Annotated in this window: 100 protein-coding genes (1 of these 100 cut by a window edge); 36 read left to right on the top strand and 64 right to left on the bottom strand. The window is 63.7% G+C overall.

Annotated features, from left to right (window positions below; all coding sequences use genetic code 11):
• Together dnaB and H7993_RS18825 are read left to right on the top strand one after the other, a co-directional pair.
• Nucleotides 1-536 carry the end of a replicative DNA helicase gene (dnaB, locus tag H7993_RS18830; RefSeq protein ID WP_122480359.1) on the top strand. Its footprint begins 862 nt before the window's first position, so the window shows 536 of its 1398 coding nt (coding positions 863-1398); the start codon falls outside the window, past its left edge; the stop codon is at nt 534-536.
• A gap of 234 nt (nt 537-770) precedes the next feature.
• On the top strand, nt 771-3074 hold the full coding sequence (locus H7993_RS18825; RefSeq protein ID WP_122480358.1) for a YgiQ family radical SAM protein: 2304 nt from the start codon (nt 771-773) through the stop codon (nt 3072-3074).
• 30 nt (nt 3075-3104) lie between these two features.
• Here H7993_RS18825 and H7993_RS18820 read toward each other — a convergent pair whose 3' ends face one another.
• Nucleotides 3105-3341, bottom strand: a complete 237-nt coding sequence (locus H7993_RS18820; protein WP_185795305.1) for a hypothetical protein — start codon at nt 3339-3341, stop codon at nt 3105-3107.
• A gap of 228 nt (nt 3342-3569) precedes the next feature.
• Between H7993_RS18820 and H7993_RS18815 the strand changes: the two genes are divergently transcribed.
• The 4 genes from H7993_RS18815 to azu all read left to right on the top strand — a co-directional run bounded on the left by H7993_RS18815 (nt 3570) and on the right by azu (nt 9958).
• Nucleotides 3570-5954, top strand: a complete 2385-nt coding sequence (locus tag H7993_RS18815; protein WP_185795304.1) for a transglutaminase family protein — start codon at nt 3570-3572, stop codon at nt 5952-5954.
• A 72-nt stretch (nt 5955-6026) separates the two neighbouring features.
• Entirely contained in the window at nt 6027-8513 is a 2487-nt protein-coding gene (locus tag H7993_RS18810; RefSeq protein WP_122480355.1) for a circularly permuted type 2 ATP-grasp protein, read from the top strand.
• Complete coding sequence (locus H7993_RS18805; protein ID WP_185795303.1) at nt 8513-9403, top strand: transglutaminase family protein; 891 nt, start codon at nt 8513-8515, stop codon at nt 9401-9403. The genes H7993_RS18810 and H7993_RS18805 overlap by 1 nt, the downstream gene beginning before the upstream one ends.
• 105 nt (nt 9404-9508) lie before the next feature.
• Nucleotides 9509-9958, top strand: coding sequence for an azurin (azu, locus tag H7993_RS18800; protein WP_122480353.1), 450 nt, complete (start codon nt 9509-9511; stop codon nt 9956-9958).
• A gap of 132 nt (nt 9959-10090) precedes the next feature.
• Here azu and pncB read toward each other — a convergent pair whose 3' ends face one another.
• On the bottom strand, nt 10091-11290 hold the full coding sequence (gene pncB, locus H7993_RS18795) for a nicotinate phosphoribosyltransferase (protein WP_185795302.1): 1200 nt from the start codon (nt 11288-11290) through the stop codon (nt 10091-10093).
• A gap of 496 nt (nt 11291-11786) precedes the next feature.
• Between pncB and H7993_RS18790 the strand changes: the two genes are divergently transcribed.
• The 6 genes from H7993_RS18790 (at nt 11787) to H7993_RS18765 (ending at nt 18371) form a co-directional block, all read left to right on the top strand.
• Nucleotides 11787-12923 carry a branched-chain amino acid ABC transporter substrate-binding protein gene (locus tag H7993_RS18790; protein ID WP_185795301.1) on the top strand — a complete coding sequence of 379 codons (1137 nt, stop codon included), beginning with the start codon at nt 11787-11789 and terminating at the stop codon, nt 12921-12923.
• 144 nt (nt 12924-13067) lie between these two features.
• Nucleotides 13068-13982, top strand: a complete 915-nt coding sequence (locus H7993_RS18785) for an ABC transporter permease subunit (RefSeq protein ID WP_122480658.1) — start codon at nt 13068-13070, stop codon at nt 13980-13982.
• A 2-nt stretch (nt 13983-13984) separates the two neighbouring features.
• Entirely contained in the window at nt 13985-15289 is a 1305-nt protein-coding gene (gene livM / locus H7993_RS18780; protein WP_122480350.1) for a high-affinity branched-chain amino acid ABC transporter permease LivM, read from the top strand.
• Nucleotides 15286-16161, top strand: coding sequence for an ABC transporter ATP-binding protein (locus H7993_RS18775; protein WP_185795300.1), 876 nt, complete (start codon nt 15286-15288; stop codon nt 16159-16161). The genes livM and H7993_RS18775 overlap by 4 nt, the downstream gene beginning before the upstream one ends.
• Nucleotides 16158-16874, top strand: a complete 717-nt coding sequence (locus H7993_RS18770; RefSeq protein WP_122480348.1) for an ABC transporter ATP-binding protein — start codon at nt 16158-16160, stop codon at nt 16872-16874. The genes H7993_RS18775 and H7993_RS18770 overlap by 4 nt, the downstream gene beginning before the upstream one ends.
• A gap of 729 nt (nt 16875-17603) precedes the next feature.
• A complete protein-coding gene (locus tag H7993_RS18765; RefSeq protein ID WP_122480347.1) occupies nt 17604-18371 on the top strand; it encodes an SDR family oxidoreductase in 768 nt (255 codons plus the stop codon).
• A 12-nt stretch (nt 18372-18383) separates the two neighbouring features.
• Here H7993_RS18765 and H7993_RS18760 read toward each other — a convergent pair whose 3' ends face one another.
• From H7993_RS18760 to H7993_RS18730, 7 genes are all read right to left on the bottom strand, one after another.
• A complete protein-coding gene (locus tag H7993_RS18760) occupies nt 18384-19472 on the bottom strand; it encodes an AGE family epimerase/isomerase (protein ID WP_185795299.1) in 1089 nt (362 codons plus the stop codon).
• 94 nt (nt 19473-19566) lie between these two features.
• Entirely contained in the window at nt 19567-20139 is a 573-nt protein-coding gene (locus tag H7993_RS18755) for a HupE/UreJ family protein (RefSeq protein ID WP_185795298.1), read from the bottom strand.
• A gap of 57 nt (nt 20140-20196) precedes the next feature.
• On the bottom strand, nt 20197-20811 hold the full coding sequence (gene ureG, locus H7993_RS18750) for an urease accessory protein UreG (RefSeq protein WP_122480344.1): 615 nt from the start codon (nt 20809-20811) through the stop codon (nt 20197-20199).
• Nucleotides 20812-20821: 10 nt separating this feature from the next.
• Nucleotides 20822-21496 (bottom strand): urease accessory protein UreF, encoded by a 675-nt coding sequence (locus H7993_RS18745; protein ID WP_185795297.1) that lies wholly within the window; start codon nt 21494-21496, stop codon nt 20822-20824.
• Nucleotides 21493-21993 carry an urease accessory protein UreE gene (ureE, locus tag H7993_RS18740; RefSeq protein ID WP_122480342.1) on the bottom strand — a complete coding sequence of 167 codons (501 nt, stop codon included), beginning with the start codon at nt 21991-21993 and terminating at the stop codon, nt 21493-21495. The genes H7993_RS18745 and ureE overlap by 4 nt, the downstream gene beginning before the upstream one ends.
• Nucleotides 21994-22151: 158 nt before the next feature.
• The gene (locus H7993_RS18735) at nt 22152-22778 is read right to left on the bottom strand and encodes a TetR family transcriptional regulator (protein ID WP_122480341.1); all 627 of its coding nucleotides are present in this window, start codon (nt 22776-22778) and stop codon (nt 22152-22154) included.
• Nucleotides 22779-22925: 147 nt separating this feature from the next.
• On the bottom strand, nt 22926-23384 hold the full coding sequence (locus H7993_RS18730) for a hypothetical protein (RefSeq protein ID WP_185795296.1): 459 nt from the start codon (nt 23382-23384) through the stop codon (nt 22926-22928).
• Between the two features lie 528 nt (nt 23385-23912).
• On the opposite strand from H7993_RS18730, the gene H7993_RS18725 reads away from it, so the two are divergent.
• Nucleotides 23913-25985 (top strand): AsmA family protein, encoded by a 2073-nt coding sequence (locus H7993_RS18725; RefSeq protein WP_185795295.1) that lies wholly within the window; start codon nt 23913-23915, stop codon nt 25983-25985.
• A gap of 488 nt (nt 25986-26473) precedes the next feature.
• Here the strand turns inward: H7993_RS18725 and H7993_RS18720 are convergent, their stop codons facing one another.
• Both H7993_RS18720 and osmE read right to left on the bottom strand, forming a co-directional pair.
• Nucleotides 26474-27013: a ferritin-like domain-containing protein gene (locus H7993_RS18720; RefSeq protein WP_185795294.1), complete on the bottom strand. Its 540-nt coding sequence runs from the start codon at nt 27011-27013 to the stop codon at nt 26474-26476.
• Between the two features lie 169 nt (nt 27014-27182).
• Nucleotides 27183-27530 (bottom strand): osmotically-inducible lipoprotein OsmE, encoded by a 348-nt coding sequence (gene osmE, locus H7993_RS18715; protein WP_122480337.1) that lies wholly within the window; start codon nt 27528-27530, stop codon nt 27183-27185.
• 238 nt (nt 27531-27768) lie between these two features.
• Here osmE and H7993_RS18710 point away from each other — a divergent pair, with 238 nt between their 5' ends.
• Nucleotides 27769-28779 (top strand): AI-2E family transporter, encoded by a 1011-nt coding sequence (locus H7993_RS18710; protein ID WP_122480336.1) that lies wholly within the window; start codon nt 27769-27771, stop codon nt 28777-28779.
• 39 nt (nt 28780-28818) lie between these two features.
• Here the strand turns inward: H7993_RS18710 and H7993_RS18705 are convergent, their stop codons facing one another.
• Nucleotides 28819-30090, bottom strand: a complete 1272-nt coding sequence (locus H7993_RS18705) for an Hsp70 family protein (protein ID WP_185795293.1) — start codon at nt 30088-30090, stop codon at nt 28819-28821.
• A gap of 235 nt (nt 30091-30325) precedes the next feature.
• Between H7993_RS18705 and H7993_RS18700 the strand changes: the two genes are divergently transcribed.
• Nucleotides 30326-31297 (top strand): DnaJ C-terminal domain-containing protein, encoded by a 972-nt coding sequence (locus H7993_RS18700; RefSeq protein ID WP_122480334.1) that lies wholly within the window; start codon nt 30326-30328, stop codon nt 31295-31297.
• Between the two features lie 5 nt (nt 31298-31302).
• On the opposite strand, the gene H7993_RS18695 is transcribed toward H7993_RS18700, so the two are convergent.
• The 17 genes from H7993_RS18695 to cbiE all read right to left on the bottom strand — a co-directional run bounded on the left by H7993_RS18695 (nt 31303) and on the right by cbiE (nt 50185).
• Nucleotides 31303-33873, bottom strand: coding sequence for a membrane-targeted effector domain-containing toxin (locus H7993_RS18695; protein ID WP_185795292.1), 2571 nt, complete (start codon nt 33871-33873; stop codon nt 31303-31305).
• Nucleotides 33874-34025: 152 nt separating this feature from the next.
• Nucleotides 34026-35726 (bottom strand): urease subunit alpha, encoded by a 1701-nt coding sequence (gene ureC / locus H7993_RS18690; RefSeq protein ID WP_185795291.1) that lies wholly within the window; start codon nt 35724-35726, stop codon nt 34026-34028.
• Between the two features lie 41 nt (nt 35727-35767).
• Entirely contained in the window at nt 35768-36073 is a 306-nt protein-coding gene (locus H7993_RS18685) for an urease subunit beta (RefSeq protein ID WP_185795290.1), read from the bottom strand.
• Between the two features lie 34 nt (nt 36074-36107).
• Nucleotides 36108-36626 carry a GNAT family N-acetyltransferase gene (locus H7993_RS18680; RefSeq protein WP_185795289.1) on the bottom strand — a complete coding sequence of 173 codons (519 nt, stop codon included), beginning with the start codon at nt 36624-36626 and terminating at the stop codon, nt 36108-36110.
• 8 nt (nt 36627-36634) lie between these two features.
• Nucleotides 36635-36937, bottom strand: a complete 303-nt coding sequence (locus H7993_RS18675; protein WP_049861996.1) for an urease subunit gamma — start codon at nt 36935-36937, stop codon at nt 36635-36637.
• Between the two features lie 259 nt (nt 36938-37196).
• Entirely contained in the window at nt 37197-38036 is an 840-nt protein-coding gene (locus tag H7993_RS18670; protein WP_185795288.1) for an urease accessory protein UreD, read from the bottom strand.
• A 30-nt stretch (nt 38037-38066) separates the two neighbouring features.
• Nucleotides 38067-38765, bottom strand: coding sequence for an urea ABC transporter ATP-binding subunit UrtE (gene urtE / locus H7993_RS18665; RefSeq protein WP_122480328.1), 699 nt, complete (start codon nt 38763-38765; stop codon nt 38067-38069).
• A 105-nt stretch (nt 38766-38870) separates the two neighbouring features.
• On the bottom strand, nt 38871-39731 hold the full coding sequence (gene urtD / locus H7993_RS18660; protein ID WP_122480327.1) for an urea ABC transporter ATP-binding protein UrtD: 861 nt from the start codon (nt 39729-39731) through the stop codon (nt 38871-38873).
• The gene (gene urtC / locus H7993_RS18655; RefSeq protein WP_122796493.1) at nt 39728-40807 is read right to left on the bottom strand and encodes an urea ABC transporter permease subunit UrtC; all 1080 of its coding nucleotides are present in this window, start codon (nt 40805-40807) and stop codon (nt 39728-39730) included. The genes urtD and urtC overlap by 4 nt, the downstream gene beginning before the upstream one ends.
• A complete protein-coding gene (gene urtB / locus H7993_RS18650) occupies nt 40807-42372 on the bottom strand; it encodes an urea ABC transporter permease subunit UrtB (protein WP_185795287.1) in 1566 nt (521 codons plus the stop codon). Before urtB ends, urtC begins: the two co-directional genes overlap by 1 nt.
• 223 nt (nt 42373-42595) lie before the next feature.
• Nucleotides 42596-43861, bottom strand: coding sequence for an urea ABC transporter substrate-binding protein (gene urtA, locus H7993_RS18645; RefSeq protein WP_122480324.1), 1266 nt, complete (start codon nt 43859-43861; stop codon nt 42596-42598).
• Nucleotides 43862-44519: 658 nt separating this feature from the next.
• Nucleotides 44520-45881 carry a PepSY-associated TM helix domain-containing protein gene (locus tag H7993_RS18640; RefSeq protein WP_185795286.1) on the bottom strand — a complete coding sequence of 454 codons (1362 nt, stop codon included), beginning with the start codon at nt 45879-45881 and terminating at the stop codon, nt 44520-44522.
• Between the two features lie 224 nt (nt 45882-46105).
• Complete coding sequence (locus H7993_RS18635; protein WP_185795285.1) at nt 46106-46540, bottom strand: DUF2946 domain-containing protein; 435 nt, start codon at nt 46538-46540, stop codon at nt 46106-46108.
• Nucleotides 46541-46544: 4 nt separating this feature from the next.
• Complete coding sequence (locus tag H7993_RS18630; RefSeq protein WP_425312036.1) at nt 46545-47027, bottom strand: copper chaperone PCu(A)C; 483 nt, start codon at nt 47025-47027, stop codon at nt 46545-46547.
• Nucleotides 47028-47167: 140 nt separating this feature from the next.
• On the bottom strand, nt 47168-47890 hold the full coding sequence (locus tag H7993_RS18625; RefSeq protein WP_185795284.1) for a cobalt-precorrin-6A reductase: 723 nt from the start codon (nt 47888-47890) through the stop codon (nt 47168-47170).
• Nucleotides 47887-48984: a cobalt-precorrin-5B (C(1))-methyltransferase gene (locus H7993_RS18620; protein ID WP_185795283.1), complete on the bottom strand. Its 1098-nt coding sequence runs from the start codon at nt 48982-48984 to the stop codon at nt 47887-47889. Before H7993_RS18620 ends, H7993_RS18625 begins: the two co-directional genes overlap by 4 nt.
• Nucleotides 48977-50185 (bottom strand): precorrin-6y C5,15-methyltransferase (decarboxylating) subunit CbiE, encoded by a 1209-nt coding sequence (cbiE, locus tag H7993_RS18615; protein WP_185795282.1) that lies wholly within the window; start codon nt 50183-50185, stop codon nt 48977-48979. The genes H7993_RS18620 and cbiE overlap by 8 nt, the downstream gene beginning before the upstream one ends.
• Nucleotides 50186-50227: 42 nt before the next feature.
• Between cbiE and cobG the strand changes: the two genes are divergently transcribed.
• From cobG to cobJ, 4 genes are read left to right on the top strand one after another with little or no spacing between them, the layout of a single operon-like run.
• The gene (gene cobG, locus H7993_RS18610; protein ID WP_185795281.1) at nt 50228-51745 is read left to right on the top strand and encodes a precorrin-3B synthase; all 1518 of its coding nucleotides are present in this window, start codon (nt 50228-50230) and stop codon (nt 51743-51745) included.
• Nucleotides 51738-52364 (top strand): precorrin-8X methylmutase, encoded by a 627-nt coding sequence (locus tag H7993_RS18605; protein ID WP_122796485.1) that lies wholly within the window; start codon nt 51738-51740, stop codon nt 52362-52364. Before cobG ends, H7993_RS18605 begins: the two co-directional genes overlap by 8 nt.
• Nucleotides 52364-53095 (top strand): precorrin-2 C(20)-methyltransferase, encoded by a 732-nt coding sequence (locus H7993_RS18600; protein ID WP_185795280.1) that lies wholly within the window; start codon nt 52364-52366, stop codon nt 53093-53095. The genes H7993_RS18605 and H7993_RS18600 overlap by 1 nt, the downstream gene beginning before the upstream one ends.
• Complete coding sequence (cobJ, locus tag H7993_RS18595) at nt 53095-54786, top strand: precorrin-3B C(17)-methyltransferase (protein ID WP_185795279.1); 1692 nt, start codon at nt 53095-53097, stop codon at nt 54784-54786. The genes H7993_RS18600 and cobJ overlap by 1 nt, the downstream gene beginning before the upstream one ends.
• A gap of 213 nt (nt 54787-54999) precedes the next feature.
• Here the strand turns inward: cobJ and H7993_RS18590 are convergent, their stop codons facing one another.
• The 11 genes from H7993_RS18590 to H7993_RS21015 all read right to left on the bottom strand — a co-directional run bounded on the left by H7993_RS18590 (nt 55000) and on the right by H7993_RS21015 (nt 69788).
• The gene (locus tag H7993_RS18590; protein ID WP_185795278.1) at nt 55000-57765 is read right to left on the bottom strand and encodes a hybrid sensor histidine kinase/response regulator; all 2766 of its coding nucleotides are present in this window, start codon (nt 57763-57765) and stop codon (nt 55000-55002) included.
• 92 nt (nt 57766-57857) lie between these two features.
• Nucleotides 57858-59144, bottom strand: a complete 1287-nt coding sequence (gene purD / locus H7993_RS18585; protein ID WP_185795277.1) for a phosphoribosylamine--glycine ligase — start codon at nt 59142-59144, stop codon at nt 57858-57860.
• A gap of 148 nt (nt 59145-59292) precedes the next feature.
• Nucleotides 59293-60900: a bifunctional phosphoribosylaminoimidazolecarboxamide formyltransferase/IMP cyclohydrolase gene (gene purH, locus H7993_RS18580; RefSeq protein WP_185795276.1), complete on the bottom strand. Its 1608-nt coding sequence runs from the start codon at nt 60898-60900 to the stop codon at nt 59293-59295.
• Nucleotides 60901-60980: 80 nt separating this feature from the next.
• The gene (fis, locus tag H7993_RS18575; protein WP_049861977.1) at nt 60981-61301 is read right to left on the bottom strand and encodes a DNA-binding transcriptional regulator Fis; all 321 of its coding nucleotides are present in this window, start codon (nt 61299-61301) and stop codon (nt 60981-60983) included.
• Nucleotides 61298-62311: a tRNA dihydrouridine synthase DusB gene (gene dusB / locus H7993_RS18570; RefSeq protein ID WP_185795275.1), complete on the bottom strand. Its 1014-nt coding sequence runs from the start codon at nt 62309-62311 to the stop codon at nt 61298-61300. The genes fis and dusB overlap by 4 nt, the downstream gene beginning before the upstream one ends.
• 167 nt (nt 62312-62478) lie before the next feature.
• Nucleotides 62479-63579, bottom strand: coding sequence for a DUF3426 domain-containing protein (locus tag H7993_RS18565; protein ID WP_185795274.1), 1101 nt, complete (start codon nt 63577-63579; stop codon nt 62479-62481).
• 41 nt (nt 63580-63620) lie between these two features.
• Nucleotides 63621-64499, bottom strand: coding sequence for a 50S ribosomal protein L11 methyltransferase (gene prmA / locus H7993_RS18560; RefSeq protein WP_122480309.1), 879 nt, complete (start codon nt 64497-64499; stop codon nt 63621-63623).
• Between the two features lie 148 nt (nt 64500-64647).
• Entirely contained in the window at nt 64648-65994 is a 1347-nt protein-coding gene (gene accC / locus H7993_RS18555) for an acetyl-CoA carboxylase biotin carboxylase subunit (protein ID WP_122480308.1), read from the bottom strand.
• Nucleotides 65995-66011: 17 nt separating this feature from the next.
• On the bottom strand, nt 66012-66464 hold the full coding sequence (accB, locus tag H7993_RS18550) for an acetyl-CoA carboxylase biotin carboxyl carrier protein (RefSeq protein WP_122480307.1): 453 nt from the start codon (nt 66462-66464) through the stop codon (nt 66012-66014).
• Nucleotides 66465-66849: 385 nt separating this feature from the next.
• Complete coding sequence (locus tag H7993_RS18545) at nt 66850-68631, bottom strand: protein-disulfide reductase DsbD (protein WP_185795273.1); 1782 nt, start codon at nt 68629-68631, stop codon at nt 66850-66852.
• Between the two features lie 155 nt (nt 68632-68786).
• Nucleotides 68787-69788, bottom strand: coding sequence for a methyl-accepting chemotaxis protein (locus H7993_RS21015; protein WP_425312035.1), 1002 nt, complete (start codon nt 69786-69788; stop codon nt 68787-68789).
• A 1229-nt stretch (nt 69789-71017) separates the two neighbouring features.
• Here H7993_RS21015 and H7993_RS18535 point away from each other — a divergent pair.
• The 5 genes from H7993_RS18535 (at nt 71018) to H7993_RS18515 (ending at nt 76228) form a co-directional block, all read left to right on the top strand.
• A complete protein-coding gene (locus H7993_RS18535) occupies nt 71018-72088 on the top strand; it encodes a DUF2333 family protein (RefSeq protein ID WP_185795271.1) in 1071 nt (356 codons plus the stop codon).
• 4 nt (nt 72089-72092) lie between these two features.
• Nucleotides 72093-72635 (top strand): NUDIX hydrolase, encoded by a 543-nt coding sequence (locus H7993_RS18530; RefSeq protein WP_122480303.1) that lies wholly within the window; start codon nt 72093-72095, stop codon nt 72633-72635.
• A gap of 287 nt (nt 72636-72922) precedes the next feature.
• Nucleotides 72923-73294, top strand: coding sequence for a translation initiation factor Sui1 (locus H7993_RS18525; RefSeq protein ID WP_185795270.1), 372 nt, complete (start codon nt 72923-72925; stop codon nt 73292-73294).
• Nucleotides 73295-73426: 132 nt separating this feature from the next.
• Nucleotides 73427-75340, top strand: a complete 1914-nt coding sequence (gene speA, locus H7993_RS18520; RefSeq protein WP_122480302.1) for an arginine decarboxylase — start codon at nt 73427-73429, stop codon at nt 75338-75340.
• Nucleotides 75341-75343: 3 nt separating this feature from the next.
• Nucleotides 75344-76228 (top strand): alpha/beta hydrolase, encoded by an 885-nt coding sequence (locus H7993_RS18515; protein WP_425312034.1) that lies wholly within the window; start codon nt 75344-75346, stop codon nt 76226-76228.
• A 229-nt stretch (nt 76229-76457) separates the two neighbouring features.
• Here the strand turns inward: H7993_RS18515 and H7993_RS18510 are convergent, their stop codons facing one another.
• Both H7993_RS18510 and H7993_RS18505 read right to left on the bottom strand, forming a co-directional pair.
• A complete protein-coding gene (locus tag H7993_RS18510) occupies nt 76458-76880 on the bottom strand; it encodes a hypothetical protein (protein ID WP_185795269.1) in 423 nt (140 codons plus the stop codon).
• Nucleotides 76881-77251: 371 nt separating this feature from the next.
• Nucleotides 77252-78589: an MATE family efflux transporter gene (locus H7993_RS18505; RefSeq protein WP_185795268.1), complete on the bottom strand. Its 1338-nt coding sequence runs from the start codon at nt 78587-78589 to the stop codon at nt 77252-77254.
• 190 nt (nt 78590-78779) lie between these two features.
• On the opposite strand from H7993_RS18505, the gene H7993_RS18500 reads away from it, so the two are divergent.
• Nucleotides 78780-83681 (top strand): alpha-2-macroglobulin family protein, encoded by a 4902-nt coding sequence (locus tag H7993_RS18500; protein WP_185795267.1) that lies wholly within the window; start codon nt 78780-78782, stop codon nt 83679-83681.
• A gap of 48 nt (nt 83682-83729) precedes the next feature.
• Here H7993_RS18500 and H7993_RS18495 read toward each other — a convergent pair whose 3' ends face one another.
• Nucleotides 83730-84023, bottom strand: coding sequence for a hypothetical protein (locus H7993_RS18495; protein ID WP_122480298.1), 294 nt, complete (start codon nt 84021-84023; stop codon nt 83730-83732).
• A gap of 53 nt (nt 84024-84076) precedes the next feature.
• Between H7993_RS18495 and pbpC the strand changes: the two genes are divergently transcribed.
• Nucleotides 84077-86485 (top strand): peptidoglycan glycosyltransferase PbpC, encoded by a 2409-nt coding sequence (gene pbpC / locus H7993_RS18490; RefSeq protein WP_185795266.1) that lies wholly within the window; start codon nt 84077-84079, stop codon nt 86483-86485.
• Between the two features lie 25 nt (nt 86486-86510).
• On the opposite strand, the gene H7993_RS18485 is transcribed toward pbpC, so the two are convergent.
• The 7 genes from H7993_RS18485 to H7993_RS18455 all read right to left on the bottom strand — a co-directional run bounded on the left by H7993_RS18485 (nt 86511) and on the right by H7993_RS18455 (nt 91636).
• Nucleotides 86511-86981 carry a prepilin peptidase gene (locus tag H7993_RS18485; RefSeq protein ID WP_185795265.1) on the bottom strand — a complete coding sequence of 157 codons (471 nt, stop codon included), beginning with the start codon at nt 86979-86981 and terminating at the stop codon, nt 86511-86513.
• A 120-nt stretch (nt 86982-87101) separates the two neighbouring features.
• Nucleotides 87102-87665 (bottom strand): DUF4136 domain-containing protein, encoded by a 564-nt coding sequence (locus H7993_RS18480; protein ID WP_185795264.1) that lies wholly within the window; start codon nt 87663-87665, stop codon nt 87102-87104.
• Nucleotides 87666-87683: 18 nt separating this feature from the next.
• Nucleotides 87684-88301 carry a DUF4136 domain-containing protein gene (locus H7993_RS18475; protein ID WP_122480294.1) on the bottom strand — a complete coding sequence of 206 codons (618 nt, stop codon included), beginning with the start codon at nt 88299-88301 and terminating at the stop codon, nt 87684-87686.
• Nucleotides 88302-88321: 20 nt separating this feature from the next.
• Nucleotides 88322-89071: a methyltransferase gene (locus H7993_RS18470; RefSeq protein WP_185795263.1), complete on the bottom strand. Its 750-nt coding sequence runs from the start codon at nt 89069-89071 to the stop codon at nt 88322-88324.
• Nucleotides 89068-89373, bottom strand: a complete 306-nt coding sequence (locus H7993_RS18465; RefSeq protein ID WP_185795262.1) for a nucleotide pyrophosphohydrolase — start codon at nt 89371-89373, stop codon at nt 89068-89070. Before H7993_RS18465 ends, H7993_RS18470 begins: the two co-directional genes overlap by 4 nt.
• Before the next feature lie 54 nt (nt 89374-89427).
• The gene (locus H7993_RS18460) at nt 89428-90294 is read right to left on the bottom strand and encodes a MaoC family dehydratase (RefSeq protein WP_185795261.1); all 867 of its coding nucleotides are present in this window, start codon (nt 90292-90294) and stop codon (nt 89428-89430) included.
• A gap of 1 nt (nt 90295) precedes the next feature.
• Complete coding sequence (locus tag H7993_RS18455; RefSeq protein ID WP_185795260.1) at nt 90296-91636, bottom strand: 3-oxoacyl-ACP reductase; 1341 nt, start codon at nt 91634-91636, stop codon at nt 90296-90298.
• Between the two features lie 131 nt (nt 91637-91767).
• Here H7993_RS18455 and H7993_RS18450 point away from each other — a divergent pair, with 131 nt between their 5' ends.
• Complete coding sequence (locus H7993_RS18450) at nt 91768-93057, top strand: acetyl-CoA C-acetyltransferase (protein WP_185795259.1); 1290 nt, start codon at nt 91768-91770, stop codon at nt 93055-93057.
• On the opposite strand, the gene H7993_RS18445 is transcribed toward H7993_RS18450, so the two are convergent.
• Nucleotides 93044-94075 carry a bile acid:sodium symporter family protein gene (locus H7993_RS18445; protein WP_185795258.1) on the bottom strand — a complete coding sequence of 344 codons (1032 nt, stop codon included), beginning with the start codon at nt 94073-94075 and terminating at the stop codon, nt 93044-93046. The genes H7993_RS18450 and H7993_RS18445 overlap by 14 nt on opposite strands.
• An 87-nt stretch (nt 94076-94162) precedes the next feature.
• On the opposite strand from H7993_RS18445, the gene H7993_RS18440 reads away from it, so the two are divergent.
• Entirely contained in the window at nt 94163-94945 is a 783-nt protein-coding gene (locus H7993_RS18440) for an AraC family transcriptional regulator (protein WP_185795257.1), read from the top strand.
• Between the two features lie 165 nt (nt 94946-95110).
• Nucleotides 95111-96004 (top strand): PA4780 family RIO1-like protein kinase, encoded by an 894-nt coding sequence (locus tag H7993_RS18435; RefSeq protein WP_122480286.1) that lies wholly within the window; start codon nt 95111-95113, stop codon nt 96002-96004.
• 36 nt (nt 96005-96040) lie between these two features.
• Here the strand turns inward: H7993_RS18435 and cueR are convergent, their stop codons facing one another.
• Both cueR and H7993_RS18425 read right to left on the bottom strand, forming a co-directional pair.
• On the bottom strand, nt 96041-96442 hold the full coding sequence (gene cueR / locus H7993_RS18430; RefSeq protein ID WP_185795256.1) for a Cu(I)-responsive transcriptional regulator: 402 nt from the start codon (nt 96440-96442) through the stop codon (nt 96041-96043).
• A gap of 57 nt (nt 96443-96499) precedes the next feature.
• The gene (locus H7993_RS18425) at nt 96500-96886 is read right to left on the bottom strand and encodes a hypothetical protein (protein WP_122714690.1); all 387 of its coding nucleotides are present in this window, start codon (nt 96884-96886) and stop codon (nt 96500-96502) included.
• A 156-nt stretch (nt 96887-97042) separates the two neighbouring features.
• On the opposite strand from H7993_RS18425, the gene H7993_RS18420 reads away from it, so the two are divergent.
• Together H7993_RS18420 and H7993_RS18415 are read left to right on the top strand one after the other, a co-directional pair.
• Nucleotides 97043-97240 carry a heavy-metal-associated domain-containing protein gene (locus H7993_RS18420; RefSeq protein ID WP_122480283.1) on the top strand — a complete coding sequence of 66 codons (198 nt, stop codon included), beginning with the start codon at nt 97043-97045 and terminating at the stop codon, nt 97238-97240.
• A gap of 48 nt (nt 97241-97288) precedes the next feature.
• Nucleotides 97289-98482: a multidrug effflux MFS transporter gene (locus H7993_RS18415; RefSeq protein ID WP_185795255.1), complete on the top strand. Its 1194-nt coding sequence runs from the start codon at nt 97289-97291 to the stop codon at nt 98480-98482.
• On the opposite strand, the gene H7993_RS18410 is transcribed toward H7993_RS18415, so the two are convergent.
• A complete protein-coding gene (locus H7993_RS18410; protein WP_122480281.1) occupies nt 98479-98658 on the bottom strand; it encodes a hypothetical protein in 180 nt (59 codons plus the stop codon). The two genes, H7993_RS18415 and H7993_RS18410, sit on opposite strands and share 4 nt — an antisense overlap.
• 414 nt (nt 98659-99072) lie before the next feature.
• Here H7993_RS18410 and H7993_RS18405 point away from each other — a divergent pair, with 414 nt between their 5' ends.
• Nucleotides 99073-99768, top strand: coding sequence for an ArsR/SmtB family transcription factor (locus H7993_RS18405; RefSeq protein WP_122480280.1), 696 nt, complete (start codon nt 99073-99075; stop codon nt 99766-99768).
• A 36-nt stretch (nt 99769-99804) separates the two neighbouring features.
• Here the strand turns inward: H7993_RS18405 and H7993_RS18400 are convergent, their stop codons facing one another.
• The 6 genes from H7993_RS18400 to H7993_RS18375 form a co-directional block, all read right to left on the bottom strand.
• Entirely contained in the window at nt 99805-100758 is a 954-nt protein-coding gene (locus H7993_RS18400; RefSeq protein ID WP_185795254.1) for an adenosine deaminase, read from the bottom strand.
• A 135-nt stretch (nt 100759-100893) separates the two neighbouring features.
• On the bottom strand, nt 100894-101685 hold the full coding sequence (fecE, locus tag H7993_RS18395) for a Fe(3+) dicitrate ABC transporter ATP-binding protein FecE (protein ID WP_185795253.1): 792 nt from the start codon (nt 101683-101685) through the stop codon (nt 100894-100896).
• A gap of 4 nt (nt 101686-101689) precedes the next feature.
• The gene (locus H7993_RS18390; protein WP_122480277.1) at nt 101690-102658 is read right to left on the bottom strand and encodes an iron chelate uptake ABC transporter family permease subunit; all 969 of its coding nucleotides are present in this window, start codon (nt 102656-102658) and stop codon (nt 101690-101692) included.
• Nucleotides 102655-103644: an iron-dicitrate ABC transporter permease FecC gene (gene fecC / locus H7993_RS18385; RefSeq protein WP_185795252.1), complete on the bottom strand. Its 990-nt coding sequence runs from the start codon at nt 103642-103644 to the stop codon at nt 102655-102657. The genes H7993_RS18390 and fecC overlap by 4 nt, the downstream gene beginning before the upstream one ends.
• Nucleotides 103645-104541, bottom strand: coding sequence for a Fe(3+) dicitrate ABC transporter substrate-binding protein (locus H7993_RS18380; RefSeq protein ID WP_244647093.1), 897 nt, complete (start codon nt 104539-104541; stop codon nt 103645-103647).
• A gap of 174 nt (nt 104542-104715) precedes the next feature.
• Complete coding sequence (locus tag H7993_RS18375; RefSeq protein WP_185795250.1) at nt 104716-106089, bottom strand: L-serine ammonia-lyase; 1374 nt, start codon at nt 106087-106089, stop codon at nt 104716-104718.
• A 102-nt stretch (nt 106090-106191) separates the two neighbouring features.
• Between H7993_RS18375 and H7993_RS18370 the strand changes: the two genes are divergently transcribed.
• Both H7993_RS18370 and H7993_RS18365 read left to right on the top strand, forming a co-directional pair.
• A complete protein-coding gene (locus tag H7993_RS18370) occupies nt 106192-107109 on the top strand; it encodes a LysR substrate-binding domain-containing protein (RefSeq protein WP_122480273.1) in 918 nt (305 codons plus the stop codon).
• Between the two features lie 94 nt (nt 107110-107203).
• Nucleotides 107204-108295, top strand: a complete 1092-nt coding sequence (locus tag H7993_RS18365; RefSeq protein ID WP_122480272.1) for a calcium:cation antiporter — start codon at nt 107204-107206, stop codon at nt 108293-108295.
• A gap of 90 nt (nt 108296-108385) precedes the next feature.
• Here the strand turns inward: H7993_RS18365 and H7993_RS18360 are convergent, their stop codons facing one another.
• The 4 genes from H7993_RS18360 to H7993_RS18345 form a co-directional block, all read right to left on the bottom strand.
• On the bottom strand, nt 108386-109069 hold the full coding sequence (locus H7993_RS18360) for an SDR family oxidoreductase (RefSeq protein WP_185795249.1): 684 nt from the start codon (nt 109067-109069) through the stop codon (nt 108386-108388).
• Between the two features lie 56 nt (nt 109070-109125).
• Nucleotides 109126-109716: an IMPACT family protein gene (locus tag H7993_RS18355; protein ID WP_185795248.1), complete on the bottom strand. Its 591-nt coding sequence runs from the start codon at nt 109714-109716 to the stop codon at nt 109126-109128.
• Nucleotides 109717-109741: 25 nt separating this feature from the next.
• Complete coding sequence (locus H7993_RS18350) at nt 109742-110404, bottom strand: TetR/AcrR family transcriptional regulator (protein WP_185795247.1); 663 nt, start codon at nt 110402-110404, stop codon at nt 109742-109744.
• A 97-nt stretch (nt 110405-110501) separates the two neighbouring features.
• On the bottom strand, nt 110502-111419 hold the full coding sequence (locus H7993_RS18345; RefSeq protein WP_122480268.1) for a LysR family transcriptional regulator: 918 nt from the start codon (nt 111417-111419) through the stop codon (nt 110502-110504).
• A 121-nt stretch (nt 111420-111540) separates the two neighbouring features.
• On the opposite strand from H7993_RS18345, the gene aptA reads away from it, so the two are divergent.
• Together aptA and H7993_RS18335 are read left to right on the top strand one after the other, a co-directional pair.
• A complete protein-coding gene (aptA, locus tag H7993_RS18340; RefSeq protein ID WP_185795246.1) occupies nt 111541-112887 on the top strand; it encodes an omega-aminotransferase AptA in 1347 nt (448 codons plus the stop codon).
• 24 nt (nt 112888-112911) lie between these two features.
• Nucleotides 112912-114405, top strand: a complete 1494-nt coding sequence (locus H7993_RS18335; RefSeq protein ID WP_122480266.1) for a CoA-acylating methylmalonate-semialdehyde dehydrogenase — start codon at nt 112912-112914, stop codon at nt 114403-114405.
• Nucleotides 114406-114499 lie beyond the last annotated feature (94 nt).

The raw sequence follows: 114499 nt of genomic DNA, 5'->3' as shown, positions 1-114499 counted from the left end.
TGACCTCGGCGGTCAACCTGCTCAACGATCGCAAGCTGTTCATCGACGATACGGCCGGAATCAGTCCGTCGGAGATGCGTGCGCGTACGCGTCGCCTGGTGCGCGAGCACGGCGAGATCGGCCTGATCATGATCGACTACCTGCAGTTGATGCAGATCCCCGGTTCCAGCGGCGACAACCGTACCAACGAGATCTCCGAGATCTCTCGCTCGCTGAAGGCGCTGGCCAAGGAGTTCAATTGCCCGGTGGTGGCGCTGTCGCAGCTCAACCGCTCGCTCGAGCAACGCCCGAACAAGCGCCCGGTGAACTCCGACCTGCGAGAGTCCGGCGCCATCGAGCAGGATGCCGACGTGATCATGTTCGTCTATCGCGACGAGGTGTATCACCCGGACACCGAGCACAAGGGCATTGCCGAGATCATCATCGGCAAGCAGCGTAACGGTCCGATCGGTTTCATCCGCCTGGCCTTCATCGGCAAGTACACCCGCTTCGAGAACCTCGCTCCGGGCAGCTACAACTTCGACGACGACGAGTAAATGCGCTGTTCGGATTTCCCGTTGGAGCGGTCCATGGCCGCGAATGAGCGGTGCGGTTGGGTCAGGTACACCGCGTTGGGGCTTTCGCGGCCGCTGACCGCTCCTACAGCAGGGATCCAGGTTCAACGAGCTCTGTCGGCGGAAAATTCGCCAGCCATTTCCGACTAAAGCCATCGGAATTGGTTATTTTTTGTGCTATATTCCGCGCCCGCGATTTTTCATACGGTCATCGACATGCAAGCAGCCAAGCCGCTTTTTGACTATCCCAAATACTGGGCCGAATGCTTCGGCCCAGCGCCTTTCCTGCCCATGAGCAGGGAGGAGATGGATCAGCTTGGCTGGGATTCCTGCGACATCATCATCGTCACCGGTGATGCCTATGTCGACCATCCGTCGTTCGGAATGGCCATCATCGGCCGGCTGTTGGAAGCCCAGGGGTTTCGCGTGGGCATCATTGCCCAGCCGAACTGGCAGTCCAAGGACGACTTCATGAAGCTGGGTGAGCCTAACCTGTTCTTCGGTGTCGCGGCCGGCAACATGGATTCGATGATCAACCGCTACACCGCCGACAAGAAGGTGCGTTCCGACGACGCCTACACGCCCGGCGGCCAGGCCGGCTCGCGGCCAGACCGCGCCAGCCTGGTGTACAGCCAGCGATGCAAGGAAGCCTACAAGCATGTGCCGATCGTGCTGGGCGGCATCGAAGCATCGCTGCGCCGCATCGCGCACTACGACTACTGGCAGGACAAGGTTCGTCATTCGATCCTGATCGACGCCTGCGCCGATATCCTGCTGTACGGCAACGCCGAGCGCGCCATCGTCGAAGTGGCCCAGCGCCTGTCGTACGGTCAGAAGGTCGAAGAGATCACCGACATTCGCGGCACCGCGTTCATTCGCCGCGATACGCCCAAGGACTGGTACGAGGTCGACTCGACCCGTATCGACCGGCCGGGCAAGGTCGACAAGATCATCAACCCGTACGTGAACACTCAGGACACCCAGGCCTGCGCCATCGAGCAGGAGAAGGGCAACGTCGAAGACCCGAACGAAGCCAAGGTGGTGCAGATCCTGGCCAGCCCGCGGATGACGCGGGACAAGACGGTGATTCGCCTGCCTTCCTTCGAGAAGGTGCGCGGCGATGCCGTGCTGTACGCCCACGCCAACCGCGTGCTGCACCTGGAAACCAACCCAGGCAATGCCCGTGCCTTGGTGCAGCGGCATGGCGAAGTGGACGTGTGGTTCAACCCGCCGCCCATTCCCATGACCACCGAGGAAATGGACTACGTGTTCGGCATGCCCTATGCCCGGGTTCCGCACCCGGCGTACGGCAACCAGAAAATCCCGGCCTACGACATGATTCGCTTCTCGGTGAACATCATGCGCGGCTGTTTCGGTGGCTGCACCTTCTGCTCGATCACCGAGCACGAGGGGCGGATCATCCAGAACCGTTCCGAAGAGTCGATCATTCGCGAGATCGAAGAGATCCGCGACAAGGTGCCAGGTTTTACCGGAGTGATCTCCGACCTCGGCGGCCCGACCGCGAACATGTACCGCATCGCCTGCAAGAGCCCGGAAATCGAATCCGCGTGCCGCAAGCCGTCGTGCGTGTTCCCGGGGATCTGCCCGAACCTTAACACCGACCACTCTTCGCTGATCCAGCTGTATCGCAGCGCGCGGGCACTGCCGGGCGTGAAGAAGATCCTCATTGCCTCGGGCCTGCGCTACGACCTGGCGGTGGAGTCCCCCGAGTACGTCAAGGAGCTGGTGACGCACCACGTCGGCGGCTACCTCAAGATCGCCCCGGAGCATACCGAGGAAGGTCCGCTGAATCAGATGATGAAGCCGGGTATCGGCTCGTACGACAAATTCAAGCGCATGTTCGAGAAATTCTCGAAAGAAGCGGGCAAGGAGCAGTACCTGATCCCGTACTTCATCGCCGCCCACCCCGGCACCACCGATGAAGACATGATGAACCTGGCGCTGTGGCTCAAGGGCAACGGTTTCCGTGCCGACCAGGTGCAGGCGTTCTACCCCTCGCCGATGGCTTCGGCCACCGCGATGTACCACTCGGGCAAGAACCCGCTGCGCAAGGTCACCTACAAGAGCGACAACCTGACCATCGTCAAGAGCGAGGAACAGCGTCGCCTGCACAAGGCATTCCTGCGCTATCACGACCCCAAGGGCTGGCCGATGCTGCGCGAGGCACTGGAACGCATGGGCCGTGCCGACCTGATCGGTCCGGGGAAAAACCAGCTGATTCCGTTGCATCAGCCGGCTACCGACACCTATCAGAGTGCGCGACGCAAGAATTCCACCCCGGCCGGCAGCCACAAGGTAGCCAAGGAAACCCGCATCCTGACCCAGCACACCGGGTTGCCGCCGCGTGCCAGCGACGGTTCCAAGCCGTGGGACAAGCGCGAGCAGGCCAAGGCTGCCGCCGAGGCGCGCAGCAAGCAGGCCGCCAAGGATCGCCAGCAGGCTGCCAAGCCCGGCAAGGGCAAGGGCAAGCCGACTCGCCAGCCTGTCCTGCCGCGCTGATGCACGTTGCGCTGCCGTGAGCGCGATGGCTTACGGCTCGGTGTGACCGTCAGGCACGGTGTCGGTCGACTTCGGCTGCGCTCGTCGCGGTGGGCGTGCGGCGATGGCGTCGTGGGCTGGGTTGTCGGTCGTGTCCAGCACTCCGTCTCTGGTCGCACTGCGGATGGCGTCGATCAGTGCCTGGGTGGGGCGCAACGACGTCTTGCGCTGTCTTGAAGGCTGCGCGGTGAGCAGGGCTTGCGCAGCGGTGTCTTGGTCGGTTGGCATGGGGATATCTCCTGATTGAATGAGCGCCCACAGTAAGGTGAGCGCCTCCTGCCTGGGCAATACAGGTTTATCGCACCACGATGCGCCCAATGTATGCGACGCTGGCACACGCCGAACGAGGGCAACCGTTCGATCGGATGTCCCGCTTCGCAGTGCAGTGGCTGAACCCTCCACATGGCATAAGTCTTGCGCCGTGCACTTACCTTCCAGGCTCGCAGGAGGCACGCCGTGTCGATTCATGTCGCACTGAACCATGTCACCCATTATCGCTACGACCGCGCCGTCGATGTCGGCCCTCAAGTGGTGCGCCTGCGCCCCGCGCCGCACAGCCGCACGCGGGTGCTTTCCTATGCCTTGAAAGTGTCGCCAGCGCAGCACTTCATCAATTGGCAGCAGGACCCGCAGGGCAACTACCTGGCCCGCCTGGTGTTTCCGGAGAAGGCCACCGAGCTGCGCATCGAAGTGGACCTGGTTGCCGAGATCGCGGTGTTCAATCCCTTCGATTTCTTTCTCGAACCGCATGCGCAGCAGATTCCCTTCGCATACACCGACGAAGAGCAGCATGAGCTGGCCCCCTACCTGGAAACACTGGCCCTGACGCCCAGGTTTCAAGCGTACCTGGACGGCATCGACCGTACGCCGATCCCCAGTATCGATTTCCTGGTCAGGCTGAACCAGCAACTCAGCCAGGACATTCGCTACCTGCTGCGCATGGAGCCGGGCGTGCAGACGCCCGAGCACACGCTGCTCACCGGTGCCGGTTCGTGCCGCGATTCAGCCTGGCTGCTGGTGCAGCTGATGCGCCGACTGGGGATTGCCGCGCGCTTCGTCTCCGGCTACCTGATCCAATTGGTCGCCGACGAGCAGGCCCTCGACGGTCCGTCCGGTACCGATGTCGATTTCACCGACCTGCATGCCTGGTGCGAGGTGTATTTGCCGGGCGCTGGCTGGATTGGTCTGGACGCCACGTCCGGGCTGTTTGCCGGGGAGGGCCACATTCCCCTGGCGTGCAGTCCCGAACCTTCTTCGGCGGCGCCGATCAGTGGCCGGGTGGAGCCCTGTGAGGTGACGTTTTCCCACCGGATGTCGGTGCAGCGTATCTGGCAGACGCCACGCGTCACCTGGCCGTTGAGCGAAGAGCAATGGGCGGACATGCTGGCCCTGGGGCAGCGGGTCGATGCCGATCTGCGCGCAGAGGACGTGCGCCTGTGCATCGGCAGCGAGCCGACCTTCGTGGCCATGGATGGCGCCGATGCCGCAACGTGGGAAGCTCGAAGCGACGCACCTGCCAGTGGTTTCAAGGCTACGTCGATGCCAGGCGTGTTCAAGGTCGACGTGCCGCCATCCACAAGCTGGGCGCAGTCGGTCCAGGGTGTGGATGAGCTGTACGAGCAGGCCCGGCAGGGTCGCCTGGAGGCCCAGCGATTCATGATCGACGGTCGGCAGACCGGCACCGGCGCGGGTAATCCGTTGCTGCTGGGTGGGACGACGGCGGCGGATTCGCCGTTTCTGCGCCGGCCCGACCTGCTGCGCAGTCTGATCGGCTATTGGCATGATCATCCGGCGCTGTCGTATCTGTTCAGTGGCACGGCCTGGCCGACCCCGCGGGTCGACGAAACGCGCGGCGATGCGTTGTACGAACTCGAGATCGCTCTGGCGCAATTGCCCGTTCCCGGCGTGCCGTGCCCAACAGGGCTGATCGACCGTGTGCTGCGCCATCTGTTGGTGGATATGACCGGTAACCCTGCCGGCGCGCAGTTCTGCATTGCCCGTCTGGACGGTGACGGACCAGGAGAGCGCGCGGGGCTGCTGCGCCTGCAGGGCCTGGAAATGCCACCCCATGGGCGCATGAACCTGGCTCTGCAACTGTTGCTGCGCAGCCTGGTGGCGCGCTTCTGGCGCAAGCCCTACGCACCGGCCAGGCTGACCCGCTGGGGTACACAGCTGCACGACCGCTTCATGCTGCCGTACTACATCGAGCGCGATTTCGCCGAGGTGATCGACGATCTGAATGCACACGGTTATGCCGTGGATGCCGGATGGTTTGCCGCACAACGGGCGTTTCGCTTCCCCACGATGGGCGACTGCGTTGTAGAGGGGATTGCCGTGGAGCTGCGCCATGCCCTGGAGCCTGGCCCCGGACGAGGCAGTGCCAGTGGGGCGCCGCAGTCGCCGGACGCATCGCTGGAACGCCTGCAGGTGCGCGTCAATGGGTTGCTGGCCGATCGTTACCGGCTGGCTGTCAATGGCCAGCCCCTGCCGCTGACCGCTACCGGTCGTGCCGGCGAGTTCGTTGCGGGAGTGCGCTACCGTGCCTGGCAGGCCGATCACGGCGATGACGTCGCCGGCCAGGCGCATGTGCCGCTGACCTTCGACATCGTCGACACCTGGACGCAGCGCTCGCTGGGTGGGTGCCAGTACCATGCGGTGCACCCCGGCGGGCGCAGCTACGACAGCCCACCGGTGAATGCCAACGAAGCCGAAAGCCGGCGTCTGGCGCGGTTCTTTCGGATCGGCCACAGCCCCGGCAGGCTGGTACTGCCAGCGCTCAAGGTGGACGATGACTTGCCGATGACCCTGGACATGCGCCGCGTTCCTCAAGGCGGGGTGTGAGCCATGGACGGTATCCGCGCACCGTGCAGGCTGCGATAATCGTTCTTCTCAACGCTGCCCCCGAGCTTCGCCATGTCTGACCTGCTCGATCGTTACTCGCTGTCCGGCGGGTCCTATCATGAAATGCTCGAACCCGATGGCGGCGTGCGCCCGCACTGGCGGCGCCTGTTCGAACATCTGCAACGCAGTGCGCCAGGCCAGTTGTCGCAGCGCCAGGCGTCGCTGACACGGCAGATCCAGGAAAACGGCGTCACCTACAACGTCTATGCCGACCCCAAGGGGGCCGATCGGCCGTGGGAACTGGACCTGCTGCCGCACATCATTCCTGCCCACGAATGGCGCCAGGTCGCGGCGGGTATCGCCCAGCGGGCACGCTTGCTCAACGCCGTGCTGGCCGATATCTATGGCCCGCAAACGCTGATTGCCCAAGGGCTGCTGCCCGCCGAGCTGATCTTCGGGCACAACAACTACCTGTGGCCGTGCCAGGGCATGCAGCCGCCGCAGGGCACGTTCCTGCACCTGTATGCGGCGGACCTGGCGCGCACGCCCGATGGACGCTGGTGGGTCACCGCCGACCGGACCCAGGCGCCCTCCGGCGCAGGCTATGCGCTGGAAAACCGCATGGGCCTGTTGCGGACCTTTCCCGAGCTGTACCGCGACTTGAAAGTCGAGCACATGGCCGGCTTTTTTCGCACCGTGCAGGACACCATGAGCCGACTGGCCGCCAGCGCCAACGAGGCGCCGCTGGTGGTGCTGTTGACGCCTGGGCGGTTCAACGAAAGTTATTTCGAGCATCTGTACCTGGCACGTCAGCTCGGCTATCCGCTGGTCGAGGGCAGTGACCTGACCGTGCGCGAGGCGACCGTCTACCTGAAGACCTTGAGCGGTCTGCGCCGGGTGCACGCGATCATGCGTCGCCTGGACGACGATTTCTGCGACCCCCTGGAGTTGCGCACCGACTCTGCCCTGGGCGTGCCCGGCCTGCTCGACGCCGTGCGCCAGGGCAATGTGATGGTGGCCAATGCCTTGGGCAGCGGCGTGCTCGAATCGCCCGGGCTGCTGGGTTTTCTGCCGCGCATCTGTGAGCATCTGTTCGGCGAAACCTTGATCCTGCCGTCAATCGCCACCTGGTGGTGCGGCGAGCCGCCGGTGCTGGCCCAGGCCCTCGAGCGGCTGGACGAGCTGGTGATCAAGCCGGCCTTCCCGTCGCAGAACTTCGGCCCGGTGTTCGGTCGGGATCTGGACGCCGCCCAGCGTCAGGCACTGACCGAACGCATTCAGGCCCGGCCCTATGCCTACGTCGCCCAGGAAATGGCGCAGCTGTCCCAGGCGCCGGTGTGGCATGGCCACGGCAACCACCTGCAACCCAGGGCGATCGGCATGCGCGTGTTTGCGGTCGCCGCCGCCGACGGTTACCGGGTGTTGCCCGGCGGCTTGACCCGAGTGGCCACGGACGCCGATGCCGAAGTGGTGTCGATGCAGCACGGCGGCGCCAGCAAGGACACCTGGGTGTTGGGCGAGCACGCTCCGGTCGGTGAGCAGTGGCGGGCGCAGCGAACCATCGGGGTCCATGACCTGGTGCGCATGGACCCCTACCTGCCTTCGCGGGTGGTGGAGAACCTGTTCTGGTTCGGCCGTTACTGCGAGCGTTGCGACGGCAGCGCGCGACTGCTGCGGATCATTCTCGGCCGCTATCTGGACGGCGACGATCCTCAGGCGCTGCAGGCCGCTGTCGATCTGGCCGAGAGCCTGCACCTGTTGCCCGAAGAGGGCGACCTGCGCGAGCGCCTGCTGATGGCCCTGCGCGGTGAGGATTGGGCGTTCAGCCTGCGTGCCAACCTGCAGCGTCTGCAATGGGCGGCGTTTCAGGTGCGCGGCAAGCTGTCGCGAGAGAACTGGCAGGCGTTGGGCGAACTGCAGCGCGAGTCACTGGTGCTCGAAGTCGACGTGCCGGACCTGGGCGAGCTGCTCGACTTCCTCAATCGACTGGTGATGAACCTGGCTGCACTGTCCGGTTTTGCGCTCGACGACATGACCCGCGATGAAGGCTGGCGTTTTCTGATGATCGGGCGACGCATCGAACGCCTGCAGTTTCTCAGCAATGGCTTGTCGGCGTTTCTGGCAAGCGATGCGCTGGACGAACAGGCCGGCCTGGATTGGCTGCTCGAGTTGGGCAACAGCAGCATCACCTATCGTTCACGCTACCTGGCCGTGCCGCAGTTGATTCCGGTGCTGGACCTGCTGTTGCTCGACGCCCAGAACCCCCATGCCGTGTTGTTCCAGCTCAAGCTGGTGGCGCGGGCCGTACGCCGCCTGAGCGATGAATTCGACCTGCCGGTGGATCGCGCCCTGGAGCCACTGATCGAGCGCGTGGCGCGCTTCGATCTGGGTACCCTGGAAAACGCGCTGTTTGGTGAAGCCAGCGTGCGCGCCGTGCTCGACGGCCTGCGCAGCCTGCTGGAGGATATCGCCAGTGTCAGCGTGCAGGTATCGGACCGCCTGGCGTTGCGCCATTTCGTCCATGTCGACGATGTCAGCCAGCAAACGGTGTCGGTGTGATGAGTGCGCATTACCAGATCGTTCACGACACCCGTTACTGCTACGACAGCCCAGTGTCGCTGGCCAAGCAGCTGGCTCACCTGTGGCCGAGGCCTTGCGCCTGGCAGGTGTGCCATGAGCACTCACTTCAGATCAGCCCCGAACCGACCCGGCGTACCGATGAGCTCGATGTGTTCGGCAATCCGCTGACGCGGCTGGCGTTCGAGCGCCCCCACGATGAACTCAAGGTTGGCGCGCGCCTGCATGTCGAGGTGCTGCCACGAGCGCCGGTCGTGCTTGCCCTGTCGCCGGCCTGGGAGTCGACCCGCGATGCCCTGTGCTATAGCGGCCGGCCAGTCGCCGCGCAGGTGCTGCAAGCCTGTCGCTACCGCTTCGAATCCCCCTACGTGCGCCTGAAGAAAAGTTTCGTGGCGTTTTCTGCCAGTTGCTTTCCGTCCGGCAGGCCGATGCTGCAGGGTGCCCAGGCCTTGATGCAGAAGATCTTCAGCGAGTTCACGTTCGATGCCATGGCGACCCAGGTGGCGACGCCCCTGGTCGAGGTGTTGGAGAACCGTCGGGGCGTCTGCCAGGACTTCGCCCACCTGATGCTGGCCTGCCTGCGCTCGCGCGGTTTGGTGGCACGCTACGTCAGCGGCTACCTGTTGACCCAGCCACCGCCAGGGCAGCCGCGAATGATCGGCGCGGATGCGTCGCATGCCTGGGTGTCGGTGTTCTGCCCGGTGCTGGGATGGGTCGATTTCGACCCCACCAACAACGTTCAACCGGGGCTGGAACACATCACCCTGGCATGGGGGCGTGATTTCAGCGACGTTTCGCCCTTGCGCGGAGTGATTCTGGGCGGTGGTGGGCACGATCCCGAGGTGCGCGTGACCGTTCTGCCGATGGTTTGAGCCGAATGTTTACAGCGAATGTCTGACTGCTGGCAGAGTGCTGCAGCCTGCGGCCAATCGTGAAATGATTGCCGCCGTAGCCATTTCCCCTGCCTGGAGACTCACATGTTTGCAAAAGCTGTAGCGGTATCGGTGCTTGCCCTGGCCAGCGGTCAGTTGCTGGCGGCCGAGTGCTCGACCACCGTCGATTCGACCGACCAGATGACCTTCGGCAGCAAGGCTATCGAGATCAGCAAGAGCTGCAAGACGTTCACGGTCAATCTGACCCACTCCGGCAGCCTGCCCAAGGAAGTCATGGGCCACAACTGGGTCCTGAGCAAGGAAGACGATGCCCGCGGCATCGCGATGGACGGCATGAGTGCCGGCATCGACAACAGCTACCTGAAGAAAGGCGACGAGCGCGTGATTGCGTACACCAAGGTCATCGGCGCCGGGGAGAAGGATTCGGTGTCGTTCGACGTGTCGAAACTGTCGGCGGACCAGAAGTACCTGTTCTTCTGCTCGTTCCCGGGTCACCTGGCCATGATGAAGGGGGCGGTGACCCTGGTCGATTGAGTGTTCGCTTCGACCACGTAGGAGCGGTCATCGGCCGCGAAGCAGGCGACGCGGTATGCCTGATTCACCGCGTTGACCTTTTCGCGGCCACGGACCGCTCCTACAGGACGTCCGCCATTGCGTGTACTGGCTTCAAGTAGGCACCTTGAACACGTGGCGCAGGTAGGCGACGAAATTGGGGTCGCGGCATTGGGTCTTGGCGGCTTCGTCGGAAATCTTCGCCACCGGCTGGCCGTTGCAGTCGGTCATCTTCAGCACGATGTTCATGGGTTCCACGCCTGGAATGTCGCAGGTCAGGTTGGTGCCGATGCCGAAGCTCACATTGATGCGCCCGCGCAGTGCGCGAAATATCTGCAGGGACTTGGGCAGGTCCAGCCCATCGGAAAACACCAGGGTCTTGGTCATCGGATCGATGCCCAGCTTGCGGTAGTGGGCGATGGCCTTTTCCGCCCAGACCACCGGGTCACCCGAGTCGTGGCGCAAGCCATCGAAGAGCTTGGCGAAGTACAGGTCGAAATCCCCCAGAAACGCATCCATGGTGATGCAGTCGGTGAGCGCGATGCCAAGCAGGCCACGGTACTCGCGCACCCAGCAATCGAGTGCGGCGATCTGGCTGTCGATCAAGCGCGGCCCCAGTTGCTGGTGAGCCATGATCCACTCATGGGCCATGGTGCCCAGCGGCTTGAGATCCAGCTGACGGGCCAGGTGCATGTTGCTGGTGCCGACGAAGCGCCCCGGAAACTCGTGCTTGAGCACTGTGACCACTTCCTCCTGCACCTTGTAGGAAAAGCGTCGACGAGTGCCGAAGTCGGCCACCTGCAATTCGGCCAGCTCTTCGCTGCTGGCATTGGCCTGCAGCCATTCGAACTTGCGATAGAGTTTTTCCCGCGGCTGGCTGAGCAGCACATCGGGATAGCGAATGCGATTGCGTACCTCGCTGACCGTGGCCAGCAGTGGCACTTCGAACAGGATCACATGCAGCCACGGCCCGCGCAGGCGAATGAACAGCTGGTCGTTCTCGATGCCGATGCTCAGGTAGCGCAGGTTGAAGCGAAACAGGCCCAGGAAGCGCAGGAAGTCGGGCTTCATGAAATTGATGCCTTCCAGAAAGCTCAGCTGGTCCGGGCCCAGACTCAATTCGGAGAGCTGCTCGAGCTGTTCGCGAATGTCGTTCAGGTAGGGCCGCAGGTCTTCGCCGTTGCGACAACGAAACTCCCACTCGACATCTACGTTGGGGTAGTTGTGCAGTACAGCCTGCATCATGCTCAACTTGTAAAGATCGGTGTCGAGCAGGTTTTGCACGATGCGATCGGCGAATACGCTCTCGCTCATCAGGGTCTCCAGAACCGCGTGCCTCATTTGGAACGGCGGTGGCGCACAGTAGGGGCACATTCTGCCAGCTTTTTGGAGTGCGGGTGGATGTGACGTGCCTTCCCCTGCGCGACCCGTGCCAGTGCCTTGCGCAGGCCCGCGAAGAGAGACGCGAAGTGGCCTGCACCCGGCACTGCAGGAGGATCCTGTGGTGCGCGGTGTAGCGGTTATGCACCGACAGTGTGCACTTCGGTTACGTCGGCGGTTACAGCGTGGTTGCCCACGGGCGCTGCGTGGGGTTGCAATGATGGCGCATACGGGTTGTACCCGCACTCTTTGCGGGTTCCACCATTCCCGTGCCAGACGGTTGCACGACCTGTAGAAAATGGTTCCGGCGCAGTGAAGTGCTCCTGAAAATGAAAACTGCGCAAGTTGGGCAAATGCGCTGGCACGGCCCTTGCTCTGAGCAATGCGCTGAAGCTGTAGTGCCAACCAAAAAAATTCAGGAGCACCACTCATGTCGCAGACGTTCTACAGGAAAGGTTTTCTGGCTCTCGCAGTGGCAGCTGCGCTGGGCGCTTCGTCGATTGTTCAAGCCGACATCAAGATCGGCGTAGCAGGGCCGATGACCGGTGCCAACGCATCGTTCGGTCAGCAGTACATGAAGGGTGCACAGGCGGCAGCCGATGCCATCAACAAGGCCGGCGGCGTGAATGGGGAAAAGATCGTCCTGGTTGCCGGTGATGACGCCTGCGAGCCGAAGCAGGCCGTGGCCGTCGCCAACCGGCTGGCTGATCAGGACAAGGTCGCAGGGGTGGTGGGGCACTTCTGTTCCTCGTCCACCGTTCCGGCATCCGAGGTGTATGCAGACGCCGGCGTGCTGATGATCACCCCCGGCTCGACCAACCCGACCGTGACCGAACGTGGCCTGCCGGCGGTATTCCGCATGTGCGGTCGCGACGACCAGCAGGGCATCGTGGCCGGCGACTACATCGTCGACGTGCTCAAGGGCAAGAAAGTCGCAGTGATCAACGACAAGGACACCTACGGCAAGGGCCTGGCCGACGCCACCTCGGCACAGCTGACCAAGCGCGGTGTCAAGCCGGTGCTGGAAGAAGGCCTGACCCGCGGCGAGAAAGACTTCAGCGCCCTGGTCACCAAGATCCGCTCCACCGGCGCCGATGTGGTGTATTTCGGCGGCCTGCACCCCGAAGCCGGGCCACTGGTTCGGCAGATGCGCGAACAGGGCCTCAAGGACGTCAAGTTCATGTCCGACGACGGCATCGTCACCGACGAACTGGTCACCACCGCTGGCGGTGCGCAATACGTCGACGGCGTGTACATGACCTTCGGCGCCGATCCGCGCATGCTGCCCGACAGCAAGGCGGTGGTTGAGGAGTTCCGCAAGTCCGGCTACGAGCCAGAGGGCTACACTCTGTACGCCTACGCTTCGTTGCAGGCCCTGGCTGCAGGCTTCAACGGCGCCAAGTCGAACAAGGGCGAAGAGGCTGCCAAATGGCTGAAGGCCAACCCGGTCAAGACCGTCATGGGCGAGAAGGCCTGGGACACCAAGGGTGACCTGAAAGTGTCCGACTACGTGGTCTACCAGTGGAACGCCGAGGGCAAGTACAAGCAGCTGGAACAGCAGAAGTAGGACGTTTGCACTGGCGCATGCCAGTCCGGGCCGCCCTTGGGACGGCCCACGTTTCCCTCAATACCGCCTGACAGGTGGCGGGCGGGCCGAGGCCTGTCCGCACCTTGCGCGGTGCGCGGTTCCAGACGTTCGTGAGAGTGCATGATGGACGGTATCTTCCTGCAACAAATGATCAACGGCCTGACCCTGGGGTCGGTGTACGGCTTGATCGCCATTGGCTACACCATGGTCTATGGCATCATCGGCATGATCAACTTTGCCCACGGCGACGTTTACATGATCAGCGCCTACCTGGCCGCCATAGGCCTGGCCGTGCTGTCGTTCTTCGGCCTCGAATCCTTTCCGTTCCTGATCCTCGGCACATTGGTGTTCACCATCGTGGTGACCGGTGTGTACGGCTTCGTGATCGAGCGCGTGGCCTACAAGCCGCTGCGCAACTCGACCCGGCTGGCGCCGCTGATCAGCGCCATCGGCATATCGCTGATCCTGCAGAACTACGCGCAGATCAGCCAGGGCGCTCGCCAGCAAGGCGTGCCGACCCTGCTCGAAGGGGCCTGGCGCCTTGAAGTGGGCACCGGTTTCGTGCAGATCACCTACACCAAGATCTTCATCCTCATTGCCGCCTTCGTGGGCATGGGCGTGCTGACCTACATCATCAAGTTCACCAAGCTTGGGCGCATGTGCCGCGCCACCCAGCAGGATCGCAAGATGGCCTCGATCCTGGGGATCAACACCGACCGGGTCATTTCCTACGTCTTCATCATCGGCGCGGCCATGGCGGCGCTGGCCGGCGTGTTGATCACCATGAACTACGGCACGTTCGACTTCTACGCCGGGTTCATCATCGGCATCAAGGCGTTCACCGCAGCGGTACTGGGTGGCATCGGCTCACTGCCCGGGGCCATGCTCGGTGGCTTGATACTGGGGGTTGCCGAATCGCAGTTCTCCGGCTTGATCAACTCCGACTACAAGGATGTGTTCAGTTTCGGCCTGTTGGTGCTGATTCTGATCTTCCGTCCCCAAGGCCTGCTGGGTCGCCCACTCGTGGCGAAGGTATAAGTATGTCCGCACCTACTGCCAAACCTATCGATATCAAGAAAAGCCTGGTCGACATGGTCATTGCCGGCCTGCTGGCGCTGATCGTGTTCGGCCCCATCGTCGGCATCGTGCTCGACGGCTACAGCTTCAACCTGCAACCGGCCCGCGTCGCCTGGCTGGTGGCAGCGGTGATGGCCGGGCGCTTCCTGCTCAGCCTGTTCCTGCAGACGCCGCGTGGCCGCAGCATTTCCCAGAGCTTCGAAAGCTCGGGGTCGGGCGTGCACGTGCTGCCGCCGGACTACAAGTCGCGGCTGCGCTTCATCATTCCAGCGCTGATCGTGATCGCCATCGTGTTCCCCATCTTCGCCAACAAATACATCCTCACCGTGGTCATTCTCGGGTTGATCTATGTGTTGCTGGGCCTGGGCCTGAACATCGTGGTCGGGCTGGCCGGCCTGCTCGACCTGGGCTACGTGGCGTTCTATGCCATCGGCGCCTACGGCCTCGCATTGGGCTACCAGTACCTGGGCCTGGGCTTCTGGTCGGCGTTGCCGCTGGCCGCGATCGCGGCGGCGCTGGCGGGGTGCATACTGGGTTTCCCGGTGCTGCGAATGCACGGGGACTACCTGGCCATCGTGACCTTGGGCTTCGGCGAAATCATTCGCCTGGTGCTCAACAACTGGTTGTCGTTCACCGGCGGTCCCAATGGTGTGCCGGTACCTTCGCCCACCTTCTTCGGCCTGGAGTTCGGTCGTCGCGCCCGTGACGGCGGGGTGCCGATCCACGAGTACTTCGGCTTCGAATACAACCCCGACCTGAAATTCCTGTTCATCTACGCCGTGCTGTTCCTGGTGGTACTGGCCGTTCTCTACGTCAAGCATCGACTCACCCGCATGCCGGTAGGGCGTGCCTGGGAAGCCCTGCGCGAGGACGAGATCGCCTGCCGCTCGATGGGCCTGAACCACGTGTTGGTCAAGCTTTCGGCCTTCACCATCGGTGCCTCCACCGCAGGCCTGGCCGGGGTGTTCTTCGCCAGCTACCAGGGTTTCGTCAACCCGACCTCGTTCACCTTCTTCGAGTCGGCGCTGATCCTTGCCATCGTCGTGCTGGGCGGCATGGGCTCCACCGTGGGTGTGGTGATTGCTGCCTTCGTACTGACCGTGGCCCCGGAGCTGCTGCGCAGTTTCTCCGAGTACCGAGTATTGCTGTTTGGCGTATTGATGGTACTGATGATGATATGGCGGCCACGTGGCCTGATCCGTATCAGCCGTACCGGCATCAAGCCAGTCAAGGGCGCATTGATCGACGCCAAGGGGACTACGCCATGAGTAACGAAGTCATTCTGTCGGTCGAGAAGTTGATGATGCATTTCGGTGGCATCAAGGCCTTGAGCGATGTCAGCCTGCAGGTTCGGCGCAACTCGATCTTCGCCCTGATCGGCCCCAACGGCGCCGGCAAGACCACCGTCTTCAACTGTCTCACCGGGTTCTACAAGGCCACCGGTGGACGCATCGAACTCAACGCTCGCGGCCAGAAGACCAATGTCATCAAGTTGCTGGGCGAGCCGTTCCAGGCCACCGATTTCGTCTCGCCACGCAGCTTCGCCAGCCGTGTCTGGTACAAGATGTTCGGCGGGACTCACCTGGTGAACCGCGCCGGGCTGGCCCGGACCTTCCAGAACATTCGGCTGTTCAAGGAAATGTCGGTGCTGGAAAACCTGCTGGTCGCCCAGCACATGTGGGTCAACCGCAACATGCTGGCAGGGATCCTCAACACCCGTGGTTATCGCAAGGCCGAAGAGGACGCTATCAAGACCGCGTTCTACTGGCTGGAAGTGGTGGACCTGATGAACTGCGCCAACCGCTTGGCCGGTGAGCTTTCCTACGGCCAGCAACGGCGTCTGGAGATCGCCCGGGCCATGTGCACGCGGCCCCAGGTGATCTGCCTGGACGAACCGGCGGCGGGCCTCAACCCGCAAGAAACCGAGGCCCTGAGCGGCATGATCCGCCTGCTGCGTGACGAGCACGACATGACGGTGGTGCTGATCGAACACGACATGGGCATGGTGATGAGCATTTCCGACGACATCGTGGTACTGGACCATGGCAATGTGATCGCCAAGGGCGGGCCGGAGCAGATCCGCAACGACCCCAAGGTGATCGCCGCCTACCTGGGTGCCGAAGAGGAGGAGCTGGTATGAGTACGCCCATCCTCGAAATGAAGGAGATCGACGTTCACTACGGCCCGATCCAGGCGCTGAAGAAAGTCTCGCTGCACATCAACGAGGGCGAGACGGTCAGCCTGATCGGTTCCAATGGCGCGGGCAAGTCGACGCTGTTGATGTCGATTTTCGGCCAGCCGCGCGCCAGTGCGGGGCAGATCATCTACCGGGGTACCGACATCACCCAGAAGTCGTCCCACTACATCGCCTCCAACGGCATTGCCCAGTCGCCGGAAGGCCGCCGGGTGTTTCCCGACATGTCGGTGGAAGAAAACCTGATGATGGGTACCATCCCCATCGGCGACAAGCATTCGAGCGAAGACATGCAGCGCATGTTCGAGCTGTTTCCACGGCTCAAGGAACGGCGCAATCAGCGCGCCATGACCATGTCCGGCGGCGAGCAGCAGATGCTGGCCATCGCGCGCGCGCTGATGAGCCGGCCCAAGCTGTTGCTGCTCGACGAGCCATCGCTGGGGTTGGCGCCGATCGTGGTCAAGCAGATCTTCTCGACCCTGCGCGAGCTGGCCCAGGGCGGCATGACCATCTTCCTGGTCGAGCAGAACGCCAACCACGCTCTGCGGCTTTCCGACCGTGCCTATGTGATGGTCAACGGCGAGATCCGTCTGACCGGCACGGGGCGTGAGTTGTTGAGCAACGACGAGGTGCGCAACGCGTATCTGGGCGGGCATTGAGCAGACGTGAAAGGCTTGCCGAACGCCCCGTCAGGGGCGTTTTTCGTCACCCTGCCCAATTGTGGAAAACAAATTCGCTGCAGTGTCAAAGTGCGACATAAAACCACTGTTGGTCACCGAAATGCCACAAAGCACGCTTGTCCCCAATTGCTGTGGAACCGGTTGTGGACAAGTTGGTGGTATACCTCTGCAGGCCACGGTATACGGGGCCTGCAGTCGGTTGATCAAAAATCGAACAGCAGGTTGGACAGTCGTGCGAACGGGCTTTGTCAACTGTTTTATCCACCGTGCCAATCAGAGTGACAGCACCCGCACAGGCTGTGGATAAGTCTGTGAACAAGCCTTGGAAATACTTCGAAAAGTGGCGGTTTCACTGGCGTTGCGCCTTTGGTCGTATGACCACTGCAGACGCAGTGCCTTACCTGCATGCGCAATACACCTCACCGGTCAAGCCAAAAAATTCTAATGGCTCCCGGCCAGCTTGGCCTCCGGGGTTGCCGTGCAGAAGGGAGTTGCCCCCAATCTCTGTGGAACCGCTTGTGGATAAGTTGCGGGTAACCGCACTGGGACCCGCAACCACGAGGGTCTGCGGGCGCTGTTCGATTATTGATCAGTTGCATACGGCCCGTACGCCGGGCATTCTGCAAAACCCCATTCACGGTGGCGACGATTCGAACGGCCTGCGCATTGCGTGGGCACGCTCCGTGGCTATCCCCGCAGGAGACCCGCATGACTTCCACGGTATTCATCACTGGCGCCACGTCCGGATTTGGCGAAGCCTGCGCGCGACGTTTCGCCGAGGCAGGCTGGTCGCTGATTCTCACCGGCCGTCGCGAAGAGCGCCTGATGGCGCTGAGCGAAGAGCTGTCGGCAAAGACGCGGGTGCATCCGCTGGTGCTCGATGTGCGCGACAGAAAGGCCATGGAGGCAGCGATTGCCGGGTTGCCCGAGGAGTTCGCCAGCATCAGCGGGTTGGTCAACAACGCCGGCCTGGCCTTGGGTGCCGATCCTGCACCCAAGTGCGATCTGGACGACTGGGACACCATGGTCGATACCAACGTCAAGGGCCTGATCTACGCGACGCGGCTGTTGCTGCCGCGCCTGATTGCCCACGGCAAGGGGGCTACCATCGTCAACCTGGGTTCGGTGGCGGGTAATTACCCGTATCCCGGCAGCCATGTGTACGGCGCCACCAAGGCTTTCGTCGGGCAATTCTCGTTGAGTCTGCGCTGTGACCTGCAGGGCACCGGCGTGCGCGTCACCAACCTGGAACCCGGGATGTGCGAAAGCGAGTTCTCGCTGGTGCGTTTCGGCGGCGACCAGGCACGCTACGACGCCACCTATGCCGGCGCCAATCCGATCCAGCCGCAGGACATCGCCGAAACCATCCACTGGATTCTGACCCAGCCGGCGCACATCAACATCAACAGTCTGGAAGTGATGCCGGTCACGCAATCGTGGGCCGGCTTCGCCGTGGAGCGTCCTGGCAAGGCTTGATCGGCCCTGGCGTCAGAGGAACGCCTGCAGGCCCTGGTAGCAGGTCAGCAGGTGGTAGGGGGTGGTCGATGGCATGTCGGTGCGGCTGACCACCCCGGTGCCATCGCGGCATTCGTGCCAGCCGCCGGTGTGCAGGAAGCGCTCGCGCAGTACCTGCAACTGCGCGGCCACCGCCGCACCGGGCTGCAAGGTCAGCGCCCGCAGGTATTCGGCCTGTGCCCAGATACGCTGGGTGGCGTCCAGCACCTGGCCGTCGAGCGTGAGCATGCTCATGACCACGCCGTCCCGAACGCCCGTGCGTTGCGCATAGGTGAAGGCGCGTTGCAGGGAGAGGTGCAGCGCACTGCCCTGCAACAGCGGTGAGGTCTGCACGAGGAACAGCCATTCGAACTGATGACCGGGCTCGAACCAGTTATCCACCGCTCCGCGCGGCTTCTCCAGCATGATCCCGTGCTCGGGTTCCACGAAGCGCGCCTGCATCGCTTCGCATAGCGCCTGCAGCGCCGTTTGTGTGGGCTGGTCGCCACGCACTGCCAAGGTTGCCAGGAAGCCCTCGGCCAGGTGCATCAAGGGGTTCTGCAGTGGGCCGGAGCCCAGGTTGGCCCAGCCTTCGCCGAGCACGGCTTCGTAGAGCCCATCATCTGTGGAAAAGCGCGTGGCGATGACCTCGAGGGCGGCATTGAGCACCGATTCCACCAGCGGTTCGCGCACCTTGGCCCAGTAGTGCGCACAGGCGAAGACAATGAATGCGTGGGTGTAGAGATCCTTGCGTCGGTCCAGCGGGCGGCCCTGGGCGTCGATGCTGTAGAACCAGCCGCCGTGTTCGGCGTCGTGGAAATGCCGTTGCAGGGAACGGAACAGGGTGGCGGCGTGTTCGCGCGCACCGGGTTGCTCGATCAGGCTGGAAAAGACATACAGTTGGCGGGCGCAGGCCATGGCGCGGTAGCGCTGCACCGGCAACGGCTGGCCGGCAGCGTTCACCGCTTCGAACGGCAGGCCGAGTTCGCTATCGAAGCCGGCGCCTTGCCACAACGGCAATACGATTTCGCGAAAGTGCGCTTGGGTGGCCGCCAGGGCGGCGTGCAGCGTTGGGTCGGGCATTGGCGGGATCATCGGAGGCGTTTTGCGCGACATGGTAGCAGGTGTCGGCCACGGCTCCTAAAGCAAGGCCCCCGGACAGAGGGCCGCGCCGCGATCAGCCGGCCAGTAGCCAGGCACCGGTCAACGCCGACAGAGCACCGGCCACGCGTACCAGTGGCGCGGCTGCCGTTGGCAGGAACCGAACGACGGCATAACCCGCCGCATGCAGTGCTGCGGTCGCCATGACGAAACCGGCAGCATAGGCAGCCGGGCTGGACATCTCCGGCAATTCCAGGCCGTGAGCGACGCCGTGGAACAATGCGAACAGCGCAGTGGCCACCACCGCCAAGCCTAACGGTGGCCGCACGGCCAGTGCCACGGCCAGGCCCAGGGCCAGTACCGAGGCGGCAATGCCGCTTTCCAGTGCAGGCAGTTGCAGGCCGGCAAAACCCAGCAGGCCACCGATCAGCATGGTGCCGACGAAGGTGCAGGGCAGGGCCCAGCGTGCCGCGCCTTGCTGCTGCGCCGCCCACAGGCCGACGGCGAGCATGGCCAGCAGGTGGTCGAGGCCACCCAGGGGGTGACCGATGCCGGCCAGCAGGCCATTGTCGCCGTGTCCCGGATGAGCGAAGGCCACCGCCGGTGTCAGCAGCAGGGCTGCGCAGGTGAGAAGCGTCTTGAAGGTCATGCGGGTCTGTTCCTTATCGTCGTGTTCACGGTAGTTGCGAGCAAGGGTGCGCTGGGTTCAGGCGGCGTCGAGCAGGCCTTGGCGTTCGATGAAGGCAATGATCTGTTCCAGGCCCTGACCGGTCTTCTGGTTGCTGAAGACGAACGGCTTATCGCCGCGCATGCGTCGGGTGTCGCTGTCCATCATTTCCAACGAGGCCCCTACCAGCGGCGCCAGGTCGATCTTGTTGATCACCAGCAGGTCGGACTTGCAGATGCCAGGGCCGCCCTTGCGCGGCAGCTTGTCGCCGGCGGACACGTCGATCACGTAGATGGTCAGGTCCGACAGCTCGGGGCTGAAGGTGGCGGACAGGTTGTCCCCACCCGATTCCACGAGGATCAGGTCCAGGCCCGGAAAGCGCCGGTTGAGCTGGTCCACGGCTTCCAGATTGATGGAGGCGTCTTCGCGGATGGCGGTGTGCGGGCAGCCACCGGTTTCCACACCGATGATGCGCTCGGGCGCCAGGGCCTGGTTGCGTACCAGGAAGTCGGCGTCTTCGCGGGTGTAGATATCGTTGGTGACCACGGCCAGGTTGTAGCGCTCGCGCAGGGCCAGGCACAAGGCCAGGGTCAGCGCGGTCTTGCCAGAGCCTACCGGGCCTCCGATACCGACACGCAGGGGTTGGGTATTCATGGTGACTCTCCTAGGAACGGAACAGGCGGCTGTACTGGCGCTCGTGGGCCATGCTCGCCAATGACAGGCCGAAAGCGGCGCTGCCGTAGTGTCGGGGATCCAGTTCGGTGGCTGCGAACTGGGCCTGCTGCAGCGTCGGCAGCAGTTGTGTGGTAAGTCGCTGAGCAGCCTGCTGGCCCAGGGGCAGGGTCTTCATGAGCACCGCCAACTGGTTTTCCAGCCAACTCCACAGCCAGGCCGCAAGGGCGTCCTGCGCAGGGATGTTCCAGGCGCGCGCGGCCAGTGCCCAGCCCAGGGCCAGGTGGGGCTCTTCGATCTGAGCCAGATAGTGGCGGGCCGTAATGTCCAGTTCGGCAAGGCCGAGCAGCAGTTGCTTGAGCGAATAGCCCATTTGCCGGCTTTCGAGTTGCAGTTCGCGGGTTTCGCGGCTCGAGCGATGTTCGGCACCTAGCTCCAGCAGTTGTCCCCAGTCCTCTTCGGCGGCAGCCACGCAGTGGGCCAGCAGCAGGGGCGCCTCGAAACGGGCCAGGTTGAGCAGCAGTTGGTCGGCGATCCAGCGATGGGCGCTTTGCGCATCGGTCACCGTGCCGTTTTCCACGGCCATCTCCAGGCCCTGCGAGTAGCTGTAGCCACCGATCGGCAGTTGCGGGCTGGCCAGGCGCAGCAGGGCCCAGGCGTTGTTCACGTGCGCACGCCGAACTGGTGCAGTTTGGGCGCGTAGTTGAAGTCTTCCTCGCCATGGCGCGAATGGTGATGGCCACCGCCATAGGCGCCATGTTCGGGATGAAAAGGTGCCAGCAGGGGTTGGGTCTGGGCGCCGAGTTGTTCGAGCATGGCCTTGAGCACGTAGTCGTCGAGCAGGCGCAGCCAGCCGTCACCCACCTGCAGGGCCACGTGGCGGTTGCCCAGATGGTAGGCGGCGCGAGTCAGCTCGAAGGCGCTGCTGCAGGTGACATGAAGCAGCGCCTCGGGCCGTGCGCAGACCCGCACCACGCGGCCGTCTTCGGCCTGCAGGCACTCGCCGTCGTGCAACGGAGGTTGACCGCGTTCCAGAAACAGGCCGACGTCTTCACCTTCGGCACTGAAACAGCGCAGGCGACTCTTGCTGCGGGCTTCGAAGTTGAGGTGCAGTTCGGCTGCCCATTGGCTTGCGGGCGCGATTCTGCGATGGATAACCAGCATTGGACGTTTCCATTGAAGGGCAGTGGCCAATGCAGAGCAAGTGTCTTGCCAACCGGTAGTGAGCTAACGGGGCTGCGGGATCAGGATGAACGAGGCTCGGCGCAATGCACTGGTGCGGTGCGTAGCGGCGTGAGGTGCACCAATTCGAGGCGAGCGAGTTATTGGTTGAGGCCTTTCCAGTATTTGGCGCCGATGAAAATGAAGCGCAGTTGCTGGCCGATCTTCGCCTCGGGGGTCAGGTGGGCTGGCAGGTCGGCAGCGGGTGGGTCGATCAGTTCGGGAAGCGTGGCAAACACGGCCTTGACGACAAGGTCGGCCATCACCTGCAGTGACGCGCTGCTCAGGTGCTGCCATTTGGGCATGGACCCCAGATCGGTGGCCAGGTCGGCGCTGATGCCGGCGCGCAAAGTGGCAATGGCCTGGCGCACGGGCAGGGACCCTCCGTATTGCTCGCGGGCGAGGAACAGGAATTGCGGGCGATTGGCAGCCACTCCGTCGAGAAAGATGCGGACGGAAGCCGCCGTGAGGCCGCCGACCACTATTTCATGGTGACGAACCAGGCGCAGCGTGGCGCGGAACGTGGCGTCGACTTCGTTGACCAGGGCCAGGCCGAGCTGATCCATGTCGTCGAAATGGCGATAGAAACCGGTGGGTACGATGCCAGCAGCCTTGGCGACTTCGCGCAGGCTGATACTGCCGAAGCCTCGACCGGCCGCCATCAGTTGGCGTGCGGCTTCGAGGAGGGCGAGACGGGTCTGCTGTTTCTGTTCGGCGCGAGGCAACATCGACGGAGCTTCTGTGAAGGACAGCGCAGAACTCTAGCAAATTGACAGGCGGGGCGTCGAACCAAGCGGGTGCAGCGATGGATTACGCGGGGGCGGCAAGCCCGGCTTGGGGAGGCCGGGCTTCGTCGGATACCTCAAACCACTGCCTCATGCGTTGGCTTGGTCTTGACGATCGAGCAGACGCTGCGAGCCGTTCTCGGCGAAGGTGCCTTGTGGCGTGCGATCCGAACCGTCTTCGGCGAACGTGGCCTGTGGCGTACGGTCGGAGCCGTTCTCGGCGAAGGTGCCTTGTGGGGTGCGATCCGAACCGTCTTCAGCGAACGTGGCCTGTGGCGTGCGGTCGGAGCCGTTCTCGGCGAAGGTGCCTTGTGGAGTGCGATCCGAACCGTCTTCAGCGAAAGTAGCCTGTGGCGTGCGGTCGGAGCCGTTCTCGGCGACAGCGCCTTGTGGGGTGCGGTTGGAACCGTCTTCCGCCAGGTAGGGCTGGCTGAAGCTGGCAGCGCTGGAACGCAGTTCGGCGGAAACACTTTGATCGGCGGCTGGCATGGCGAAGGCGTTGGCAGCGAGGACCGAGAGAGTCAGGGAAAGCAGCAATTGGCGTTTCATGATGGTGGCGCTCCTTGGGAGGGCAGTAATTGGGTACAGAGCCAATGCTACTCTTTGAAATTCGATAGAAAAGTTCATAAAGGCAATGGTAACAATCAACGAAAATGATGTTTTGCCGCGAGGGCTCTAGATCGAGGGTTTCAGTGCACCAGCACAGTGAATTCTCGGGCCCTGAGCACCGTTGTCGAGCGTCACCATCGGTAACGTCGATGAAGGAGCGACGCTGAAATCCTGTAGCAGCGGCGCGAGCCGCGTCCTGGTTGACCCCGTTGGATCAGGCGGATCGCATGCACCGCTGACGCGGCTCGCGCCGCTGCTACAGGGAGTAGACCGCGATCCCTGTAGCAGCGGCGCAAGCCGCGTCCGGGTTCATCGCATTGCATCAGACACACAGCATCCACCGTTGAAGCGGCTCGCGTCCGGGCTCGAAAAAGCCAAAAACTAAACCCTCGAGGCGTTTATCAGTCCTACCCTTGTTAGGTAGCACCCCCTGTGCTCGCGGGAGCACGCAGTCTCAAGGAGCCCGCAATGACGCGCCCACGTAAAATCATCGCCTGGACCCTGGGCAGCCTGTTGGTCCTGCTGGTGATATTGGTGGTGGTGATCGCCACCTTCGATTGGAATCGAATCAAGCCCACGCTCAACGAAAAAGTGTCCGAAGCCCTGCATCGCCCTTTCGCCATCAATGGCGACCTGGCTGTGCATTGGCAGCGCGAAACGGATGAGGGCGGCTGGCGGGCCTGGGTGCCATGGCCGCGCTTCGTCGCCCAGGACATCACCCTGGGCAACCCCGACTGGTCGCAGAAGCCCCAGATGGCGAGCCTGCAGAAGGTCGAGTTTCGTCTCTCGCCCTTGCCTTTGCTGGCCCAGCGGGTGGTCATACCGCGTATCGACCTGACCGGGCCCGACGTAGCCCTGCAGCGCCTGGCGGATGGACGCGCCAACTGGACCTTTCAGTTCGACGAAAAAGACCCCGATGCCGAGCCCTCCAAGTGGGTCATGGACATCGGTGCCATAGGCTTCGACAAAGGCGTGGTGGCTTTCGACGACCAGACGCTCAAGACCTCGGTCAAGGTGTTGATCGATCCATTGGGCAAGCCCATCGCGTTCAGCGATATCGTCGGCAGCGGTGCGGCCAAGAAAGTCGCCGACCAGGGCGCCAGTGCGCAGGATTATGCCTTCGGCTTCAAGGTCGATGGCCGCTACAAGGACCTGCCGCTGTCGGGGTCGGGCAAGATCGGCGGGCTGCTGGCGCTGCAGGATGCAACACGACCGTTTCCGGTGCAGGTCGACGTGCGCATTGCCGATACCCGCGCAGCGGTTGCCGGTACCCTGACCGACCCACGCAATCTCGGTGCCCTGGACCTGCGCCTGCGCCTGAGTGGCAGCAGCCTGGGCAACCTGTATCCACTGACCGGGGTGACCCTGCCGGATTCGCCTGCGTACGAAACCGACGGGCACTTGCTGGTCAAACTGCACGAGCCCGGCGGCGCGTCGTTCCGCTATGAAGGCTTCAACGGCAAGATCGGCAACAGCGACATCCATGGTGATCTGGGCTTCGTCGCCAGTCAGCCAAGGCCCAAGCTGAGCGGCGCGCTGGTCTCGAACCAGTTGCTGTTTGCCGACCTCAAGCCTTTGATCGGCGCTGACTCCAATACCGAGCAGAAGGCTCGTGGCGGCGCAAGCAAGCAACCCACCGGCAAGGTGTTGCCAGTCGAAGAGTTCAAGACCGACCGCTGGCGTGCCATGGACGCCGATGTCGAATTTACCGGACGCAAGATCGTCCACAGCGAAGAATTGCCGTTCACCGATCTGTACACCCATGTGGTGTTGAACGACGGCAACCTGCGCCTGGAACCTCTGCGCTTTGGCGTGGCCGGCGGCAAGCTGGATGCACAGATCTCGCTGAACGGGCGCACTACGCCGTTGCAGGGCAGGGCCAAACTGACCGCCCGCGGGTTTCAGCTCAAGCAGCTGTTTCCCACGTTCGAACCCATGCGCACCAGCTTCGGCCAGCTCAACGGCGATGCCGACATCACCGGTACCGGTAATTCAGTCGCAGCGCTACTGGGTTCGGCAGATGGCAATTTGAAGATGCTGGTCAATGATGGTGCCGTGAGCCGTGACCTGATGGAGATTGCCGGGCTCAATGTCGGTAACTACCTGGTGGGCAAGATCTTCGGCGACAAGGAAGTGGAGATCAACTGTGCGGCGGCCTCGCTGGGCATCAAGAACGGGCTGGCCAGCACCGATCTGTTCGTTTTCGATACCGAGAACGCGATCATCTACGTCGACGGCACGGTGAATTTCAAGCAGGAACAACTGGACCTGAAGATATCGCCGGAATCGAAGGGCTTCCGCCTGCTGTCGCTGCGCTCGCCGTTGTATGTGCGCGGCCCGTTCGCCAAGCCCAATGCCGGGGTGCAAGCCGTGCCACTGCTGCTGCGCGGCGCGGGCATGATTGCGCTGGGCGCTACCATCGGGCCGGCGGCCGGGTTGCTGGCACTGGTCGCGCCTAGTGGCGGTGAGCCGAACCAGTGCACGCCATTGCTCGAACAAATGAAGTCGGGCAAGGCGCCCAAGACGGTGCCTGCTTCCTGAGGCTCGGTTGGAAGGCGGGTCCCCCGGAATGACCCGCACCTGTGTGGGAGCGGGCTCTGCCCGCGAAGCGGGCGCCGCGGTGTATCAGGTGAATTGAGGCGCGCCCTTCGCGGCCACGGACCGCTCCTACATGGGGTTGCGGTACTCCTGTAGGAGCGATCATCGGTCGCGAACCGTGCCTTGCGGCGTATCAGGTGAATTGAGGCGCGCCCTTCGCGGCCACGGAGCGCTCCTACAAGCAGGCGCGGTATTCCTGTAGGAGCGGTCATCGGCCGCGAAACGGGCCTTGCGGTGTATCAGGTGAATTGAGGCGCGCCCTTCGCTGCCACGGACCGCTCCTACAAGCAGGCGCGGTACTCCTGTAGGAGCGGTCATCGGCCGCGAAACGGGCCCTGCGGTGTATCAGTTGAAACACATCTCAGCTGACGCGACCGTCAGGCACAAAAAAGCCAGAACCTGAGTTCTGGCTTGGGACTTGCGGCAGGTTGTTACAGCGAGCCGTAGATGTCCGCCATGTCATCGGCGTGTTCTTCTTCCTGAGCCAGGATGTCTTCGAAGATACGGCGAGTGGTAGGGTCTTTGTCGCCAATGTACTGGATGATTTCGCGGTAGCTGTCGACGGCGATCCGCTCGGCCACCAGGTCTTCGTAGACCATTTCCTTCAGGCTGTTGCCAGCCACGTACTGGGCGTGGGAATTCTTGCTCAGCAGGTCCGGGTTGAACTCCGGCTCGCCGCCCAGCTGCACGATACGTTCAGCCAGCTTGTCGGCGTGCTCGCCTTCCTGTTTGGCGTGCTCGAGGAACTCGTCGGCCGCAATGCTGGCCTTTAAACCACTGGCCATGAAGTAATGGCGCTTGTAGCGCAGCACGCATACCAGCTCTGTCGCCAGCGAGCTGTTGAGCAGCTTGATGATCTCTTCGCGGTTGGCATCGTAGCCTTCGGTGACCGCGCCGTTCTCGACACCTTGGCGCGCACGGGCACGCAGTACATCGACGGGAGTCAATTTGGAAGTTTCTAGGTCGATCATGTTCGTCTCCAGCTATACGGTTTTGGCCGTCGCGCTCTGTTGCCCCGAATTCGGGGCCCGGCGGGATCGGTACAGAAGTCTCGCTACACAGATGTGAGTCGTGGCGGCGACGAAAAGTTTTATTACAAATGGCCCGGGGAGGGCCTTTCGTCAGCCGCCTGGGGCAGGGTTACGGTGCGGTTTCGTTGAGCTTGCGTTGCTCGCAAGTCATGAAGCCCTTGGTGGCGACGTGGCCAGAGCTGTCGAAACTCACGTAGTAAGGCTGCTGATGGCCTTCACGGGTCAGGATGTAGTTATTGCAGGTGCCGTACATGGAGTTGGCAGTGCCGGCAACGACGGTCGAAGGCGTGCCGCCGATGGCCAGCACCTGTTGCATGGTCATGCCTTTCTCGACCTGCTTGACCAGGGGCGCGTCACGGTAGGTCACGAAGTCCACCGGGTTCTGCACCGTGGTGTTCGATGAACAGCCAGCCAGCGCGGCTACGGCAAAGAGTGCTGCCAAGGATTGCTTGTACATGGGGAGTCGCTCCTTCGATGGGCCGTGAGTGGCCCCGTGATGCTTTGAGCGCATCGACCGCGCGATAGTTCTGAAATCTTTCGGGCAGCAAAGCGTCTGCAGGGCCGTTGAAGACGGGCTGCGGCGGAAAACAAATGACGCAATTTAGCCGGGGTTCGGCATGCGTCCGCCTACTGGCCCTTCGCTCACAACGCTGGCAGACTGCCTGTCCTTTCGAATCGCTCGCTTCTGAGGCTTTATGCCCATGTTTTCTTCGCGTCAAGTGCTGATCGCCAGCTGGATTCTGGTGTTCGGCGGCCTTCTGCTGGTCTTGCCGATGCGCTTGCTGCCGAGCTTGCTGGCTGGCCTGCTGGTATTCGAACTGGTCAACATGCTCACGCCGCAACTGGAGCGACTGATTGCCGGGCGGCGTGCACGGTGGGTGGCGGTGGCGTTGCTGGGCACCTTGGTGGTCAGCAGCCTGGCGTTGCTGTTCGCCGGCGTCATCAGTTTCATCCTGCACGAGGCAGAAAACCCCGGTGCTTCGCTGAACAAGTTCATGGGCGTGGTGGATCGAGCCCGCGGCCAGTTGCCGCCTTTCATCGACGCCTACCTGCCGGCCAGTGCCGCCGAGTTTCGGGTGGCTATCAGCGGCTGGCTGAGCAAGCACCTGAGCGATCTGCAACTGGTGGGCAAGGATGCGGCGCACATGTTCGTGACCTTGCTGATCGGCATGGTACTGGGCGCCATCATCGCCCTGCAGGCGATCCCCGATCCCGAAAACCGCAAGCCATTGGCCGCGGCGCTGTTCGACCGCCTGGCCCTGCTGGTGCGAGCCTTTCGCAACATCGTTTTCGCGCAGATCAAGATTTCACTGCTGAACACCTTCTTTACCGCCATTTTCCTGGCCGTGGTGTTGCCGCTGTGCGGGATCAAGCTGCCGCTGACCAAGACCCTCATCGTGCTGACCTTCCTGCTCGGGTTGTTGCCGGTGATCGGCAACCTGATCTCGAACACGCTGATCACCATTGTCGGGCTGTCGCTGTCGATCTGGGTAGCGGTTGCGGCGCTGGGCTATCTGATATTGATCCACAAGGTCGAGTACTTCCTCAACGCGCGGATCGTGGGCGGTCAGATCAGCGCCAAGTCATGGGAACTGCTGCTGGCCATGCTGATATTCGAGGCAGCGTTCGGGCTGCCCGGGGTGGTGGCGGGGCCGATCTATTATGCCTATCTGAAAAGCGAGTTGAGGCAGGCGCAGTTGGTCTAGGGTTCACTGGCCTCTGCCCGCGAAGAGGCCAGATCTGCCTTACTCGGTGCCGTAGCGCTTGCGGGCCTCGATGGCCAGGCCGCTGCCGATGCTGCCGAAGATATTGCCTTCCACATGCCGCGCGTTGGGCAGCATGGCCGCCACGCCATGGCGCAGGGCCGGGATACCGCTGGAGCCGCCGGTAAAGAACACCGTGTCGACCTGCTCAACGCCCACGCCTGCCCGGTTCAGCAACTCGGACACACTGCCACGCACCCGTTCGAGCAGGCCGTCGATGGCGGCTTCGAACAAGGCCCGGCTCAGCTCCACGCTCAGCCCCGGCTCGATGCGGTCCAGTGGCAGGTGACGGCCGGCAGCTTGCGTCAGCTGGATCTTGGTTTCCTCGACTTCCATCGCCAACCAGTGCCCGGCTTTCTGCTCGATCAGCTTGAACAGGCGGTCGATACCGTCCGTGTCCTGGATGTCGTAGCGCATGCTGGCCAGGGCCAGTTGCGCCTTCTGCAGGTACACCGAGTTGATCGTGTGCCAGGTCGCCAGGTTCATGTGGTGGCTGGTCGGCATGAAGGCGCCGCTCTTCATCCGGCTGCCATAGCCGAACAGCGGCATGACGCCCTGCAGGCTGAGCTGCTTGTCGAAGTCGGTGCCGCCGATGTGCACGCCTCCGGTCGCCAGGATGTCGTCCACGCGGTTGTCCAGCGCACGTCGCTCGGGTGCCAGGCGCACCAGGGAAAAGTCGGAGGTACCACCGCCAATGTCGACGATCAGCACCAGCTCCTCACGCTCGATGGTGGACTCGTAGTCGAACGCCGCTGCAATCGGCTCGAACTGGAAGGACACCTCCTTGAAGCCGATCTTTTTCGCCACCTCGGCCAAGGTGTCTTCGGCTTCCTGGTCGGCGGCCGCGTCGTCGTCGACGAAGTGCACCGGTCGCCCCAGCACGACCTGGTCGAACTCACGCCCGGCGTTGACTTCGGCGCGCTGTTTGAGCTCGCCGATGAACAGGCCCAGCAAGTCCTTGAATGGCATCGCCGTGCCCAGCACACTGGTGTCGTGCTTGATCAGCTTGGAACCGAGCAGACTCTTGAGCGAGCGCATCAGGCGGCCTTCGTAGCCTTCCAGGTATTCGTGCAGCGCCAGACGCCCGTACACTGGACGCCGCTCTTCGAAGTTGAAGAAGATCACCGAGGGCAGGGTGATCTTGCCGTCTTCCAGGACGATCAGCGTCTCGCTGCCCGGGCGGTGCCAGCCGACAGTGGAGTTGGAAGTACCGAAGTCGATGCCGCAGGCGCGGGCCGGGGATGCGTTTTTCATGGCAAGGCGGGTCTGTTCAAAAAACGGCCGCGCAGTGTATGCCAGTTGCGTACAGAATCAAGGCCTGCGACCGCCTTGAAAGCGCGCCGGCGGCCCCAACCTTCTAGCCATCGACCGCGCTGTACAACCCACTGTTCACATCCAGTGGCCTGCAGCCGATAAACTTCCCATGCGTTGCCGAGTCCGACCAGTAGGCGCGGGCGGCGCGCATTCGCTCATTGATGGTGATGCTTAGATGGATTTCAAAGACTATTACAAGATTCTGGGCGTCGAGCCGACAGCGGACGAAAAGGCGATCAAGACCGCCTACCGCAAGCTGGCGCGCAAATATCACCCCGACGTCAGCAAGGAAAAGGACGCCGAAGACAAGTTCAAGGAAGCCAGTGAGGCCTATGAGGCGCTGAGCAATGCCGACAAGCGCGCTGAATACGACGAGCTGCGCAAGTATGGCCAGCATGGCCGTCCGTTCCAGGGCCCGCCCGGTTGGCAGGGTCGCGGTGGCGGTGGTTTCCATGAAGAGAACGCAGGCGACTTCTCCGATTTCTTCAGCACCATCTTCGGTAACGGCGGTGGTCGTGGTGATCCCGGTGGCAATCCGTTCGGCCGTGGCGGTCAACAGCGCAGCGCAGCGCGCAAAGGTCAGGACGTGGAAATGGAACTGACCGTGTCGCTCGAGGAAACCCTGGCCGAGGAATCGAAGAAGATCAGCTTCAAGGTGCCGCAGTACAGCGCCGCTGGCCAACGCCTGACCGATGTGGTCAAGAACCTCAACGTGAAGATTCCCGCAGGCGTTGCCGACGGCGAGCGCATGCGCCTCAAGGGCCAGGGCGCGCCCGGCGTTGCGGGCGGTGCCAGCGGCGATCTGTTCCTGACCTTGCGTCTGGCGGCCCACCCTCTGTTCGAGGTGGACGCTCCCGACCTGGTCATCCAGGTACCGCTGGCGCCTTGGGAAGTGGCGTTGGGCACCAAGGTCGCGGTGCCTACGCTGACCGGGCGGATCAACCTGACGATTCGCCCGGACAGCCAGAACGGCCAGCGCCTGCGTGTCAAAGGCATGGGCCTGAAGAACAAGCTTGGCGGCCGCGGCGACCTGTTCGCCCAGCTGAAAGTGGTGATGCCCACGCAGGCCGACGAATCCACTCGCGCGGCCTGGGCCGAGCTGGCCAGGCACGCCGAATTCGACCCGCGCGAGAACTGGGGACGCTGATACCGCTACGCCTCGATGCCGGACCCCTTGCCGGCCGCTGGCATTTTCAGGCTGATGTCGCCGCGAATCGGTATCAGCCCGGGGGTCAGCACTTCGCCGGTATCGAGGCCGAAGCGCAATGGCTGATCGCCGTCCACCAGCTTGACCCGCAGGCTTGGGGTTCCGATCAGATTGGCCAGGCCTGGGGTGCGGCTATAGTGGTTGGCCACGGTCTGGTCGGTCAGCGCCAGCCATTTTTCATCGGGCTTGAGGCTCTGCAGCGCTTCGATGCGTTTGTACGCGTAGTAAACCCGCAGGCGTTGCTGCAGATGTGGCGCCGGGTTGCTCAGGCCGTCGGTGGACAGGCTGGCAGCGCAGTCCAGGGCTTTCACGCTTATGCCTTGGCGCCGCGCTTCCACCAGCACCTGGCGCAGGGTGTAGCGACCACTGTCCAGGGTGGTGCCACGGTTGTGCAGGTCACGCAGCTTCTTCTCCAGATCGCGGCCCAATATCCCGGTCGCGTGAAAGCGGTCGAGCAGGTCCTGATGCAGGTCCTTGAGCAGGCCTTGCACGTACAGCGTCTTGACCTGCTGGGCCTTGAGCGTGGACATGTATTTGATCAACAGCTGGCAGCTGCCGACGGCATTCCTGGCCTCGTTGACCACCACCCCGGTATTGCTGGCATACACTTGAGTGAAAAACTCTTTGGGCGTCATGGTGGTGCTCACCGCCGGAAGGCGTGGGCTGTGCTGTGGGGTAGAGGTCAGGAAGAAGGCTTCGGCTTCCTTGCCCAGGTTCGTGCGCAACTCGATCAGCTGTGAGCGGGCGGTGCGCAGCACGCTGTCGATGGGCCCGGTCATCAACTGATGTGCGCCGGGATTGACCAGCATGGCGGTGATGTCACGAAAGCCAGGTGAAGTGTCGAAGGCGGCCAGCGCCTCGGTGCTGGCCGCCAGGTTCTCGGGGGCGGTCATGGTGAACAGCTCCCAATGGCCGGTCCAGCTTCTCTGCACGGGGTAGCTGCCGGTGATCTGCTCGGGGGCGATCGGATCGACGATCACCCAGCGCTCCAGCGAGTCGATGTGGGTGACCTGAAAGATCTTGCCCTCCAGGCGAATGTAGTGCTGGCCATCGGGGTTGGTGAACACGCCCTGGTAGATGCCGGTGCCTTCCGGCAATCCGGTCAGGTCTTCATCCGTGGCGATGAGGTCCAGGGGCGAACCACCGGGAGTCACGCGGTCGATCTGAGCCAGGTCAGTGCTGTCCAGGTCGAGCGCGGCGCCCAGCTCCTCGAAGTTTCCCAGCTCGGCGATGGCTTCGTCGCCCACGCCGCGCAACAGCGGCATATCCAGCAGGATGTTCAGTGCATCCAGGATCGCCGCCCTGAAGGCCGCTTGACGGGCCTTGGGTACGGTCCCGTGCACGGCGTTCGCCAGGTGCGTACCAAAGGCTATCGAACCCGCCGCCACGGCCACCAGGGCCACTGCCGGGTCCGCCGGTGCCATGGGCGTGACGATGCGCATGAATGCCTCCAGGTCGACGAGGAACAGCTCCCTGCGCAGTTCGTGATTGCCGTTCAACAGTTGCCTGGCATCGAGCTTGAGGCGTTTGCCCACCGTATCGAACAGCAGGCTGAACACGTCCTTGTCGATCGTCGTCGCGTTGCCGTTGAGCATGCGCTGCCCGGCTTGCCATGGCGTGGTACGGATGCGCTCCAGGGTCGCCAGCAGCAGGCCCCGCGGTGGCAGGATCGACTCTCCGGGGGTGTCGAAGTGAGCGATTAGGCGCTCTCGGCCCTGCTCGTGGGCGGCCGTTTCGGCCACCCAGTCGTACATCTGCTGTTCATTGTGAAAGACCCGGAACCAGGCGGCAGGGATGTACAGGATCTGCGGGCCCTTGCCGGTGGTGATGCGCAGTATGTCGAACGAGGTCAGGTCGCCCAGGGTAAAGCTCTTGACCGTTGCCTGGGTGCGAGTCGTGTGCAGCCGTTTCAGGTCCTCCAGGGTCGGCGGTCCTGCGATGGGGCCGGCCAGGGTGTCGAACACCAGTCTCAGCTCCCGATTGCTCAGCGCTCCGCTGTTGTAGGCATTCCAGCTGAAGCTGAAAAACAGGATCTTGATCAGCACGCGGCCGTCATCGGCATAGTCACGCAGGAAGGCGTCCAGGCGCTTCTTGTAGTGGCTGGAGAAATCCGTGGCCCAGAACGCTTTCATGATCTGCGAGGGCGCCAGGGGGACCTGATTGGTTTCGTTGTAGATCCCGGCCTGCTGGACGGTATAGAACCCGGACATCTGATCGAGCAGGTCGAAGTTTACTTGATAGAACGTCTTGAACCGGCGCAGGACCAGCTCCGTGACGGTCAGCGTTTCCTTGGGCTTGCCCATGTGCTGCTGTCCGGTAAAGGCGCGGGGGTTATTCTGGGCGTTGTCGAAGTCGTGCCAGTAGACGGTGTCCGGATCCAGATCCAGGTGGGTATGGAACTTGAGCAGCTTGATGCCCCAGTCCCGCGCGCACTCGCGCAGGTCAGGGAAGTTCGCGTAGTAGCGGTCGGCAATGGCACTGACGTTTTCGGCCGATAGCGGGGTGGCGCCGGTCATGGTGGAGCTCCTGGATCGAATGGAGCTGCACCATAGAAAATCCGCCGGGGGGTTACGGCCTACATAGTTAGGCTGGCCCTGTCCGGGACTGCCTTGTCGGCACGGCGCATTGAGAACAGGCCTCTTAGAACAGGCCTCTTAGAACAGGCCTCTTAGAACAGGAAGTAGCGCTGCGCCATGGGCAGCACATCCGCCGGTTCGCACCACAGCAGCACGCCATCGGCCTTGACCTGGTAGGTCTGCGGGTCGACGTCGATGTCGGGCAGGTAACCGTTGTGGATCAGGTCGGTCTTTTGCACCGAGCGACAGCCCTTGACCACCGCGATCTGCTTCTTCAAGCCCAATTGCTCGGGCACGCCTGCGTCCAGCGCGGCCTGGCTGATGAAGGTCAGGCTGGTGGCGTGGCGCGAGCCGTCGAAGCTGGCGAACATGGGGCGGTAGTGCACCGGCTGCGGCGTGGGAATAGAGGCGTTGGCGTCGCCCATGAGGCTGGCGGCGATGGCACCTCCCTTGAGGATCAAGGTTGGTTTGACGCCGAAGAAGGCCGGACGCCAGAGCACCAGGTCAGCCCATTTGCCGATTTCGACCGAGCCCACTTCGTGGCTGATGCCATGGGTGATGGCCGGGTTGATGGTGTACTTGGCGATGTAGCGTTTGGCGCGGAAGTTGTCGTTGCCCTCGGCGTCTTCGGGCAGCGGGCCGCGTTGTTTCTTCATCTTGTCGGCGGTCTGCCAGGTGCGCGTGATCACCTCGCCGACCCGACCCATGGCCTGGCTGTCGGAGCTGATCATGGAGAACGCACCGAGGTCGTGCAGGATGTCTTCGGCGGCAATGGTCTCGCGTCGAATGCGGCTTTCGGCGAAGGCCACGTCCTCGGCGATGCTGGGGTCCAGGTGATGGCAGACCATGAGCATGTCGAGGTGCTCGTCGATGGTGTTGCGGGTGAACGGGCGGGTCGGGTTGGTCGAGCTGGGCAACACGTTGGCGAAGCCGCAGGCCTTGATGATGTCCGGGGCGTGGCCGCCGCCGGCCCCTTCGGTGTGGTAGGTATGGATGGTGCGGCCCTTGAAGGCAGCCAGGGTAGTCTCGACGAAGCCCGACTCGTTGAGGGTGTCGGTATGAATCGCAACCTGCACGTCGTATTGATCGGCCACGTTCAGGCAATTATCGATGGCGGCCGGCGTGGTGCCCCAGTCTTCGTGCAGCTTGAGCCCGATGGCCCCGGCCTTGACCTGTTCTATCAGCGGCTCGGGCAGGCTGGCGTTGCCCTTGCCGGTGAAACCGATGTTCATGGCGAAGGCATCGGCGGCCTGGAGCATGCGCGCCATGTGCCACGGCCCCGAGGTGCAGGTGGTCGCATTGGTGCCGGTGGCAGGCCCGGTGCCGCCGCCGATCATGGTGGTGACGCCGCTCATCAGCGCTTCTTCGATCTGCTGCGGGCAGATGAAGTGGATGTGGGTGTCGATGCCGCCAGCGGTGAGGATCATGCCTTCGCCGGCGATGACCTCGGTGCTGGCGCCGATGGCGATGGTCACGTCCGGCTGGATGTCGGGGTTGCCGGCTTTGCCGATCGCGGCGATGCGCCCGTCCTTGAGGCCGACGTCGGCCTTGACGATACCCCAGTGATCGATGATCAGGGCATTGGTGATCAGCGTGTCGACCACTTCGGCGGCCAGCAGCTGGCCCTGGCCCATGCCATCGCGAATGACCTTGCCACCGCCGAACTTCACTTCTTCGCCGTAGGTGGTGAAGTCTTTTTCCACTTCGATCCACAGGTCGGTATCGGCCAGGCGGACCTTGTCACCGACGGTCGGGCCGAACATGTCGGCATAGGCTTGTCTGGAAATCTTCATCGGTATGCCCTGGAATTCAGTTGTGTATGGACCCTGTGGGATCAGAGGTCACCCATGATGCGCCCGGCGAAGCCATATACCCGGCGCAAGCCGGCCAGGTCCACCAGTTCCACTTCGCGGCTCTGGCCCGGTTCGAAACGCACGGCGGTTCCGGCGGGAATGTTCAGGCGCATCCCGCGAGCAGCCGGGCGGTCGAAATGCAGGGCGTCGTTGGTTTCGAAGAAGTGATAGTGCGACCCCACCTGAATGGGCCGATCGCCGCTGTTGGCCACGGTCAGGCTGAGGGTGCGCCGGCCGATGTTGAGCTCGATGTCGCCAGGCTGGATCCGGTATTGGCCAGGAATCATGAAATAGCTCCTCGAAGCGAAGAAAGACGGTGATTCAAGCCGAGGCCCGGGGCGGCTCGGCGCCTGGCTGCAGCGCCAGTTGCATGAAGGTCAGGTCCAGCCAGCGGCCGAACTTGATGCCTACCTGGGGCATCTGCCCGGTGGTGACGAAACCCAGGCGTTCGTGCAAATGGATCGATGCCTGGTTGCCGCTTTCGATGGCGGCCACCATGACGTATTTGCCGCCCTCGCGAGCACGCTCGACGAGCGTCTGCATCAGCCGCGCGCCGAGACCTTTGCCGCGCTGGTCGTTGCGCACGTACACCGAGTGCTCGACGCTGTAGCGAAAGCCTTCGAAAGGTCGCCAGTCGCCGAACGATGCATAGCCGATGACCTCGCCCTGTTCCTCGGCGACCAGGATCGGATAACCCTGCGCCTGGCGCGCCTCGAACCAGGCCTGACGGTTGGCCAGGTCGACCGGCTTCTCGTTCCAGATCGCCGTGGTGTTGAGCACTGCATCGTTGTAGATCGCGCAGATCCCAGACAGGTCGCGCTCGGTTGCATCACGAATCATGGCGTGCCTCAGGCGATGGGTTGATGGACGGTGACCAGTTTGGTGCCGTCGGGAAAGGTGGCTTCCACCTGGATCTCCGGGATCATTTCCGGAATACCTTCCATGACCTGTTCGCGGCTGAGCAGGGTGGTGCCGTAGTGCATCAATTGCGCGACCGTCTGGCCATCGCGGGCGCCTTCGAGCAGCGCCGCGGAGATCAGCGCCATGGCTTCCGGGTAGTTCAGCTTGAGGCCACGGGCCAGACGGCGCTCGGCTACCAGGCCGGCGGTGAAGATAAGCATCTTGTCTTTTTCGCGGGGTGTCAGGTCCATGGGTGTTCCTTCAGAATATTGGTTGGCAGTGAGGGCCTCTTCGCGGCCACTGGCCGCTCCTACGGCTACCCGGCAGATCGCCTGTGGGCGTGGCCGGCTGCCGCAAGCAGGTACCCGGCAGATCGCCTGTGGGCGTGGCCGGCTGCCGCAAGCAGGTACCCGGCAGATCGCCTGTGGGCGCGGCCGGCTGCCGCAAGCAGGTACCCGGCAGATCGCCTGTAGGAGCGGTCAGCGGCCGCGAAAGGGCTGGCAGATTCAATCAGGTGCTCCAGATCCGCGGGGCCATCGCTTCGCGGCCGAGCACGGCCGGGCGCAGCATCTTCCACAGTTCGATCAGCCAGTCGCGCGCATGCAGCGCCTCGTCGGCCAGGCAGCGTGCCACCAGCAGCCCCGGCAACTGGCTCAGGTCGCCGCGTACGCGCGTCGGCAGTGTCCGGCAGCGTTCAAGCAGGGCCGGGTCGATCTCGCCGGTCACCAGCAAGGTGGCGAACACCGGCTTGCCTCCCAGGCCCACGGCCGAGTCGAGCAAGCCATCGTTGCCGATGATGCGCTGGCGTTCATGCCACAGCAGTTCGCCGTCTCGGCGAATTTCCAGCCGCGACTGAAAATGCCCCTGATCGAAACGCTCGGCTGCCGCCGGTCGCCCTACGGCGACGATGTCCCAATAGAACAACCGGGCATCGCCCCGCAGGTGAATACGGGTATCCAGTTCGGCCTGGGCGGCACTGTAGACGATGGTCTCTTGGGGCAGCCATTCCAGCGTGGCGCCTGCGGCCACATGCAATTCGGTGTTTTGACAGGCAGGGCTGTTGGCGCGGTACCACTTGGCCGCGCCCGGTGTGGTCAATTGCGCCCAGGCGTTGGCCTGCACCTGGGCGCTGATGTCCAGCCGATCGCCCCCGGCGATACCGCCAGGCGGATGCACGATGATGTGCTGGCACACCTCGGGCCCTTCGGCATAAAGGTGCTTCTGCACCCGCAACGGGCCGAAATGGCGGCGCAGGATCGGTCGCGTACTGTCGCCGAACCGCGCGTACCCCAGCTCCAGCCGGGCGTGCCAGCTGGGCGTGTAGGGCAGGGAAGTGACGGGTAGATTCATGGCCTTCATTCTTGTTCGGGTCGCGGCAGATTAAATGGTTACCAGGCCGCGTACACCCTCCGATTCCATGTTTTCACCCCGACCCTGCTGAACGATTTCACCGCGCGACATGACCAGGTACTGATCGGCCAGTTCGGCGGCGAAGTCATAGAACTGCTCGACCAGCAATATCGCCATGTCGCCGCGCGCGGCCAGTTGCTTGATCACCGCGCCGATCTCCTTGATCACCGACGGCTGGATGCCTTCGGTGGGCTCGTCGAGAATCAGCAGCCGTGGTCGGCTGGCCAGCGCCCGGCCGATTGCCAGTTGCTGCTGCTGCCCGCCGGACAGATCTCCACCGCGGCGGTGCTTCATCTGCAGCAGCACCGGAAACAGTTCGTAGATGAACGCCGGCACTTCGCGTGCCTCACTGCCGGGGAAGCGTGACAGCCCCATCAGCAGGTTTTCCTCGACCGTCAGGCGGCCGAAAATTTCGCGACCCTGGGGCACGTAGGCGATGCCGGCATGCACCCGCTGGTGTGGCTTGAAGGCGGTGATCGGCTTGCCTTCCCAGGCCACGCTGCCTTGCTTGGCCGGAATCAGGCCCATCAGGCACTTGAGCAGGGTGGTCTTGCCGACGCCGTTACGCCCCAGCAGGCAGGTCACTTCGCCGATGTTCACGGCGAACGACAGGCCGCGCAGGATGTGGCTGCCGCCGTAGTATTGGTGAAGCTGGTCGACTTGGAGCATGGTAGATAATCCTGTTGTTTGCGGTGTCTGGGCAGACGCCTTCGCGGCCGCTGACCGCTCCTACGGTCGATTACCGTAGGAGCGGTCAGCGGCCGCGAATGGACCTCAACGCCCCAGATAAACCTCGATCACCCGCTCATCGGCCTGCACCGCCTCGAGCGACCCTTCGGCCAGCACGCTGCCCTGGTGCAGCACCGTCACATGGTCGGCAATCGAGCCGACGAAACCCATATCGTGCTCCACCACCATCAATGAGTGCTTGCCGGCGAGGGTCTTGAACAGTTCGGCGGTGAATTCGGTTTCGGCATCGGTCATGCCCGCCACCGGCTCATCGAGCAGTAACAGCTGAGGGTCCTGCACCAGCAGCATGCCGATTTCCAGAAACTGCTTCTGGCCGTGGGACAGCAGGCCGGCCGGGCGATCGATCGACGCGCTCAGGCGGATCGTCTCCAGCACCTCGGCAATGCGGTCGCGCTGCTCGCCCGTCAGCCGCGCACGCAGGCTGGCCCAGACCGACTTGTCGGTCTTCTGCGCCAACTCCAGATTCTCGAAAACGCTCAAGGCCTCGAACACGGTCGGCTTCTGGAACTTGCGGCCGATGCCGGCCTGGGCGATCTGCACCTCGCTCATGTGGGTCAGGTCCAGGGTTTCGCCGAACCACGCCTTGCCCGTGGTGGGCCGGGTCTTGCCGGTGATGACGTCCATCAGGGTGGTCTTGCCGGCACCGTTGGGCCCGATGATGCAGCGCAGCTCGCCCACGCCGATGTACAGGTTGAGGTCGTTCAACGCCTTGAAACCATCGAAGCTGACGCTGATGTCCTCCAGGGTCAGGATGGTGCCGTGGCGGGTGTTCAGCCCCGGTCCGCTGGCCTGGCCCAGGCCGATGGCATCGCGGCTGGTGCCGGCGTCGCTGTTGGGGTCCAGCACCGGTTCGAGCATGAACTCGGCGGTCGCGGTGATTCTCATTGTTCACCCCTTTTCTTCAGCAGGCCGATCACGCCCTTGGGCAGGTACAAGGTCACGATGATGAACAGCGCGCCGAGGAAGAACAGCCAGTATTCGGGGAATGCCACGGTGAACCAGCTTTTCATGCCATTGACGATGCCGGCACCCAGCAGCGGCCCGATCAGGGTGCCACGTCCGCCCAGGGCCACCCAGACGGCGGCCTCGATGGAGTTGGTCGGCGACATCTCGCTGGGGTTGATGATGCCGACCTGCGGCACGTACAGCGCCCCGGCGAGGCCGCACAGCACCGCGCTGAGCACCCAGACGAACAGCTTGAAACCGCGCGGGTCGTAACCGCAGAACATCAAGCGGTTCTCGGCGTCGCGCAGTGCGGTCAGCACCCTGCCGAACTTGCTGCGCGCCAGGCGCCAGCCCACGTACAGACTCAGCACCAGCAGCGCTACGGTGAGCAGGAACAGCACGGCACGGGTACCTTGGGAGGTGATGCTGAAGCCCAGGATGCTGCGGAAGTTGGTGAAGCCGTTGTTGCCGCCGAAACCCGTCTCGTTGCGGAAGAACAGCAGCATGCCGGCGAACGTCAGTGCCTGGGTCATGATCGAGAAGTACACGCCCTTGATCCGCGAACGGAAGGCGAAGAAACCGAACACCAGTGCCAGCAATCCTGGGGCCAGTACCGCCAGGCACATGGCCCAGAGGAAATGCTCGGTACCCACCCAGAACCAGGGCAGCTCGGTCCACGACAGGAACGTCATGAACGCCGGCAAGCCGTCACCGGCCGCCTCACGCATCAGGTACATGCCCATGGCATAGCCGCCAAGGGCGAAGAACAGCCCGTGGCCCAGCGACAACAGGCCGGCGTAGCCCCAGACCAGGTCCAGCGCCAGGGCGACGATGGCATAGCAGAGGATCTTGCCGACCAGGGTCAGGGTGTAGGCCGAGACCTGCAAGCCGTTGCTGGCCGGCAGCAGTGACAGCAGCGGCAGGGCGATGAGGATCGACAGGATCACGACGCCGATGGCGAGGGTCACTTTCGGCCCGGCTTTCTGCGCAGCAGTGAGCATCAATGGCTGGTTCATCAGTCGATCACCCGTCCTTTCAGTGCGAAGAGGCCTTGCGGACGTTTCTGGATGAACAGAATGATCAGCGCGAGGATCAGGATCTTGCCGAGCACCGCACCGATCTGCGGTTCCAGGATCTTGTTGGCGATGCCCAGACCGAACGCGGCGGACACGCTGCCGGCCAGTTGGCCGACGCCGCCCAGTACCACCACCAGGAAGGAATCGATGATGTAGCTCTGCCCCAGGTCGGGGCCGACGTTGCCGATCTGGCTCAGCGCCACGCCACCCAGGCCGGCAATGCCCGAGCCCAGGCCGAAGGCAAGCATGTCGACGCGGCCGGTGGGTACGCCGCAGCAGGCGGCCATGTTGCGATTCTGGGTCACGGCGCGCACGTTCAGGCCCAGGCGGGTCTTGTTCAGCAGCAGCCAGGTCAGCACCACCACGGACAGGGCGAAAGCGATGATCACGATGCGGTTGTACGGCAGCACCAGGTTGGGCAGCACCTGCCAGCCGCCGGAGAGCCAGGCCGGGTTGGCCACTTCCACGTTCTGCGCACCGAAGATCAGGCGAATCGCCTGGATCAGCATCAGGCTGATACCCCAGGTCGCCAGCAGGGTTTCCAGGGGGCGTCCGTACAGGTGGCGGATGACGGAGCGTTCCAACACCATGCCGATCACAGCGGTAACGAAGAAGGCCACGGGCAGCGCGATCAGTGGGTAGTACTCGATGGCGCCCGGCGCCAGGCGCTGGACCAGCATCTGCACGACGTAGGTGGAGTAGGCGCCGAGCATGAGCATCTCGCCATGGGCCATGTTTATCACGCCAAGCAGGCCGAAGGTGATCGCCAGGCCCAGGGCGGCCAGCAGCAGGATCGAACCCAGGGACATGCCGCTGAAGGCCTGCCCCAGGATGTCGCCGATCATCAGCTTGCGCTTCACTTGAACCAGGCTGGTCTCGGCAGCGGTGCGCACGGCGGCGTCCGTCTCGACACCAGGCGCCAGCAGGTTTTCCAGGCGGGTGCGCGCCAGTGGCTCGCCGGTTTCACCCAGCAGGCGTACCGCAGCCAGGCGCACGGCGGGCTCGGGATCGACCAGCTGCAGGTTGGCCAGGGCCAGGGTCAAGGCGGTTTTCACCGTTTCGTCCTGTTCACCTGCGGTCTGCCGGTCGAGCAGGGGCAGTTGGCTGGGCTGCGCCGAGCGTTGCAGTTGCTGCGCGGCGGCCAAGCGTACCTGAACATCGTTGCTCAGTAGTTGGTGGCTGGCCAGGGCGGTGTCCACCAGGCCGCGCAGACGGTTGTTGAGGCGCAACTTGCGCACTGGTTCGATGGCCGCGGCAGTGCCGTCGGCTGCGGTCATCTGGCCATCGGTTTCGATGAACGGTTTTTTCTCGGCATCGGCCGCCACTCGGCCGTCCTGAAGGGCGGTGAGCAAAGCCATCCGCGCCGGCTCGGGCTGCGCAGCCCAGGCTTCCAGCAGTCGAACCTGCTCGGCGGATGAAGCGCCGGTAAAATCACTGGCGTCGTTGGCGCTCGCCACCATGGGCAAGAGCAGAACGACAGCGGTGAAGAATTTGATGAGGGACATGGCAAGTCCTTTGAATTGAAGGCAACACCCGCCCCCTTTGTGGGAGCGGTCATCGGCCGCGAAAAAAAACGCTGCGCTCTATCAGCTGCACTGCGATAGCCCTTCGCGGCCATAGACCGCTCCTACAGAAAACTCGCGGTCCACCGTCGGAGCGGTCATCGGCCGCGAAGAGAGCGCTGCGGTCTACCAGACGCACCGCGCCGCCCCTTCGCGGCCACGTGGATCAGTTGCTCTTCACCGCATGATCCGGCTTCTTGTCGTTGCCAGGAATGTACGGGCTCCATGGCTGGGCGCGGATCGGCTCCTTGGTCTGCCACACCACGTTGAACTGACCGTTGTCCTCGATCTCGCCGATCATCACCGGCTTGTGCAGGTGGTGGTTGGTCTTGTCCATGGTCAGGGTGTAGCCCGACGGCGCGGCGAAGGTCTGCCCGGCCATGGCCTCACGCACCTTGTCGACGTCGGTGGACTTGGCCTGGTTGGCGGCCTGTGCCCACATGTTGATGCCCACGTAGGTCGCTTCCATCGGGTCATTGGTGACCACGGTGCCGGCGTTCGGCAGGTTCTTGGCCTTGGCGTAGGCTTTCCAGTCAGCAACGAACTTGGTGTTTTCCTTGTTCTCCACCGACTGGAAGTAGTTCCATGCCGCCAGGTTGCCCACCAGCGGCTTGGTGTCGATGCCGCGCAGCTCTTCTTCGCCGACCGAGAAGGCCACCACCGGTACGTCGGTGGCCTTCAGGCCCTGGTTGGCCAGTTCCTTGTAGAACGGCACGTTGGAGTCGCCGTTGACGGTGGAGATGACCGCAGTCTTGCCGCCTGCCGAGAACTTCTTGATGTTGGCGACGATGGTCTGGTAGTCCGAGTGACCGAACGGGGTGTAGACCTCTTCGATGTCCTTGTCGGCGACGCCCTTGGAGTGCAGGAAGGCGCGCAGAATCTTGTTGGTGGTGCGTGGGTAGACGTAATCGGTGCCCAGCAGGAAATAGCGCTTGGCCGCGCCACCGTCTTCGCTCATCAGGTATTCGACCGCCGGGATCGCCTGCTGGTTGGGCGCCGCACCGGTGTAGAACACGTTCGGCGACATCTCCTCACCCTCGTACTGCACGGGGTAGAACAGCAGGCCGTTGAGTTCTTCGAAGACCGGCAGCACCGACTTGCGCGACACCGACGTCCAGCAGCCGAACACCACGGCCACCTTGTCCTGAGTGATCAACTGCCGTGCCTTCTCGGCAAACAACGGCCAGTTGGACGCCGGGTCCACCACCACCGCCTCGAGCATCTTGCCATTGACGCCACCCTTGGCGTTGATCTGGTCGATGGTCATCAAGGCCATGTCTTTCAGCGAAGTCTCCGAGATGGCCATGGTGCCGGACAGCGAATGCAGGATGCCGACCTTGATGGTCTCGGCAGCCTGGATCGTCCAGGACAAACCCATGGCAGCGATCGATGCGGAAAGGGTGAACGCCTTGATCAAGCTGCGACGCTTCATTGTGCAATCTCCATGTACGGAATGTCGTTCCGGTGCGGCAGGTGGGGACTTCTCGCTGGAGTATTGCAAGGGGTGTGCCGGAGTCGCGCAGGGGCGCAATACGTGCCGGTTGAGCTTAGGCAACGCAGCGGCGCGCACCGTGCTGGTGCTCGACTGGCAGGATGGTGCGCAGGGTTGAGTGGTATTGGTGCGCCGGACTACGTGCGCGACCCACCAGGCAGATCGCGTGCACCGCCGACGCGGCTTGCGCCGCTGCTACGGGATCGCGTGCACCGCCGACGCGGCTTGCGCCGCTGCTACGGGATTGCGTGCACCGCCGACGCGGCTTGCGCCGCTGCTACGGGATTGCGCGCACCGCCGACGCGGCTGGCGCCGCTGCTGCGGGATTGCGTGCAACGCCGACGCGGCTTGCGCCGCTGCTGCGGGATCGCGTGCACCGCCGACGCGGCTTGCGCCGCTGCTACGGGATTGCGTGCACCGCCGACGCGGCTTGCGGTGCTGCTACGGGATTGCGTGCACCGCCGACGCGGCTTGCGACGCTGCTACGGGATCGCGTGCACCGCCGACGCGGCTTGCGCCGACGCTGCTGGGACCGCGAATCCCCTGTAGCAGCGGCGCGAGCCGCGTCCGGGCGCACCGCAAATGTATGCAGGATGGCTCAGACAGCTTCGACCGAAGGCCGCACCCGCAGCAGCACCCAATCCGCCACCCAAACCAGCACCAAGGACAGGCCCACCAGCGGAAACAGCACGCCCACCGCAACCATCACTCCGACCGCCACCTTCCATCGCGGCAGATCATGGCGCAGCGGCGGTACACCGAGCTTGCCCTGTGGCCGGCGCTTCCACCAGATCACCAGGCCGCTGACCGAACTGAGCAGGATCATCAGGCACACCAGCAGCACGATGATCTGATTGACCGGGCCGAACATCTTGCCCTCGTGCAGCATCACGCCGGTTTCGGTAGCACGGGCGACCAGGCCGTAATGTGCCCAGCGCACATCGGCCAGAACCTGACCGCTGTACTGATCGATGTGCAGGGTCGCGTCGTTGCGTGGGTCGTCGGCGAATACCGCCACGGTGAACACGCCGCTCGCGGTGGTCGGCAAGGTGATGCTGTAGCCCGGCTCCACCTGCAATCGCGCCGCTGTATCGACCACGCTCTGCAGGCTGATCTGCGGCGCCGCCGGGGCATGCACGTGCTCGCCATGAGCCATGTGTTCGGCATGCGCGCCGCTGGACTGTGGCATCGGCGTGTGTTCCATGGCCCACGGCACGGTCTGCCGGTGGGCCTGGTTGAGTTTGCCAGCCTGCTCGTCGGAGGTGGGCATATCGTTCCACATGGCGGCAGGGAACTGGTTCCACAACTGGGCATACTGCTTGCCCCAGAAACCGGTCCAGGTCATGCCGCTGAGCAGCATGACCAGCAGCAACGCCGCGCCCCAGAAACCGACTGCCGCATGGACGTCGCGCCACAGCGCCCGGCCACGGCTGCGCCAGCGCGGCCAGAGCACGCCGCTGGCCGCGGTACCGCGCGGCCACCACAGGTACAGGCCGGAGATCACCAGCACAATGCCCCAGCCGGCGGCCAGCTCTATCAGCCGGTCGCCGAGGGTGCCGATCATCAATTCGCCGTGCAGCGCCCTGGCCACCGCCTGCAGGTTCCACTTGGCATCCTGCGCGCCCAGCAATTCGCCGGTGTAGGGATTGACGAATACATTCAGTTCGCGGCCATCGGCATGGACCACGAACTGAGCACTGCGCTCGGCGGTGCTGGGCGGCAGGTACTGGCCGATGGCACCACGCGGGTAGGCGTTGTGGGTTCGCACCAGCAATTCATCGGCACTCAGGCGCTGTTCGGCCACCGGCACCACCAGCAGGTCACGGTACATCCAAGGGTCCAGCTGTGGCTTGAACAGGTAGATGATTCCGGTCAGCGCCAGCAGGATCATGAACGGCGCGACGAACAGCCCGGCGTAGAAATGCCAACGCCAGGCAAGGTTGTAGAAAGAGGTTTTCATGGAGAAGGCGTGTTCCGACTTATCGTGTACTCAACAAGGCCCCATGCGCTGCCCGTCCCCTTCCACAGGTCAACCACGCCCCCGCGTGGGAGCGAGCCTTGCCTGCGAAAACATTCGCAGGATCAGCAACGCCCACTGTGGGAGCGGGGCGGGCGGCGAGCCATCTACCCGCGAAGAGGCCCGCGTTGACAACGCACAAGCGTGTGTATGTTTGGCGTGGAAGCTCAAACCAACGCAGGCGGCGCTCGCGTGCGCGCGCCGAGGAACACCGCCTGTGTAGCGTGCCCCGCGCGGGGCTCGGCCATGAATACACTGTGCGGGCGCTGCGCATTCGCCCCCGCAATGGCCAGCGCCTGAGGCAGCGCTGGGCAATGGAAGAACAGGCTGCAGTAACCGCACTTTTCCATCAGTGCGTGCAGATCGCCGCCGCTCGCGCCGCTGCCATGGTGCTCGTCGTGAGCGGCGTGGTCCATGGCGGGCATGTCTATGGCGGGCACGGCGCTGCCCAGCGCCACGCCGGACATCCTGTGGTCCATCGGCATGGATTGGGAAATCAGCGGGCCGATGAATATCATCAGCATCGCGAACAGGCTGATCCAGCTGGCGCGCGCCTTGGCAGACGGCGTGGAAGGAGTGCGCTTGGCGCTCAGGGCATTCATTCAGTCAATGCGCATGCTCGGTGGCCTCTTCCTGCGCGGGCGCCTGCTTGAGCACCTGTACCTCCACCACGAAATCACCGGCCTTGGCAAAGTGCAGCGTCACGGGAAAGTGCTGGCCGGCCTGTAATGGGCTGCTCAGCTTGAGATCCAGCAGCATCACGTGAAACGCCATCGGCGCGAAGACCGCGTGGCCGCTCGCCGGAACGGTGACACCCTGGACCCGCTGCATCTTCATCATGCCGTCCTGGTTGATGTGCTGATGCAGCTGCGCCTCTGCGGCGATGGGCGTGTCGACGCTGGTCAGCGTGTCGTCGTCGAGCCCGCGGTTGCGCAGCTCGAAGTACACCGCCGCTGTCGGCGAGCCGGGTGGCAGTTCCTGGGACCAGGGTTCGACGATGAGCAGATCACCCGCCTTGTATTGACGGACGTCGCCTTGCGCGGCGGCAGCGAGCAGCATGAGCACACAGGCAGACCAGAACCTTTTCATCGCAGACACCCCGATACGAAAGCCGCCATTGTAGCAGCGGCGCGAGCCGCGTCGGCGGCATACGCAATAAATCTGGTCCACCGCGCGAGCCGCATCATCAGGCACCGCAATGCTCTGTAGCAGCGGCGCAAGCCGCGTCATCAGGCGCCGCGATTCATCTGCACCAGCAATGACGCCGCATCCATGAACATGCGATCCACCGCAGGCAGCGCCGGGCGCTTGAGCACCAACACCGGCAACCCCATCTCCCGCGACACCTGCAGCTTGGGTTCGGTCGCGCCGCTGCCGCTGTTCTTGCTGATCAGCACGTCGATGCTGCGCTGGGCGAACAAGGCGCGTTCGGCGTCCAGACAAAAGGGACCACGGGCGCCGATGACCTCGCATTGCGCCGTGCCTGGGTAGGGGTCCAGCGCCCGCAGGGTCCAATGCTGATGCGGCGGGATCTCGTGGAGGTGCTGCAGGGGTTCGCGACCCAGGGTAAACAGTGGTCGCTGGAACGGTGCCAGCACCTGCACCAGTTCAGCCCAGTCGACCACCTCTCTCCAGTCGTCACCCGCCTGAGGCGCCCAGGCCGGACGGCGCAAGGCCCAGCACTCGATGCCGGCCAGGCCCGCCGCCTTCGCAGCATTGGCGCTGATCTGCGCCGCATAGGGATGAGTCGCGTCCACCAGCAGCGTAATGCCCTCGCCACGAATGTAGGCTGCCAGCCCTTCGGCACCGCCATACCCACCGACGCGCACCTGACAGCGCAGGTCGGTCGGCACGCGGCCCACGCCCGCCAGGCTGTAGACATGTTCAGGCCCCAGGGTCCGCGCGATCGCCAGGGCCTCGGTCACGCCACCCAGCAGCAGGATGCGCTTCATGGACTCACCCCCGCCTGCCCGACGATCCCGCCCTGGCGATCGATGGCGAACACCTCCACCTGAACCCGATCCTGTACCACGCTGCGAGCGAATTGCCAGGCATGGCGGCAGACCTCATCGCCCAGCTTCACGCCCTCGGCATGGGCCAGGGCCAAGGCTTGCTGGCTGGTGTTGGCCGCGCGAATCCGCGTTTGCAGGTCACTGCCTGCGCCGACGTCGCTGGCCCAACCCGCCAGCTGTGCCAGATCGATACTCGAATGACGACTGTGCAGGTCCATGTGTCCGGCCGCCAGCTTGCTGATCTTGCCGAAACCGCCGCACAGGCTGAGTTTGTCCACGGGCACCTTGCGCAGATGTTTGAGTACCGCACCGACGAAGTCGCCCATCTCGATCAGGGCGATCTCGGGCAACGCGTAGACCTGGCGCATAGTGTCCTCGCTGGCATTGCCGGTGCACGCGGCGATGTGCCGGTAGCCGTTGGTGGTCGCCACATCAATGCCTTGATGAATGGAGGCGATGTAAGCGGCGCACGAGAACGGCCGTACGATACCGCTGGTGCCCAGGATCGACAACCCGCCGAGGATGCCCAGGCGCGGGTTCATGGTCTTGAGCGCCAGGCCAGCGCCGTTCTCGACGTTGACGGTGACCTCGAAGCCGCCGCCGTAGCCATGTTCCTCGGCCAAGCGCGCCAGGTGCTCGCCGATCATCCGCCGCGGCACCGGATTGATCGCCGGCTCACCGACACCCAGCACCAGCCCTGGCCGGGTGACCGTGCCTACGCCGACGCCAGCCACGAAATGGATGCCGGGCTCATCGAGCAGACGCACCTGGGTGTACAGCAAGGCGCCGTGGGTCACATCCGGATCATCGCCGCCATCCTTGAGCGTACCGGCTTCAGCGCCGTCGGCATTCAGCCGGCAGAACTCCAGGCGCATTGACACCTGCTTGCCCTTGGGCAACACGATATGCACCGCATCGCTGGCGCCACCGCCGAGCAACAGGCGCGCGGCGGCCAGGCTGGTGGCCGTGGCGCAACTGCCGGTGGTCAGGCCGCTGCGCAGTGGTGCCGGCTGTTCCGCTGTTTCTTCACGCATCGAGGGGTTTGACCGCTTCGAGCAGGGTGATCGGCAGCGCCTGGCGCCAGGTGTCGAACTCGCCCAACGGGCAGGCCTGGGCAATGTGCAGGCGGGTCAGTTCGCCGCCGTGGTGCTCGCGCCACTGCACCAGCGCCAGTTCGCTTTGCAGCGTGACCGCGTTGGCCACCAGACGGCCACCGGGTTTGAGCGCTGCCCAGCAGTCGGCCAGGACGTTTTCGCGGGTGACGCCACCGCCGATGAAGATCGCGTCAGGCGTGGCCAGCCCGGCCAGGGCCTGCGGCGCCCGACCGCGCACCAGCTGCAGGCCCGGCACGCCGAGGGCATCGCGGTTGTGTTCGATCAAGGCCTGGCGGCCCTCGTCGGATTCGACCGCGATGGCGCGGCAACTGCGGTGGGCACGCATCCATTCGATGCCGATCGAGCCAGAGCCGGCACCGACGTCCCACAGCAACTCGCCCGGCTGGGGTGCCAGGCGTGCCAGGGTCACCGCGCGAATGTCACGCTTGGTCAGTTGGCCATCGTGGCGAAAGGCAGTGTCGGGCAGGCCGGCCAAGGGGGACAGCCGCGGAGCGTCCGGGCTTGCCTGGCATTCGAGGGCGATCAGGTTGAGCGCGGCGATCTCGCTGAAGTCATCGTTGGCGGTACCGTCGATACGACGTTCGCCGGGCCCCCCCAGGTGTTCGAGCACGGTCATGCGGCTGGCACCGAAGCCGCGCTCGCGCAGCGACCGTGCAACGGCTTGCGGGCTTGCCCCATCGTTGCTCAAGACCAACAGGCGCTGGCCGCTGTACAGGTGTGCAGCCAGCGCCGCGACCGGACGGGCGACCACCGACAGGGTCACCACGTCTTGCAGGGCCCAGCCCAGACGAGCAGCGGCCAGAGAGTAGGAGGACGGCGAGGGCAATACGTGCATCTGCGCAGCCGGGACCTGCCGCGCCAGGCTGGCGCCGACGCCATAGAGCATCGGATCACCACTGGCCAGCACGCAGACCGCCGCGCCGGGCTCGGACAGTACTGCATCGAGGCTGAACGGGCTGGGCCAGGCAACGCGGGTACCGACGACGCAGCGCGGCAGCAGTTCGAGCTGGCGGGGCGAGCCGACGATGCGCCGCGCGCTCAACAATGCACATCGTGCCTGTTTGCCCAGGCCCGCAAATCCGTCTTCACCGATACCTACCAGGGTCAGCCAGGCCGACATGAATATCCCTCATACAAAGCTATTCCGACGGGCAGACTTTTCATGCCTTCGGCCAAAGCAGGCATAATACCGCGCCTTACCCATTCCAGTGGTTTTTCGCGCGTGTCCGGTGCCCCTTTGAACAAGACCTCGAACGTTGTCCGCCCCTCGGCGTGTCCGGGGTTGCTGCGTATCGTGCAGGCATTGGACGGGGGGATCTGCCGCATCAAACTGGCCGGTGGCGAACTGGGTGCCGACCAGGCCGAAGCGGTGGCCGAAGCCGCCGAGCGGTTCGCTCAGGGGACGATCGAGGCGACCAACCGCAGCAATCTGCAGATTCGGGGTATCGGTGAACGTCATCAGGCCTTGATCGAGCATTTGCTGCAGGCTGGCTTGGGTCCACGGGACGCAGCCGGTGACGACGTGCGCAATGTCATGCTCAGCCCCACCGCCGGCATCGACCCCCAACAGGTCGTCGACACGCGCCCACTGGCGGCCCAGGTCATCCACAGCCTGGAAACCGAGCCGCGCTTCCATGCGCTGTCGGCCAAGTTCGCGGTGCAGTTGCACGGCGGCGAGCGCCTGGCGATGCTCGAGCATCACCACGATCTGTGGCTGTCGGCCTTCGAACGTGATGGGCAATGCTGGTGGGCGTTCGGCCTGGCCGGCTGTCCCGGGAGCGACCCTGCCGTGGGCGCCGTGCCTTTTGACCAAGGCCATGCCCTGGTGGTGGCGGTGTTGGACCGCTTCCTCGAACTGGCGCGCCCTGAACACACGCGAATGCGCGATCTGCTTGCCGACGCCTTCTTCGCAGGCAGAGGGCTCAGCCGCCCGCCTCGCTCCCACAGGATCCTCGTCGCTGATACCAGCATGCCAGCCACCACAGCCAAGGCAGGCAAGATTGCTGCACCTGTGGGAGCGGGCTCTGCCCGCGAAGAGGCCGCCACTGACACTACCCAGGCATTCCTCAGCACCCTGGGTCTGCCTGTTTGCCCTGCACCACTGGGCAGGCCGCTGGCCACCTTCAAACTGGGCATCCAGCCACAGCGCCAAGCGGGCCTGAGCTTCATCTGCACCCTGGCTCCCCTGGGCCGGCTGACCCCGGCCATGCTGCGCGGCGCCGCCCAGCTCGCTCGCGAACACGGTAACGGCACCCTGCGCATGACCCCGTGGCAGGGCCTGCTGTTACCTGACCTGCGCGATCCCGAACCCGTGCTCCAGGCCCTGACCCAGCTGGGCTTCATCACCGGGCCGCAACAGCCCTTGGCGGCCATGATCGCCTGCACGGGCGCCAGCGGCTGTGCCAAGGGCCTGGCCGACACCAAGGCGGATGCCGTTCGCCTCGCCGCTTTGCTGCCTGCGCGGGCGCCGCTGAGCGTACATCTGAGCGGCTGCCCACGTTCATGCGCCGCGGCCCATGTCGCCCCGGCGACCCTGCTGGCCAGTAGCGCCGGCCATTATGACCTGTATCTGCGCGACGCCGAACGACCCGGATTCGGGACTCTGCTCGCGCGCCATCTTTCACTGGATGCGGCCGCTGCCCTGCTGCGCGACCGCTCACGGAGCGACACCCATGATTGACTACATCCGCGATGGTCAGGAGATCTATCGCAATTCCTTCGCCATCATTCGTGCCGAAGCGAAGCTGGATCAGATCCCCGCAGACCTGGAAAAGCTCGCCGTACGGGTCATTCACGCCTGCGGCATGGTCGATGTCGTCCAGGACCTGCGCTTCTCGCCCGGCGCCGGCAAAGCCGGCCGCGACGCCCTTGCCGCCGGCGCGCCGATCCTGTGCGACGCGCGCATGGTCGCCGAAGGCATCACCCGCGCCCGACTGCCTGCGAACAACCAGGTGATCTGTACCCTCAAGGACGACAGCGTGCCAGCCCTGGCCCAAGCCTTGGGCAACACCCGCTCGGCGGCTGCGCTGGAGCTGTGGCGGCCCCATCTGCAAGGCTCGGTCGTGGTCATCGGCAATGCGCCGACCGCGCTGTTCCACCTGCTCGACATGATCGATGCCGGCGCGCCCAAGCCCGCCCTGATCCTAGGCTTTCCAGTCGGTTTCGTCGGCGCGGCCGAGTCCAAGGCCATGCTGGCGGCGGACAGCCGTGGCGTGCCGTTCGTCATCGTCGAAGGCCGCAAGGGTGGCAGTGCCATGGCCGCCGCCGCGGTCAATGCACTGGCCACGGAGGTCGAGTGATGCAACCGCGTGGCCGTCTGCTGGGACTGGGCGTAGGCCCGGGCGATCCCGAACTGATCACCGTCAAGGCGCTGCGCCTGTTGCGCGAGGCGCCGGTGGTGGCCTATTTCGTCGCCAAGGGCAAGAAGGGCAATGCCTTCGGCATCATCGAGGGCCACCTGCAGGCTCTGCAAACCTTGCTGCCGCTGGTCTACCCGGTGACCACCGAGGCACTGCCCGCGCCGCTGTCCTATGAACAGGTCATCAGCGATTTCTACGACACCGCCAGCCTGGACGTCGCCGAGCACCTGGATGCCGGCCGCGACGTGGCGGTGATCTGCGAGGGGGATCCGTTCTTCTATGGCTCCTACATGTACCTGCACGACCGGCTCGCCGAACGCTATGAAGCCCAGGTGATCCCTGGCGTCTGCTCGATGCTCGGCGGTGCTTCGGTGCTGGGCGCACCCTTGGTGTATCGCAACCAGAGCCTCTCGGTGCTCTCGGGCGTGCTGCCGGCGGACGACCTCAAGCGTCGCCTGGCCGACGCCGACGCCGCCGTGATCATGAAGCTGGGCCGCAACTTTCCCAAGGTCCGCCAGGTGCTGATCGAACTGGGCCTGGCCGAGCGCGCCCTGTATGTCGAGCGCGCCACCATGGCCAACCAGAAGATCGTCCCCCTGGCCGAGGTCGATCCGACCTCGTCGCCCTATTTTTCCTTGATCATCGTTCCGGGTGAGAGGTGGCAAGGCTGATGAACGCCCCAGCAATCGTCATTCTCGGCAGCGGCGCCCTGACCACCGCGCGGCGCCTGCAGCAACTCTATCCACAGGCGCTGATCCACGGGCTGACCGAGCGCGTGACCGGTGTCGAGCGCAGTTATCAGGACTTCGGCGCTACCCTGCGTCAGTTGTATCGGCAGAACACCCCGATCATTGCCCTGTGCGCGGCGGGCATCGTCATCCGCTGCCTGGCGCCGCTCCTGCTGGAGAAGGGCGCCGAACCGCCGGTGCTGGCCGTGGCCGAAGATGGCAGCGCGGTGGTGCCGCTGTTGGGTGGCCTGGCCGGGGTCAACGTGCTGGCTCGCGAGATTGGCGCAGGCCTGGGGGTTGCGGCCGCGATCACCACCAGCGGCGAGCTGCGCTTCGGTACCTGCCTGCTCAACCCGCCCAGCGGCTATTCCCTGGCCGATCTGGAACTGGGCAAGCGCTTCGTTTCCGACCTGCTCGCCGGTGAGCGGGTGCGCGTCGAAGGCGCCGCGCCCTGGCTGGCCGACGCACGGCTGCCCGAAGACGCACAGGCGCGCCTGGCCATTCATGTTGGCAGCGAGGCGCGGGCACCGGTTGCCCACGAACTGCTCATCCATCCGCGCAACGTGCTGGTGGCGGTGAATTCAGCGTTGCCCCATTTGGCGGAGGCCGTGCGTGACGCACTGCAGGGCCGTCGTATTGCCCTGCCATCACTGGCGTGCCTGCTGGCGGACGAGGGTGCCATGGCCGATTCTGCGCTGCACGATGCTGCCGCCGACTTGGGCGTGCCGCTGCGGTTTGCCCCGGCACAAGGCTCGCTGGTGCAGATGGCCGGCCACGCGGTGCCGCAGTCGTCGCCCGTGGCGATCGGCGAACACATGGCAGTCGCCATGGCCGAGCAGCCACTGGACCTGTCGGGCATTGGCCGGCCGCGCGGACGTCTGGCCGTCATCGGCCTGGGCCCCGGCGCCGCCGACCTCATGGTCCCGGCGGTCAAGACGGAGCTGGCGCGTGCCAACGATATTCTGGGCTACGAGACCTACGTGCGCATGGCCGGCCCGTTCCGCGCCGATCAGGTGCTGCACTGCACCGACAATCGCGAAGAGATGCAGCGTGCCCGGCACGCCTTCGAATTGGCCGCTCAGGGTCGCTCGGTGGTGGTCGTGTCGTCCGGTGACCCCGGCGTGTTCGCCATGGCGGCTGCGGTGCTGGAAGCGCTGCACGAATCCGCCGACCCGAGTTGGCACGCGGTAGAGCTGCAGATGCTGCCAGGCGTCTCGGCCTCCCTGGCCACGGCGGCCCAGGCCGGCGCACCGCTGGGCCACGATTTTTGCGTATTGTCGCTGTCCGACAATCTCAAACCCTGGGCCATCATCGAGAAGCGCCTGGACCTGGCCTGTCAGGCTGATCTGGCCCTGGCGTTCTACAACCCGATTTCCCGCTCGCGGCCGTGGCAACTGGGCAAGGCGCTGGACATCGTTCGCCTGCATCGCACGCCTGCCACCCCCGTCGTGTTGGGCCGCGACATCGGCCGTCCCGGCCAGACCTTGCGGGTCATCACGCTGGGCGAGCTGACGCCTGAGCAAGTGGACATGCGCACCATGGTGCTGGTGGGTTCTTCCACTACCTGCACCTTCGCCAAGGCCGCAGGCGGCACCTGGGTATACACCCCTCGCTGGTACGGCACCAAGCCCTGATCTACAAACGAACACCAACCGCCGCCGAACGCCCCCTGTAGCAGCGGCGCAAGCCGCGTCCGGCCGCACCGCGCATTTCCTGACGTACCGCGTATGACGCCGACGCGGCTCGCGTCAGCCCTGTAGCAGCGGCGCAAGCCGCGTCCGGCTGCACCGCGCATTTCCTGACGTACCGCGTGTGACGCCGACGCGGCTCGCGCCGCTGCTACGGGGTCAGGGGGTTTTCAAAGGCGGCACGATGGCCTCGCGCTGTGAAGCCCAGTGCTCCACCAGTTCGCGCAATTGCGACATTTCGATCGGCTTGGCCATATGCCCGTCCATGCCGGCCTGGCGCGCCTGCTCCTTGTGCTCGCTGAGAATATGCGCGGTCAGCGCCACCACCGGTGTGCGCACGCGCTGGTTGCCCATTTCCCAGGCACGCAACTGACGGGTCGCCGAGAATCCGTCAAGAATCGGCATTTCACAGTCCATCAGTACCAGGTCGTAACGCTGGGCCTTCATCGCCTTCAGGGCTTCCTCGCCATTGCTGGCCGTGTCGGGATGCAGGTTGAGCTTGCCGAGCATGCCGCGGATCACCTTGGTGGAAATGTTGTTGTCTTCGGCCACCAGAATACGAAAGTCACCTGGCACATCGATAGGCGCCAGGTGGGCGGCAGCGAGTGGCGGTGCCTCGCTTTCTCCACGATGGCTGAGCTCGTCGGCCAGGGTAGTCTTGAGGGTGTACCCGGCCACCGGTTTGGCCAGGATGCGCTTGATCCCGGCATTGCGAGCGACCACCTTGCTCGGCGCATTGCTGATACCGGTCAGCATGATCAACAGAATGTCGTGGTTCAGGCTTGGATCTTCCTTGATCTTCGCGGCCAGTTGCATGCCGGTCATGCCGGGCATGTTCTGGTCCAGCAAGACCACGTCGAAATAGTCACGCAGGTGCGCCTTGGTTCGCAGCAAGGCCAAGGCCTCCTTGCCCGACGGCACGGAGCTGACATTCAGGCCCCAGGCACTGCACTGCTGCACCAGTACCTTGCGGCAGGTCTCGTTGTCGTCGACCACCAGCACCCGCGCGTTCTTGAGCGGCAGGTCGAGGTCCGAAGACGGTTGCTCGAGGCGTTGCGGATCCAGCGGCAGGGTCAGCCACAGGGTGCTGCCATGCTCGCTGCCGCTCTTGATGCCGAAATCTCCCTTCATCAACAGCACCAATTGGCGGGCGATCACCAGCCCCAGGTGCCCGCTCAGGCGGTTGCCGTCGAGCAGGTTGGTACTGCGCAATTCGGTGTGCAGCAGCGCTTCGCGTTCGGCGCCGGGCATTGGTTCGCCACTGTCCTGCACGGCGATGCGCAGGCGTGGGGTGGCGCTGCGCTGGTCGAGCGCCACCACCAGCAGGATCTCGCCCTGGTCGGTCTTCTTCAGCGCGTTGTCCAGCAGGCTCAGCAGCGCCTGGCGCAGGCGTGTCGGATCACCACTGATGACTCGCGGAACCTGAGGCTGGGTAAAACTGATCAACTCGATGTTCTGCTGCTCGGCCTTGGCGCGAAAGATGTTCAGGCAGTCTTCGATCAGGGCGTGCAGGTCGAACTGCACATCGTCCAGTTCGATCTGCCCGGATTCGATCTTGGAGATGTCGAGGATCTCGTTGATCAGACCGAGCAGCTCGTTGCCGGCACTGTGGATGGTCTGCACGTAGTCGCGTTGCTTGACCGACAGCGGTGTGCCCAGCAACAGTTCGGTCATGCCCAGGACGCCGTTCATGGGGGTGCGGATCTCGTGGCTGAGCTTGGCCAGGAATTCCGCCTTGGCGTTGATCTCGGCGGTGCTGGCCGCCAGTTGCCGGCTGGCGCTGAAGCGATCCTCGCTGATGCTGCGCAGGCGCTGGGTCAGCGCGGCGTTGAGGATCACCCCGCCCACCATGGCAAACCCGAGCAAGGTGAAAATCAGCCACTGCGAAGGTGTGCGGGTCAGGCCCAGCAGCGCCGGCAACACCACCAGGCACCCCAGGTTGCACACCAGCAGCCCCAGGCAGAAGGTGCGTGCCGGGCGATAGCCCTGCAGCCAGTGCCAGATGCCGATCATCAGCATGGTCATGCTGGTCAGGGCCAGCAGGCCGTAGGCGAAGAAGTTGAACGGCAGGCCGTCGATGAACAGCAACAACAGCCCACACAGGGCGATCAGGGCAACCTCGGCCTTGATGATGCGGTTGGAGCGCTGATGGCCGCGCACGGCGAAGAAACGCAGGCAGAACATCAGCCCGGTCATCGATGCCAGCAGCAGCGCGCTGTAGGCTGCCGGTGTACGCGCTGCCGGCCACAGCGAAACCCAGGGCCCGGTGAAGTTGAACAGGATCAGGGCCGAGGCCAGCAGGCAGGCCTGGGAGCAGGCCAGCCACAGGCTGCTGCTGGAGCGGCGATGGGCGAAGCACATCAGGTTGTGCAGGATGAGCATGGCAACGCAGCCCAGCAGCAGCCCGAACAGCAACGGCTCCCGTTGATCGGCGGCCGCTGCGGAAGAGGATTGCAGAACGATGCTGGGGCGGATCTGGTGTTCGGAGGCGATACGCAGGTACACGTCGAGATGTTTCTGGCTCACCGGCAAGGTCAGCAGATGGTCGCTGCTGGCCAGCGGCGCCTCGGTGTTGGCATCGGTGTCCGACGACACACGCCTGATCAGCGTGTCGGCGTCGAGCACATAGAAATCCAGGGCCTTCAGGTCAGGGCAGAAAATACGCAGCAACAATTCCTGGTCGGTCGGCGGCAGGCGATAGTGCAGCCACAACGCGCCGTTGGGCCCGGCCGCGTTGACCTGACGCAGTTGCACCGGGGCGAACTGGTTCTGGAAGCGTTCGGAGCGCACGTCGCCCAACTGCAGCCGGCCGTCTTCGTCCATCAACATCGACCAGCCGCCCACCGACTCTGCCTGGGCGCCGAGCACACAGAGCAGGGCCAGCAGGCCGGCGGTGAATCCTATGGCAGTCCTGAGCCAGCGCAAGGCGAAATCCCTTCGTAGATGAATGCCTGATTATAGCCGCGTGCGCCATGAAACGTGTGTCGGGGGCTTGAAGCCCCCGACAGTCACCACGCTTATTTGCCGCTTTCGCGGGCAATGGCCCGGTAGCCGATGTCATGGCGATAGAAACAACCCTGCCAATCGATCTTCGCGGCCAGCGCATAGGCCTGGCGCTGCGCGGCGCCGACGCTGTCGCCCAGTGCCGTGGCGCACAGCACGCGGCCACCGGCGGTGACGACCTGGCCGTCCTTGAGTGCGGTGCCAGCATGGAACACCTTGCCGGTCTCGGCAGCCGCTGCGTCCAGGCCGCCGATCGCATCACCCTTTGCATAGTCACCCGGATAGCCACCCGCCGCCAGCACGATGCCGACACTCGGCCGTGGGTCCCACTGAGCCTCGACCTTGTCCAGCGCCTGGGCGAAAGCCGCTTCGATCAGCAGGATCAGGCTCGACTGCAGGCGCAGCATGACCGGTTGGGTTTCGGGGTCGCCGAAACGGCAGTTGAACTCGATGACCTTGGGGTTGCCGGCCTTGTCGATCATCAGCCCGGCATAGAGAAAACCGGTGTAGACATTGCCTTCTTCCGCCATGCCGCGCACGGTCGGCCAGATGACCTGATCCATGACCCGCTGGTGAACCTCGGCGGTCACCACCGGGGCAGGGGAGTACGCACCCATGCCGCCGGTGTTCGGGCCGCTATCGCCGTCGCCCACGCGCTTGTGGTCCTGGCTGGTGGCCATGGGCAGCACGTTCTTGCCATCGACCATGACGATGAAGCTGGCTTCCTCGCCGTCGAGGAATTCTTCGATGACCACCCGCGAACCCGCGTCACCGAAGGCGTTGCCGGCGAGCATGTCGCGTACGGCGTCTTCGGCTTCCTGCAGGGTCATGGCAACGATCACGCCCTTGCCCGCAGCCAGGCCATCGGCCTTGATCACGATCGGCGCACCTTTTTCACGCAGATAGGCCAGTGCCGGCTCGATCTCGGTGAAATTCTGGTAATCGGCGGTAGGAATCTTGTGCCGCGCGAGGAAATCCTTGGTGAAGGCTTTCGAACCTTCGAGCTGGGCCGCGCCTGCGGTGGGGCCGAAACAGTCCAGGTTGCGCGCGCGGAACAGGTCGACCACGCCAGCCACCAGCGGCACTTCAGGGCCGACGATGGTCAGCGAAACGTTCTGTTCGGCGAAGTCCGCCAGTTGCTCCAATGCCAGCACGTCGATAGCGACGTTCTCGCACTTGGCCTCGGTGGCGGTACCGGCATTGCCCGGTGCCACGAAAACTTTCTGGACCCGTGGGTCCTGGGCGACTTTCCAGGCCAGCGCATGCTCGCGCCCGCCGCTGCCGATGATCAATACGTTCATGGTTCAAAACCTCGGTAAAGCGGAATTCTAGGGGTGTTCGCGGTATGCCGCGCAACGGCCTGACGCGGCTCGCGCCGCTGCTACAGGGGCGGCGTACCCGTGAAACATCACTGTAGGAGGCCGCATCTTCAATGCGGCCGTCGCCGAATCAGTGGCGGAAGTGGCGCATGCCGGTAAATACCATGGCGATGCCGGCTTCGTCAGCGGCCGCAATCACCTCGGCATCGCGCATCGAGCCGCCCGGTTGGATCACGGCGGTGATGCCCACCTTGGCGGCATTGTCCAGGCCGTCGCGGAACGGGAAGAACGCATCCGACGCCATGACCGAGCCCTGCACCTGCAAGCCGGCATGTTCAGCCTTGATCGCCGCGATGCGCGCCGAATTCACCCGGCTCATCTGGCCGGCACCGACGCCGATGGTCTGGCGGTTCCTGGCGTACACGATGGCGTTGGACTTCACATACTTGGCGACTTTCCAGGCAAAGATCAGGTCATGGATTTCCTGCTCGCTGGGCGCCCGGCGCGTGACTACCTTGAGGTCATCGGCACCGATCATGCTGATGTCGCGGCTCTGCACCAGCAGCCCACCGTTGACGCGCTTGTAGTCCCACGCCTCGGCACGCTCGGCCGACCACTGCCCGCAGGCCAGCAGGCGCACATTGGCCTTGGCCGCCACGATGGCGCGGGCTTCCTCGCTGACGCTCGGGGCAATGATCACTTCGACGAACTGACGCTCGACGATGGCCTTGGCAGTGGCCGCATCCAGCTCGCGGTTGAAGGCAATGATGCCGCCGAACGCCGATTCGGTATCGGTGGCGTAGGCCAGTTCGTACGCCTGACGGATGCCGCCCTCGGCGTCCGGGCACACGGCCACGCCGCAGGGGTTGGCATGCTTGACGATGACGCAGGCCGGCTTGACGAAGCTCTTCACGCACTCCAGGGCGGCGTCGGTATCGGCCACATTGTTGTAGGACAGCTCCTTGCCCTGCAGCTGGGTTGCCGTGGCAATGCCCACTTCGGCCGGCTGCGCCTCCACATAGAATGCCGCTTTCTGGTGCGGGTTCTCGCCGTAGCGCATCTCCTGCGCCTTGACGAACTGGCTGTTGAAGGTCCGCGGAAACTCGCCGCGGCCTTCGGTGCCCAGACGCTCGCCGGTCTGGTCGATGGTGCCCATGTAGTTGGCGATCATGCCGTCGTACGCGGCGGTATGTTCGAACGCCTTGAGCATCAGGTCGAAGCGCTGCGCGTAGGTCAGGCCGCCGGCCTTGAGCCCGGCCAGCACCTGGGCATAGTCACCGGCGTTGACCACGATGGCCACGTCCTTGTGGTTCTTCGCCGCGGAACGGACCATGGTCGGCCCGCCGATGTCGATGTTCTCGATGGCCGTGGCCAGGTCGCAGCCAGGCTTGGAAATCGTCGCCTGGAAGGGGTAGAGGTTGACCGCCACCAGGTCGATCGGCTGGATGCCGTGCTCGGCCATGATCGCGTCGTCGGTACCGCGACGGCCGAGGATGCCGCCATGGATCTTCGGATGCAGGGTTTTCACGCGGCCGTCCATCATCTCGGCGAAGCCGGTGTAGTCGGCCACTTCCACGGCGGCCACGGCGTTGTCGCGCAGCAGCTTGAAGGTACCGCCGGTGGACAGGATCTCGACGCCAAGGGCTTCCAGTTCGCGGGCGAATTCAACGATTCCGGTCTTGTCGGAAACGCTGATCAAGGCGCGGCGGATCGGCAGGCGGGTGGTCTGGTCGGTCATCACGATTTCCATCTTCAAAGCGTAGAAGTCAACAAAAAAGGCGAACCGCTGGGTCGCCTTTTCTGGTTTGAATGCTTCGGTTACAGCAGGTCGTACTGCTTGAGTTTCTTGCGCAGGGTGCCTCGATTCAGGCCCAGCATCTCGCTGGCCTTGGTCTGGTTGCCCTTGACGTGGTTCATGACGCTTTCAAGCAGGGGAGCTTCGACTTCGGACAGCACCAGGTTGTACACGTCCGTGACGGAGGCGCCTTCGAGGTGGGCAAAGTAGTTGTGCAACGCCTTCTCGACACTGCCGCGCAGGGTCTGGCCCTCTTCGCTCGGCGTGTTCAGATGCTGCTTGAGGTTTACATTGTCGCTCACAGGCGTTGTTCCACTCACTAAAGTCTCGCTCATCATCGTCATGCGGCCACCTCTTTCGCGTCCCTTTCACCAAGGCTTCTATAGCGCTCGCCGAAAAACTCGCGAACGTTGGCGCATTGCTCTTGCGTCTCTTGCAGCCCATTGAAATGGCTGCGAAATTCACGCCCGCCAGGCTGTGTACACAGGTACCAGCCAACATGCTTGCGGGCGATGCGCACGCCCATCACATCACCGTAAAAGGCGTGCAGGGCCTGCAGATGTTCCAGCAGAATGCTTTCCACTTCACTCAACCGCGGTGCCGGCAGCAGCTCGCCGGTGCGCAGGTAATGCTCGATCTCCCGGAAGATCCAGGGCCGACCCTGGGCCGCGCGCCCTATCAGCAAGCCGTCGGCACCGGTCGCCTGCAGTACCTGCCGGGCCTTGTGCGGTGAATCGATGTCGCCATTGGCGAAGACCGGGATGGACACCGCCTGCTTGATCGCAGCGATGGTGTCGTATTCGGCTTCGCCGGTGTAGAGGTCGGCGCGTGTGCGACCGTGCACCGCCAACGCGGCAATGCCCGACTGCTCGGCAATCTTTGCAACAGCGATGCCATTGCGGTTGGAGCGGTCCCAGCCCGTGCGAATCTTCAAGGTCACCGGTACATCCACGGCGGCCACCACAGCTTCCAGAATCTGCGCCACCAGCGCTTCGTCCTTGAGCAAGGCAGACCCCGCTGCCTTGTTGCACACCTTCTTCGCCGGGCAGCCCATGTTGATATCGATGATCTGCGCCCCGGCCTCCACGTTCGCCCGTGCCGCCTGGGCCAGCATCTGCGCGTCCCCTCCGGCGATCTGCACCGAGCGTGGCTCGGGATCGCCCTCGTGGACCATGCGCAGGCGGGACTTGCGGCTGTTCCACAGGCTCATGTCGCTGGTGACCATTTCCGACACCACCAGGCCTGCGCCCAGGCGCTTGCACAACTGACGAAAGGGCTGGTCGGTAACCCCGGCCATGGGGGCCAGGATCAGCGAGTTGCTCAAGGTGTATGGGCCGATGCGTACCGCCGACATAGGACTTCCCTGTTGTGGGGCCGGATCATGAGAGTTCGAAAAAGGGTTGGCATAATACCCGCTCTCGATGACGGGTTAAAGATAGATTTGGATAAAATCTGAACAGTTATCTGCCCGCGCGGACAGCTTTGAACGGGCGCAGTCCACCCTTGCCCCAGAGCATCTGGCTATTCGGGCGAGCGGAAACTGAGGCTGTAATTGACCGCCGAAGGGCCTGGGTCGAGGATGTCCAGGGCAATGTGGATGGGCGTTTGCGGCGGCATCTCGGCCTTGCCGGCCAACTCGCCGTCGAGGTATTCGCTGGGCTTGAAGCGACGGCTGGCGATCAACTGGCCATTGAGGTCGGCAAAGCGCAGCTCCAGCAACGGAAAAGGCTGCGCGAACGCCGCGCGGTTGTAGATGATCGCATCCACCACCAGCGCCCCGGCGAACTCGGGATGGCTGCGCACCACCAGGTTGCTGCTTTTTACCAGGGCAATATCGACCTTGGCCGGCACACTGCAGCCTATAACGGGGCACAGCTGCTGGAACAGCGGGCGGTACTGGTCCTGACGGGCCAGTTCGGCGAAATGGTAGACCACGTACTGCACGCCCAGGCCCAACGCGGCAACGATCGCCAGGCCCAGCCACAACAGACGCTTGCCCCAGTGCGAGCGGGGCTTCTCCCAGGCCAGTTGCATCGGCTCGTCCAGCAGGTCGGCCAGATCGTCCTCATCCCGCACGGCAGGTTCATTGCGGGTTGCCTGGCCCTTGCGAGTGCTGGTGGCGGCAGCAAGAGGCGGCTCGTCTCGATCATGCTCGTCGAGTGCCGATAACCGGCCGTGGCCATCCACCGACGGCTCGTCATCGACGTGGGCCTGGTCGAGGGCCTCGGAATGGGAAAACGAAGGCTCGGTCCGCTTGGCAGGTGTCGGCGCTTGGTCTTCGTCCAGTGCCGGCAGCCGTTCGATGATCGGTGGCAAGGCCGCCGCATCGGTATCGGCGTCGTCCCGGCGCGCGCTCAGGCTGTCCATTCTGGGAGTGTCACCCAACTCGAGCCGATCCAGGTCTATGTCACCATTGGTCCACGGCCGCGGAGCCAGCTCCGGCGGTCTGGGCAAATTGGCCGGGGTCAGGGTCGCGCTCTGTTCGAGCAGCTGTCGGGCCGCATTGAAGACCTGCAGGCAGGAGCCGCAGCGAACCACGCCGCGCGCCACGCTCAGTTGGTTGTGGCTGACACGGAAGCTGCTTTGGCAATGCGGGCACTGGGTGACGAAACTCTCGCTCATGCGCAGGTCCTGGTAGGGCCGGGGGACATTCTGGATGGGGCTCAGCGGCGACGGCCGCTGATGCGTACCCAGCCGTCACGGTTGGCAATCGGATCCAGCTCGAAGTCCTGTGCGTAGGCTGCCGCGACTTCTTCGCCCTGTTCGGCGAGGATGCCGGACAGCGCCAGCAGTCCGCCAGGCCGGACCAATCCGCTGAGCTGGGGTGCGAGGCTGACCAGGGGACCTGCAAGAATGTTGGCGACCAGCACATCGGCCTGCTGAGCGGGGAGGTCGGCAGGCAGGTACACCGGGAAGCGATCGTCGGCAATGCCATTGCGCTGGGCGTTGTCGCGTGAAGCCTCCAGCGCCTGCACATCGATGTCGGTGCCAACCGCCTGACGCGCGCCCAGCAGCAACGCAGCGATGGCCAGAATGCCCGACCCGCAGCCGAAATCCAGCACCTGCGTGTCCTGCAGCTGCTGCCCGTCCAGCCATTCCAGGCACAGTGCCGTGGTCGGATGGGTGCCGGTGCCGAACGCCAGGCCTGGGTCCAGCAGCAGGTTGACCGCCTCGGGTTCCGGGGCCTGGTGCCAGCTGGGCACGATCCACAAACGGCGGCCGAAGCGCATGGGCTGGAAATTGTCCATCCAGCTGCGCTCCCAGTCCTGGTCCTCGATCACTTCGGCGTGATGCTCGGGCAGGGCGGCGTCGGTCAACAACTGCAAGTGGGCGAAGACTGCGCCGGCGTCGGTGTCGGCTTCGAACAGCGCCAGCAAGTGGGTGTGCGACCAGAGCGGCGTGGTATTGAGTTCGGGCTCGAAGATCGGCTGGTCTTCGGCATCCATGAACGTCACGGACACGGCACCGACTTCCAGCAGGGCGTCTTCATAGGTTTCGGCTTGTTCTGGGCTGATGGCCAGACGGACTTGCAGCCAAGGCATGGCGGGCACCTTCGATCTAAACGGGGGGCGCAGCACGTTCGCTGCGACAAGCGCGCCAGTTTACGCGAGGACAGGCGCGAGGACCAAAAAAAACCCGGCTCGAAAGCCGGGTCGTTTTTACATCTACACCTTCACGTCGCCAACCGAATCACTTCTGACCGGCCAGCTTGTGTTCCAGGTAGTGGATGTTGACGCCGCCCTTGCAGAAACCTTCATCGCGCACCAGGTCGCGGTGCAGTGCGATGTTGGTCTTGATGCCATCCACGATGATCTCGTCCAGGGCGTTGCGCATACGGGCCATGGCCTCGTCGCGGTCCTTGCCCCAGGTGATCAGCTTGCCGATCAGCGAGTCATAGTTCGGCGGTACCGCATAGCCACTGTACAGGTGCGAATCGACGCGAACGCCATTGCCGCCCGGTGCGTGGAAATGCTTCACGGTGCCGGGGCTCGGAATGAAGCTCTTCGGGTCTTCGGCGTTGATCCGGCACTCGAGCGAGTGACCGCGAATGACCACGTCGTCCTGGGTGAACGAGAGCTTGTTGCCGGCGGCGATGCTGAGCATCTCCTTGACGATGTCGATACCCGTGACCATCTCCGATACCGGATGCTCTACCTGCACGCGAGTGTTCATCTCGATGAAGTAGAACCGGCCGTTTTCGTAGAGGAACTCGAAGGTACCGGCGCCGCGGTAGCCGATCTCGATGCAGGCCTTCACGCAACGCGCCAGGACTTCCTCGCGCGCTGCTTCGTCGATGCCCGGTGCCGGTGCTTCTTCCAGCACCTTCTGGTGCCGGCGCTGCAGCGAGCAGTCACGGTCGCCCAGGTGGATTGCCTGGCCCTGACCGTCGGACAACACCTGGACTTCCACGTGACGCGGGTTGGTCAGGAATTTTTCCAGATACACCATCGGGTTGCCGAACGCGGCACCGGCTTCGGTGCGGGTCAGCTTAGCCGAGGCGATCAGGTCTTCTTCCTTGTGCACCACGCGCATGCCGCGACCACCGCCGCCGCCAGCGGCCTTGATGATCACCGGATAGCCGACTTCACGGCCGATGCGCAGGGCCTCTTCCTCGTCTTCGGGCAGCGGGCCATCGGAGCCGGGCACCGTCGGTACGCCCGTTGCGATCATCGCGTGCTTGGCCGACACCTTGTCGCCCATCAGGCGAATGGTTTCTGCAGTCGGGCCAATGAAGGCGAAACCGGATTTCTCGACCTGCTCGGCGAAGTCCGCGTTCTCGGCGAGAAAGCCGTAGCCTGGGTGAATGGCAGTAGCGCCAGTCACTTCGGCCGCGGCAATGATCGCCGGGATATGCAGATAGGACAGGTTGGCAGGCCCCGGCCCGATGCACACCGACTCGTCAGCCAGGCCAAGGTGCATGAGCTCCTTGTCGGCCTTGGAGTAGACGGCAACGGTCTTGATGCCCAGCTCTTTGCAGGCACGCAGGATCCGCAAGGCGATTTCGCCGCGGTTGGCGATCAGAACTTTTTCCAACATCGCAGGCTCTCCGCTGGTCAAACGATGGTGAACAGCGGCTGGTCGTACTCAACCGGCTGACCGTCTTCTACCAGGATCGATTCGATCACACCGCTGGTTTCAGCTTCGATGTGGTTCATCATTTTCATTGCTTCGACGATGCACAGGGTATCGCCTTTCTTGACCGTCTGGCCTACTTCGGCAAAGGCCGGCGAGGCTGGCGACGCCTTGCGGTAGAAGGTGCCGACCATCGGCGAACGGGCCACGGTGCCGTTGAGCTTGGCAGCCACAGGCTCGGCCGGGGCGGCAGGTGCTGCGGCGACGGGCGCTGCGGCAGGCGCGGCCATCGGCGCCGGTGCATAGTACTGCTGGGCCGGGGTCTTGCTGTGACGGCTGATCCGTACGGATTCTTCGCCTTCCTTGATTTCCAGCTCGTCGATGCCGGACTCTTCCAGCAGCTCGATCAGTTTCTTGACTTTACGAATATCCATCAATCATCAACTCCCAAGGGTCGGTCAGGGGCGTTCAGTAGGTGTTCTTGCCATGCGCCTTTCGAAGAAGGCTGCAAACACTCATGTGCCGTTGAAAAGGGCCGAGTGACGGCGAAAATTCTCGAACGTGCCGGTGAAAAATACGCACGTCGAACAGTGGGATGCTCATCGACAGCAGCGCGTCACGTCAGGGGTGACATCGGTCATGAAAAGCTGTCGAGTCATGTCCATTTCAAGCGGTGTCTCGCCTTCGGCTTCACGGGCAAAGCGGGCGAACTATGCCGGAAACCTCAGGCGTATGTCCAGTTAAGCGCAATAGCCCGCACGTTGTCCGATGTTTGCGCAAAATTTGTGACTCGCTTGTCGGTTTCGGTCACCACCCGAGTCATGGATTGCCAGCGGGAGGTATTTTCCCGAGGAACGTTGCCGCATCGACTTCACCGACGACACGTGAGGCTGCCTGTTCATTGCCGTTGCCGTCGAAGAACAGCAATGCGGGCGGCCCGAACAGCTTGAAGCGATCGAGCAGGGCACGCTGTTCCGCGTTGCTCTGGGTGATGTCCAGGCGCACCTTGCGGTAACCCTGCAGCCCTGCGATCACCTGCGCATCGGTCAGCACTTCATGCTCGATGACCTTGCAGCTGATGCACCAGTCGGCATACCAGTCCAGTACCAGCGGTTGCCCGGCGGCAGTTGCCTGGCGCAGTGCCAGCTCGAAGCCTTCGGTGGTGGTGACCGTCTGCCAGGCGTCCTGCGCAGCCGTCGGGGCAGTCGCTGGCGCACCGGTCGTGGCCGGGCACGCCAGCGGCTGGAACGGATCGGATTGGCCGCTCAAAGCGCCGTGCCAGCATGCCAGGGCATAAAACACGAAGGCCAGCCCGAGCACCTGTTGCAGACGCTGGCGCGCAGGTTTGGCCACCCACTCCAGAGCCCCCATGAACACACCGATGCCGGCTGCCAGCAGGCCGATCAGCAGCAGGGTCACGCTGCCTGGCAGCACCCGAGCGAGCAGGGCGATGGCCAGGCCCAGCAGCAAGACGCCAATGGCATTTTTCACGGTCACCAGCCACGGCCCGCTTTTGGGCAGCCAGGCCGCGCCACCGGTAGCCACCAGCAACAACGGCGCGCCCATGCCCAGACCCAGTGCAAACAGTTTCAGTCCGCCCCCCAGGGCATCGCCGCTGGCGCTGATATAAAGCAGCGCACCGGCCAGCGGCGCCGATACGCACGGCGACACCAGCAGGCTCGACACTACCCCCAGCACGGCGGCTCCCCACAGCGAGCCGCCCTTGGCATTGCCGGCCACGCGGTCGAGGCGCTGGCTCACGGCAGCCGGCAGTTTGAGCTCGAACAGGCCGAACATGGCCAGCGCGAATACCACGAAGAACAGGGCGAACGGCACCAGCACCCACATCGACTGCAGCCGTGCCTGCAGGTTGAGTTCGGCGCCGAACTTGCCCATCAGCGCACCCAACAGGGCGAAACAGACGGCCATCGGTAGCACATAGGCCAGCGACAGGCTGAAGCCGCGCAGCCCGCCCACCTGCCCGCGCAGCACCACACCGGACAAGATTGGCAGCATCGGCAGCACGCAGGGCGTGAAGGTCAGGCCGATACCGGCCAGAAAGAACAATGCCAATTCATGCCATTGCCAGCCTCCCGAGGCCCCGGCATCGCTCGCCACCGGGGCAGCCTGGCCGATGCCAGGTACGGAAAGGCGCTGGGTTTCCGGTGGGTAGCACAGGCCTTTGTCGGCGCAGCCCTGGAAGCCTACAGCCAGGGTGAAGGCGCGCGAGTCTCCGGCGGGGCGAGGGATCTTCACGTCGAGAATGCCGTGGTAGACCTCGACATCGCCGAAATACTCGTCGTGTTTCTGCTCGCCGGCCGGCAGTTGCGCGGCCCCCAGCGCGATGTCGGCAGGCTCGGCCTTGAATTCGAAGCGATGGCGGTAGAGATAGTAGCCTTCGGCAATCACGAAGCGCAGGGTGATGTCCTGCGCAGAAGCCTCTACCTGTTCGAGTTGGAACGCCTGGACGACCGGCAGGAAGTCGGCGCCGTTGTTCAGCGAAGCGCCGCCCAGAGTGGCGCTGGGCCGTGCGTCGAGCAGGCCGGAAGCCGCGACGGGCAGTGCGAAAACCAACAACAGGAGGCAAAGCAGGCGGCGCATGACAGTTCTCGAACAGCAATTGAGCGCGCATCATACTGGAGCGATGCGGTACTGCCGAATCGCCAGGGCCCGATTTCATGTAACAGGATGGGTCGCCCAGATAGGGTCGCCCGGATAAGGTCGCCCGGATAGGGTCGCCCAGTCCGCTACAAGCCCTAGACCCTGAACGCCTGCACCGCCGTGCGCAATTCGCCACCCAGACGCAACAGATGCTCGCCCTGCGCGCGCCCTTGGCCGATGCGCAGCAGGTTGTCTTCACCCAAGCCATGGATGCGCTCGCCGTGCTCGCGAATCTCGCCCACGGCACCGCTCTGCTGCGCGGTTGAATCAGCGATGCGCACGGCGGTGGCAGAGATGGTCTGGATGGCCGCGACGATCTGCGCCAGCGCCCCGTCCGCTGCCTGAGCCTGGCTGGCCGTCGCCTGGGCATGAACGACCTGGGCGCGCATGCCGTGCACGGACTCGCGCGCCGCCGTCTGCAGGTTGCCAATCAAGCTCTGGATCTGATGGGTCGCCCCGGTCGTGCGCGACGCCAGCGAACGGACCTCTTCGGCAACCACCGCGAAGCCGCGGCCCATTTCTCCAGCACGCGCCGCTTCGATTGCGGCATTGAGGGCCAGCAAGTTGGTCTGGTCGGCGATCGAGCGGATAACGGTCAGCACGCCACCGATGGTGGCCGACTCCTCGGCAAGCTGCTCGATCATCTGCGCGTTGCCCTGCACTTCACCCACCAGCGCATGCAGCCCTTTGAGGCTCTGCCCGATGACATGCTGGCCATGCTCCACCGCTTCGCCCGCCGATCGGCTGGCCGCAGCTGCCTGGCTGGCATCGTCCGCCACTTGGCCGATGGTTGCCTCCAGCTCGCCCAGCGCATCGCGAATCTGTGCGGTGTCGCCGGCCTGACGCAGTGCCCCCTGGTGCAGGCCACCGCTGAGTTCGGCCAGTTGGTGACTGCTGCCGGCCACTTGCTCGGCGTTCTGGCGAATGGTGCCGACCAACGCGACCAGATACAGGCGCAAGCGGTTCAGAGACGCTTCGATGGCCTGTAATTCATGGTTGGTACGGCCCAGAGCGACGGGCTTGGCGAAATCCCCCTCGGCCCAGGTCGACAGGGCTGGATCCAGGCGGGTCAGCGCACCGGCCAGGCGGCGCTGCATGCGGTCGATGAGCAAGGCGATCAACAGGATCAGGCCGATCATGGCCCCTTGCAGCAAACGCACTTCACTCTGGATTCTGGCGTGCTCCCCACGCACGGCCGGTTCCAGTTCGCCCAGGCCATGCTGGACTGCGCCGATGCGTTGCTGGGCGGCATCGGCCAGTTCGGTACGCCGCTGGATCAGCTCGCGGGTACGGCCCAGTTCGGCCGGATAGCGCGTCAGCAAGCTGGCCAGCTCACGCTTGAGGTCCACGCCATCATCCTGAGCCTCGCCGGTGTTTTCGTTCTGCAAACCCATCAGCGCCGCAAAGTCATCGGCCCCCGACGCGGTGGAGCTGGCCACCCCCAGCAGCGGCAGGCTTTGCAGCGTGTCGGCTTGGGCCCTGATGCCGGCGAGTTCGCGCTCGACGTCCGCAGCCAGTTCGCTGCGCCCGCTGCTGATCATCTTCTCGCGTGCCAGGGACAGTTTTGCCAGGTGCTGGCTGGCAGGCAGCAGTGCCGCTTGATAGGGCCCGTTGCTCGCGGCATACCGAGCCAGTTGTTCCAACGTACCGCCCAGCTCGCGCTCGGCCTGCACCAGCAGCGCCTGTGGATCGCCCGCCAGCTTGCCGGCAGCCAGCAACTGCTCGGCAGTGAACGTGCTCAGCGCATCGACGTCGCTGCGCAATGGGCCGTTCAGTTCACTGGGCAGGGCGGCGATCCCTTCACGCAGCCGCATCAGGCTCTGGGTCGCTTCGGCATGGCGCAGCGCATCGCCGCTGTTAAGGTAATCCTGGACGTTGCGCACGACGTCGTCCTGAAACTGCCGGGACAATTGCAGGTAGCGCTCCATCAACAGATAGGGCTTTTCCAGCGCCCGTTGCGACCACCACAGCGTTGCCGCCAGGGCGGTGCACACGGCGACCAGCAGCAGGGTGTTCAGATTGGTAAGCAGTTTCAGGCGCATGGGGGCACTACCAGCAGCGAAATGGTCAGTGCGTGAAGGTAGGGACGGTCTGTTACAAGCGCGTGACTTCAACGTGAAAAAGATGGCACATGGCCTGTATTTTCGGTTGGCCATTGAATTCGACGCTCAGACACATCCGGATGTCTTTACCGCGACTGCGACATGCCAATGCATCCTTTATAGTGACGATACTGCTTTGCCTGGAAAACTTTGCCCATGGGAGGCACGTTAGCCGGGTGGCGAGGTCAGAACCCATGAATTCCGCGATAGAAAGGACATAAGCCATGCTGGACTGGAAGAATCGTGCGGGCAACGGCGCAGCGCGCGAGCGTGCCGACACCAGTGGCGGCCCACGCAGCCATGTCAAGAGCCTGCTGCTGAGCAAGGCCGTGCTGGGTGCGCTGGCTGTCTATCTGGTGGTGACCCTGTTGCTGGGCTGGTACTGGAGCGAAGAGCCCGAACTGTTCCCGGTGCAGCAGAATGCCCAGTCGGCCGCACAACGTGACGGCCGTCAGATGGTGGTCGGCTACACCACGGTGGAAACCCTCAAGACAGTGGCATCGACACTGCTGAACAAGCCGGGTGGCTACATTTCCAACGACCGCTTTCCGCCTGGCTTGTGGATGGACAACATGCCCAGCTGGGAATACGGCGTACTGGTCCAGGTCCGCGACCTGAGCCGTGCGCTGCGCAAGGACTTCGCTCGTTCGCAGTCGCAGTCCGCCGAAGACGCCGACCTGGCCCGCGCCGAGCCGCGCTTCAACTTCGACAACAAGAGCTGGGTGCTGCCTTCCAGCGAGTCCGAGTTCCAGGAAGGTATCAACCTGCTTACCCGCTACCAGAATCGGCTGTCCGATCCTAGCCAGACCAACGCATTGTTCTACACCCGTGCCGACAACCTGAACAACTGGCTGGGCGACGTCGGTACGCGCCTGGGCTCGCTGTCGCAGCGTTTGTCTGCCAGTGTCGGTCGCGTCAAGCTGAACACCACGCTCAAGACCGAAAGCGTGATTGCAGGCCAGGCGCCGCAGGTCGACGAGGAAATCGTCGAGACACCGTGGATGCAGATCGACAACGTGTTCTACGAGGCACGCGGTCAGGCCTGGGCGCTGTCGCATCTGCTGCGCGCTATCGAAGTCGACTTTGCCGATGTGTTGGCGAAGAAGAATGCAACCGTCAGCGTGCGCCAGATCATCCGTGAACTGGAGGCGTCCCAGGCACCAGTGTGGAGTCCGATGATTCTCAATGGCAGCGGTTTCGGCATGTGGGCGAACCACTCGCTGGTGATGGCCAACTACATCTCGCGGGCCAACGCCGCCGTCATCGACCTGCGCCAACTGCTGTCGCAGGGCTGAAGACATGCCGATCTCGACCCAGGAGGTCGAACATCGTGCAGCGTCCGATGCCGAGTCGATCGCCTGGGTCGACGAGTCCGATCAGCTGCTGGGGACCTTGCCCAGGTCAGAGCTGCGCGAACGTGGGCTGATCGGCCGCGGCACCTACATCCTCCTGTTCAACAGCCAGGGCGAGCTGTGCGTGCACCGGCGCACCTTGAGCAAGGCGATCTACCCTGGCTACTGGGACGTGGCCGCCGGTGGCATGGTGCAGGGTAACGAGACCTACATCGAATCAGCCGCGCGCGAACTCGAGGAAGAACTGGGTGTGCGTGGCGTCCAACTGACTGCACACGAGCATTTTCTGTTCGACCAGCCGGGCAACCGAGTCTGGTGTGCGGTGTTCTCCGCGGTCTGGGATGGCCCGCTGGAGCTGCAGCCCGAGGAAGTGCTGGAGGCCCGGTTCGTCCCGGTCCAACAGGCTCTGGATGAAAGCACCACCGAGCCCTATTGCCCCGATTCCCTGGCTGCATTGCTGCGATTCCTGACCTGCCGGGACAACGCCTGACTCCGCGCACCATCATGTAGGAGCGGCCATCGGCCGTGAATCACACGACGCGGCTCGCCTGATACACCACGCTGTGCTTTTCGCGACCGCTGACCGCTCCTACGTGCATCCCCTGCACCCTGTAGGAGCGGTCATCGGCCGCGAAACGGGCATCGCGGTATTACCTGTACAGCCTCGCACTTCATGAAATCATCCGATCCTCGGCAATTGCCTCCACCAGGCACTTAGCATGCACCCGGTTTCCCGCTAAACTGCTCGGCCTGATCCACTTCACATGAGGCATGCCGGTGGCCAAGAAAGCCGCATCCTTCGCCGCCCTCGGCGGCCTGGTGTTCTCCACCGACAGCGGTCGGCATTGTCCGGACTGCCGTCAGCCCATCGACGCCTGCACCTGCAAGCAAACGGCCGTGGCCGAGGGCGACGGCATCGCCCGTGTGCGGCGCGAAAGCAAAGGTCGCGGCGGCAAGACCGTGACCACCATCACCGGTGTCCCACTCCCGGCCGATGCGCTCAAGGAGCTGGCGACCACCCTCAAGCGCCGTTGCGGCACAGGCGGTGCGTTGAAAGACGGCGTCATCGAAATCCAGGGCGACCATGTCGAGCTGCTGCTCGCCGAGCTGGTCAAGCAGGGCTTCAAGGCCCGCAAGTCCGGTGGTTGAGCCGCACACCCTGTAAACTTGAAGTACTCGCCGGGGTCTACCCCAGCAGGCGCAGCAATCGTCATCTTTACCCTCTACACTGCGCAGGGCCCCACGGCCCGCGACAACCGACTTTTTTCATAGGGGACCTCGATGTCCGTACGACGCACACGTAAAGACGATGGCAGCCAATGGACCGTGGCCGACAGCCGCAGCGTTTATGGCATTCGCCACTGGGGCGCTGGTTATTTCGCCATCAACGAGGCCGGCCGTGTCGAGGTTCGTCCGAACGGCCCGGACAGCTCGCCGATCGATCTTTACGAGCAGGTCGACCAACTGCGCAAGAGCGGCCTGTCGCTGCCGCTGCTGGTGCGCTTCCCCGATATCCTGCAAGACCGCGTACGCCAGCTGACCGGTGCCTTCGATGCCAACATCGCTCGCCTGGACTACCAGAGTCGCTACACCGCGCTGTATCCGATCAAGGTGAACCAGCAGGAAGCGGTGGTGGAAAACATCATCGCCACCGAAGGCGTGTCGATCGGCCTGGAAGCCGGCTCCAAGCCGGAGCTGCTGGCCGTGCTGGCCCTGGCGCCCAAGGGCGGGACCATCGTCTGCAACGGCTACAAGGACCGCGAATTCATCCGCCTGGCCCTGATCGGCCAGAAGCTGGGTCACAACGTCTTCATCGTCATCGAGAAAGAGTCCGAAGTGGCGCTGGTGATCGAAGAGGCGGCCGAGCTCAAGGTCAAGCCGCAGATCGGTCTGCGCGTGCGCCTGTCGTCCCTGGCTTCGAGCAAGTGGGCCGACACCGGCGGTGAGAAATCCAAGTTCGGCCTGTCTGCCGCCCAGTTGCTGTCGGTCGTCGAGCGCTTCCGCGAAGCGGGCGTGGACCAGGGCATCCGCCTGCTGCACTTCCACATGGGCTCGCAGATTGCCAACCTGGCGGACTACCAGCACGGCTTCAAAGAAGCCATTCGCTATTACGGCGAGCTGCGTTCGCTGGGCCTGCCGGTCGATCACATCGATGTGGGCGGCGGCCTGGGTGTCGATTACGACGGCACTCACTCGCGCAATGCCAGCTCGATCAACTACGACATGGACGACTACGCCGGTGTCGTGGTGGGGATGCTCAAGGAGTTCTGCGATGCCCAGGGCATGCCGCATCCGCACATCTTCTCGGAGAGTGGCCGCTCGCTGACTGCGCACCACGCCATGCTGGTGGTGCAGGTCACCGACGTCGAGCGTCACAACGACGAAGTGCCCGAGATCGTCGACAAGCAAAGCCTGCCCGAAACCCTGCAGTGGCTGGTCGATCTGCTGGGTCCGACCGACATCGAGATGGTCACTGAAAACTACTGGCGCGCGACCCACTACATCAGCGACATCGCGGCGCAGTACGCCGACGGCAAGGTCACCCTGGCGCAGAAGGCCCTGGCCGAACAGTGCTACTTCGCTGTGTGCCGCCGCCTGCACAACTCGCTCAAGGCCCGTCAGCGCTCGCATCGCCAGGTGCTGGACGAGCTCAACGACAAGCTCGCCGACAAGTACATCTGCAACTTCTCGGTGTTCCAGAGCCTGCCCGATACCTGGGCCATCGGCCAGGTACTGCCGATCCTGCCGCTGCACCGTCTCGACGAAGAGCCGCTGCGCCGTGCCGTACTGCAGGACCTGACCTGCGATTCCGACGGCAAGATCAAGCAGTACGTCGATGAACAGAGCATCGAAACCAGCCTGCCGGTGCACGCCGTCAACCAGGGCGAGGATTACCTGCTGGGTATCTTCCTGGTCGGCGCGTACCAGGAGATCCTCGGTGACATGCACAACCTGTTCGGTGACACCGACTCGGTGAACATCTATCAGCGCCAGGACGGCAGCGTCTACAGCGCCGGCATCGAAACCCACGACACCATCGAAGACATGCTGCGCTACGTGCATCTGTCTCCCGAAGAGTTGATGACGCATTACCGCGACAAGGTTGCCAGCGCCAAGATCACCGCGCGCGAACGCACCCAGTACCTGGACGCCTTGCGCCTGGGCTTGACGCGTTCTTCGTACCTGTCGTCGTAACGAGTGGGTCTGGTTGCCCGGCTCCTCGCGCTCGCCGCCCTGCTGGGGCTGCTAGGCGCTTGTTCCGGGCTGCACACTCTGGATGCCGTGACGGCGTCCGGCGGCTACCAGCTCACGCAGGGCGTAGCCTACGGCGCCGATCCGCGGCAGAAGCTGGACGTGTACCGCCCCACTCGACCACTGCCGGAAACTCCGGTTGTGGTTTTTTTCTATGGGGGTACCTGGAACAGCGGCGAGCGAGGCGACTATCGTTTTGTCGCCCAGGCGTTGGCCGCCCGTGGGTTGCTGGTGGTGGTCGCCGACTACCGCCTCTATCCACAGGTGCGCTATCCCAGCTTTCTCGAAGACGGCGCCGATGCCGTTGCCTGGACCTATCGAAACATTGCTCGGTACGGTGGCGACGTTCGCCGTCTGTTCGTGATGGGCCACAGCTCCGGCGGCTATAACGCGGCCATGCTTGCCCTCGATCCGCAGTGGCTGCGTAAAGCCGGGGTCCCCGCCAATGCGCTGCGCGGCTGGATCGGCCTGGCCGGCCCCTATGATTTCTTGCCGATCGAGAATCCCGAAGCCAAGCCGGTATTCTTCTTCCCCGATTCACCGCCCCAATCGCAACCTATCAACCAGTCTCTGGCAGGCTCGCCCCCGGCACTGTTGATCGCCGCCACGCACGACAGCACCGTCGACCCCGTGCGCAATAGTGAGGGCCTGGCCCGCCGACTGCGCGCCGCCGGCGTCCCCGTGCAGGAGCGCTATTACCGGCGCCTGAACCACCGCACCCTGATCGCCTCCTTTGCCTGGCCACTGCGCTGGCTGGCACCCGTGCTGGAGGACGTCGAGCGGTTCGTCAAGGCCAAGCCTGAAACAGCGGAAGTCCGTTTGCGCGAATAGATGAATCTTGCCGGTTCGCCGCAGACGTTATTGTCAGATTTTATTATGGTAGATACTGAAAGCGCGGCGTGCAGAGGTCATTGAGCCAGAGCCTGGCGCGTTTCAGGGTGAGGGCGGAATTTTACAGTTGCAAGAGCCTTGCAAGCAGTATCCAAGCATTCTGCTATTATCAAAAGTCCATATGGAAAAAGCCCGCTCTATGGCAGGCTTTTTCTGTGAGGTCAAAGGCTCACTGGTATTTATCTTCGATCTTGCGCTTTTCTAGTGTGTAGGCTTTCAGATCGATCTCATTGGTGGTGAGTTTGGAGTCAAGCTCATTCATGTCACGTTTTCTCAAACTGGCGACATGCTCTCTGCTAGCGTGATAGTTCAAAGTTTCGGCAGCGTCGTAGCCGCTGACCGGGTCCCATAGAATGGACGCTGGCCACAGAAGCAGGTTGACGACGCCCCAGCCATAGGCGCGGCCATAAAACGACCCACCGCCAGGCAATAGGCCAAGGCCGGCACCGAGGACGGGTTGTTTGACTTCCACGGCGAGGTTTTTGGCGCGGAGCATGGCAAGTTCGGATTGCTGGGTGGAGTTGAGTCCGCTCGCGCAGCCAGTGGTCAATACGATGAGCGTGGCGGCAAACAAACTGCGAAGTGTAGGCATCCCTATTTCCTTATTTACGGATTTCCAATCGATAGTGAAGTGGAAGGCGGCGTAGTCTATAGGCAGGATATAAATATGTATCGCTTGTCAGCGTGATTTTAACTAATGGTTACAGTTGGCTGGAGGCGGAGTCGTGAAAGTGCAGGGAAGGCCTTGTTACTTCCAGTAATGATCTCGCGAAGTTTTGCTGTATTCTATGCAGATTGGATGTTGACTCTTCCTGTTATAAGAAAGTGCCGGCATTGACCAACAACGTTTAGCTGATTGATTGTCAGTTTATCGTATTGAAATTCTTGCCATAGGGATATATGGGTGCTGTTCGAGGTATAGAAGCTGTGAACGGAGTGTGGAACATCGTTCATACCCATCCGCTACGATACCCATTCATCCCTGCGCTGCAATCGCCAAGCAATCCACCCCAGCGTCGCCGCACGCAGCGCCATGAACAGCAGGAAACTGATCCACAGGCCATGATTCCCGAACCCGGTGCTCCACCAGCCGATCGGCAACATCACCGCTACGCTGACCAGCATGGCATTGCGCATCTCCCGGGCGCGAGTGGCGCCGATGAACAGGCCGTCCAGCAGGTAGCTGCCTACCGCAATCAGCGGCAGCATCGCCAGGTATGGCAGGAACGGGTAGGCCGCCTCGCGGACACTGGCAATATCGGTCTGCAGGTTGATGAACATATGCCCGCCCAGCAGAAACAGTACGGCAAACCCGCCGCTGGCAATCAGCGACCACCCCAGGGACACCACCATCGAGCGGCGCAGCGTCTGCCGATCGCGCGCGCCGATGGCGTGGCCGCACAGGGCTTCGACCGCATGGGCCAGGCCGTCCAGCGCATAGGCGGTTATCAACAGGCCATTGAGCAACAGCGCATTGGCGGCCACAGTGGCATCGCCGAAGCGGGCGCCCTGGATGGTGATCAGCAGAAAGACCCCGGACAGCGCCAGACTGCGCAGGAAAATATCGCGGTTGACCCCCAGCAGCGGGCGCCAGTTGCGCCATGACCTCAGCGCCGCCCAGGCCATGGCTCCCGGATACGCTCGCAGGGAGGGCCGGGTAAGTGCCAGGCCGAGCAGGGCGCCGACCCATTCGGCTATCACCGAGGCGCGCGCCGAGCCGATCACGCCCCAGTCCAGGCCGAGCACGAACCACAGGTTAAGGGCGATGTTGACCAGGTTGGTGGTCAGCAGCAGCTGCAACGGCGCGCGGGCATTCTGGGTACCAAGGAACCAGCCGATCAAGGCGTAGCTGGCCAGCGCGGCAGGCAGCCCCAGCAGACGTGTCTGGAAGAAATCGTGGGTGGCTTGTTCCAGTGCCGCAGACGGTGCCATGAAGCTCAGGGCCAGATGGCTGAAGGGCAGCGCCAGCACGCATAGCAGCAAGGAGAACAGCAGGCCGAGGGCCAGACCCTGCACCAGAATCTGGCGCAGTGCACGACCATCATGGCGTCCGGCAGCCTGTGCGGCGAACCCCGTGGTGCCCATGCGCAGAAAACTCATCAGCGACACCATGAAGGTGAACAGGCTGCCCCCCACGGCCACTGCGCCCAACTGGTGGGCATGGGGCAGATGGCCGATCACCGCGCTGTCCACCAGCGTCACCAGGGGCACCGACAGGTTGGACAGGATCATCGGCGCAGCCAGGGCCCAGACCCTCTTGTGAGTAGGGCGATGGCGCCAATCGGTCAGTAGGATGGCCATGTAAGCTCCGAAGTCGGGGCCGCGATTGTAGCCCACCCCACTGTAGGAGCGGTCCGTGGCCGCGAAGGAATCCGCGCGGTATACCCTACACACTTCACTACACTTGTCTCAGCCGGTAACCCCGGCCACGAAACCATCAATATTGATATATATTCCCAGCCTTGCTTTTCACTGCCTTGGGTACCTCGAATTGAACAAAGGACTGTTTCTGGCCTGCGCCCTGGCCCTGCTTGGCGGGTGCGATTCATCGACATCGGAGAAACCTGTCGAGCCCCCGCCACCTGCTGCCGTGAATGCGGTGCCCAAGCCTGTGGCGAGCGTCGATCTGCCGGCCCTGGCGCAACGCTACAAGGGCCGTGAACTCGCCGTAGCCGACGCCTCCGAAGTCCAGCTGGACGGTGCCAGCACCCTTTCAGTGACCTTCACCGCACCGCTGGATCCCAAGCAGAACTTCGCCGACAAGGTTCACTTGGTCGACAGCACCCGCGGCAAGCTGGACGGCGCCTGGGAACTGTCCGACAACCTCATGGAGTTGCGCTTTCGCCACCTGGAGCCCAAGCGCAAGCTGGTGCTCACGGTCGATGCCGGGCTGCTCTCCGTGAACCAGAACACCCTGGCTGCGCCACACACCGTTCGTCTTGAAACCCGAGACCTGCAACCCACCGTGGGCTTCGCCAGCCGCGGCTCGCTGTTGCCCACCCGGCTGGCCGAAGGCTTGCCGGTCATCGCCCTGAATGTCGACAAGGTCGACGTCGAGTTCTTCCGCGTACGACCCGAGCAACTGCCGGCCTTTCTCAGCCGCTGGGGCCGCAACAGCAGCCTGCAAAGCTACGAATCGCGCGAGCTGTTGCCCATGGCCGAACTGGTCTACGGCGGTCGCTTCGATCTCGATCCCGCACGCAATACCCGCGAGACCCTGCTGTTGCCCCTCGGCGGCATCAAGCCATTGCAGCAACCAGGCGTCTATCTGGCGGTGATGCGTGCCTCCGGCAGCTACGACTATGCGCAGCCGGCGACGCTGTTCACCCTCAGCGATATCGGCCTGTCCGTGCATCGCTATGCCGACCGCATGGATGTATTCACCCAGGCCTTGGAGGGCGGCAAGGCCTTGGGCGACGTCAGCCTGCAGCTGCTCGACGCCCAGGGCCGGGTCATCGGCGAAGGCAAGACCGACGCCGCCGGCCATGCCGAACTCGCCTCGCCGGTGAAAGCCGAAGTATTGCTGGCGCATCAGGGCGACCAGACCAGCCTGCTGCGCCTGAACACTGCGGCACTGGATCTGGCCGAGTTCGACATCGCCGGAGCCAAGGCACACCCGTTGCAGTTTTTCGTCTTCGGTCCGCGAGACCTTTACCGTCCCGGGGAAACCGTGTTGCTCAATGCCTTGTTGCGCGACAACGACGGGCACCCGGTCAAACCGCAACCGGTAAGCGTCGAGGTGCGCCGCCCGGACGACCAGCTCAGTCGCAAATTCGTCTGGCAGCCAGACGCCTCCGGCCTGTATCAGTACCAGTTGCCACTGGCTGGCGAAGCGCCGACCGGGCGCTGGCAACTGCTGCTCGACCTGGGCGACGGCAAGCCTCAGGTTCACGAATTCCAGGTGGAAGATTTTCTCCCCGAGCGCATGGCGCTGGACCTCAAGGGCGCGGACACGCCCATCGCGCCCGCCGATGCGCTGGCTGTCGACGTGACCGGCCGCTATCTGTACGGCGCGCCGGCTGCGGGCAATCGTCTGAGCGGCCAGGTTTACGTGCGTCCGCTGCGCGAGGCTGTGTCGACGCTGCCCGGGTTCCAGTTCGGCTCGCTGACCGAAGGCGAACTCAGTCAGGACCTGGAGCTGGACGAGACCACTCTCGACGCGCAGGGCAGGGCGACTCTGGCCATCGATAGCCGCTGGAGCGAAACCAGGTCCCCGCTGCAGGTCGTGCTGCAAGCCAGCCTGCAGGAATCCGGTGGCCGGCCCATCACCCGTCGCCTGGTGCAACCGGTATGGCCTGCGGACCGCCTGCCCGGTGTGCGAGGAACGTTCGAAGGCGAGAACGTGGACGGCGATGGACCGGCCGAGTTCGAATTGCTCGTCGCCGACGCCCAGGGTCGCAAGCTGGCTGCCGATGCCCTCAAGGTACGCCTGGTGCGCGAGCGTCGCGATTACTACTGGAACTACTCCGAAAGCGACGGCTGGAGCTACAACTACAACGAAAAATACCTGAACCTGAGCGAGGAAACCGTTGCAGTTGCCGAGGGTGGCACCGCCAAGGTCAGCTTTCCCGTTGAGTGGGGGCCGTACCGGGTCGAGGTCGAAGATCCGCTAACCGGGCTGGTCAGCAGCCTGCGTTTCTGGGCCGGCTACAGCTGGCAGGACAACACCGAAGGCGGCGCGGTACGCCCCGATCAGGTCAAGCTCGCCCTGGACAAACCCCACTACGCAGATGGCGATACGGCCAGGGTGACAGTGACACCGCCCGCAGCCGGTACCGGCTATCTGCTGGTGGAGTCCGCCGAGGACCCCTTGTGGTGGCAGGAGATCGACGTACCCGCCGAGGGCAAGGCCTTCGACATCAAGGTCGATCCGAAATGGGCCCGCCATGACCTCTACATCAGCGCGCTGGTGGTCCGCCCCGGCGAACGCAAGGCCAACGTCACCCCCAAGCGTGCGGTCGGCCTGCTGCACCTGCCGCTCGATCGCGCCCCACGCAAGCTGGCGCTGACCCTCGACGCGCCTGCGAGCATGCGCCCGCAGCAGCCCCTCACGGTCAAGGTGACGGCCCGCAACAGCGACGGCAGCATCCCACGTCAGGCCCATGTGCTATTGGCGGCGGTGGACGTAGGTATCCTCAATATCACCCAGTACGCCACCCCCGATCCTTTCGCTGCGCTGTTCGGCCGCAAGGGCTATGGCGTCGACCAACTGGATATCTATGGGCAGTTGATCGAAGCGGGGCAGGGCCGGCTGGCCAGCCTGGCGTTCGGTGGCGACGCGGCCGATTTGGCCAAGGGCGGCAAGCGCCCGCAGACCAGCGTCACCATCGTTGCGTTGCAAAGCGCTCCGGTGACGTTGAACGAGCAAGGCGAGGGGCAGCTGACCCTCGATATTCCGGACTTCAACGGCGAACTGCGCGTGATGGCCCAAGCCTGGACCGATGATCGCTTCGGCATGGCCGAGGCGCGCACGGTGGTCGCCGCGCCGCTGGTTGCAGAACTGTCCGCGCCGCGCTTCCTGGCCGGTGGCGACCAGGCCCGCATTGCGCTCGACATCACCAACCTCACCGAACGAGCACAAACCCTGACCGTGCAGGTGAACGCAGACGGGCCGTTGACCCTGCTGGACGTCCCCCGGCAACCGCTGCAACTGGCCAAGGGGCAACGCCAGACCCTGCACGTGCAGGTACAGGCTAAGGGCGGGTTGGGCCAAGGGCACATCAAGGTACGTATCGACGGGCTGAACCTGCCCGGCGAAACGTTGCCTGCCATTACCCGGGACTGGACCCTGGGCGTGCGCCCCGCCTATCCGGCGTTGGTCAGGCATCTGCGCAACGTGCTCAAGGATCAGCCCTGGACGCTTCCCGCCGGTGCCCTGTCGCCCTTCGAACCCGCCGGGCGCGAGGCCCTGCTCAGCCTGTCGAACCGGCCGCCGCTGAACATCGGCGAGCAGATCAAGGCACTCAAGGCGTACCCCTACGGCTGCCTCGAGCAGACCATCAGTGGCCTCTATCCGTCGCTGTATTCCGATGCCGCCAGCCTGAAAAAGCTGGGTGTGGAAAGCGACACCGACGCCGAGCGCACGCGCAAGATGGACATCGGTATCGAGCGGCTTCTGGGCATGCAGCGCTACAACGGCAGCTTCGGCCTGTGGGGTGCGGATGGCGAGGAAGAGTACTGGCTGACTGCCTACGTGACCGATTTCCTCCTGCGTGCCCGTGATCAGGGCTACGCAGTACCGCCCGAGCCCGTGAAGAAAGCCAGCGAGCGACTGTTGCGCTATCTGCAGGAGCGCGATTTGATCGAGGCTGACTACAGCGACAATCTCGACCACACCCGCTTTGCGGTCCAGGCCTATGCCGGCCTGGTGCTGGCGCGTAGCCAACAGGCACCGTTGGGCGCACTGCGCAGTTTGTTCGAACGGCGCAGCGATGCGCGCTCGGGCCTGCCACTGGTGCAATTGGCGATCGCCCTGCAGAAAATGGGTGATCAGCCCCGTGCCGATCAGGTACTGCAAGCCGGTCTGGCGGCAGCACGCAACGACAGCGACTGGCTCGGCGACTATGGCAGCCCGCTACGTGACCAGGCGTTGATCCTGACCTTGCTGCAGGAGAACGATCTGAGCAAAGCCACACTCGAAGAGCGCCTGTTCACCCTCTCGGATATGCTCGCCAGTAGCAGTTGGCTATCGACCCAGGAGCGCAATGCCTTGTATCTGGCCGGTCGCAATGCGCTGGCCTTGCCCGAGCAGGCCTGGACTGCCCAGGTGCGAAGCGCCGACGTCAGTCACCTGTTGAGTGACGCCCAGCCAGCGCTGAAACTGGCGGACGGCGCGCTGTCCGAGTCGCTCACCGTTACCAGCCAGGCACAACAGCCGCTGTATCAGCAGGTGACGCTGTCGGGCTATCCGGTACGGCCGCCGGCGCCGCACGAAGACAACCTGTCGATCCGTCGCCAATACCTGGGCCTGGACGGCGAGCCGCTCAAGCTCGATACCCTCAAGAGTGGCGAGCTGGTGCTGGTGCATCTGGTGGTGGGCGCCAAGCAGCGCGTGCCCGATGCCCTGGTCGTCGACCTGCTGCCCGCTGGCCTGGAAATCGAAAACCAGAACCTGGCGCAGAGTGCCGCCAGCCTGGATAACGCCAGCAGCAGTGTCCGGCAGTGGCGTGAGTCGATGCAAAACGCCAATCTGCAGCATCAGGAGTTTCGCGATGACCGCTACGTGGCCGCACTCAAGCTCGATGGCTATGGCAGCACGCACCTGCTGTATCTGGCGCGTGCGGTAACGCCGGGTATCTACAAGGTACCGCCACCGCAGGTGGAATCGATGTACCGGCCCAACTGGCAGGCTGTCGGTGCTACGCCAGCGGACCTGACGGTACGCCCGAGGTGAGGCCGGGCAGGGGCAGCGAACGGCTGCCCTTGCCATTCGACCCATGGCTCACTGAATGATCCAGCTCAGCAACCACAGGCCCAGTACGGCCCAGATGACACCCATGATGATCGATGCACGCATGAAAGCTCGGACGGCGGAGTACAGGAACAGCAAGCCGACGATCAACGCGGCGATGGTAACGACATTGGTGTCCATGCCCAGGGTCCTCGACAGGCCGTCGACGAAATTTCCGCCCGCGTTGCCGAGCAGGCTGAACAGCCAGCTCAGGCTGTCTACCACCCAGCGAATGATTGCGCCCAGGGCCTGTCCCAGCCACTCGAAAAAGCCTTCTACATGCATAGTTGCGTCCTGATTCGGTTAGTGGCATTCATGCCATTGTGCCCCCTTTGGCCATGCGCCAGCGAACCAAGTTCCCGACAGCGCCAGCAAGGTTGGCGCACTTGATCCGCAGCTTTGCAGTTTTTCCGAAAACGCGTCGAGGCAGATTCACACGCCGTGCGCTGTTGGCGATTTGTGTGCCGGTCTTTCTTCTGTGGCTGGCCGATCGACTCTGGCCACTACCGTTGCCCCGGGATGATCTGGCACGCGTGGTACTTGCCGAGGACGGCACACCGCTGTGGCGTTTCGCCGATGCCGAAGGGGTATGGCGATATCCGGTCAGCGTGGACCAGGTTTCGCCCTATTATCTCGAAGCTTTGCTGACCTACGAGGACCGCTGGTTCTACCAGCATCCAGGGGTCAACCCGCTGGCACTGGCTCGTGCTGCCTGGCTCAACCTCAGCGGCGGTCGGGTGTTGTCGGGCGGCAGTACGTTGTCGATGCAGGTGGCGCGCCTGCTCGATCCGCATTCACGGACCTTCTCCGGCAAACTGCATCAGTTATGGCGAACCGCGCAGCTGGAGTGGCACCTGAGCAAGACGCAGATCCTCACGCTGTACCTGAACCGCGCGCCATTCGGCGGCACCTTGCAAGGTGTGGCGGCGGCCAGTTGGGCGTATCTGGGCAAGTCGCCTGCGCAGCTCACCCGCAGCGAAGCCGCCTTGCTGGCGGTGTTGCCCCAAGCGCCCAGCCGCCTGCGTCCCGACCGCCATCCGCAACAGGCGCAAGCCGCTCGCAACAAAGTGCTGAAGCGCATGGCCGAGCACGGCGTGTGGCCCATTGCACAGGTACGCGAAGCACAACAGGAGCCTTTGTTGCTGGCCCCGCGCCAGGAGCCGGCGTTGGCGCCATTGCTGGCCAGGCGCCTGAATCGCAATGACAGCCCGCCGCTCATCCACACGTTAATCGACGCCAGCCTGCAACGGCGCCTGGAAGACCTGCTGCTGGGCTGGCGTGCGCGGCTGCCCGAGCGAACCTCGGCGGCCATTCTGGTGGTGGACGCGCAGACCATGGCCGTGCGTGCCTACCTGGGCTCGGTGGACTTGGCCGATGACCGGCGCTTCGGCCATGTCGACATGGTGAGTGCCGTCAGGTCGCCGGGCTCCACGCTCAAGCCGTTTCTTTACGGCATGGCCATGGATGCCGGCCTGATTCACTCCGAGTCTCTGTTGCAGGATGTCCCGCGACGCTACGGTGATTACCGCCCCGGCAATTTTTCCGCAGGGTTCAGCGGTCCGGTCGCGGCCAGTTCGGCGCTGGCCCTGTCGCTCAATCTGCCAGCGGTGCAGGTGCTCGAGGCGCTGGGTCCCAAGCGCTTTGCCGCGCAGTTGCGCAACGGCGGCCTGCACCTGAGCTGGCCCGTGGCCGCCGAGCCCAACCTGGCGATGATCCTGGGCGGGATGGGCAGTCGGCTCGACGATCTGGTCGCCGCCTACAGTGCTTTCGCCCGCAGCGGCAACAGTGCCTCACTGCGCTGGCAACCGCAGGATGTACTGCGCGAGCGGCCGATGATGTCGGCGGGCGCGGCGTGGATCGTGCGGCGCATCCTCAGCGGCCAAGCGCGCCCGGATCAAGACCTGCACGCCGAACTCGTCCAGCGTCCGGCGCTGGCCTGGAAGACCGGTACCAGTTACGGTTTTCGTGACGCCTGGTCGATCGGCATCGGGCCGCGTTATCTGATCGGAATATGGATCGGTCGCCCGGATGGCACCCCGGTACCCGGCCAGTTCGGCCTGGCTTCGGCCGCGCCGTTGATGCTGCAGGTACACGACGTCCTGAGCAACCGCGATGCGCAGCGGGCCATCTCGACGCCTGTCCAGCGCGTACCGTCCAGCGTCGGCGTGGCTGCGATATGCTGGCCGCTGGGTCAAGCACTGGATCGCCGCGACCCCAACTGTCGGCGCCAGCGCTTTGCCTGGACACTGGACAAGACCATCCCGCCCACCTTGCAGGCGCTGGACCAACCGCTGGGTACCGGGCTGCAGGAACAGGTCTGGCTCTCGCCTGGAGGGCTGCGCACCAGTGCCTCCTGCCCCGGCGCCCAGGCACGCTCCATCGCCCTGTGGCCGGCCGCACTCGAACCCTGGCTGGCCAAGGCCGAACATCGCCGGATGCGGGTGCCGGACTCGGATCCACAATGCCCCGCGCCACCGTTGCCGGCCATGGCACCCTTGTCGATCGTCGGCGTGCGCAGCGGTGATCGGCTGCGCCATCCGGCCGCCGATGCCGGCCCGCTGCGGATACACCTCGACACGCTCGGCGGGCAGGGGCAGCGTTGGTGGTTCATCAATGGCATGCCCCAGCAAAGCAGTGCGCAGGGCACTGGCCTGAACGCGGTGTTCGAGCGCACGGGGCGTTATCAGGTCACGGTGCTGGACGAGGCGGGGCAGACTGCCAGGGCCGAGCTGACCGTGGTGGACTGAGCCTGTCGGATGCCAACCCGGCAAATCAGCTCAACCAGAACAATGTCTGCACGAACCCTGCCAGCAGAAACGGGGTGAGCGGCAGCACGGCTGCCGACTCGGGGTTCAGGTACTCCACCTTGCGCCTATAGCGAATGCTCAAGCGGTACCAGATCATCGGTGACACGAAGACCCACAGCACCAGGGCCACGATACCGCCGATCAGCGTGCCGACCAGGTGACTGCTGTCCGAAGCCAGCGCCAGTGCCCAGAGCAGCTTGACCTCGCCACAGCTCAGGCGGCCATTGAGGTAGCCAGGCAAGGTCAACGCCATGCTCAATACCAGCGCTGCGGCCGCCTCGACCATGCTCGAGCCGATCCAGGTATGCCCGGTGGCGAACAGGCACACCAGCGCCAGCACCCCTGCGCTGACGGTCAGTTTGTCGGCTATGCGCCGGTGCCGGATGTCCTGCTCGGCGCACAGGGTAAACCACAGGAGAAGAACGAGACTTGGCATGGCAGCACCCACTTGAATACGGCAGTGGCTCACTTCTGAAACAGACCTTCTGTTTCAGATTAGACGCCTGACGCTGACGATGGGGTTGCTGCGACACTTTTTTTGCTGCTGGCGGCAGGCTCAGCGAGGCGGGTAGGTGGACAGGATGTCGTTCACCGCCTTCTGGATGACGGTGCTGCGCTCGCTCGGCGAAACGGCATTGTCGTTGACCAGTTGTTCGGTGCTGCCACGCCACACCAGTTTGCCGTCCCGCGCATCGAGCATGTCCAGCTGCAGGGTCGCCACCTTGTAATCGACGCTGCGTGTTTCATTCATGGCGGGCGAGGCCCAATACGGACCCCAGTAGCCACCGCCCCAACCACCGCCATAATTGGTCGTGACCTGCTGCTGACGGTTGTCGACGATCAAGTAGGCTTGCAGCGTGATGTCGGCACGGCCACCGGCAGCCGCTGGGCGCAGTCCGCGCTGGTCGAGCTGACTGCTCACGGCCTGGCGGATGCGCTGCTCGGTGAGGTCGCTGCGCACCCGTGGATCGTCCGGCCGATATTGCACCGCCGGCTCTTTCCAGGCCCAGCTGCGGTAGGCCGCGAAGTCACGGCTGGCATCGAAATCATGATTGACTCGAGGGGTTTGACAGGCGCTCAGCAACAGCGCCAGCGGTAGAACGGCAAGGCGACGCAACATGGTGAAATCTCCTGTGGGTCAGGACGGAGGATAAGCCGTCAGCGCTTTTTGCACAGCGTTGCGTAACGCCTCGTTACGATCGCTCAGGCTGCCCTGGCTGCTGGTTTCAGCACTTGCGCTCCAGACGGGCTGGCCGCTCTTGCCGTCGAACAGGTCGATGCGCACCACCATCACCTGGATCTGGTAGGTGCGTACCACCGGATAGCTGCCATAGCCGCCATAGCGGTCGTAGCGATCATAGCCGCCGTAACCGCGTCCGTAGCCGGCACCGTAGCCGACATCGTCGCGGGTTTGTTGCAGGCGGGTTTCCATGCGCAGGCTGGTGCCGACCCGCAAGTCGGCGCTGTCGCCACCTCGCTGGGGTCGCAAGCCGCGTTGGTCGAGGGCATTGCTGACCGCTTCGGCGATCTGCGCAGAGTCGGCCCAACTGGTCCCGGCCGGTAGCTGCCCGTTGGCCCAGGCCCAATTGCGATACCGGGCATAGTCGCGCGGAGGCGCGGGGTAGGCACTGGCATCGAATGTCTGCGCCGCCTGCGCGGGGGCAGGTGGCAGGGGCCTGGAGCTGGCGACATAGGGATTGGGGCTCTGGCAGGCTGCCAGGGTCAGGCAAACAGCGGATAGGGACAGGCGACGCATGGCAGTCTCCGAAATACCGGTCAAGCGGGGCGGCAGATCCAGTGCAGGTAGCGACCCAGACCGGCAAACGCCGGGTGTCGCCGATGGGCAAGCTCCATTGTCACCAGTTGTTCCAGGTCGGCGCGCTTCTGGAAATCGATGGGCATGTAGTCGTGGAACACGCGCACACCGCTTCTGGATTCGACACGCCAGGCGCCGTCAAGTTGCGCGGCCAGTTCGCGCGGGTCCAATGGCTGCTGAGGCGTAAGGCTCTGCTTTTCACCTGCCAGTTCATTGCTGTTCAGTTTGCGAAAGTGACCTTTGAGCAGATTGCGGTAAACCAGCGCATCGCGATTGTAGAACGCCAATGACAGCCAGCCGTTGGCGGCAGTCAGCGAATGCAGGACGGGCAGAATGGCATGGGGCTCGGCCAGCCATTCCAGCACGGCGTGGCAGATCACCAGGTCGAATGCGGGCAATCCGAGCGCGGGCAGCTGCTGCCAGGACGCCTGGATGAACGTGGCGCTCTGGCCCGCTGCCGCGAAGCGCTCGCGCGCGCCCTCGAGCATCGGTTCGGCCGGTTCGCTGAAGGTGACCTGGTGACCTTGCTCGGCCAGCCACAAGGCCATGTGGCCCAGGCCGCCGCCAATGTCCAGCACGCGCAGGGAGCGCTGAGGCAGGGCTTCGCGCAGGTCGGCCTGGAGCACGGCAAGGCGGATCGCGCCCTTGGCGCCGCCGTAGATCTTTTCGGCAAAGCGGGTCGCCAGTTGATCGAAATGGCGATCGTTCATCGAGCGAACCGCCGCTCGCTGTCAGCGAGTTTGGCGCGTACCACCTGGTCCATGTCCAGGCCCAGTTCGCTGCACAGCAGCAACAGGTACAGCACCACGTCACCGACTTCTTGGCCGGCATGTTCGAGCTGCTCGGGCGACAGTTGTCGTGACTGGTCTTCGGTCAGCCACTGGAAGATTTCCAGCAGCTCGGACATTTCCACGCTGGCCGCCATGGCAAGGTTCTTCGGGCTGTGAAAGCGCCGCCAATCGTTGTTTTCGCGTATCTGGTGGAGGCGTTGGGTAAGTGCGTCTAGGTTCATTGCAAAGCTCCTGAAGGCGCATAGCTTCAAGCCGAACTTTGCCGAACGCAATAGCTACAGAACCAGAGGTCCCCAGGTGCCGCTCATGTGCAACAGCTCGTCGCGCCCATGCAATGCCAACTGCCCGCCGAGCCCTGCAGCGCTGGCGCGCAAGATCAACTCGCTGGGCAGGCGTACCGGTTTGTGGAATTCCACCGCCAGTTGGTAATTGCTCAACGGCAGGCGTTCGCGCAGGGCTGCCACACTTTGCGCCAGGCTCCACATGCCATGGGCAATGGCAGTGGGAAAGCCGAACAGACGCGCGCTCAGGGCGCTCAGATGGATCGGGTTGTAATCGCCGGAGACGCGTGCGTAACGGCGTCCGGTGTCCGCCGCCGCATACCAGCGATGCACCTCCATCAGAGCCTGGTCCTGATGCTGGGCAGGAGCGTGCACGGGCTCTTGCAGGCCTTCGATTCTGGCATGGCGACACAGAAAGGCGCTGTGCTCCTGCCACAGCGGCCCCAAGGGGTCATCGACTTGGGTCACCAGATCGAACGTCACGCCTTTTTCATGGCGCTGCAGGTTCTGCGCATGCACGCTGACCCGTACACCGGCCACCCCGCCCAAGGGCCGCAACACCTGAATGCGGTTGCGTAGGTGCACCAGGCCCAGCAGGGGAAACGGAAAGCTTTTATCGGTCATCAAGCGCATCTGCAAGGCAAACGCCAGCACATGCGGGTAAGTGGCCGGCAGCATGCCGCCTTCGCCGAACCCGCATAGTTCGCGGTAAGCCGCCAGGTGTCGTGGGTCTGCCGACAGACTGCAACGCAGGCCCAGCTCAGGCAGACGCTCGCCCGTGATCTTGCGGTTGAGCGCTGCTTTCAGATAGGCGCTGGGCAGGTCGGGATTGCGTGCCAAAGTCTGCCAGTGGATTGCCATGTCAGGCCCCCAGAATGCTTTGGCCGCACACGCGCAGCACTTGGCCATTGACCGCACCACTGCCGGGCTGCGCCAGCCAGGCAACGGCCTCGGCAACGTCCTGCGGTTGGCCACCCTGGCCCAGTGAGCTCATGCGCCTCCCGGCTTCGCGCAGGGCAAAGGGCATCTGCGCCGTCATGCCGGTTTCGATGAAGCCAGGGGCCACGGCGTTGATGGTCGCACCGCGCGTGGCCAGCCTGGCGGCGAACGCTTCCGCCAGGCCGATCAGTCCGGCCTTGCTCGCGGCATAGTTGCTCTGCCCACGGTTGCCGGCAATCCCTGACGTCGAGGAAAGCAGTACCACGCGCCCGTCATCGCGCAGCGTGCCGCTGTCGAACAGCGCCTGGGTCAGCCGTTGCGGAGCGAGCAGGTTGACCGCGAGCACCGAGTCCCAATAGTCGGGTGTCATGTTGACCAGGGTCTTGTCGCGGGTAATGCCAGCGTTGTGCACCACGATGTCGATTCCCTCCGGCAGCGCGGCGATCAGCTGGCTTGCAGCGTCGTCGGCGCAGATGTCCAGGTCTATCGTGCGACCGCCCAGCCGTGCCGCCAGCGCTTGCAGGTCATGGCGTGCCTGGGGCACATCGAGCAGGATCACTTCGGCGCCGTCGCGCGCCAGGGTTTCCGCGATCGACGCACCGATGCCGCGTGCGGCGCCGGTGACCAGCGCCTTGCGGCCTGCCAACGGGCGGGTCCAGTCAGTGACCTGGCGGGCGCTGGCCTGCAGCGACAGCACCTGGCCCGACACGAACGCACTCTTGGGCGAAAGAAAGAAGCGCAACGCACCTTCCAGCTGTTCGTCGGCGTCAGGCGCGACATACAGCAGCTGCAAGGTGCCACCGTTGCGCAACTCCTTGGCCAGCGACCGGCTGAAACCTTCCACAGCGCGCTGCGCGATGTGTGCTTCAGGGTCTTCGAGGTCGCGGGGGTTGCGTCCCAGAATGACCATGTGCGCGTTGTGGTCCAGGCTCTTGATCACCGGCTGGAAGAACTCGCGCAAGCGTGCCAGTTGGGTACCATCGACGATCTCGCTGGCGTCGAACACCACGGCCTTGAGCTTGGGCCCAAGGCCAGCGGTCCAGCTTGGGAGGTCGGCGGCGCCGTACGCGGTGTCGGTCAAGCGCGAAGCGAAGCTGGCCACCTTGTTGGCGAGCCCGCCGCCGCCCAGTAGCAGAGCACCTTCTACCGGTCGCAACCGTCCGGCTTGCCAGCGCTCCAGGCGTGCCGGCGAAGGCAGGCCGATGGCCCCTACCAGGCGACGACCGAGGTCGGAGTTGGCGAAGTCGATATATCGATCGGACATGGAACGTGCTCCGGTTCAAAGGGTTCAAAGTGTGGACCACGGCAAGGCGCGCGTCGTTCGCCCGGGCCCCGTGCCATACATCATGCTCGACCCGGAATCTCGCTTCCGCCTTTCAATCCAGGAGGTTCGACATGAACCTAGATACGCATACGGTGCGCCGGGTTGCCATCGTTGGCAGCAATCGTATCCCATTCGCTCGCGCCAACGGGCCCTACGCCCGAGTCGGCAATCAGGCCATGCTCACGGCCGCACTCGAAGGCCTGATCGAACGTTATGGTCTGCACGGCATGCGCCTGGGTGAGGTCGCGGCCGGTGCGGTGCTCAAGCATTCCCGCGATTTCAACCTGACCCGTGAAAGCGTACTGGGCTCGCGGCTGTCGGCACAAACGCCCGCCTACGATGTTCAGCAAGCGTGTGGCACAGGTCTGGAAAGCGCGCTGCTGGTGGCCAACAAGATCGCTTTGGGCCAGATCGAATGCGGCATTGCCGGCGGTGTCGACAGTGCATCCGATGCGCCCATCGCGGTCGATGAAGGCTTGCGTCAGATCCTGTTGCAGACGCATCGGGCCAAATCGCTCGGCGAACGGGCCAAGGCATTGCTGCAACTGCGGCCGCAGCATTTGCGACCCGAACTGCCGCGCAATGGCGAGCCGCGCACCGGTCTGTCGATGGGGCAGCATTGCGAGCTGATGGCGCAGCACTGGAACATCCCACGTCACGAACAGGATGAGCTGGCGCTGCGCAGTCACCAGAACCTGGCCGCCGCCTATGCGCAAGGTTGGCAGGACGATCTCACCACGCCATTCGGCGGGCTGGTCCGCGACCATAATCTGCGTCCCGACCTGACCCTGGAAAAACTTTCGGCGCTCAAGCCCGTGTTCGAGAAAAACCGGCAGGGCACGCTCACGGCAGGCAATTCCACGCCCTTGACCGACGGCGCGTCGGTGGTGCTGTTGGCCAGCGAAGCCTGGGCCAGGGAGCGCGGGCTGCCGGTGCTGGCGTACTGGCGCGATGGGGAAACCGCTGCAGTGGACTTCGTGGGGGGGCAGGAAGGGCTGCTGATGGCGCCGGTCTACGCGGTTCCGCGGCTGTTGGCGCGCAACGGCTTGAGCCTGCAGGATTTCGATTACTACGAAATACATGAGGCCTTCGCCGCACAAGTGCTCTGCACCCTCAAGGCCTGGGAGAATGCAGACTACTGCCGCACGCGCTTGGGCCTGGATGCGCCGCTGGGTTCGATAGACCGCAGCCGCCTTAACGTCAAGGGCAGTTCACTGGCGGCAGGGCACCCGTTCGCGGCCACCGGTGGGCGCATCCTCGGCAACCTGAGCAAGCTTCTGGACAACGCAGGCAGCGGTCGAGGCCTGATTTCGATTTGCGCAGCCGGTGGCCAGGGCGTCACGGCAATCATCGAGCGCTGACGGTTGCGCCCACGGGCACGCTGGTCGCTTCCACACGCAATTGGTTGGCGTAGTTTTCCGCCATGATCGAACACACGATCAGCTGCAGCGGGTGATAGATCATGATCGGCAGCAGAATCAAGCCCAGTCCGGGGTTGCTGCCGAAGATCAACGCCGCCATCGGTGCTCCCGCCGCCAATGACTTCTTGCTGGCGCAGAACACGGCGGCCACCTTGTCGGCGTGGCTGAAGCCCAGCAGTTTGGCGGTGCGTGTGGTCAGCAGCAGGATCAGCGCCAACAGTAAGGCGCTGCCGCCCACGGCCATGGCCAATACCGATGCGCCCTGCTGCTGCCACAGCCCCGATACCATCGAATTGCAGAAGGCGGCATACACCAGCAGCAGGATCACGGCCTTGTCGATCAAGTTGGTGTAGCGCTTGTGCCGGCCGAAGAATTTGCCGAACAACGGCCGCATTAGTTGCCCCAGCACCAGCGGCAACAGCAGCATGGCGCACAGGTCGAGCAGGGTTTCCCCCAGGTCGATGCCCCCCGAACCGCCACCGACCACCAGCGCGCACAGAAACGGCGTGATGAAGATACCCAGCACGCTCGACAGGCTGGCGTTGAGGATCGCTGCCGGCACGTTGCCGCCCGCACTGCCCGTCAATGCCACCGATGACGAAATGGTCGAGGGCAGGGCGGCAAGGTACAGAAAGCCTACCATCAAGGTGCCGGGAATGAACGCGCCAAGCGTCTTGTCGCAGGCCAGCCACAGCAGCGGGAACACCACGAAGGTGAAGGCTTGCACCATCACATGCAGGCGCCAGTTCTTCAATCCGTGGCGGATCTGCTCGCTGGACAGGTTCATGCCATGCAGAAAGAACACCACGAACACGCCGATATTGGTCACCAGACCTGCGTGCATGGCACCGCCGGTGGCGCCGAATCTCGGAAAAATCCACGCTAGCAGGACTGCCAGCACCATGCCGCAGAGGAACCAATCGGTTACCACGCGCTTGAGGTGTTTGAGAATGTGCATGAATGAATCGCCTGTGCGTCGATGGACATTGAGAACCGCAGGCTAACTCAGGCACTCTATTGCCGTCTTGCGACAGAGGGCCAATCAATGCCGCCAAACGGACATGCATCGTCACCACGCCCCATACCCGCCCTGGCAAGCCTGCCTCGACCGTTGTATGCGCGTGCCGAAAGCCTGGGTGCGGGATCGTGGACGCCCGCCCATCGACATGATTGGGCGCAGTTTTCCTACGCCATCAGCGGCGTCCTCGGCGTGCACACCGATGAAGGCAGTTTCTTCGCGCCGCCGCAGTGGGGTATCTGGATTCCGGCGGGAGTGGAACACAAGGTCGTCACCTCGATGCGCGCCGAGATGCGCAGTCTGTACGTGCGCAGAGAAGAGTCGCCCTTCCTCACGGAGCACTGCAAGGTGCTTGAGGTCACCCCGCTGGCACGCGAACTGATCAAGGGTTTCTGCGAGTTGCCCCATGACTACCCAGCCGGTGACACCGCTCAGTCACGTCTGGTGCAGGTATTGCTGGATCAGTTGGCAGGCCTGCCCGAGGTGGCGTTCTCGTTGCCCCTGCCCAGGGAACATCGGCTGTTGGCGTTGTGCAACCAGCTGATCGCTGCTCCCGATCAGGCCACCACGCTGACCCAGTGGGCAGGGCGCCTGGGAACGTCGGAAAAGACCCTGATGCGCCTGTTCCAGCGCGAAACCGGCATGAGCTATCGGGCCTGGCGGCAGCGCATGCGGCTGCTGTCGTCGCTGCAGGGGCTGGAAAACGGTGACAGTGTGACCACGGCCGCACTGAACAACGGTTATGAATCGGCATCAGCCTTCATCGCAGCTTTCAAGGCGCTGTTCGGTTTCACTCCTGGCGAGCTTTAATGCGTGAGCGCCGCTGTCCATCAGCTGCGAAAGCGCTATGATCGTCCACCGCTTGGCGAGTTGTTTGCATCCTTTTACAGGCTCGGGTCGGCAAGCCGCGCTCGCTGTGAGACGATGCCGCCAGAATTCGCGTGTTTGGCTACGAAGGACCCAGAATAAAAGCTGATGAAGACTCCAAAACGCATTGAACCGCTGATCGAGGACGGTCTGGTGGACGAGGTGCTGCGACCGCTGATGAGCGGTAAAGAAGCAGCTGTCTATGTGGTGCGCTGTGGCAAGGAATTGCGCTGCGCCAAGGTCTACAAGGAGGCGAACAAACGAAGCTTTCGCCAGGCGGCCGAATATCAGGAAGGCCGCAAGGTGCGCAACAGCCGACAGGCTCGGGCCATGGCCAAGGGCTCCAAGTTCGGCCGCAAGGAAACCGAGGACGCCTGGCAGAACGCCGAGGTCGCGGCGTTGTTCCGGCTGGCCAGTGCCGGTGTGCGTGTGCCCAAGCCGTACGATTTTCTCGAGGGCGTCTTGCTCATGGAGATGATCTGCGACGAGGACGGCGATGCAGCCCCACGTCTCAACGACGTCGAGCTGGAACCGGACCAGGCGCGCGAGTACCACGCGTTCCTCATCCACCAGATCGTGCTGATGCTGTGCACAGGCCTGGTGCACGGCGACCTCTCCGAGTTCAACGTGCTGCTGACGCCCGATGGCCCGGTGATCATCGATCTGCCGCAGGCCGTGGATGCGGCGGGCAACAACCATGCCTTCAGCATGCTCGAGCGTGACGTCGGCAACATGGCCAGCTATTTCGGCAGGTTCGCTCCCGAGCTTCGCCAGACGCGCTACGCCAAGGAAATGTGGGCGTTGTACGAAGAAGGCAAACTGCACCCGGCCAGTGTGCTGACCGGCGAGTTCGCAGAGGAAGAAGTGGAAGCCGATGTGGGCGGGGTCATGCGTGAAATCGAGGCCGCGCGCCTGGACGACATTCGCCGACGCGCCGCACGCGAGGCCGATGACCAGCCGACCAAGACAACGGAAGAACCGCCTCCGCCCTGGTTGCAATAAGCGGCCTGCTTGCCAGCTGACGCCGTTTTCCCCTTGTCAGCTGCAACAGCCCCCGGATGCCAGCTCCTGAAGGATCGGGCAGTCCGGGCGGTCATCGCCGTGACAGTGTTCCACCAGGTGTTCAAGGGTGTTGCGCAGGCTGCTCAGCTCGCCGATGCGGCGGTCGAGCTCGTCGATATGCCGGCGAGCCAGTTGCTTCACGTCGGCGCTGGCACGCTTGCGGTCTTGCCACAGCGTGAGCAGCCTGGCCACTTCCTCCAGGGAAAACCCAAGGTCGCGCGAACGCTTGATGAAACCGAGCGTGTGCACGTCCGCTGCCTGATACAGGCGGTAGCCGCTGTCGCTGCGCACGGCTGGCGCAAGCAGGCCGATCGACTCGTAGTAACGGATCATCTTTGCGCTGAGGCCGCTTTCGCGGGCGGCCTGGCCAATGTTCATGCTCGAAATGTCCTCGGATGCGTTTGCGCCAGTATCAACCTTGCCCCTCTGGCAAGGTCAATACTCCAGAGGCTCGGGCTTCAAGTACAAGCCGGCGCTGCCTGCAGCGATACGGAATTTCTGAATCTGCCCGGCCTGCAGGGTCACGATTACCGGTTTGTACTCGGTCATGCCCGGCGCGCACCCAGGCGTTTGCCCCGGAAGCTGACGCAAACCGACCGACACGGGGCCTGGCGGCAGGTTGAACGATGTGGCCTGCTCTTGAAACAGCCGCCCGACCAGTTGGTCCTGCAGGTACACCCCTATCTCGCAGGACGTGGCGACTTCCAGGCGCTCGCGGGAAACGATCAGAATGCCGTATGGCTGACCGGTACTGGCACCGGCCCAACAGCTCTGCGCTGCCAGGGCACACATTCCGAAAAGCCATGCAGTGGTAGGGCGCATCGAGTTACTCCTGGCAGGGGGGCAAGCGTCCAGCTTGGACGAGCCGCACGGGGAATTCCAGCCCGGCCGATCCGTGCAGAACTTGATCTTTACCTTGACCTTGCCCCGACGGGAAGGTTGAGAATGATCGCAATCCCGTCCCGCGAGGTATCACCCATGCAACAGTTCACCGTGCAAGGCATGACCTGTGGCCACTGCGTACGTGCCGTGACCCAGGCAATCACCGCTCAGGATCCGGCTGCCCAGGTCCAGATCGACCTGGCAGTCGGCAAGGTCGAAATCGACAGCAACCTGCCGCCCGAGCGAATCGTCCAGCTGATCAGCGAAGAAGGCTACAGCGCGACACCCGCGTAACCCGGTTAGACTACGTCGCCTGTATTGTCAGGACGTAGTGAATACCCGATGAACTTCAAGACCATTCTGATCCTGGGGGCGCTCAGCGCATTCGGCCCCCTGGCGATCGACTTCTACCTGCCGGGCTTCCCTGCCATGGCGCTTGCCTTCGGCACCGACGAAAAGCACATCCAGACCACCCTGGCTGCCTACTTCCTCGGTCTGTCGATCGGCCAACTGATCTACGGCCCGGTCGCCGATCGCTTCGGTCGCCGGGTGCCCCTGCTCGTGGGCGTTTCGCTGTTCACCGCAGCTTCGCTGGCCTGTGCCTTCGCACCCACCCTGGACTGGCTCATCGTTGCCCGTTTCGTCCAGGCCCTGGGCGGTTGCGCTGGCATGGTGCTGGCCCGCGCCATCGTCAGCGACAAGTGCGATGCAGTCGGCTCGGCCAAGGTGTTCTCGCAACTGATGCTGGTCATGGGCCTGGCGCCGATCCTGGCACCCATGCTCGGTGGCGTACTGGTCAACAGTTGGGGCTGGCAGTGGATCTTCATCCTGCTCACCCTGTTCAGCGCCGCCTGCACCTTGGCCGTCGCCCTGGGCCTGCCGGAAAGCATGCCCGCCGACAGGCCCAGACGCCCCCTTGCGGGCGCCCCCAGGCTGTACGGCGGCTTGTTGCTGGACCCTGTGTTCATGGGGCATGCGCTGACCGGCGGAATCGCCATGGCCGGCATGTTCGCCTACATCGCCGGGTCACCGTTCGTATTCATCAAGCTCTACGGCGTACCTGCCGAACACTATGGCTGGCTGTTCGGCAGCAATGCCGCAGGGTTCATCCTGATGGCGCAGGTCAATGCGCGCCTTCTGTCGCGCCGCGGTCCGGCGTTGCTGCTGTCACGCACCGTGTGGGTGTACATGGCAGCGGGTGCGGTACTGCTGGCACTCAGTGCGCTGCGGCCAACGGTCTTGTGGCCATTGCTGATCCCACTGTTCGTCTGTCTGGCGAGCCTGGGCGGGATCATCCCCAACGCCTCGGCGTGTGCCATGAGCGGACAGGGCTCACGCGCCGGCAGCGCTTCGGCGCTGTTGGGGTGCCTGCAATTCAGTCTTGCCGCCGCCGCCGCGTCGTTGGTCGGATTACTGCACGACGGCACGGCAATGCCGATGGCCTGGGTGATCGCTGGCTGCGGCATCCTTGCCGTCTGTGCGGCGGTACTGACACGCCGCTGCCAGCAGCGTCGCGACCTGCAGACAGCCCGCTAACCGGCGCTGGCCCCCCGCGCCTGCGGCAGGCCGTGGGGCGCCTGCAAGCGGGCTTCGAGGGTGGCGATGAAGGCCCGCGCCTCGGCTTCGCTGCGGAATGACACCGCATGCTGGTCCATACGCACCTGCCAGCAGCTGCCACGTGGTTGCTTCAACTCAGAAAGAAGAACTTTCATTGCGATGTCCTCGGGCTCGAGATGAGGACCCAGTGTAGTCCTCATTTCGGGCGTGCGAGCGTCATCGGATGCCCGTCAGACTGACGGCGAGGCAGCGCGAACCAAACAATCATGTAGGTCTGCAAGGACGGACATTGCGGGAAAAGTCCGCCCCGGCTGTGGGGTCAAACCTGTAATGAATGATGTATCCAACCGGTCTTCAGGCAACAGAGCGACGCGTTGCGGGCGCTTGAGCAAGCGTCCCGGAAAATGCCGATGGTAAGGGCGGGCCATACAAGTACAGGGTATTGCATACCCCTCGCATTCGATGCTGGTCCCCGGTGCTTTCGTCCAATTCCGTACAACGGCGGGGTGCATATAATCACCCCGGCAACCATTGCCAGATTGACGAACGTTTCCACAGGGAGTGAACACATGCAACCAACACCTTGCATCAGCCGGATCGCCACATTGCTGGCCGACCCCAAGCGCAGCGCCATGCTCTGGGCGCTCATCGACGGCACCACGCGAGGCGCCGACGAGCTGGCATCGCTGGCAGGTGTCTCGCCCTCGTCGGCAGGCGCGCATCTGGCGCGGCTGTCGGCAGGTGGTCTGCTGACCCTCGAAGCGCGTGGGCGCAAGCGTTTCTTCCGTCTGGCCAAGCCTGAAGTAGGGGCGGCGGTGGAGGCATTGGCCAGCGTCTCGTTGGTGCAAGCCAATGCGGGAATGGCGGCGCGCATCAGCGTGCCCAAACCGCGCTCGCCCAAGGCCCTGCATCAGGTGCGGCTGTGCGGTGATCATCTGGGCGGCGTGCTGGCGGCCGACCTGTTCCAGCGCATGGTCCAGAACGGCTGGCTCGAACACTATGAACAGCGGCTCGAAGTGACGGCGCTGGGCAGCAGCCGCCTGGCCAGCCAAGGCATCTATACGCAGGCATTGGTCAATCGCGAGCGCCAGCCGCTGCACAGCTGTTGCGACTGGAGCACCCAGCGCCCGCACGTCGGCGGCGCACTGGGTGCAGGGTTGCTGACCCTGTTCCTGCAGTCGGGCTGGCTCAAGCTCAACGAAGACAGCCGCACGCTGCAGGTTACCCGTCTGGGCATGAGCGAGATCGGTCGCTTGGGTACGTGATGGGGCGGGGGAGGCCGGGGTTCGACCCCGCCGGCCTCATTGCTTGATCAGGCGAGCATCCAGGCTGTTCTGCGCCAGGCGTTTGGCTTGGTCCTCGGTCATACCCAGATGGGTGTGCAGCGCGTAGTAGTTCTCGGTGACGTAGCCGCCGAAATAGGCCGGGTCATCGGAATTGACCGTGACCTTCACCCCACGTTCGAGCATGTCGAGAATGTTGTGCTGGCTCATGTGATCGAATACACACAGCTTGGTGTTGGAGAGCGGGCACACGGTCAGTGGAATCTGCTCGTCGATGATGCGCTGCATCAGGCGCTCATCCTCGATGGCGCGCACACCGTGGTCGATGCGCTGGATCTTGAGCAAGTCCAGGGCTTCCCAGATGTACTCGGGCGGGCCTTCCTCACCGGCATGGGCGACCGTCAGGAAGCCCTCTTCGCGGGCGCGGTCGAACACGCGCTTGAACTTGCTCGGCGGATGGCCCATCTCGGAGCTGTCCAGACCCACGGCAACGAACGCATCACGGAAAGGCAAGGCCTGATCCAGGGTCTTCTGCGCCTCGTCTTCGCTCAAATGGCGCAGAAAGCTGAGGATCAGCCCGCTGTCGACGTTCAGCCGGGTACGGCCGTCATTCAGTGCGGCAGTGATGCCGCCCAGCACCGTTTCAAAGGCGATACCGCGGTCGGTGTGGGTCTGCGGATCGAAGAACGGCTCGGTGTGTACGACGTTCTGGGCCTTGCAGCGCAACAGATAGGCCCAGGTCAGGTCGTAGAAATCCTGCTCGGTGCGCAACACGTCGGCACCGCGGTAATACAGGTCGAGAAACTCCTGCAGGTTATTGAACGCATAGGCTCCACGCAGCGCCTCCACATCATTCCAGGGCAACGCGATCTTGTTGCGCTCGGCCAGGGCGAACAGCAGCTCGGGTTCCAGCGAGCCTTCCAGGTGCATGTGCAGTTCGGCCTTGGGCAAGGCATTGAGCCAGTCGTACATGGTGTTTTCGTTCTCTCATCAGGTGCAATCGTGCTCGATTCTACAGGTATTGCCCTTCACTCGCAGCCGCGAGGGCCCAACCGGCAGGTTCGTGCCGACGCCCGGCGGGCCGGCCCCGGTCGGATGCCAGGCCATTCACGTCGAGGCGCGCGTGCTTTTTTCCACCACGCACATCGGCGTGCCCGCCACCGGCTCACGGACGATCTGCACCTGCACCTCGAATACCTGCTGCATCAGTTGGGCATCGACGACCTGCCCAGGCGGACCATCGGCCACCAGGCGACCTTGATGCATCACCGCCAGATGATCGGCGTAGCGGCAGGCCTGGTTGATATCGTGCAACACCGTAACCACGGTCTTGCCTTCGGCGGCAAGCTGGCGCATCAGGTCGAGCAGCTCGACCTGATGGCTGATATCCAGGTAGGTTGTGGGTTCGTCGAGCAACACCACCGGCGTATCCTGCGCCAGCACCATGGCCAGCCAGGCCCTTTGCCGCTGGCCGCCGGAGAGGTCCGCCAGCGCGGTGTCGGCCAGTGATTCCAGGCCCATGCGCTGCAGGGCCTGCTCCACGGCATTGCGGTCCGTGCCGCTCAGGCGCCCCCAGAAGCTGTTGTGCGGGCTGCGCCCATAGGCCACCAGCTGGGCAACGCTGACCCCTTCGGGAATGGGCAATACCTGCGGCAGGAACGCCACATGCTGCGCCAACCCCCGCGACGACAGCTGCGCGTAGGGTTGGCCATCGAGGCTCACCGTGCCGCATTGCGGCGTGATGATGCGTGCCAGGGCCTTGAGCAGCGTCGACTTGCCACAGCCATTGGGCCCGATCAGCGCGGTGACTTGCCCGGCAGGCGGGGTGAACGAGAGATTGCGTACGATAGGCGTGGCGCCGTAGCCGATATCGACGCCGTCGGCTTTGATGATGCTCATGATGTCAGCCCTTGAAGCGTGCCAGCAGCCAGAGAAAGTAAGGTGCGCCGATGACCGCGGTCAGAACGCCCGCCGGGATCTCGCTGGGCGCGATCAGTGTGCGTCCCAGCGTGTCGGCCAGCACCAGCAACAGAGCACCGATCAGCATCGAGGCCGGCAGCAGGTGCTGATGATGCCCGCCCACCAGGCGGCGCGCCATGTGCGGCGCGACCAAGCCAAGAAAGCCAACCGGGCCGATGATGCCCACCCCCAGGCTGCTCAACAGCACCGCTGCGCCCATCGCCAGCCAGCGTGTGCGCTTGAGTGCGGTACCCAGGCTGTGGGCCGCTTCGTCGCCCAGGCCGATCAGGTTCAGCGGCTTCGCCAGGCCCAGCGCCAGTGGCATCAGCACCACGAACGGCAGGGCCAGCGCCAGATGATGCCAACTGCGGCTCCACAAGCTGCCCGTCAAGGCCAGCAACGCCGTGTTGATGTCCAGCGGGTGCGACAGAATCAGAAACTCGGTGATGCTCGACAGGGTCACGGCGATCGCCACCCCGGACAACGCAAAGCGCACGCCGGAAAAACTCACACCGCTGTTGTACAGCGCCAGCAGCAGTGCGCCGCCGGCGCCGCCCACGCCGGCCACCAGCGGCAGCCAGGTAAAGGGCAGCTGCGGTACCGCGATGATGGCAATGGTCAGGGCCAGCCCGGCGCCCTGGGTCACCCCCAGAATCTCCGGGGAAGCCAGCGGGTTGCGAATCACCCCCTGCACCAGGGCGCCGGCCAGGCCCAGGGCGCTGCCGGTCAGGATCGCGATCAGCCCGCGCGGCAGGCGGTGGTTCCACACCTCGAAGTCCAGCGGGTCATGCGCCAGCAAACGCTCGAACACTGCATTCGGCGCCAGCCATGAGGTGCCTGCACTCAAACTCAGCCACAACGCCGCAAGCAACAGCGCGAGCAGGATCAGCAGGCGAGGGTAGGGCCGAATCATTGCGTGCGCCTGGCAAGGTAAAGGAAGAACGGTGCGCCGATCAGCGCGGTCACCACCCCGGCAGGCGTCTCCGCCGGGAAGGCCACGGCGCGGCTGACCAGATCGGCCGCCAGCACGATCGCCGCACCCAGCAAGGCGCTCGCCGGAATCAGCCAGCGATAGTCGTTGCCCAGGTATTGCCGGGCGATGTTCGGCGCGATCAGGCCCACGAAGCCGATCGGACCGACCGCGCAGACACTGGCACCCACCAGCAGCAGACTGGCGAAAAACACCTGCAGGCGCAGGCTGGCGATACCGACGCCCAGCGAGCGAGCCGCATCCTCGCCCAGATTCACCAGGTTCAGGCGTGGCGCGCAGAAGAGTGCCCACAGGGCACCGATCAGAGTGCAGGGCCACAACAGTTGCAGTTGCGCAGCACCGACGTTGGCCAGCGATCCGGCCAGCCAGTTGAGCACGCTCTGTGCCTGCGCCTCGACCAGTATCACGGTCAGCCGCGTCAACGCCGCACACAGTGCCGCCACGGTCACTCCGGCCAGCACCAGTCGGCCTTGCGCCGCCGCTGGAGACCAGGCGCCACCCAGGCTGAAAACGATCACCCAGGCCAGGGCACCCCCCACACACGTCATCAGCAACGCGCCGCCGGCGAACGGCAGGGCTACCAGGCCCGTGGAGAACAACGCCAGGCCCAGCGCGGCGCCTGCCGTGACCCCGAACAGGGACGGCGACGCCAAGCGGTTGCGGGTAATGCCCTGCATCAATGCACCGGCCAGTCCCAGACAGGCACCGACCAACGCCGCGCAGAGCGCCCGCGGCACCCGCAACTGGGCGACGATATAGGCCATGTTGCCGCCCTCACGGCCCTGGCTGAACAGCCCGTTGAACGCATCCGCCTGGCTGATCGTGAACGGCGACCAGGCGTACAGCGACATCCAGAACAGCCCGGCGACGGTCATCGTGCCCAGCGCCATCGCCCACCAACGCCTCATTCAGGGCGTCATGGCGGCTTTGCCGCCCTTGAGAATGGCCAGGGCGTCTTCGGCAATCTGCTCGGACGCCATCACCCCGCGGTTGCGGGCCCAGGTGTCACCGTCGACCTCTGAAACCTGATGATTGCGCACTGCGCCCAGCACTTGCCACAGCGGCTGCTGGCTCCAGCTGTCGACCAGGCTCGGATGCCGGTAGTGCCCGACGAGCAGCCAGGCAGGGTCCAGCGCCAGCAGTTGTTCCAGGCTGACGAACTCGGTCGGTGCTGCGTTGCTGCGTACCGGCGGAACCTGCAAACCGATTGCCGCCAGTACGCTGCCCGCATAGGAGTGCGGTCCATGTACGGAGAAGCTGTCTTCCCGCGCCACACCGAACAGCACCTTGGTACCGGCGGGCACCTGCCCGGCGATGTCGGCGAGGCTGCGACGGTTCTGCGTGATCCGCGCCTGCATCGCCTCGCTCTTGCCCAACGCCCGGCCAATCAACTCGGCGGACTTCAAGCTGCCTTCATAGTCTTCCCCGCGCGAGGGCAGCAGCAAGGTCGGCGCCAGGCTTGCCAGGTCGGCGTACAGCGCCTGATGGCGATTGAGATCGGCAATGATCAGGTCAGGCTTGAGCCGCGCGATCTGTTCGATGCTGGGCTGGGCGCGCAGGCCCACCGAGCTCCACTGACCAATGGCCTGACGTACTCTGGGCAATACGCGATTGGCATCTCCATCGTCGGCGGCGCCAACCGGCGTGACGCCCACTGCCGCCAGGCTATCGAGAAAGGAGAATTCCAGCACCACCACACGTTGCGGCGCCTGGGGCAGATGGACGGTGTGTTGGCCATCATTGATATCGATGGGCGCTGCGACGACCAGTCGTGTGCACAAGGCCAGCGCACTGGCGACGATCATCGAGGTGAGGCGGGAACTGCGCATGGACAAATACCTTCGCTGTGGAACCTGCGCGCTGGGCGGGCGCGCAAAAACGGCGGGTACTATTCCATATCAAGCTGTTGTGATCAAAAAACATTCTCTTTTACGAGTGTTTCGCTCTTTCGGGCTTACCTTCGAAACGGTGGGTGCAACTCAGCACTCCACCAGGTTGACCGCCAACCCGCCGCGCGAGGTTTCCTTGTACTTGTCGTGCATGTCGGCGCCAGTGTCACGCATGGTCCGGATGGCGTGATCCAGCGAGATGAAGTGCTCGCCATCACCGCGCAGCGCCATTTGCGCGGCATTGATCGCCTTGACCGCGGCAATCGCATTGCGCTCGATGCACGGCACCTGGACCAGCCCTCCGACCGGATCGCAGGTCAGCCCCAAGTTGTGCTCCAGGCCGATTTCCGCTGCGTTCTCGACCTGTTCAGGCGTGGCACCCAGCACCTCGGCCAAGCCGGCAGCCGCCATGGCGCAAGCCGAACCCACTTCACCCTGGCAGCCCACCTCGGCGCCGGAAATCGACGCGTTCTTCTTGCACAGGATGCCTACCGCCGCAGCTGCCAGGAAAAACCGGACCACGTCGTCGGCCGACGCTTCCGGGCAGAACTTCATGTAGTAGTGCAACACCGCTGGAATGATGCCGGCGGCGCCGTTGGTGGGGGCGGTCACCATGCGCCCGCCGGCGGCATTCTCCTCGTTCACCGCCAGAGCAAAGACGTTGACCCACTCCATGGCACTGAGGGTGGAGCCAATGACGTTGGGCTTGCCGATCTCCTGCAGGTTCTGGTGCAGACGATAGGCCCGGCGGCGCACGTTCAGCCCGCCTGGCAGAATGCCTTGCCCGGTCAGACCTTTATCCACGCAGGCCTGCATCGCTTGCCAGATCACCGCCAACTGTTCGCGGATCTGCGCTTCGGAACGCCAGGCCTTTTCGTTTTCCATCATCAGTGCCGCAATGCTCAGGCCGGTGCGCTTGCACAGGCTCAGCAACTGCGCCGCCGAGGAAAAGTCGTAGGGCAGGACGGTGGTGTCGTTGTCCAGCACACCGCTGGCAGCCTGCTCGGCATCGACCACGAAACCGCCACCGACCGAATAGTAGGTCTGCTCATGCACCTCGCCGTTCTGCAGGTGCGCCACCAAGGTCATGCCATTGGGGTGGTAGGGCAGGCTCTCATCGAGCAGAAGCATGTCGCGCTGCCAGTCGAAATGAATCGTGTGATCGCCCAGCTGCAGGCATTGCCGCCGGATCACTTCGTCGACCCGAGGCCCCACGGTGTCCGGGTCGACCCGATCGGGCCATTCGCCCATCAAGCCCATCAAGGTCGCGCGGTCACTGCCATGGCCTATGCCGGTGGCGGACAGCGAGCCATACAAGCGGGCTTCGATCCGCTCCACCAGCGGTGCCATGCCTTGTTCGGTGAGATTTTTGGCAAACAGGGCAGCGGCGCGCATCGGGCCCACCGTATGCGAACTGGAGGGGCCGATGCCGATCTTGAACATGTCGAATACGCTGATAGCCATGTCTGCCTCATTCTCTCTCTATACACTCGTGCCTTATCTTTGGCCTGACAGACATTTCAGACAAACGATACTTACTAAGTCACTGTTTAGCGGGGCTCACCGATGAGCAAGATCCTCAATGCCCAAATGCACGCCTGGCTGCAGGTGTTTGCCTGCGCCGCGCGGCATCTGTCCTTCACCCGCTGCGCCGATGAATTGCATGTGACCCCCGGTGCCATCAGCCAGCAGATGAAGCAATTGGAAGATCGTCTGGGCTTTGCGCTGTTCCATCGGGTGGGTCGCGGCCTGCAATTGACTGCGCAGGGCCAGCGCCTTGCGGTGGTCGCCAACGAAGTGCACAGCCGCATCGACGAAGAACTGCGGTTGTTGCATTCCGGCACCATCGGCGGGGTGTTCAAGCTGCGCAGCATCCCTTCCTTTTTGAGCAAGTGGCTGATGCCACGGTTGCCCAGCCTCGAGCGGGCTTTTCCCGAGCTCCAGCTGCGGGTGATCGCCGAGGACAGCAGTGGCTCACTGCGTGACGACGATTTCGACCTGGCCATCGACCTCAACGATGGCAGCTACCCAGGCCTGGTCACTACACCGTTGCTGGAAGAGGAACTGTTCCCGGTGTGCTCGCCCACTCTGCTTGAGGGTCGTCCGCCATTGGACAGCCCTGGCCAGCTGGTGCACTTCCCATTGCTGCACGACATAACCGCCTGGCGCGGCAGCTATGAATATGCAGAGTGGGAGTTCTACCTCTCGGCGATAGGCGCCGAAGGCATCGATGTGCGCCGCGGCCACACTTTCAATCGCAATCACCTGACCATCGATGCGGCGCGCATGGGCATGGGTGTTGCCATCGCCCGTCGCGCGCTGATCACCGACGAGCTGGAGCAAGGCTCGCTGATCGTGCCGTTCGGATGGCCCATCCAGGCCCGCAAGAAATACGTGCTGGCGTACCGCGAAGGCGCACTCAATACGCCAACCCGACGTGCCATCCATGACTGGTTGGTGGCCCAGGCACAGGTCTGCCCCTGAACCTTTGCAGCTGTCGCGTACTCTGATCCGCTGATTCTTGTTACATCCAGTTACTTTCAGCGGCACAGGTCGCAGCAATCAGCGAAGGCAGGCCATGATCGCGTTACTCAAGCAGGAAAAATTTCTACTTCTGGCGGTGATCGCCGCATGCATTGCCTTCCCGGCCGAGCACTACCTGCTCAGCCATGGTCAAGGCATGGCACTGGGCGCGGGTATCGCCCTGGTCGTGGCGATCATCTTCGCCTCGGTGCGAGTTGCCGGGCACGCCGAGTTGCTCGCCGAAAAATTCGGTGACCCCTACGGCACCATGATCCTCACCCTGTCGGCGGTGCTGGTCGAAGTGGTGGTACTGGGCATCATGATGAGCAACGAGCCATCACCGACCCTGGTGCGCGACACCATCTATTCGGCGGTCATGCTCGACATCAACGGCATTCTCGGGCTCGCGGCACTGATGGGCGGGCTCAAGCATGGCGAACAGTCTTACAACGACGATTCAGCGCGCAGCTACAGCGTCATGATCCTCACCGCCATGGGTGTGTCCATGGTGGTGCCGGAGTTCATCCCTGAGGGCAACTGGAAGGTCTACTCAGGCTTTACCATCGGCGCCATGCTGGTGCTCTACGCCTTGTTCCTGCGCATGCAGGTCGGGCCGCACAGCTATTTCTTCAGCTACAACTATCCGGAAAAGAAGAAGCGCAAGGGCGTGACCACCGAACCCGAGAAGCCGGTTCACCTGGGTTGGTCGGTGGGTACCCTGGTGTTCGGTATCGTCGTCATCGGCGCCCTGGCCGAAGTCATGTCCAAGACCATCGACCTGGGTCTCGAGGGCACCGGCGCACCACCGGTAATGACGGCCATTCTGGTGGCAGCCATTTCCGCTGCGCCGGAAATCCTGACTGCACTGCGTGCAGCATTGGCCAACCGCATGCAATCGGTGGTCAACATTGCCCTGGGTGCCTCGCTGTCAACGGTGATCCTTACCGTACCGGTCATGGAAGGCCTGGCCCTGTACAGCGGCCAGCCATTCCAGATGGCAATGACACCGGTGCAGACAGTGATGATCTTCATCACCCTGCTGGTCTGCGCGATCAACCTCAACGACGGCGAAACCAACGCCATCGAGGGCATGACTCACTTCGTGTTGTTCGCGACCTTCATCATGCTATCGATCCTGGGCCTGTAAACCACCGTCTACCTGGCAACGCCCGCATCCTGTAGGAGCGGGCAGTGCCCGCGAAGAGGCCCCTGCTGACACCACCGCTTCCCCCGGACCTCACCAGTCGATCTTCTCGCCCTTGTAATCGAGAAACTGCAACCCACCCTTGCCCAGCTGCGCGGTGATCACATCCACCAATCCACGGGTACTGGTGGCAACGTCCAGACTGGCACCGTCGCCGCCCATGTCGGTCTTCACCCAGCCCGGATGCATCGACAGCACCGTCAACTGCGGCCGCGCCAACTCGGTCACGAAGGTATTGGTCATCGAATTCAAGGCCGCCTTGCTCGCTTTGTACAAGGCCATGGGCGACCCTTCAGGCATCGCCACACTGCCCAGCACCGAACTCATGAAGGCGATCGCACCGCCATCGGCGACATTGCCCGCCAGTCGCTGGGCCAGACGGATCGGCGCCACGGCATTGATGACGAACAGTTCACCGATGTCTGCATCGCTGGCCTGGTCGGTGTTGTAGCCCGCCGGCCCGGACACCCCGGCATTGATGAACAGCAGGTCGAAGGTCTGCTGCTGCAGCCGCAGGCTCAGGGCGTCCATGGACTCCAGGCGAGTCATCTCCAGCGCCTCCACCTTCGCGCCGGTGGCCGTCAGCGCCGGCGGCACGTTGTCCAGATCGCGAACCGTGGCCGTCACCTCCCAACCATCTTCGCTCAAGCGTTCCACCAACCCCAGACCCAGGCCACGGGATGCACCAATCACCAACGCTTTCTTTGCAGTTGTCATTGCCACTCTCCTGAACAAAGGAAACAGACTAGCACTCGCTGTCAGCAACGACGCGCTCAAGACGCGATGGCTTGCAGCACGATCCGTCCTCTGGAAAGGTCGGCAAGCTGCTGCGCCAGGGTAGCGATGGCCTCACTGGCCACCGCTAGCCCCAGGTCGACGCCGTTACTGGTGAAATCTTCTGCAGTGACCAACCCCTGAGCCTCGGCCACCCGAAGCTTGACCAGGGCCAGCTCGCTGAATGTGCAGGAACAGCTCACCGCCACCCGCGCGATCAATAGGCGCTTGGGCGCTTGCTGCAGGCATTTGTTCGCCCCTCCGCCATAGGCACGGGCCAACCCTCCTGTACCCAACTGAACGCCGCCGTACCAGCGAATCACCAGCACCACCACCTGATCGCAATCCTGTGCCTCGATCGCCGCCAGGATCGGTCGGCCTGCGGTACCGCCTGGCTCGCCATCGTCGTTGCTGCGGTACTGATCGCCCAGTTTCCACGCCCAGCAGTTATGGGTCGCGGCCAGGTCACTGGTCTGTTCGATGAAGGCCTGGGCGTCCTGCACGCTGGCTATCGGCGCGGCGAGGGTGATGAATCGACTCTTGCGAATCTCCTCGCGGTACTCGCAGGGTCCCAGCAGGGTAGAAGGCATGCTTATCTCTTGGCTGTTGCAGTGATCACACCGCAGGGGTCAAGCCGCATCCTTTCAGAATGATGCGGATCAGGTTGTCACTGGCGTGTTCGAAGTCTTGCCGCGTCAGGCGCGCCTGTCCGGTCACCCGGCAGATCTGCGTGGCGAAGTCGGCGTAATGCTGGGTACTGCCCCACAGCAGAAAGATCAGGTGCACGGGGTCGACGGGGTCCATCTTGCCGGCGTCGATCCAGGCCTGGAACACCGCGGCACGCCCCGCGAACCAGCTGCGGTAGTCCTGGCTGAAGTACTCGCTCAGGCACTCGCCGCCGCTGATGATCTCCATCGCGAAGATCCGTGACGCCAGTGGCTGGCGGCGCGAGAACTCCATCTTGGCGCGGATGTAGCGGGTCAGCGCCTGCGCCGGATCATCCTCGGCGCGCAACGTATTGAAGGTGCTGTCCCACAACTCAATGATGTTGCTCAGCACCGCAATGTACAGGCCGAGTTTGTTGGTGAAGTAATAGTGCAGGTTGGCCTTGGGCAAGCCTGCATTCAATGCAATGGTGTTCATGCTGGTGCCCTTGAAACCGTGCCGGGCGAACTCGTCTTCGGCCGCTTTTAGAATCGCTTCTTCATTCTTCTGGCGGATGCGGCTGGCAGGTTTGCCACTGACCGAGGCGCTGTGCGCGGGGACTTCGAGACTCATGGGCGATTTCCGAACCGATCGTTTGAATACTGCAGATGCGTTGATAGCGTACCCGCCCTGATCCGACAAGCCTTGATGGATAAACCACGACGATCCTTCAGCGCGTCTGCGCCAGGCTTTCCAGAAAGCTTTCCAGCACCAGATGGGGCCTTCTACCCTTGCGCGTCACCCAGGACAACGTCAGGTCATAGAACCGCTCGCTCGGTTTCAACGCCCGCAGACGCCCCTGTTGTACCCAGAAAGTGGCGTAATGGTCGGGCAGGTAGCCGATGTAGCGTCCCGTCAGAATCAGAAACGCCATGCCTTCGCGATCCGAGGCGCTGGCGGTGCACTTGAGCACCTGGTAACGCGCCTGGATATCGGCTGGCAGACGAAATGTCGGCGCGATGGCTTCCTGTGCGTTGAGGCGGTCGCCATCGAGCGCCTCGTCACTGGCGTAGAACAGCGGGTGGCCGACCGCGCAGTACAACAACGAACGCTCACTGTACAGCGGCTGGTACTCGAGCCCCGACAGCGGGCTCGACTGCGGCACCACGCCAACATGCAAGCTGCCATCGAGCACGCCCTGCTCGACCTGGCTGGGCGCGATCATCCGGATCTGGATGCGCACATCGGGCCCACGGTCCTTGAGTTGCGCCAGCGCATGGGTGATGCGCATGTGTGGCAGCGTCACCAGGTTATCGGTCAGGCCGATGTTCAACTCGCCACGCAGGTGCTGGTGCAGGCCGTTGACGCCGGTGCGGAAGCTTTCCAGCGCCGCCAGCAACTGCAGCGCCGATTGATAGACCTCGCGGCCTTCCTCGGTCAGGGAAAACCCTGCGCGGCCACGCTGACACAGGCGCAGGCCCAAACGCTGCTCAAGGTCGCTCATCTGCTGGCTGATCGCCGAACGACCGATGCCCAGGACGTTTTCCGCCGCAGAAAAGCCGCCGCACTCCACCACGCTGCGAAAGATGCGCAGCAGGCGAATATCGAAATCACTGACCTGCGCGAGCGGATCGGGGCGACGGCTCATAGTTTAGTAGCTGCCTGACTGAAGATCGCAAAAGTTGGGTTTTCCAGACTTTATCGTCGTGACACCGTAGAGGCAACACGCTTGTCATCGCGTCTTCAATCGCTCAATGAGGTCTGTGCACATGAACATGCCCGAGAACGCCCCTGTCGGCATCACCAGCCAGCTCAAGCTGGATGCTCACTGGATGCCGTACACCGCCAACCGCAGCTTCCAACGTGACCCGCGGATCATCGTCGCGGCTCAGGGCAGTTGGCTGACCGATGACAAGGGCCGGCAGATCTACGACAGCCTCTCCGGCCTGTGGACCTGCGGTGCGGGCCATACGCGCAAGGAAATCCAGGAAGCGGTATCGCGTCAGCTCGGTGTGCTCGACTACTCGCCCGCGTTCCAGTACGGCCATCCGCTGTCCTTCCAGCTGGCGGAAAAAATCACCGACCTGACTCCCGGCAATCTCAATCACGTCTTCTATACCAACTCCGGCTCCGAGTGCTGCGACACCGCCGTGAAAATGGTCCGTGCCTATTGGCGCCTGAAAGGCCAGGCCACCAAGACCAAGATGATTGGCCGGGCCCGTGGCTACCACGGTGTCAACGTTGCCGGCACCAGCCTGGGCGGCGTCAACGGCAACCGCAAGATGTTCGGCCAGCTGATGGACGTCGACCACATCCCCCATACCCTGCTGCCGGGCAATACCTATTCCAAGGGATCGCCGGAGGAGGGTGGCATTGCCTTGGCCGATGAAATGCTCAAGGTCATCGAGCTGCACGACGCTTCCAACATCGCCGCCCTGATCGTCGAGCCCATGGCGGGTTCGGCGGGCGTACTGCCACCGCCCAAGGGCTACCTCAAGCGCCTGCGTGAAATCTGCGACCAGCACAATATCCTGCTGATCTTCGACGAGGTCATCACCGGCTTCGGGCGCACCGGCGCCATGTTCGGTGCCGACACCTTCGGCGTGACCCCGGACCTGATGTGCATCGCCAAGCAGATCACCAACGGCGCCATTCCGATGGGCGCCGTCATCGCCAGCACCGAGATCTACCAGACCTTCATGAACCAGGCGACGCCCGAGTACGCCGTGGAGTTCCCCCACGGCTATACCTACTCGGCGCACCCTGTGGCCTGCGCCGCCGGCCTTGCCGCGCTGGACCTGCTGCAGCGCGAAAACCTGGTGCAGAACGTCGCCGAGCTGGCACCGCATTTCGAAAACGTGCTGCACGGCGTCAAGGGCGCGAAGAACATCGTCGACATTCGCAACTATGGCCTTGCCGGTGCGATCCAGCTGGCGCCACGCGATGGCGATGCCATCGTGCGCCCCTATGAGGTGTCCATGAAACTATGGAAAGCCGGATTCTACGTGCGCTTCGGCGGCGACACCCTGCAGTTCGGCCCAACCTTCAACGCCCAGCCGCAAGACCTCGATCGCCTGTTCGATGCTGTTGGCGACGCCCTCAACCAGATCGACTGACCTTTTTTCCAAGGAGCCCATTGCATGAGCACTATCCAACACTTGATCAACGGCGATCTGGTTTCCAGCGGCGACCGTACGGCCGATGTCTTCAACCCGTCGACCGGCCAGGCCATCCGCAAACTCCAGCTGGCCAGCCGCGAGACCGTGCAACTGGCCATCGACGCCGCCAAGGCCGCGTTTCCAGCCTGGCGCAAGACTCCAGCGGCCAAGCGTGCCCAGGTGATGTTCCGTTTCAAGCAACTGCTCGAGCAGAACGAAGCCAAGATCGCCCAGATGATCAGTGAAGAGCATGGCAAAACCCTGGAAGACGCTGCAGGTGAACTCAAGCGCGGCATCGAAAACGTCGAGTTCGCCTGCGCAGCACCTGAAGTGCTCAAGGGTGAGTACAGCCGCAACGTCGGCCCCAATATCGATGCCTGGTCCGATTTCCAGCCACTGGGTATCGTTGCCGGCATCACGCCGTTCAACTTTCCGGCCATGGTCCCGCTGTGGATGTACCCCTTGGCCATCGTCTGCGGCAACTGCTTCATCCTCAAGCCGTCCGAGCGTGATCCCAGCTCTACACTCTATATAGCGCAACTGTTGTTGGAGGCGGGCCTCCCGGCTGGCGTACTCAATGTCGTGCACGGTGACAAGGTCGCGGTGGACGCGCTCATCGAAGCGCCGGAGGTCAAGGCACTGAGTTTCGTTGGCTCCACGCCGATCGCCGAGTACATCTACAGCGAAGGCACCCGTCGCGGTAAACGCGTTCAGGCCCTGGGTGGCGCGAAAAACCACGCGGTGTTGATGCCCGACGCCGATCTCGACAACGCGGTCAGCGCCTTGATGGGCGCAGCCTATGGTTCCTGCGGTGAGCGCTGCATGGCCATTTCGGTAGCCGTGTGCGTCGGCGACCAGGTCGCCGACGCCCTCGTGGCCAAGCTGACTCCGCAGATCAAGTCGCTGAAGATCGGCGCCGGCACGTCTTGTGGTCTGGACATGGGCCCACTGGTGACCGCCCAGGCCCGTGACAAGGTCTCAGGCTATGTCGACGACGGTGAGCAGGCCGGCGCCAAGCTGGTCGTGGACGGTCGCGGTCTGAGTGTATCGGGCAACGAAGAAGGCTTCTTCCTCGGCGGGTGCCTGTTCGACCACGTCACTCCGCAGATGCGTATCTATAAAGAAGAAATCTTCGGCCCGGTGTTGTGCATCGTCCGTGTCGAAAGCCTCGAGCAGGCCATGCAGTTGATCAACGACCATGAATACGGCAACGGCACTTGCATCTTCACCCGCGACGGTGAAGCGGCACGCCTGTTCTGCGACGAGATCGAAGTCGGCATGGTCGGCGTCAACGTACCGCTGCCGGTGCCGGTCGCCTATCACAGCTTCGGCGGCTGGAAGCGCTCCCTGTTCGGCGACCTGCATGCCTATGGCCCGGATGGCGTACGCTTCTACACGCGACGCAAGGCCATTACCCAGCGCTGGCCACAACGTGCCAGCCACGAAGCGTCGCAGTTCGCTTTCCCTAGCCTTTAAGCGTCGAGAAAGGGCGGGCCGCCAGGCCCGCCCTTTGCTTTTAAGGATATATGACAGTTTTTTGAAATTACCTGTTGACGCCCCTCTCAATGTG

Source organism: Pseudomonas baltica (assembly GCF_014235765.1).
Taxonomy (GTDB): Bacteria; Pseudomonadota; Gammaproteobacteria; order Pseudomonadales; family Pseudomonadaceae; genus Aquipseudomonas; species Aquipseudomonas baltica.
This window is presented reverse-complemented; position numbering and strand designations above follow the sequence as displayed.

Excerpts from the sequence above, each read along its gene's own strand:
- azu (WP_122480353.1), top strand. The coding sequence starts at position 9,509 with ATGTTTGCAAAAGCTGTAGCGGTATCGGTGCTTGCCCTGGCCAGCGGT.
- H7993_RS18355 (WP_185795248.1), bottom strand. The coding sequence starts at position 109,716 with ATGCCTTCTACCCTGCTGGGACCCTGCGAGTACCGCGAGGAGATTCGC.
- H7993_RS18435 (WP_122480286.1), top strand. The coding sequence starts at position 95,111 with ATGAAGACTCCAAAACGCATTGAACCGCTGATCGAGGACGGTCTGGTG.
- H7993_RS18380 (WP_244647093.1), bottom strand. The coding sequence starts at position 104,541 with ATGATCGTCGCCAGTGCGCTGGCCTTGTGCACACGACTGGTCGTCGCA.
- urtD (WP_122480327.1), bottom strand. The coding sequence starts at position 39,731 with ATGAGAATCACCGCGACCGCCGAGTTCATGCTCGAACCGGTGCTGGAC.
- H7993_RS18755 (WP_185795298.1), bottom strand. The coding sequence starts at position 20,139 with ATGACCTTCAAGACGCTTCTCACCTGCGCAGCCCTGCTGCTGACACCG.
- H7993_RS18440 (WP_185795257.1), top strand. The coding sequence starts at position 94,163 with ATGCCGCCAAACGGACATGCATCGTCACCACGCCCCATACCCGCCCTG.
- cbiE (WP_185795282.1), bottom strand. The coding sequence starts at position 50,185 with ATGTCGGCCTGGCTGACCCTGGTAGGTATCGGTGAAGACGGATTTGCG.
- H7993_RS18350 (WP_185795247.1), bottom strand. The coding sequence starts at position 110,404 with ATGAGTCTCGAAGTCCCCGCGCACAGCGCCTCGGTCAGTGGCAAACCT.
- H7993_RS18605 (WP_122796485.1), top strand. The coding sequence starts at position 51,738 with ATGATTGACTACATCCGCGATGGTCAGGAGATCTATCGCAATTCCTTC.
- cobG (WP_185795281.1), top strand. The coding sequence starts at position 50,228 with ATGCCTTCGGCCAAAGCAGGCATAATACCGCGCCTTACCCATTCCAGT.
- pbpC (WP_185795266.1), top strand. The coding sequence starts at position 84,077 with ATGCGCCAGCGAACCAAGTTCCCGACAGCGCCAGCAAGGTTGGCGCAC.
- H7993_RS18770 (WP_122480348.1), top strand. The coding sequence starts at position 16,158 with ATGAGTACGCCCATCCTCGAAATGAAGGAGATCGACGTTCACTACGGC.
- accB (WP_122480307.1), bottom strand. The coding sequence starts at position 66,464 with ATGGATATTCGTAAAGTCAAGAAACTGATCGAGCTGCTGGAAGAGTCC.
- H7993_RS18680 (WP_185795289.1), bottom strand. The coding sequence starts at position 36,626 with ATGATTCGTGATGCAACCGAGCGCGACCTGTCTGGGATCTGCGCGATC.
- H7993_RS18375 (WP_185795250.1), bottom strand. The coding sequence starts at position 106,089 with ATGGCTATCAGCGTATTCGACATGTTCAAGATCGGCATCGGCCCCTCC.
- H7993_RS18410 (WP_122480281.1), bottom strand. The coding sequence starts at position 98,658 with ATGAAAGTTCTTCTTTCTGAGTTGAAGCAACCACGTGGCAGCTGCTGG.
- fecC (WP_185795252.1), bottom strand. The coding sequence starts at position 103,644 with ATGAGGCGTTGGTGGGCGATGGCGCTGGGCACGATGACCGTCGCCGGG.
- H7993_RS18485 (WP_185795265.1), bottom strand. The coding sequence starts at position 86,981 with ATGCCAAGTCTCGTTCTTCTCCTGTGGTTTACCCTGTGCGCCGAGCAG.
- urtA (WP_122480324.1), bottom strand. The coding sequence starts at position 43,861 with ATGAAGCGTCGCAGCTTGATCAAGGCGTTCACCCTTTCCGCATCGATC.
- H7993_RS18415 (WP_185795255.1), top strand. The coding sequence starts at position 97,289 with ATGAACTTCAAGACCATTCTGATCCTGGGGGCGCTCAGCGCATTCGGC.
- H7993_RS18530 (WP_122480303.1), top strand. The coding sequence starts at position 72,093 with ATGCCGATCTCGACCCAGGAGGTCGAACATCGTGCAGCGTCCGATGCC.
- H7993_RS18685 (WP_185795290.1), bottom strand. The coding sequence starts at position 36,073 with ATGATTCCTGGCCAATACCGGATCCAGCCTGGCGACATCGAGCTCAAC.
- urtB (WP_185795287.1), bottom strand. The coding sequence starts at position 42,372 with ATGTCCCTCATCAAATTCTTCACCGCTGTCGTTCTGCTCTTGCCCATG.
- ureG (WP_122480344.1), bottom strand. The coding sequence starts at position 20,811 with ATGAATACCCAACCCCTGCGTGTCGGTATCGGAGGCCCGGTAGGCTCT.
- H7993_RS18825 (WP_122480358.1), top strand. The coding sequence starts at position 771 with ATGCAAGCAGCCAAGCCGCTTTTTGACTATCCCAAATACTGGGCCGAA.
- H7993_RS18730 (WP_185795296.1), bottom strand. The coding sequence starts at position 23,384 with ATGAAACGCCAATTGCTGCTTTCCCTGACTCTCTCGGTCCTCGCTGCC.
- H7993_RS21015 (WP_425312035.1), bottom strand. The coding sequence starts at position 69,788 with ATGCAGCGCCGCCTGGCCGGTGCGCTGACCCGCCTGGATCCAGCCCTG.
- H7993_RS18630 (WP_425312036.1), bottom strand. The coding sequence starts at position 47,027 with ATGAAAAGGTTCTGGTCTGCCTGTGTGCTCATGCTGCTCGCTGCCGCC.
- H7993_RS18785 (WP_122480658.1), top strand. The coding sequence starts at position 13,068 with ATGGACGGTATCTTCCTGCAACAAATGATCAACGGCCTGACCCTGGGG.
- H7993_RS18640 (WP_185795286.1), bottom strand. The coding sequence starts at position 45,881 with ATGAAAACCTCTTTCTACAACCTTGCCTGGCGTTGGCATTTCTACGCC.
- H7993_RS18635 (WP_185795285.1), bottom strand. The coding sequence starts at position 46,540 with ATGAATGCCCTGAGCGCCAAGCGCACTCCTTCCACGCCGTCTGCCAAG.
- H7993_RS18760 (WP_185795299.1), bottom strand. The coding sequence starts at position 19,472 with ATGCCCGACCCAACGCTGCACGCCGCCCTGGCGGCCACCCAAGCGCAC.
- H7993_RS18810 (WP_122480355.1), top strand. The coding sequence starts at position 6,027 with ATGTCTGACCTGCTCGATCGTTACTCGCTGTCCGGCGGGTCCTATCAT.
- H7993_RS18425 (WP_122714690.1), bottom strand. The coding sequence starts at position 96,886 with ATGCGCCCTACCACTGCATGGCTTTTCGGAATGTGTGCCCTGGCAGCG.
- H7993_RS18620 (WP_185795283.1), bottom strand. The coding sequence starts at position 48,984 with ATGCGTGAAGAAACAGCGGAACAGCCGGCACCACTGCGCAGCGGCCTG.
- purD (WP_185795277.1), bottom strand. The coding sequence starts at position 59,144 with ATGAACGTATTGATCATCGGCAGCGGCGGGCGCGAGCATGCGCTGGCC.
- purH (WP_185795276.1), bottom strand. The coding sequence starts at position 60,900 with ATGACCGACCAGACCACCCGCCTGCCGATCCGCCGCGCCTTGATCAGC.
- H7993_RS18475 (WP_122480294.1), bottom strand. The coding sequence starts at position 88,301 with ATGCGTCGCCTGTCCCTATCCGCTGTTTGCCTGACCCTGGCAGCCTGC.
- H7993_RS18705 (WP_185795293.1), bottom strand. The coding sequence starts at position 30,090 with ATGAAAAACGCATCCCCGGCCCGCGCCTGCGGCATCGACTTCGGTACT.
- H7993_RS18790 (WP_185795301.1), top strand. The coding sequence starts at position 11,787 with ATGTCGCAGACGTTCTACAGGAAAGGTTTTCTGGCTCTCGCAGTGGCA.
- H7993_RS18775 (WP_185795300.1), top strand. The coding sequence starts at position 15,286 with ATGAGTAACGAAGTCATTCTGTCGGTCGAGAAGTTGATGATGCATTTC.
- fecE (WP_185795253.1), bottom strand. The coding sequence starts at position 101,685 with ATGAGCATCATCAAAGCCGACGGCGTCGATATCGGCTACGGCGCCACG.
- cueR (WP_185795256.1), bottom strand. The coding sequence starts at position 96,442 with ATGAACATTGGCCAGGCCGCCCGCGAAAGCGGCCTCAGCGCAAAGATG.
- H7993_RS18450 (WP_185795259.1), top strand. The coding sequence starts at position 91,768 with ATGAACCTAGATACGCATACGGTGCGCCGGGTTGCCATCGTTGGCAGC.
- accC (WP_122480308.1), bottom strand. The coding sequence starts at position 65,994 with ATGTTGGAAAAAGTTCTGATCGCCAACCGCGGCGAAATCGCCTTGCGG.
- osmE (WP_122480337.1), bottom strand. The coding sequence starts at position 27,530 with ATGTACAAGCAATCCTTGGCAGCACTCTTTGCCGTAGCCGCGCTGGCT.
- H7993_RS18625 (WP_185795284.1), bottom strand. The coding sequence starts at position 47,890 with ATGAAGCGCATCCTGCTGCTGGGTGGCGTGACCGAGGCCCTGGCGATC.
- aptA (WP_185795246.1), top strand. The coding sequence starts at position 111,541 with ATGAACATGCCCGAGAACGCCCCTGTCGGCATCACCAGCCAGCTCAAG.
- H7993_RS18820 (WP_185795305.1), bottom strand. The coding sequence starts at position 3,341 with ATGCCAACCGACCAAGACACCGCTGCGCAAGCCCTGCTCACCGCGCAG.
- H7993_RS18455 (WP_185795260.1), bottom strand. The coding sequence starts at position 91,636 with ATGTCCGATCGATATATCGACTTCGCCAACTCCGACCTCGGTCGTCGC.
- urtC (WP_122796493.1), bottom strand. The coding sequence starts at position 40,807 with ATGAACCAGCCATTGATGCTCACTGCTGCGCAGAAAGCCGGGCCGAAA.
- livM (WP_122480350.1), top strand. The coding sequence starts at position 13,985 with ATGTCCGCACCTACTGCCAAACCTATCGATATCAAGAAAAGCCTGGTC.
- H7993_RS18390 (WP_122480277.1), bottom strand. The coding sequence starts at position 102,658 with ATGATTCGGCCCTACCCTCGCCTGCTGATCCTGCTCGCGCTGTTGCTT.
- H7993_RS18420 (WP_122480283.1), top strand. The coding sequence starts at position 97,043 with ATGCAACAGTTCACCGTGCAAGGCATGACCTGTGGCCACTGCGTACGT.
- H7993_RS18600 (WP_185795280.1), top strand. The coding sequence starts at position 52,364 with ATGCAACCGCGTGGCCGTCTGCTGGGACTGGGCGTAGGCCCGGGCGAT.
- H7993_RS18495 (WP_122480298.1), bottom strand. The coding sequence starts at position 84,023 with ATGCATGTAGAAGGCTTTTTCGAGTGGCTGGGACAGGCCCTGGGCGCA.
- H7993_RS18445 (WP_185795258.1), bottom strand. The coding sequence starts at position 94,075 with ATGCACATTCTCAAACACCTCAAGCGCGTGGTAACCGATTGGTTCCTC.
- H7993_RS18765 (WP_122480347.1), top strand. The coding sequence starts at position 17,604 with ATGACTTCCACGGTATTCATCACTGGCGCCACGTCCGGATTTGGCGAA.
- H7993_RS18510 (WP_185795269.1), bottom strand. The coding sequence starts at position 76,880 with ATGCCTACACTTCGCAGTTTGTTTGCCGCCACGCTCATCGTATTGACC.
- H7993_RS18470 (WP_185795263.1), bottom strand. The coding sequence starts at position 89,071 with ATGAACGATCGCCATTTCGATCAACTGGCGACCCGCTTTGCCGAAAAG.
- H7993_RS18725 (WP_185795295.1), top strand. The coding sequence starts at position 23,913 with ATGACGCGCCCACGTAAAATCATCGCCTGGACCCTGGGCAGCCTGTTG.
- H7993_RS18345 (WP_122480268.1), bottom strand. The coding sequence starts at position 111,419 with ATGAGCCGTCGCCCCGATCCGCTCGCGCAGGTCAGTGATTTCGATATT.
- H7993_RS18365 (WP_122480272.1), top strand. The coding sequence starts at position 107,204 with ATGATCGCGTTACTCAAGCAGGAAAAATTTCTACTTCTGGCGGTGATC.
- H7993_RS18700 (WP_122480334.1), top strand. The coding sequence starts at position 30,326 with ATGGATTTCAAAGACTATTACAAGATTCTGGGCGTCGAGCCGACAGCG.
- dusB (WP_185795275.1), bottom strand. The coding sequence starts at position 62,311 with ATGTCGGCGGTACGCATCGGCCCATACACCTTGAGCAACTCGCTGATC.
- cobJ (WP_185795279.1), top strand. The coding sequence starts at position 53,095 with ATGAACGCCCCAGCAATCGTCATTCTCGGCAGCGGCGCCCTGACCACC.
- H7993_RS18545 (WP_185795273.1), bottom strand. The coding sequence starts at position 68,631 with ATGCGCCGCCTGCTTTGCCTCCTGTTGTTGGTTTTCGCACTGCCCGTC.
- H7993_RS18370 (WP_122480273.1), top strand. The coding sequence starts at position 106,192 with ATGAGCAAGATCCTCAATGCCCAAATGCACGCCTGGCTGCAGGTGTTT.
- ureC (WP_185795291.1), bottom strand. The coding sequence starts at position 35,726 with ATGAAGATTTCCAGACAAGCCTATGCCGACATGTTCGGCCCGACCGTC.
- H7993_RS18460 (WP_185795261.1), bottom strand. The coding sequence starts at position 90,294 with ATGGCAATCCACTGGCAGACTTTGGCACGCAATCCCGACCTGCCCAGC.
- speA (WP_122480302.1), top strand. The coding sequence starts at position 73,427 with ATGTCCGTACGACGCACACGTAAAGACGATGGCAGCCAATGGACCGTG.
- H7993_RS18670 (WP_185795288.1), bottom strand. The coding sequence starts at position 38,036 with ATGAATCTACCCGTCACTTCCCTGCCCTACACGCCCAGCTGGCACGCC.
- pncB (WP_185795302.1), bottom strand. The coding sequence starts at position 11,290 with ATGAGCGAGAGCGTATTCGCCGATCGCATCGTGCAAAACCTGCTCGAC.
- H7993_RS18675 (WP_049861996.1), bottom strand. The coding sequence starts at position 36,937 with ATGGACCTGACACCCCGCGAAAAAGACAAGATGCTTATCTTCACCGCC.
- H7993_RS18405 (WP_122480280.1), top strand. The coding sequence starts at position 99,073 with ATGCAACCAACACCTTGCATCAGCCGGATCGCCACATTGCTGGCCGAC.
- H7993_RS18480 (WP_185795264.1), bottom strand. The coding sequence starts at position 87,665 with ATGTTGCGTCGCCTTGCCGTTCTACCGCTGGCGCTGTTGCTGAGCGCC.
- H7993_RS18465 (WP_185795262.1), bottom strand. The coding sequence starts at position 89,373 with ATGAACCTAGACGCACTTACCCAACGCCTCCACCAGATACGCGAAAAC.
- fis (WP_049861977.1), bottom strand. The coding sequence starts at position 61,301 with ATGACGATGATGAGCGAGACTTTAGTGAGTGGAACAACGCCTGTGAGC.
- H7993_RS18335 (WP_122480266.1), top strand. The coding sequence starts at position 112,912 with ATGAGCACTATCCAACACTTGATCAACGGCGATCTGGTTTCCAGCGGC.
- H7993_RS18735 (WP_122480341.1), bottom strand. The coding sequence starts at position 22,778 with ATGTTGCCTCGCGCCGAACAGAAACAGCAGACCCGTCTCGCCCTCCTC.
- H7993_RS18400 (WP_185795254.1), bottom strand. The coding sequence starts at position 100,758 with ATGTACGACTGGCTCAATGCCTTGCCCAAGGCCGAACTGCACATGCAC.
- urtE (WP_122480328.1), bottom strand. The coding sequence starts at position 38,765 with ATGCTCCAAGTCGACCAGCTTCACCAATACTACGGCGGCAGCCACATC.
- H7993_RS18565 (WP_185795274.1), bottom strand. The coding sequence starts at position 63,579 with ATGAGCGAGAGTTTCGTCACCCAGTGCCCGCATTGCCAAAGCAGCTTC.
- H7993_RS18805 (WP_185795303.1), top strand. The coding sequence starts at position 8,513 with ATGAGTGCGCATTACCAGATCGTTCACGACACCCGTTACTGCTACGAC.
- ureE (WP_122480342.1), bottom strand. The coding sequence starts at position 21,993 with ATGCTGGTTATCCATCGCAGAATCGCGCCCGCAAGCCAATGGGCAGCC.
- H7993_RS18535 (WP_185795271.1), top strand. The coding sequence starts at position 71,018 with ATGCTGGACTGGAAGAATCGTGCGGGCAACGGCGCAGCGCGCGAGCGT.
- H7993_RS18360 (WP_185795249.1), bottom strand. The coding sequence starts at position 109,069 with ATGACAACTGCAAAGAAAGCGTTGGTGATTGGTGCATCCCGTGGCCTG.
- H7993_RS18720 (WP_185795294.1), bottom strand. The coding sequence starts at position 27,013 with ATGATCGACCTAGAAACTTCCAAATTGACTCCCGTCGATGTACTGCGT.
- H7993_RS18710 (WP_122480336.1), top strand. The coding sequence starts at position 27,769 with ATGCCCATGTTTTCTTCGCGTCAAGTGCTGATCGCCAGCTGGATTCTG.
- H7993_RS18505 (WP_185795268.1), bottom strand. The coding sequence starts at position 78,589 with ATGGCCATCCTACTGACCGATTGGCGCCATCGCCCTACTCACAAGAGG.
- H7993_RS18695 (WP_185795292.1), bottom strand. The coding sequence starts at position 33,873 with ATGACCGGCGCCACCCCGCTATCGGCCGAAAACGTCAGTGCCATTGCC.
- prmA (WP_122480309.1), bottom strand. The coding sequence starts at position 64,499 with ATGCCTTGGCTGCAAGTCCGTCTGGCCATCAGCCCAGAACAAGCCGAA.